General features: G+C 60.2%; 112 protein-coding genes, 4 tRNA genes and 1 other RNA gene (2 of these 117 running past the window's edge). 86 read left to right on the forward strand and 31 right to left on the reverse strand.

All coding sequences use genetic code 11. The annotated features are described in order from the left end of the window. The 26 genes from ACLI1L_RS00880 to ACLI1L_RS01005 all read left to right on the forward strand — a co-directional run. On the forward strand, positions 1-24 hold the end of the coding sequence (locus tag ACLI1L_RS00880) for a hypothetical protein (RefSeq protein ID WP_411707803.1). The gene continues 393 nt to the left of window position 1, outside the view; only the last 24 of its 417 coding nucleotides appear in the window; its start codon lies beyond the left edge, outside the window; the stop codon is at positions 22-24. Further along, positions 17-1777: a terminase gene (locus ACLI1L_RS00885; protein WP_411707804.1), complete on the forward strand. Its 1761-nt coding sequence runs from the start codon at positions 17-19 to the stop codon at positions 1775-1777. Before ACLI1L_RS00880 ends, ACLI1L_RS00885 begins: the two co-directional genes overlap by 8 nt. Before the next feature lie 10 nt (positions 1778-1787). After that, positions 1788-3203: a phage portal protein gene (locus ACLI1L_RS00890; RefSeq protein WP_411707805.1), complete on the forward strand. Its 1416-nt coding sequence runs from the start codon at positions 1788-1790 to the stop codon at positions 3201-3203. Positions 3204-3219: 16 nt separating this feature from the next. Further along, on the forward strand, positions 3220-4026 hold the full coding sequence (locus tag ACLI1L_RS00895) for a hypothetical protein (RefSeq protein ID WP_411707806.1): 807 nt from the start codon (positions 3220-3222) through the stop codon (positions 4024-4026). A gap of 155 nt (positions 4027-4181) precedes the next feature. Further along, positions 4182-4721, forward strand: a complete 540-nt coding sequence (locus ACLI1L_RS00900) for a hypothetical protein (protein WP_411707807.1) — start codon at positions 4182-4184, stop codon at positions 4719-4721. Between the two features lie 14 nt (positions 4722-4735). Next, the gene (locus ACLI1L_RS00905) at positions 4736-5695 is read left to right on the forward strand and encodes a phage major capsid protein (protein ID WP_411707808.1); all 960 of its coding nucleotides are present in this window, start codon (positions 4736-4738) and stop codon (positions 5693-5695) included. Between the two features lie 16 nt (positions 5696-5711). Further along, entirely contained in the window at positions 5712-6164 is a 453-nt protein-coding gene (locus tag ACLI1L_RS00910; protein WP_411707809.1) for a hypothetical protein, read from the forward strand. Continuing rightward, entirely contained in the window at positions 6161-6505 is a 345-nt protein-coding gene (locus ACLI1L_RS00915; RefSeq protein ID WP_411707810.1) for a hypothetical protein, read from the forward strand. The genes ACLI1L_RS00910 and ACLI1L_RS00915 overlap by 4 nt, the downstream gene beginning before the upstream one ends. Next, positions 6502-6699 (forward strand): hypothetical protein, encoded by a 198-nt coding sequence (locus ACLI1L_RS00920; RefSeq protein ID WP_411707811.1) that lies wholly within the window; start codon positions 6502-6504, stop codon positions 6697-6699. The genes ACLI1L_RS00915 and ACLI1L_RS00920 overlap by 4 nt, the downstream gene beginning before the upstream one ends. Next, positions 6692-6928 carry a hypothetical protein gene (locus ACLI1L_RS00925; RefSeq protein ID WP_411707812.1) on the forward strand — a complete coding sequence of 79 codons (237 nt, stop codon included), beginning with the start codon at positions 6692-6694 and terminating at the stop codon, positions 6926-6928. Before ACLI1L_RS00920 ends, ACLI1L_RS00925 begins: the two co-directional genes overlap by 8 nt. Next, positions 6925-7284, forward strand: coding sequence for a hypothetical protein (locus tag ACLI1L_RS00930; protein ID WP_411707813.1), 360 nt, complete (start codon positions 6925-6927; stop codon positions 7282-7284). The genes ACLI1L_RS00925 and ACLI1L_RS00930 overlap by 4 nt, the downstream gene beginning before the upstream one ends. A gap of 51 nt (positions 7285-7335) precedes the next feature. Further along, the gene (locus ACLI1L_RS00935; protein WP_411707814.1) at positions 7336-8031 is read left to right on the forward strand and encodes a hypothetical protein; all 696 of its coding nucleotides are present in this window, start codon (positions 7336-7338) and stop codon (positions 8029-8031) included. Positions 8032-8228: 197 nt separating this feature from the next. Next, positions 8229-8600: a hypothetical protein gene (locus ACLI1L_RS00940; RefSeq protein WP_411707815.1), complete on the forward strand. Its 372-nt coding sequence runs from the start codon at positions 8229-8231 to the stop codon at positions 8598-8600. A gap of 300 nt (positions 8601-8900) precedes the next feature. Next, the gene (locus ACLI1L_RS00945) at positions 8901-15956 is read left to right on the forward strand and encodes a tape measure protein (RefSeq protein ID WP_411707816.1); all 7056 of its coding nucleotides are present in this window, start codon (positions 8901-8903) and stop codon (positions 15954-15956) included. Positions 15957-15965: 9 nt separating this feature from the next. Then, positions 15966-16745, forward strand: coding sequence for a hypothetical protein (locus tag ACLI1L_RS00950; protein WP_411707817.1), 780 nt, complete (start codon positions 15966-15968; stop codon positions 16743-16745). Positions 16746-16748: 3 nt separating this feature from the next. Then, positions 16749-17075, forward strand: a complete 327-nt coding sequence (locus ACLI1L_RS00955; protein WP_411707818.1) for a hypothetical protein — start codon at positions 16749-16751, stop codon at positions 17073-17075. Continuing rightward, positions 17066-17611, forward strand: a complete 546-nt coding sequence (locus ACLI1L_RS00960) for a hypothetical protein (RefSeq protein WP_411707819.1) — start codon at positions 17066-17068, stop codon at positions 17609-17611. The genes ACLI1L_RS00955 and ACLI1L_RS00960 overlap by 10 nt, the downstream gene beginning before the upstream one ends. After that, positions 17612-20020, forward strand: a complete 2409-nt coding sequence (locus tag ACLI1L_RS00965) for a hypothetical protein (protein WP_411707820.1) — start codon at positions 17612-17614, stop codon at positions 20018-20020. Between the two features lie 856 nt (positions 20021-20876). Further along, positions 20877-21260: a hypothetical protein gene (locus ACLI1L_RS00970; protein WP_411707821.1), complete on the forward strand. Its 384-nt coding sequence runs from the start codon at positions 20877-20879 to the stop codon at positions 21258-21260. Positions 21261-21312: 52 nt separating this feature from the next. Continuing rightward, positions 21313-21915, forward strand: a complete 603-nt coding sequence (locus tag ACLI1L_RS00975; protein WP_411707822.1) for a hypothetical protein — start codon at positions 21313-21315, stop codon at positions 21913-21915. 62 nt (positions 21916-21977) lie between these two features. Further along, entirely contained in the window at positions 21978-22826 is an 849-nt protein-coding gene (locus ACLI1L_RS00980) for an N-acetylmuramoyl-L-alanine amidase (RefSeq protein WP_411707823.1), read from the forward strand. Continuing rightward, positions 22816-23055: a holin gene (locus tag ACLI1L_RS00985; RefSeq protein WP_411707824.1), complete on the forward strand. Its 240-nt coding sequence runs from the start codon at positions 22816-22818 to the stop codon at positions 23053-23055. Before ACLI1L_RS00980 ends, ACLI1L_RS00985 begins: the two co-directional genes overlap by 11 nt. Before the next feature lie 553 nt (positions 23056-23608). Beyond that, positions 23609-23869 carry a hypothetical protein gene (locus tag ACLI1L_RS00990; protein WP_411707825.1) on the forward strand — a complete coding sequence of 87 codons (261 nt, stop codon included), beginning with the start codon at positions 23609-23611 and terminating at the stop codon, positions 23867-23869. Positions 23870-24039: 170 nt separating this feature from the next. After that, complete coding sequence (locus ACLI1L_RS00995; RefSeq protein ID WP_411707826.1) at positions 24040-24231, forward strand: hypothetical protein; 192 nt, start codon at positions 24040-24042, stop codon at positions 24229-24231. Between the two features lie 168 nt (positions 24232-24399). Further along, positions 24400-25323: a DUF418 domain-containing protein gene (locus ACLI1L_RS01000; RefSeq protein ID WP_411707827.1), complete on the forward strand. Its 924-nt coding sequence runs from the start codon at positions 24400-24402 to the stop codon at positions 25321-25323. 2 nt (positions 25324-25325) lie between these two features. After that, on the forward strand, positions 25326-26351 hold the full coding sequence (locus tag ACLI1L_RS01005) for a trypsin-like serine protease (RefSeq protein WP_411707828.1): 1026 nt from the start codon (positions 25326-25328) through the stop codon (positions 26349-26351). Here the strand turns inward: ACLI1L_RS01005 and ACLI1L_RS01010 are convergent. Further along, positions 26348-27376 carry a prephenate dehydrogenase gene (locus tag ACLI1L_RS01010; protein WP_086588621.1) on the reverse strand — a complete coding sequence of 343 codons (1029 nt, stop codon included), beginning with the start codon at positions 27374-27376 and terminating at the stop codon, positions 26348-26350. The genes ACLI1L_RS01005 and ACLI1L_RS01010 overlap by 4 nt on opposite strands. A 39-nt stretch (positions 27377-27415) precedes the next feature. On the opposite strand from ACLI1L_RS01010, the gene ACLI1L_RS01015 reads away from it, so the two are divergent. From ACLI1L_RS01015 to tgt, 6 genes are all read left to right on the forward strand, one after another. Further along, on the forward strand, positions 27416-27895 hold the full coding sequence (locus ACLI1L_RS01015) for a tRNA adenosine deaminase-associated protein (RefSeq protein ID WP_023020373.1): 480 nt from the start codon (positions 27416-27418) through the stop codon (positions 27893-27895). A gap of 25 nt (positions 27896-27920) precedes the next feature. Beyond that, complete coding sequence (locus ACLI1L_RS01020) at positions 27921-28352, forward strand: nucleoside deaminase (RefSeq protein WP_411708381.1); 432 nt, start codon at positions 27921-27923, stop codon at positions 28350-28352. A gap of 51 nt (positions 28353-28403) precedes the next feature. Then, complete coding sequence (locus ACLI1L_RS01025) at positions 28404-28604, forward strand: CsbD family protein (RefSeq protein WP_086588623.1); 201 nt, start codon at positions 28404-28406, stop codon at positions 28602-28604. A 90-nt stretch (positions 28605-28694) separates the two neighbouring features. Continuing rightward, positions 28695-28782, forward strand: a tRNA-Ser gene (locus tag ACLI1L_RS01030). A gap of 202 nt (positions 28783-28984) precedes the next feature. After that, complete coding sequence (locus ACLI1L_RS01035) at positions 28985-31528, forward strand: MMPL family transporter (protein WP_411707829.1); 2544 nt, start codon at positions 28985-28987, stop codon at positions 31526-31528. Positions 31529-31530: 2 nt separating this feature from the next. Beyond that, entirely contained in the window at positions 31531-32775 is a 1245-nt protein-coding gene (gene tgt, locus ACLI1L_RS01040; RefSeq protein ID WP_308767395.1) for a tRNA guanosine(34) transglycosylase Tgt, read from the forward strand. Here the strand turns inward: tgt and ACLI1L_RS01045 are convergent. Further along, positions 32760-33434: a queuosine precursor transporter gene (locus ACLI1L_RS01045; protein WP_394286152.1), complete on the reverse strand. Its 675-nt coding sequence runs from the start codon at positions 33432-33434 to the stop codon at positions 32760-32762. The two genes, tgt and ACLI1L_RS01045, sit on opposite strands and share 16 nt — an antisense overlap. 33 nt (positions 33435-33467) lie before the next feature. On the opposite strand from ACLI1L_RS01045, the gene gluQRS reads away from it, so the two are divergent. Genes gluQRS through ACLI1L_RS01060 form a run of 3 tightly spaced genes read left to right on the forward strand, consistent with a single transcriptional unit; the run spans position 33468 to position 36299 of the window. Then, complete coding sequence (gene gluQRS / locus ACLI1L_RS01050) at positions 33468-34361, forward strand: tRNA glutamyl-Q(34) synthetase GluQRS (RefSeq protein ID WP_411707830.1); 894 nt, start codon at positions 33468-33470, stop codon at positions 34359-34361. 11 nt (positions 34362-34372) lie between these two features. Then, entirely contained in the window at positions 34373-35953 is a 1581-nt protein-coding gene (locus ACLI1L_RS01055; protein ID WP_411707831.1) for a cation:proton antiporter, read from the forward strand. 10 nt (positions 35954-35963) lie between these two features. Beyond that, positions 35964-36299 (forward strand): hypothetical protein, encoded by a 336-nt coding sequence (locus ACLI1L_RS01060; protein ID WP_411707832.1) that lies wholly within the window; start codon positions 35964-35966, stop codon positions 36297-36299. Positions 36300-36389: 90 nt separating this feature from the next. Here ACLI1L_RS01060 and ACLI1L_RS01065 read toward each other — a convergent pair. Further along, positions 36390-36478, reverse strand: a tRNA-Ser gene (locus tag ACLI1L_RS01065). Between the two features lie 179 nt (positions 36479-36657). Here ACLI1L_RS01065 and ffs point away from each other — a divergent pair. The 6 genes from ffs (at position 36658) to recR (ending at position 42073) form a co-directional block, all read left to right on the forward strand. After that, positions 36658-36756: signal recognition particle sRNA small type (gene ffs, locus ACLI1L_RS01070), an RNA gene on the forward strand. A 60-nt stretch (positions 36757-36816) separates the two neighbouring features. After that, complete coding sequence (locus ACLI1L_RS01075) at positions 36817-38088, forward strand: aminotransferase class I/II-fold pyridoxal phosphate-dependent enzyme (protein ID WP_411707833.1); 1272 nt, start codon at positions 36817-36819, stop codon at positions 38086-38088. Further along, positions 38036-38632, forward strand: a complete 597-nt coding sequence (locus ACLI1L_RS01080; protein WP_411707834.1) for a hypothetical protein — start codon at positions 38036-38038, stop codon at positions 38630-38632. Before ACLI1L_RS01075 ends, ACLI1L_RS01080 begins: the two co-directional genes overlap by 53 nt. 18 nt (positions 38633-38650) lie before the next feature. After that, positions 38651-40915, forward strand: coding sequence for a DNA polymerase III subunit gamma and tau (locus ACLI1L_RS01085; RefSeq protein ID WP_411707835.1), 2265 nt, complete (start codon positions 38651-38653; stop codon positions 40913-40915). 62 nt (positions 40916-40977) lie between these two features. Beyond that, complete coding sequence (locus tag ACLI1L_RS01090) at positions 40978-41346, forward strand: YbaB/EbfC family nucleoid-associated protein (RefSeq protein WP_411707836.1); 369 nt, start codon at positions 40978-40980, stop codon at positions 41344-41346. Positions 41347-41416: 70 nt separating this feature from the next. Continuing rightward, entirely contained in the window at positions 41417-42073 is a 657-nt protein-coding gene (gene recR, locus ACLI1L_RS01095) for a recombination mediator RecR (RefSeq protein ID WP_005323161.1), read from the forward strand. Between the two features lie 48 nt (positions 42074-42121). Here recR and ACLI1L_RS01100 read toward each other — a convergent pair whose 3' ends face one another. The 7 genes from ACLI1L_RS01100 to leuA all read right to left on the reverse strand — a co-directional run bounded on the left by ACLI1L_RS01100 (position 42122) and on the right by leuA (position 51797). Beyond that, positions 42122-43222, reverse strand: coding sequence for an HNH endonuclease signature motif containing protein (locus tag ACLI1L_RS01100; RefSeq protein ID WP_411707837.1), 1101 nt, complete (start codon positions 43220-43222; stop codon positions 42122-42124). 109 nt (positions 43223-43331) lie between these two features. After that, a complete protein-coding gene (locus tag ACLI1L_RS01105; RefSeq protein WP_086588689.1) occupies positions 43332-44105 on the reverse strand; it encodes a type 1 glutamine amidotransferase in 774 nt (257 codons plus the stop codon). Then, the gene (locus ACLI1L_RS01110; protein WP_238800652.1) at positions 44098-45375 is read right to left on the reverse strand and encodes a Mur ligase family protein; all 1278 of its coding nucleotides are present in this window, start codon (positions 45373-45375) and stop codon (positions 44098-44100) included. The genes ACLI1L_RS01105 and ACLI1L_RS01110 overlap by 8 nt, the downstream gene beginning before the upstream one ends. Before the next feature lie 27 nt (positions 45376-45402). Further along, complete coding sequence (locus tag ACLI1L_RS01115; RefSeq protein ID WP_411707838.1) at positions 45403-46803, reverse strand: DNA polymerase III subunit epsilon; 1401 nt, start codon at positions 46801-46803, stop codon at positions 45403-45405. A gap of 51 nt (positions 46804-46854) precedes the next feature. Further along, complete coding sequence (locus tag ACLI1L_RS01120) at positions 46855-49035, reverse strand: hypothetical protein (protein ID WP_411707839.1); 2181 nt, start codon at positions 49033-49035, stop codon at positions 46855-46857. 110 nt (positions 49036-49145) lie between these two features. Then, positions 49146-49922: a hypothetical protein gene (locus tag ACLI1L_RS01125; RefSeq protein ID WP_411707840.1), complete on the reverse strand. Its 777-nt coding sequence runs from the start codon at positions 49920-49922 to the stop codon at positions 49146-49148. 57 nt (positions 49923-49979) lie between these two features. Continuing rightward, positions 49980-51797 (reverse strand): 2-isopropylmalate synthase, encoded by a 1818-nt coding sequence (gene leuA, locus ACLI1L_RS01130; protein WP_411707841.1) that lies wholly within the window; start codon positions 51795-51797, stop codon positions 49980-49982. Positions 51798-52017: 220 nt separating this feature from the next. Between leuA and ACLI1L_RS01135 the strand changes: the two genes are divergently transcribed. Next, complete coding sequence (locus tag ACLI1L_RS01135; RefSeq protein WP_411707842.1) at positions 52018-53145, forward strand: mannosyltransferase family protein; 1128 nt, start codon at positions 52018-52020, stop codon at positions 53143-53145. Here ACLI1L_RS01135 and ACLI1L_RS01140 read toward each other — a convergent pair. After that, the gene (locus ACLI1L_RS01140; RefSeq protein ID WP_086588695.1) at positions 53142-54020 is read right to left on the reverse strand and encodes a DMT family transporter; all 879 of its coding nucleotides are present in this window, start codon (positions 54018-54020) and stop codon (positions 53142-53144) included. The genes ACLI1L_RS01135 and ACLI1L_RS01140 overlap by 4 nt on opposite strands. A 224-nt stretch (positions 54021-54244) precedes the next feature. Here ACLI1L_RS01140 and ACLI1L_RS01145 point away from each other — a divergent pair, with 224 nt between their 5' ends. Next, positions 54245-55510 carry an aspartate kinase gene (locus ACLI1L_RS01145; RefSeq protein ID WP_023020397.1) on the forward strand — a complete coding sequence of 422 codons (1266 nt, stop codon included), beginning with the start codon at positions 54245-54247 and terminating at the stop codon, positions 55508-55510. Between the two features lie 32 nt (positions 55511-55542). Next, positions 55543-56574, forward strand: coding sequence for an aspartate-semialdehyde dehydrogenase (locus ACLI1L_RS01150; RefSeq protein ID WP_394286232.1), 1032 nt, complete (start codon positions 55543-55545; stop codon positions 56572-56574). A gap of 108 nt (positions 56575-56682) precedes the next feature. Here ACLI1L_RS01150 and ACLI1L_RS01155 read toward each other — a convergent pair whose 3' ends face one another. Both ACLI1L_RS01155 and ACLI1L_RS01160 read right to left on the reverse strand, forming a co-directional pair. Continuing rightward, entirely contained in the window at positions 56683-58089 is a 1407-nt protein-coding gene (locus tag ACLI1L_RS01155) for a hypothetical protein (protein ID WP_394286233.1), read from the reverse strand. A gap of 284 nt (positions 58090-58373) precedes the next feature. Beyond that, positions 58374-58916 carry an RNA polymerase sigma factor gene (locus tag ACLI1L_RS01160; RefSeq protein WP_394286234.1) on the reverse strand — a complete coding sequence of 181 codons (543 nt, stop codon included), beginning with the start codon at positions 58914-58916 and terminating at the stop codon, positions 58374-58376. Between the two features lie 105 nt (positions 58917-59021). On the opposite strand from ACLI1L_RS01160, the gene ACLI1L_RS01165 reads away from it, so the two are divergent. Continuing rightward, on the forward strand, positions 59022-60572 hold the full coding sequence (locus ACLI1L_RS01165) for a catalase (RefSeq protein ID WP_411707843.1): 1551 nt from the start codon (positions 59022-59024) through the stop codon (positions 60570-60572). A gap of 90 nt (positions 60573-60662) precedes the next feature. Here the strand turns inward: ACLI1L_RS01165 and ACLI1L_RS01170 are convergent, their stop codons facing one another. Then, entirely contained in the window at positions 60663-61250 is a 588-nt protein-coding gene (locus ACLI1L_RS01170; protein WP_411707844.1) for a hypothetical protein, read from the reverse strand. Positions 61251-61335: 85 nt separating this feature from the next. On the opposite strand from ACLI1L_RS01170, the gene ACLI1L_RS01175 reads away from it, so the two are divergent. Further along, positions 61336-62784, forward strand: coding sequence for an ABC transporter permease (locus tag ACLI1L_RS01175; RefSeq protein WP_086588702.1), 1449 nt, complete (start codon positions 61336-61338; stop codon positions 62782-62784). 456 nt (positions 62785-63240) lie between these two features. Then, entirely contained in the window at positions 63241-64605 is a 1365-nt protein-coding gene (locus tag ACLI1L_RS01180; protein WP_411707845.1) for a CitMHS family transporter, read from the forward strand. Between the two features lie 34 nt (positions 64606-64639). On the opposite strand, the gene ACLI1L_RS01185 is transcribed toward ACLI1L_RS01180, so the two are convergent. After that, positions 64640-64716, reverse strand: a tRNA-Pro gene (locus ACLI1L_RS01185). Positions 64717-64794: 78 nt separating this feature from the next. Then, complete coding sequence (locus ACLI1L_RS01190; protein WP_023020405.1) at positions 64795-65685, reverse strand: metallophosphoesterase; 891 nt, start codon at positions 65683-65685, stop codon at positions 64795-64797. Positions 65686-65718: 33 nt separating this feature from the next. On the opposite strand from ACLI1L_RS01190, the gene ACLI1L_RS01195 reads away from it, so the two are divergent. Continuing rightward, the gene (locus ACLI1L_RS01195) at positions 65719-66183 is read left to right on the forward strand and encodes a GatB/YqeY domain-containing protein (protein ID WP_394285845.1); all 465 of its coding nucleotides are present in this window, start codon (positions 65719-65721) and stop codon (positions 66181-66183) included. A gap of 30 nt (positions 66184-66213) precedes the next feature. On the opposite strand, the gene ACLI1L_RS01200 is transcribed toward ACLI1L_RS01195, so the two are convergent. Further along, positions 66214-68703, reverse strand: a complete 2490-nt coding sequence (locus tag ACLI1L_RS01200; protein WP_086588704.1) for a transglycosylase domain-containing protein — start codon at positions 68701-68703, stop codon at positions 66214-66216. A gap of 144 nt (positions 68704-68847) precedes the next feature. Here ACLI1L_RS01200 and ACLI1L_RS01205 point away from each other — a divergent pair, with 144 nt between their 5' ends. Genes ACLI1L_RS01205 through ACLI1L_RS01220 form a run of 4 tightly spaced genes read left to right on the forward strand, consistent with a single transcriptional unit; the run spans position 68848 to position 70668 of the window. After that, complete coding sequence (locus tag ACLI1L_RS01205) at positions 68848-69171, forward strand: WhiB family transcriptional regulator (protein ID WP_023020408.1); 324 nt, start codon at positions 68848-68850, stop codon at positions 69169-69171. Positions 69172-69216: 45 nt separating this feature from the next. After that, positions 69217-69375: a DUF4177 domain-containing protein gene (locus ACLI1L_RS01210; RefSeq protein ID WP_005323131.1), complete on the forward strand. Its 159-nt coding sequence runs from the start codon at positions 69217-69219 to the stop codon at positions 69373-69375. Next, on the forward strand, positions 69376-69834 hold the full coding sequence (locus tag ACLI1L_RS01215) for a RidA family protein (RefSeq protein ID WP_411707846.1): 459 nt from the start codon (positions 69376-69378) through the stop codon (positions 69832-69834). It abuts the gene before it with no gap. Between the two features lie 18 nt (positions 69835-69852). Further along, positions 69853-70668, forward strand: a complete 816-nt coding sequence (locus ACLI1L_RS01220) for an MBL fold metallo-hydrolase (RefSeq protein ID WP_086588707.1) — start codon at positions 69853-69855, stop codon at positions 70666-70668. A gap of 170 nt (positions 70669-70838) precedes the next feature. On the opposite strand, the gene glxR is transcribed toward ACLI1L_RS01220, so the two are convergent. Beyond that, on the reverse strand, positions 70839-71522 hold the full coding sequence (gene glxR / locus ACLI1L_RS01225) for a CRP-like cAMP-activated global transcriptional regulator GlxR (RefSeq protein WP_005323128.1): 684 nt from the start codon (positions 71520-71522) through the stop codon (positions 70839-70841). Between the two features lie 341 nt (positions 71523-71863). On the opposite strand from glxR, the gene nth reads away from it, so the two are divergent. From nth to ACLI1L_RS01245, 4 genes are read left to right on the forward strand one after another with little or no spacing between them, the layout of a single operon-like run. Further along, positions 71864-72520 carry an endonuclease III gene (gene nth / locus ACLI1L_RS01230; RefSeq protein WP_411707847.1) on the forward strand — a complete coding sequence of 219 codons (657 nt, stop codon included), beginning with the start codon at positions 71864-71866 and terminating at the stop codon, positions 72518-72520. Between the two features lie 9 nt (positions 72521-72529). Beyond that, positions 72530-73093, forward strand: a complete 564-nt coding sequence (locus ACLI1L_RS01235) for a TlpA family protein disulfide reductase (protein WP_411707848.1) — start codon at positions 72530-72532, stop codon at positions 73091-73093. Further along, a complete protein-coding gene (locus tag ACLI1L_RS01240; RefSeq protein WP_086588710.1) occupies positions 73090-73791 on the forward strand; it encodes an NUDIX hydrolase in 702 nt (233 codons plus the stop codon). Before ACLI1L_RS01235 ends, ACLI1L_RS01240 begins: the two co-directional genes overlap by 4 nt. A 56-nt stretch (positions 73792-73847) precedes the next feature. Further along, positions 73848-75044, forward strand: a complete 1197-nt coding sequence (locus ACLI1L_RS01245) for a MarP family serine protease (RefSeq protein ID WP_411707849.1) — start codon at positions 73848-73850, stop codon at positions 75042-75044. On the opposite strand, the gene ACLI1L_RS01250 is transcribed toward ACLI1L_RS01245, so the two are convergent. Then, positions 75041-75955, reverse strand: coding sequence for an alpha/beta fold hydrolase (locus tag ACLI1L_RS01250; RefSeq protein ID WP_086588712.1), 915 nt, complete (start codon positions 75953-75955; stop codon positions 75041-75043). The genes ACLI1L_RS01245 and ACLI1L_RS01250 overlap by 4 nt on opposite strands. 136 nt (positions 75956-76091) lie before the next feature. Next, positions 76092-76595: a phage holin family protein gene (locus tag ACLI1L_RS01255; protein ID WP_023020417.1), complete on the reverse strand. Its 504-nt coding sequence runs from the start codon at positions 76593-76595 to the stop codon at positions 76092-76094. Positions 76596-76703: 108 nt separating this feature from the next. Here ACLI1L_RS01255 and ACLI1L_RS01260 point away from each other — a divergent pair, with 108 nt between their 5' ends. Next, a complete protein-coding gene (locus ACLI1L_RS01260; protein ID WP_086588714.1) occupies positions 76704-77420 on the forward strand; it encodes an oxidoreductase in 717 nt (238 codons plus the stop codon). Here ACLI1L_RS01260 and ACLI1L_RS01265 read toward each other — a convergent pair. Continuing rightward, a complete protein-coding gene (locus ACLI1L_RS01265) occupies positions 77417-78298 on the reverse strand; it encodes an HAD family hydrolase (protein ID WP_239204825.1) in 882 nt (293 codons plus the stop codon). The two genes, ACLI1L_RS01260 and ACLI1L_RS01265, sit on opposite strands and share 4 nt — an antisense overlap. Before the next feature lie 461 nt (positions 78299-78759). On the opposite strand from ACLI1L_RS01265, the gene ssd reads away from it, so the two are divergent. From ssd to ACLI1L_RS01310, 9 genes are all read left to right on the forward strand, one after another. Next, entirely contained in the window at positions 78760-79827 is a 1068-nt protein-coding gene (gene ssd, locus ACLI1L_RS01270) for a septum site-determining protein Ssd (RefSeq protein ID WP_086588716.1), read from the forward strand. Further along, the gene (locus tag ACLI1L_RS01275) at positions 79824-81002 is read left to right on the forward strand and encodes a TadA family conjugal transfer-associated ATPase (RefSeq protein WP_394285836.1); all 1179 of its coding nucleotides are present in this window, start codon (positions 79824-79826) and stop codon (positions 81000-81002) included. The genes ssd and ACLI1L_RS01275 overlap by 4 nt, the downstream gene beginning before the upstream one ends. Further along, positions 80995-81783, forward strand: a complete 789-nt coding sequence (locus ACLI1L_RS01280) for a type II secretion protein F (protein ID WP_411707850.1) — start codon at positions 80995-80997, stop codon at positions 81781-81783. Before ACLI1L_RS01275 ends, ACLI1L_RS01280 begins: the two co-directional genes overlap by 8 nt. Further along, on the forward strand, positions 81780-82376 hold the full coding sequence (locus ACLI1L_RS01285; RefSeq protein WP_411707851.1) for a type II secretion system F family protein: 597 nt from the start codon (positions 81780-81782) through the stop codon (positions 82374-82376). Before ACLI1L_RS01280 ends, ACLI1L_RS01285 begins: the two co-directional genes overlap by 4 nt. A gap of 24 nt (positions 82377-82400) precedes the next feature. After that, positions 82401-82589: a DUF4244 domain-containing protein gene (locus ACLI1L_RS01290; protein WP_411707852.1), complete on the forward strand. Its 189-nt coding sequence runs from the start codon at positions 82401-82403 to the stop codon at positions 82587-82589. 147 nt (positions 82590-82736) lie between these two features. Further along, the gene (locus tag ACLI1L_RS01295) at positions 82737-84236 is read left to right on the forward strand and encodes an integrase core domain-containing protein (protein ID WP_411707371.1); all 1500 of its coding nucleotides are present in this window, start codon (positions 82737-82739) and stop codon (positions 84234-84236) included. 211 nt (positions 84237-84447) lie between these two features. Then, entirely contained in the window at positions 84448-84762 is a 315-nt protein-coding gene (locus ACLI1L_RS01300; protein WP_301715834.1) for a hypothetical protein, read from the forward strand. Then, a complete protein-coding gene (locus tag ACLI1L_RS01305; RefSeq protein WP_411707853.1) occupies positions 84755-85081 on the forward strand; it encodes an Rv3654c family TadE-like protein in 327 nt (108 codons plus the stop codon). Before ACLI1L_RS01300 ends, ACLI1L_RS01305 begins: the two co-directional genes overlap by 8 nt. Then, positions 85078-85431 (forward strand): hypothetical protein, encoded by a 354-nt coding sequence (locus tag ACLI1L_RS01310; RefSeq protein WP_086588722.1) that lies wholly within the window; start codon positions 85078-85080, stop codon positions 85429-85431. Before ACLI1L_RS01305 ends, ACLI1L_RS01310 begins: the two co-directional genes overlap by 4 nt. A gap of 201 nt (positions 85432-85632) precedes the next feature. Here ACLI1L_RS01310 and ACLI1L_RS01315 read toward each other — a convergent pair whose 3' ends face one another. Next, positions 85633-87996 (reverse strand): Zn-binding domain-containing protein, encoded by a 2364-nt coding sequence (locus ACLI1L_RS01315; protein ID WP_411707854.1) that lies wholly within the window; start codon positions 87994-87996, stop codon positions 85633-85635. 177 nt (positions 87997-88173) lie between these two features. Here ACLI1L_RS01315 and ACLI1L_RS01320 point away from each other — a divergent pair, with 177 nt between their 5' ends. Beyond that, positions 88174-88377 carry a cold-shock protein gene (locus ACLI1L_RS01320; RefSeq protein WP_086588724.1) on the forward strand — a complete coding sequence of 68 codons (204 nt, stop codon included), beginning with the start codon at positions 88174-88176 and terminating at the stop codon, positions 88375-88377. A 17-nt stretch (positions 88378-88394) separates the two neighbouring features. On the opposite strand, the gene ACLI1L_RS01325 is transcribed toward ACLI1L_RS01320, so the two are convergent. Then, positions 88395-89024, reverse strand: a complete 630-nt coding sequence (locus ACLI1L_RS01325; protein WP_086588725.1) for a DedA family protein — start codon at positions 89022-89024, stop codon at positions 88395-88397. A gap of 248 nt (positions 89025-89272) precedes the next feature. On the opposite strand from ACLI1L_RS01325, the gene topA reads away from it, so the two are divergent. Both topA and ACLI1L_RS01335 read left to right on the forward strand, forming a co-directional pair. Beyond that, entirely contained in the window at positions 89273-92236 is a 2964-nt protein-coding gene (gene topA / locus ACLI1L_RS01330; RefSeq protein ID WP_411707855.1) for a type I DNA topoisomerase, read from the forward strand. 18 nt (positions 92237-92254) lie between these two features. After that, positions 92255-92842, forward strand: coding sequence for a hypothetical protein (locus ACLI1L_RS01335; RefSeq protein WP_411707856.1), 588 nt, complete (start codon positions 92255-92257; stop codon positions 92840-92842). Here the strand turns inward: ACLI1L_RS01335 and ACLI1L_RS01340 are convergent. Both ACLI1L_RS01340 and ACLI1L_RS01345 read right to left on the reverse strand, forming a co-directional pair. Continuing rightward, a complete protein-coding gene (locus tag ACLI1L_RS01340) occupies positions 92786-94006 on the reverse strand; it encodes a DUF418 domain-containing protein (RefSeq protein WP_411708341.1) in 1221 nt (406 codons plus the stop codon). The genes ACLI1L_RS01335 and ACLI1L_RS01340 overlap by 57 nt on opposite strands. Positions 94007-94042: 36 nt before the next feature. Further along, positions 94043-95575 carry an adenylate/guanylate cyclase domain-containing protein gene (locus ACLI1L_RS01345; RefSeq protein WP_411707857.1) on the reverse strand — a complete coding sequence of 511 codons (1533 nt, stop codon included), beginning with the start codon at positions 95573-95575 and terminating at the stop codon, positions 94043-94045. Between the two features lie 37 nt (positions 95576-95612). On the opposite strand from ACLI1L_RS01345, the gene ACLI1L_RS01350 reads away from it, so the two are divergent. Beyond that, on the forward strand, positions 95613-96812 hold the full coding sequence (locus tag ACLI1L_RS01350) for a DNA polymerase III subunit delta' (protein WP_411707858.1): 1200 nt from the start codon (positions 95613-95615) through the stop codon (positions 96810-96812). A gap of 76 nt (positions 96813-96888) precedes the next feature. Continuing rightward, positions 96889-96964: transfer RNA gene (locus ACLI1L_RS01355), tRNA-Thr, on the forward strand. 96 nt (positions 96965-97060) lie between these two features. Here ACLI1L_RS01355 and ACLI1L_RS01360 read toward each other — a convergent pair. Together ACLI1L_RS01360 and ACLI1L_RS01365 are read right to left on the reverse strand one after the other, a co-directional pair. Next, positions 97061-98197: a tyrosine-type recombinase/integrase gene (locus ACLI1L_RS01360; protein WP_411707859.1), complete on the reverse strand. Its 1137-nt coding sequence runs from the start codon at positions 98195-98197 to the stop codon at positions 97061-97063. Then, positions 98184-98882, reverse strand: coding sequence for a helix-turn-helix domain-containing protein (locus ACLI1L_RS01365; protein WP_411707860.1), 699 nt, complete (start codon positions 98880-98882; stop codon positions 98184-98186). Before ACLI1L_RS01365 ends, ACLI1L_RS01360 begins: the two co-directional genes overlap by 14 nt. Positions 98883-98998: 116 nt before the next feature. Between ACLI1L_RS01365 and ACLI1L_RS01370 the strand changes: the two genes are divergently transcribed. From ACLI1L_RS01370 to ACLI1L_RS01425, 12 genes are all read left to right on the forward strand, one after another. Continuing rightward, positions 98999-99202, forward strand: a complete 204-nt coding sequence (locus ACLI1L_RS01370) for a DNA-binding protein (protein WP_411707861.1) — start codon at positions 98999-99001, stop codon at positions 99200-99202. Beyond that, positions 99203-99574, forward strand: coding sequence for a hypothetical protein (locus ACLI1L_RS01375; RefSeq protein WP_411707862.1), 372 nt, complete (start codon positions 99203-99205; stop codon positions 99572-99574). Positions 99575-99587: 13 nt separating this feature from the next. Further along, positions 99588-99938, forward strand: coding sequence for a hypothetical protein (locus ACLI1L_RS01380; protein ID WP_411707863.1), 351 nt, complete (start codon positions 99588-99590; stop codon positions 99936-99938). Further along, positions 99928-100476, forward strand: a complete 549-nt coding sequence (locus tag ACLI1L_RS01385) for a hypothetical protein (RefSeq protein WP_411707864.1) — start codon at positions 99928-99930, stop codon at positions 100474-100476. Before ACLI1L_RS01380 ends, ACLI1L_RS01385 begins: the two co-directional genes overlap by 11 nt. A gap of 117 nt (positions 100477-100593) precedes the next feature. Further along, positions 100594-100929 carry a hypothetical protein gene (locus tag ACLI1L_RS01390; RefSeq protein WP_411707865.1) on the forward strand — a complete coding sequence of 112 codons (336 nt, stop codon included), beginning with the start codon at positions 100594-100596 and terminating at the stop codon, positions 100927-100929. Positions 100930-101070: 141 nt separating this feature from the next. Beyond that, complete coding sequence (locus ACLI1L_RS01395; RefSeq protein WP_411707866.1) at positions 101071-103128, forward strand: AAA family ATPase; 2058 nt, start codon at positions 101071-101073, stop codon at positions 103126-103128. Then, positions 103125-103367 (forward strand): hypothetical protein, encoded by a 243-nt coding sequence (locus ACLI1L_RS01400; RefSeq protein WP_411707867.1) that lies wholly within the window; start codon positions 103125-103127, stop codon positions 103365-103367. Before ACLI1L_RS01395 ends, ACLI1L_RS01400 begins: the two co-directional genes overlap by 4 nt. Next, a complete protein-coding gene (locus ACLI1L_RS01405; protein ID WP_411707868.1) occupies positions 103361-103726 on the forward strand; it encodes a hypothetical protein in 366 nt (121 codons plus the stop codon). Before ACLI1L_RS01400 ends, ACLI1L_RS01405 begins: the two co-directional genes overlap by 7 nt. Then, positions 103723-104022, forward strand: a complete 300-nt coding sequence (locus ACLI1L_RS01410) for a hypothetical protein (RefSeq protein ID WP_411707869.1) — start codon at positions 103723-103725, stop codon at positions 104020-104022. The genes ACLI1L_RS01405 and ACLI1L_RS01410 overlap by 4 nt, the downstream gene beginning before the upstream one ends. A 6-nt stretch (positions 104023-104028) precedes the next feature. After that, positions 104029-104415, forward strand: coding sequence for a hypothetical protein (locus ACLI1L_RS01415; RefSeq protein ID WP_411707870.1), 387 nt, complete (start codon positions 104029-104031; stop codon positions 104413-104415). 14 nt (positions 104416-104429) lie between these two features. After that, positions 104430-105311, forward strand: a complete 882-nt coding sequence (locus tag ACLI1L_RS01420) for a phage major capsid protein (RefSeq protein ID WP_411707871.1) — start codon at positions 104430-104432, stop codon at positions 105309-105311. Between the two features lie 415 nt (positions 105312-105726). After that, on the forward strand, positions 105727-106134 hold the full coding sequence (locus ACLI1L_RS01425) for a hypothetical protein (RefSeq protein WP_411707872.1): 408 nt from the start codon (positions 105727-105729) through the stop codon (positions 106132-106134). A gap of 250 nt (positions 106135-106384) precedes the next feature. Here the strand turns inward: ACLI1L_RS01425 and ACLI1L_RS01430 are convergent, their stop codons facing one another. Beyond that, positions 106385-108007, reverse strand: a complete 1623-nt coding sequence (locus ACLI1L_RS01430; protein WP_411707873.1) for an AMP-binding protein — start codon at positions 108005-108007, stop codon at positions 106385-106387. A 151-nt stretch (positions 108008-108158) separates the two neighbouring features. Between ACLI1L_RS01430 and ACLI1L_RS01435 the strand changes: the two genes are divergently transcribed. Genes ACLI1L_RS01435 through ACLI1L_RS01445 form a run of 3 tightly spaced genes read left to right on the forward strand, consistent with a single transcriptional unit; the run spans position 108159 to position 110726 of the window. Next, complete coding sequence (locus ACLI1L_RS01435; RefSeq protein WP_167371310.1) at positions 108159-108974, forward strand: GDSL-type esterase/lipase family protein; 816 nt, start codon at positions 108159-108161, stop codon at positions 108972-108974. A gap of 52 nt (positions 108975-109026) precedes the next feature. Beyond that, entirely contained in the window at positions 109027-110112 is a 1086-nt protein-coding gene (locus ACLI1L_RS01440; RefSeq protein WP_049358791.1) for an S-(hydroxymethyl)mycothiol dehydrogenase, read from the forward strand. Further along, positions 110112-110726, forward strand: coding sequence for an MBL fold metallo-hydrolase (locus ACLI1L_RS01445; RefSeq protein ID WP_023020439.1), 615 nt, complete (start codon positions 110112-110114; stop codon positions 110724-110726). Before ACLI1L_RS01440 ends, ACLI1L_RS01445 begins: the two co-directional genes overlap by 1 nt. A 3-nt stretch (positions 110727-110729) precedes the next feature. Here ACLI1L_RS01445 and rfbA read toward each other — a convergent pair whose 3' ends face one another. The 3 genes in view from rfbA to rfbB are tightly spaced (at most 2 nt apart) and all read right to left on the reverse strand, a layout consistent with a single transcriptional unit that may run on beyond the window. Further along, positions 110730-111578, reverse strand: coding sequence for a glucose-1-phosphate thymidylyltransferase RfbA (gene rfbA / locus ACLI1L_RS01450; protein WP_248099230.1), 849 nt, complete (start codon positions 111576-111578; stop codon positions 110730-110732). Beyond that, on the reverse strand, positions 111579-112934 hold the full coding sequence (locus tag ACLI1L_RS01455; protein ID WP_411707874.1) for a sugar nucleotide-binding protein: 1356 nt from the start codon (positions 112932-112934) through the stop codon (positions 111579-111581). A 2-nt stretch (positions 112935-112936) separates the two neighbouring features. Next, on the reverse strand, positions 112937-113909 hold the 3' portion of the coding sequence (gene rfbB, locus ACLI1L_RS01460; protein ID WP_411708342.1) for a dTDP-glucose 4,6-dehydratase. 23 nt of this gene lie beyond the right edge of the window; the window shows 973 of its 996 coding nt (coding positions 24-996); the start codon falls outside the window, past its right edge — the gene reads right to left on this strand; its stop codon occupies positions 112937-112939.

Genomic DNA, 113909 nt, shown 5'->3' on the forward strand with positions numbered 1-113909 from the left:
AACCCGGAGGCGCTTTATGGCTGATACTGCGCTTCTTACTCCGGAAGCTGGGCTTCTGCTCCCTGGGTACACCATCGACCCGGAGACTGGGGCCTGGGAAACACTGCCGTGGCCAGGAGACCCTGCGCTTCCCAAGACTGATCCCCTTCGTCTGGCGTTGCTGCCGCCCTCCCTCGGTCCGCAGATTATCCGGTGGGTCGAGTACTGGCTTATCGACCATAAGACCGGACTGCCTTTTCGGATGACACTTCGGCAAAAGCGCTACTTTCACATGAAATACGCCATTCATCCCGATAGCGGCCGCTGGGTCTATACGACCTCGGTCGTGCGAGGAGCAAAGGGCACCGGCAAAGACCCACTAGGAGCCTGTGAAGCACTCGTAGAGATGTGCGGCCCGGTCAAACTCGTCGGCTGGCAGGACGGCCGCCCTGTAGGAGCGCCCCGACGCTTCGCGAAAGTCGGCCTCGGCGCCAACTCCCTAGAGCAGGCCGGCGAAATGCTTGAGGTAGCCAACGGCATGATTTCCGACAAACTCAAGCGCAAGTTGCGCATCGATACCGGAATGACCCGAACGCTTATCCCGTCCAACGGTTCAAAGATAGAGCTGCTCACCGCATCAGAACGAACCGGCGAGGGCAAGCCCCAGACAGCCGTTATTCTCAACGAGACCCACCACATGACGGAATCCTCAGGTGGTACAAAAATCGCTCAGGTTGGCTACCGAAACGTCTCCAAGTCCCCGAAGGATGTTAAAGCACGAGTATCCGAGTTCACCAACGCTCACCGCCAAGGTATGGACTCCTGGGCAGAGCGAAGCTTTGTCGAATGGCAGGAGCAAGTCGCGCGGGGTCGCGTAAAAATGCTTTACGATAGCGTCGAATACGACCCGCGGCTCAACATCGCTTATGAAGACGACCTCCGCCAAGGAATCGCTCAGGCGTACAAAGATGCTCCGTGGGCTGACCAAGTATCCATTTTTGAAGCCGCCCTCGACTCACGCACCTCGACGGCCGAGACCATCCGCTACTACCTCAACGGCCTCGCCGCCGCCGAGGAAGCATGGACCGACCCCGGCAAGTTCGACGCCCTCGCCGCCCCCGACACCGTCGTGGACGAAGGCGAGAAAATCGCTATGTTCCTCGACTGCTCAAAGAGCACAGACGCCACAACGCTATCCGCCTGCAGGCTCACCGACGGTCACGTCATCAGCCTTGGCGGATGGAAGCGGCCCAAAGGCGCGCGCGGAGATGATTGGCTCGCACCCCGAGAGGTAGTCGATGCCGTTGTTCGCGAAGCCTTCGACTACTACAACGTCACGTGGTTCGGAGTAGACCCCTCGCCGGCCACCGACGATGAAACCGAAGCACTCTATTGGGGACCCTTAATCGACCAATGGCACCGTGACTTCGCCAAACATCTCAAGGTATGGGCAACACCTGGAGCCGGCGGCCACAGCGTCAAATTCGACATGCGAATGAGCCAATCCGGCGCAGTCCGAAGAAACCAACTCTTCACCGAGACCGCAATGCAAACAGCACTCGACATCGAAGAAGGACGCTTCACCCACGACGGCGACCCCATGCTGCGCCAGCATGTCCACAACGCACGACGACGCCCCAACCAATGGGGAGTATCCCTAGGAAAAATCAACCGCTCCTCCAACAAGCTCGTCGACTACGCCGTCACCATGATCGGCGCCCGCATGGGGCGCACCACCGTGCTCAACTCGGGCAAGACCACCGCAGGCAAACGCCGCGGAGCCCGACTACTCAATTAAGGAGGCCACCATGAGCGACCTCATCAAGTCCGCCGCCGTCGCGCCGGGCCTGGACGCCCAGGAGCAGCGCGCTCTGGCATTGATGGCTAAGCAGCTCCAGGCGCACCAGCGGTCTAATGACTTGCGCTCGATGTACTACCTGGGGAAGCGCTCTCTGCGTGCTGCTGGAAAGCTCGGTATGGCCATGCCTCCACAGCTCGGACGTCTAGAGACGATTCTCGGCTGGCCAGCTAAGGCAGTCACCACGCTGGAGCACCGGCTCAACCCCACTGGTTTCGTTGTCCGTGGGGAGTCTGAGCCCGATAGTGTGCTGGAAGAAGTTGCTTGGGATAATCAGCTCTCCGAGCTGCAATCCATGGCTCATACGGCTTCCCTGATTCACGGCACCGCGTTTGTCACCGTCTCCGCTGGCGACGAGTCGCAGGGAGAGCCACCGGCTGTTATCGCTGCGCGCTCTGCACGTGAAGCCAGTGCCCTATATAACAAGCGCACTCGCCGCATTGTTGCAGGCATGACCCTTAACAGCGACGAGGTAGGCAATACCCAGCAGGTTGTGCTCTGGCTGCCGGATACCATCGTGGAGATCACTCGCGCGGGAAATAGCTGGCGTGTTGAGCGGCACCCGCACTGGCTGGGAGCCGTGCCCATGGAGCGCTTGGCTTTCCGACCGCACCTAGAGCAGACCTTCGGCATGCCGAGGATTACCGACGAGGTCATGGGTCTCAACGACGCGGCTGTGCGCACCATGCTCCGAATGGAGGGAACCGCCGAGTTCTTCTCGTTCCCTCAGCGCTACGCCTTAGGCGTGGATTCAGATGACTTTGCGGATACCTTCAAGACCTACCTGAACCGCTTCCTCGCCCTGGGGCCGGATGAAGACTCCGGAACGCTGCCTCAGATTGGCCAGTTCAATCCATCGAGCCCACAGCCGCATATCGATCAGCTGCGCGCAATCGCCGGGCAATTCTCCGGTGCAACATCAATCCCGCTCAACTACCTCGGCATTGTCCACGACAACCCCAGCTCGGCCGACGCGATCCACGCGGCAGAGGCCGACCTCATCGCGGTCGCCACCCGAGCAACCGAGGGATACGGCCCCGCATGGGCTCGTGCGGCCGGATACGCTCACCAAATCTATAACCGCGACTATAAGCCCGACCCGCGTATGAAGGGGCTCATCACCCAATGGCGGGACCCAGCAACACCGACAGCCTCTGCTGCCGCGCAATCCGTGATGTCCCTCATCTCGGTCGGCGCCCTTCCGCCCAACTCCGCGGTGACATACCGACTGCTTGGCTATGACGAGGCCACTGTTCAGCAACTCGTTGCAGACGCCCGAAGCGCAGCCGGCCGTCAAGCGCTCGCAGCCCTATCTAAAACAACTGACCCAGAGGTAGATGCACTCACCGCCGAATCTACGGAGTAAGCAAAGGAGGTAGGTCATGGACGTCGCATGGTCCACACACCGAAGGCAGCTCGCTGCAGCCATTCGCATGGCGACTAAACAACTCCTAGAAATAGTCCGAGCTAATCCATCGATGAGCCATGATGACCTACTCTTCTACTACCAAGCGTTGATAGACCAATACGGCCAAGCCGCTGCAGAATCCGCCTTTCTCGCGTTAGAAAATTCCCGACGCACCGCAGGCCTATGGAATGACCTCGCCGCCCCCGTAAGCGCGGGACTCCCGCCACCCGAACAAATCAGGGGAACAATGGCATGGGCCGTGAGCAAAGCCGCCGGAAACGACCTACACTCCATCGCCACAGTGCTGGCACGTCCCCTCGGTCGTCTCATTCAACAACCAGCCCGCGACACTATCTGGAATTCCACCCGCGCCGCCGGAACACGATACGCCCGAATCCCCGGGCCGAAAGCGTGCTGGTTCTGTCTCATGCTCGCCAGCCGCGGCGGCGTATACACCTCCAAAGAAGCCGCCCTATCGGTCACCAGCCGCAGCGCTACCCGGACCACGACACACTGGCGCAACCCAACGGCAACTACTGGCCATACGTACCAGAAAGGCCGCCCCAGAGACGCCGCCTACCACGACAACTGCACCTGCGTGGCCGTAGAAAGCCATAGCCCCGCTGATCTCCCAGAGGTCATCCACACACTCCAACAAGAGTGGTACGACATCACCTGGGACGAACGCGGACCCGCACCAGCCCAAGCAGAACTCTGGAAACAACACATACGGCAAACACGACCCAACGGCGAAACACTTCGCCCCACCAAGCCCCGGTAACGCACGCCGCGCCGGGCAGTTGCTCATCGTCTAATGGCAGGACACCGGGTTTTGGTCTCGGTAATCCAGGTTCGAGTCCTGGTGAGCAAGCCCTCCCCACACCTAGAAGGTGGCGGGGATTATCCATGTAAAGAGCACAATTCCCAGGAGGAAAAATGCCTAAATCTATCCCAGCCACCAACGTCGACGGCCAGGAGCCAGAGGCAGAAACCAAACAGCCAGAATCCTCACAGCAAGGAAATCCAGACACCGGCCAAGAGCAGGACTCTAAGGCGCAGATGTCCCGGGAAGACCTTGAAGCGGAGCTGGCCAAGGTACGCAAGGAGTCTGCAGCTCATCGTATCGAGCGCAATAAGGCGCGAGCCGCCCTCGAAGAAAATCGAAAGTCCAACTCTACAGACTCCGACCGACTCGCAGCACTGGAAAAGGAGCTAGCCGAGTCGAAAATCCAAGCTGCCCGCGCGCAGGTGGCTAAGGAAACCGGCCTACCCGAGCACCTCATCATTGGCGATAACGCCGAGGAAATGAACGAGCATGCAACGTCGATGCAAGAACACATCGACAAGCTCGTAGAAGCGGCTGTCGCTGAAAAGCTCGGAGCCACCCCACCTATGCCCGTTGTCCGCGGCGAAGCCGCTGGCGGTCAACCGGAATCCGATGAGGACTGGCTACGCAAAGCCTTCCTCAAGAAATAGAAAGGAAATAGGCAATGCCTAACTTCGACAACATCGTCGGCCGCGCGGACGTAGCCGACGCGATGATCCCTGACCAGATCATCAACGAAATCATCCAGGAGGCACCAAAGTCCTCCGTCATGCTCACCAATGCACGCCGCACCCCCATGTCCAAGGGCAAGGCCAAGCAGCCGGTACTAGCCGAGCTACCCGACGCCTACTGGGTAGACGGTGACACCGGAATGAAGCAGACCTCCAAGGCCACCTGGAAGAACCAGACCATCACTGCTGAAGAGCTTGCAGTCATCGTGCCAGTACCTGACGCCCTCATTGATGACTCCGACGTTCCACTCTGGGACCAGATTCGCCCACTACTTGCAGAAGCCATCGGCCACAAGATCGACGGCGCTGCCCTTTTCGGCCAAGACAAGCCGAATTCCTGGCCGACCGACATCTTCTCTGCAGCAAAGGCCGCCGGTAACACTATCGCTACCGGAACCAATGCTGACCTCGGTGCAGACGTCGCCGCCTTGGGCGCCCTCGTGGCAGAGCAAGGCTTTGCAATCAACGGCTTCGCGTCCAAGCCAGGCCTCAACTGGCAGCTAATCGGCCTGCGCACCGAAACCGGACAGCCCATCTACGCCCCAGCCATGTCCGAGGGACAGCCCGCAACCCTCTACGGCTACGGACTTGGCGAGGTCTACTCCGGAGCTTGGGAGCCTGATAAGGCAACCATGTTCGGGCTGGACTGGGACAAGCAAGTAGTAGGCATCCGCCAAGACATCACCTACGACCTGTTCTCCGAAGGCGTCATCTCCGACGCCGACGGCAAGGTAGTACTTAACCTGATGCAGCAGGACACCAAGGCGCTCCGCGTCGTCATGCGAGTCGGTTGGCAGACCGCAATCCCAGCCACCCGCGCGGGCAAGGGCAAGAAGAAGATCTATCCAGGTGGCGTCATCACCCCGGCAGCTTCCGCGCCCGCTGCCGCATAGTACGGAGGGCTAGGACATGGCATACGCAACCCCAAAAGACGTCCGCGATCGCTGGGTAGGCAATGATGCACTCCCCGAAGACAGCGTTTTAGAGGCTTGGCTAGAAGATGCAGAAACTCTCATCTTCGCCGAGGTACCGTCCGTCATGTCTCGCCTGACCGATGACCCGCAAGAAACCTGGCGCCGTCGACTTATCTACGTTGAAGCGCAACTTGTCTCTCAGGTCATGCGCAACCCCGACGGCGTACGCCAGCGCGCTCAGACTGCCGGAACATTCACCGATTCCGTCACCTACGGAACTGAGACCATTGCCCAAGCTATGACGCTGACCCCAGCTCATCGCTCCATCCTCTCCGGAGGAGGAAATAAGCACGTCGGTATAGACATGACCCCAGAGCAGACACGTCATCCACTAGATACGGCTTGGGTTAACGGACCACGAGGCACACAGCCACGGGGGCAAGCATGACAACACCGTTCCCACTGCGCCACACGGTACGAAAAATCAGCCGCACCGTCACCGGCCGCGACAAGCTCGGCAATGCCACCACCAAAGAAATCACTTCTGACGTGGTAGTAGCCGGCTGGTCCCAACCCACATCCGACGAGCCTAAGCTCGCCGGCCATGAACGTCTCACCGTCGACCTTGAGATCTACGCGCCTCCCGAAACATTTAGCGAAGGAGACGCCGTAGACATCCCCAGCTACGGACAACTCGAAGTCATTGGACACCCAGAGAACTACTCTCATTCCCCATTCGGATGGGACCCCGGACTCGTGGTCGTCAACGCACGAAGGAAAGACCGATGAAGAAACCATTATTCCGCGTCTACCATCCAGACGGACACGACCGCCTCAAGACAGACGGAACCTTAGATTTCGACGGAGGCTCCCTCCTCGTCTGGCGAGACAACACCCGCACCCATCTAGTAGCCGCTTACTCACCAGGAGGCTGGATAACAGCTCACTGGGAAACCAACGAAGAGGAGGCCGAAGATGCCTAAAGCTCGCTACAAGTCCAATCGCGCCGGGCTAGAAGCTCTCGCTCGCGGGCCAATCGCTCAAGGAATCGTCCGTACGTACGCTGAGCAAAAAGCCTCAGCTGCGGGAGATGGATTCGTAGCCTCTTATACGCAAGGACGCCGACGCTTTGTAGGCATTGTCTTTGCGGATACATTCTCAGCTATGCGTCGAGAGGCTCGGGACAACGTTCTTGTCCGGGTGCTCGGATGATCCCTGTCCCGTACACCACACAAGATGTTGCTGTAAAAGCACTTGAGCAAGCATTGCGGGTTCCCGTTTCGACCGAAATTCCTGAAATTCGTCCTGATCAGCACATTGTGCTCGGGCGAATTGGTGGAGGACCCGAATCGATTGCAACGAATGATCCTCGCTTTCTCATCGAGTGCTATGCCTTAGATGCGCTAGAAGCCGAAGCCTTAGCAGAAAAGGCTCAACATGCCTGGGTGCATCTTCGAGGCAATGGCGTTGTCCGTGGATATTCGGACAACAACCTTGCTCCGTATCCGTCTCCGGATGTGGAGCACGTCAGATTCCAATTCACTGGCTCTCTAAAACTTCGGCTCTAAAGAGCCATTTCCTTTCAGGCCCGGCTCACCCAATCTGAAAGGACAAGCCTGATGGCTATCAATGTAAATAACTCTTTTGTCGGTACCCCAGCTATGGACGGCGGTGTCTATTTCCGTGCAGCACTGGGCACCAAGCTTCCTAAGTCCGCAACCGAAGCACTGGACAACGCATTCGAAGACCATGGCGCAGTAGGCGAGGATGGCTTCTCTGTCACCCCGACTCGCAATAACACCGATATCCGCATGATGGGCGGCGATGTCTTCCGAACCATCCAGTCCGAGTACGGCGTGGAAATCGTGCTCACCCTCTTGGAAGACGATACCGAAGCAGTTGTAAAGACCACCTTCGGCGATTCCAAGACCACGACGAAGGAAGTCAAGGACGGCGGCGTCGAGCGTACTGTCTACTACTCCTCCGATCCTCTGCCAATTTCCACCCACGTGCTCAAGGCCGTCGATGGGGATAAGACCAATCTTTACCTAGTCGAGCGCGGCCAAGTGGTCTCCGTTGGCGAGCGTCGCGTAGCGCACTCTGACGTGACCCGTACCGAGCTGACCATCCGCGCCTACAAGTCCACCGCAGAAGAGCTCAAGGGCGCCAATGTCGTAGAGCTTCGCTATAACCCGAATGGTCCGGAGAAGAACTCTGAAAAGGAAGACACGGATAACACCCCTGAAGGGGAATCCGAATCTGGATCCACCGCAGAGTCTGAGGAAACCAACTCCGACCCGAACGCCGAGGCATAGCACTGTCGGTTTAGACCAAATCTAAATTCACCCACCCCGGGGCCTGGCAGCGGGGGATAAAAATCACTGCCACCAATTCTCGTCCCGATGTTCGTGGGAAATTTCCATCCCATTGAGCCGGGCCTGCCTACGTCATCGGGGCGGGCTCAGACTTTGGCCCGGCTTATACCTAACCAACCCGAAAGGACCGGCTCATTATGTCTCTGAAAATTCAGCACATCACCGAAGACGTGCAGACCTACACCATTCCGGCAGCAGGATCTGACGACACCTTCGTCGAAGTAACCCTTCCTGACTTCGACTGCCAGCCGCAGACCGACCTGCAGGCAATCGACGATGAGACCAAGAAGCAGAAACTACAGATCTTCCAGACCGAAGGAATCCGTCTAGTTCTCAAGCACTACAACCCAGACGAGGAAGACGCGATTAACCAGCTCGTTACCCGCCAGCTCATGGAAATCGGCAACGACTGGATCAAGTCCGACAAGTCCGGACTGCTGAGCGGCGGTGATACGGGGGAAACCGACTCTTCCAAGTCCTCCGCCTCCTCAAAGAAGAAAAAGAGCTAGCGGCCGCACTCACCATTGACCTCATGCAGCGCGGCCTCAGTCTCAGCATGATCGGCCGCGGCCTGTCATGGGCAGACATATGGATATGGCTTACTAATCCACCCGCAGGCAGCCAAGTAGCTGCCTGGGGAGTGCTGCAAGAAAAGACGCCGGCGCGCGAACCCTCGCACGCTGAAAATGCCCCGGCTCAACCACCCCATCGCACCCCGAAGCGTCCGCAGCTGACTGCGAGCGAAGTACGCGCCCGGGTTGCGCAAAGAACCGAATAGCCCCAAGGGCACGTAAAGAAAGGCGGAAAGAATGGCTACAGAGCTTGGTACCGGCTGGATCCGAATCGCCCCGGACGTCTCCCAAATCACCCCTGAGGTCTCGAAGGCCCTCGACGCGACCCAGGCCTCTGCTGACTCGTCTGGCAAGGGAATGGGCTCGAAGATTGTCGGAGGACTCCGTGGCGTTATGAAGACGGGAATGATCTCCGTCGGTACCGCCGCGGGTGCGACTCTCGGAGCGTCTATTACCAAGGGCGTAGGTCGCCTCACTGCAATCGAAAACGCTGAAGCTAAGCTTTCTGGCCTAGGAAACTCCGCCGAGGACGTATCCAACATTATGGATAACGCCCTTGTATCGGTTAAAGGCACTGCTTATGGACTCGACGCTGCAGCGACTACTGCAGCTATGGCAGTTGCCTCTGGTATTGAACCTGGAGAACGACTTGAGCAAGTACTAACAACCGTGGCCGATACCGCCGGCATTGCAGGCGCAAGTATGGACGAGATGGGCGCCATCTTTGGCTCCGTCGCGGCACGCGGAAAGCTCCAGGGCGATGACCTGATGCAGCTGACCTCCCGCGGTATCCCTGTCTTGCAAATGCTGGGTGATGAGCTGGGGAAGACCTCGGAGGAAATCTCCGACATGGTCTCGAAGGGCGAGATCGATTTCGAGACCTTCGAATCTGCGCTGCGAAATCATATCGGCGGTGCAGCTCAAGAAGCCGGTAAGACCACAAGCGGTGCTTTCGCTAACATGTGGGCGGCTGCCTCGCGATTCGGCGCAAAGCTATCTGGGCCTTTCTACAATCAAGCAGCAGGCGTTTTTACCGGAATCACAGACTCCATAGACAATCTGGCCGACAAGAGTGGACCCTACATCGATAGGTTCGATTCTTGGGTAGGCGGAAGCGCGATTCCAAAGCTAAAGGAGCTTGGAACCACAGCGAAAGACGCGGTGGCTGGATTCCTTAACTCCAGCGATGTGCAATCCCTGGCTTCCAATACCAAGGACGTCTTTTCTGAACTGATTACCTCGGGGGCGCGTCTAGCGCCTACCATCGGACAAATCGCAGGGGAACTAGCTAAGGCCTCTGCTTCGCTAGGCATCAGCGGCTGGCAGCTATTCTTAACCACGCTCGAGGCCACCAATGGCGTTATCACAGCCTTTACCCCCGCCATCGAAGCACTATCTGGATTCATGGCTGACCATCCGGCGCTGGTTACAGCAGCCGTAGCGGCATACACAGGATTTAAGACCGTCCCCGGAATCATAGAAAAAGCTACAGGTGCTCTCGAACCTCATGCGACAAGGCTCGGAAAGGTAAAAACCGAGCTAACTAACTTGGGGCCAGGGATCCGTGACCTAAAGCGGTATTACTCGGAAACCGGTCGTGAAATCGGCAATTTCGACGCCGCAATGCAAATGGCAGCGACGTCCAATACAAAGTATGTATCGCAGATGGGGCGCGCCTACACTCAGGCGTCCGCACCGCTTAAAGAGTTTGCTGCTTCGCATAAGCTTGCAGCTGCAGAAGCAAAGACAGGTGCGCTACAGGCTGGCAACAGCTGGGTAGCTGCAGATCGAATGATTGCTCAAGCTGGCCACAGCGTAGTCGGCTCTGTAACCAATATGGCTGGAACCATCAAGGGCGTCGGCGCTGGTGCTTTTACCGGGATTAAGTCTGCTGCTAGCAGTGCGGTCAATTTCTTAGGCGGTCCATGGGTCGTAGGTATCGCAGCGGCAACATTCGCAATTTCTGATGCCCGTGCGGCTGCCGCAGCTCTGGATCACGCCAACGCTCAAATGGCGGCATCCGCGCGTGAATCTGCCCAAGCCCAAAAGGAGCTAGAAGCAGCGTTAGCCGGCACTACCGGCGCTTTGAACGAGCAAGAGATTGCAACCGCTGCAAAGATCGTTAAATCGGAAATCTCCGACATCGTTGAGCTGGGAAGCCGGAAGTTTTCGATGGTCGAAAACTTAAATATGGCCACAGTCGCTGTCGACGAGTTCATGGACAAGATCCCTCTGATGTCCAGCGAAGAGCAAAAAGCGCGCACCGTGGCTACTCGCCAAGCAAAGACCATGCGCGATGCATACGACTCGCTTAAAGACGGCGCAGACGAACTCGGTATATCCATCGATGATGTTAACTCTGTCGTGGCTGAAGGCGGATCTGACTATCGCAAGTTGGTCTCCAATCTGCGCGAGTCCGGAGATGCAGGCAATCGGGCAGCAGATCAACTTGAAGAAGCCCGCGCCAAGGTGGAAAAGATAGTTGATTCTGCCCGCAATATAGATCCAGCCTTTGCACAAGCATCCTCGGCCATTGATGTACTCGCAGATTCGGCTGCCTCGGGAGAAGATAAGCTATCGGCTCTCGAAAAGCTTATGGAGTCCATGGGCCTAGCGCCAAAGATGGCCGAAGAAGCCCTCATGGACACAGCTGATGCCGTCGACAAGATGGTAGAAAGTGCAGCGAATTCCCAACTTCCGGTGGAAACGCTTGGCGATGCCCTCTTCGGGCTCGACGGGAAGCTGGAACCAACCAACTCCTCGGCTCGCATGCTGCACGAGAATCTCACGGATTTGCGACAGCAGCTGGAACAGGCCGCAGTATCTGGAGCAGACACGCAAGAAGCATTCGACCTCATGCAACCTGCTCTGCAGTCCTTGAAGGAACAGTTCGGCCTCACCGACGATCAACTCCAAGGACTTATCCAGTCCTACGGACTAGTACCGGAGAACATAACCACCGCAGTTAACCTTGAAGGAGCCAGCGAAACTACCCAGTCGCTTGCTTCGGTATGGGCTTCACTAGACGGTCTTGAAGAAGGTAAGACCATCAACGTCGGCGTTCTCGACGAGAAAGCCGCGGAGTACATCGACCGGCTCGGCTACGAGATTGAAGAACTTCCGGATGGCACTTTTGAGGTCACTAGCAATACCGAAGAAGCGTCCAACAATCTCCATAACGTCGTCAACCGCATGGCCGAAATCGACGGCACAGACGTAGATGTCTCCCTAGCACTGGATAACAGCCAGTTCGAGATGAACGCGCAACAAGCGCAAGACCTCATCAACTACCTGGACATTCAAAATCCGTCGCCTCAAGCGCGGATGATCATCGACCAGCTGAAGTCTAACCACTCCATTGCTATGGGCGACCTTGCAGTCCTGGACGCCCAAAGCCCTAAGCCCACCGCAGACCTAGCTAAGCACCTTCTCGATAACAAGGTAAAAGACGCGAACGGAAGCCTAACCAAGCTCGCCGGCAGGCAGCCAAAGCCCAAACTTGACGCTGATACCGGAAGCTTCAACTCCAAGGTGAACGGCGCCATCAGCCTCATCAACTCCCTTCCTCAAGTCAAGGTGGTTAAGTTCGTTGCTGAAAAAATAGGCAACTGGGTTTCCGGAAACGCCGGCGGTGGACGAGTCCCCAAGCTGGCCTCCGGCGGCCGCCTACCCGTCTATGGGCCAGGCACCAACGTCATTGACGGCTTCCTCGGCGTTGACGAAGCCGGCATGCCGACAGTGCGAGTTAACCGTGGCGAATGGGTAGTCAACGGACACCGCTCCAACCTATTCAACGGCACCATTGGCGCCCTCAACTCCGGCAGCGCACAAGACATCGTCGACAACCTCTACCGAGAACTCCCGCACCTCTCCGGCGGCACCGCACTCCAACAACAGCGAGGGCAAAGCGCGCCGGGTGAGCTCCAGGCGCTTGCCGGTGGAGGAGTTATCGGCTCCATTACGGACATCGTGAAGAAGAAATTCCCGATGATGACGATTACTTCGACGCTGCGCAACTCGAATGATTATCACGGTATGGGAAAAGCCGTGGATTTCTCTAATGGTTACGATGACACCCCAGAAATGCAGTCTGCTGCCAAGTACTTTGCTGATAATTATGGAAGCCAGCTTCTAGAGCTCATCCACGCGCCTTTTAACCACAACATCAAAAACGGAAAGTCCGTTGGCGATGGCATGAGTTTTTACGGCGCCGGCACCATGGGCCAACACCGCAACCACGTCCACGTAGCTGCGGACGCTCCGCTCGCACAGAAGGACGCCAAGGTAGCTGCAGTTGATAATGAGAAGGCTGAAAGTACAGATTCTGCTTCTAGCGCTACTGTGACCAAAACATCACGCTCTATGCAGTGGAGCAACGATGATAAGAAGCAGGTCAGTTTCGGCTCTGCAGATTCCATCTACAAGGGAGTGGCTAAGGCTCTCAAGGTAGGGGAGCGAAAGGAATTCCGTGTAGGCAAGACATCCGAGTCGAGAACATCTGTGACGCCGTCGGATACTAAGCCTCTGAAGGGAACTACAGCGACAGGCTCCGGTCATAAGGGCTGGGGCCATGAGCACTTTGTAGAAGAGATCGCCCGCAACGCTAAGGCCCATGGGCTTCCTGACCGCGGCGCCATGATTGGCGTAGGAACAGCGTTCGTAGAATCCGGCAACCCGTTGAAGATGTACGCCAACCAAGCCGTCCCCGACTCGCTGCAGTATCGCCACGATGCCGTTGGCAGCGACCACGACTCAGTTGGCCTATTCCAACAGCGACAAGCAGGCTGGGGAACACTCGCACAACGAATGAACCCATATCAGTCCGCTGGGCTGTTCTTTGATGCCATGCTGAGAAAGTTCCCCAACTGGGGTTCTATGGAACCAGGATCAGTCGCCCAAGGAGTCCAGGTCTCGGCATTTCCTGACCGCTACGCCAAGGTCATGGGCGCAGCCCTGCAGGCCGTAAAGAATACGTCCCTGTATGATTCCGGCGGCTGGCTCGAACACGGAAAGTTCGCGCACAATCTCTCAGGCAAGCCAGAACCCGTGCTAACCGCCGGTCAGTGGGGCGATGTCCATGGAACGATGGTTGCAATTCCCCGCCTTGTAGGATCGATTGACCGCCTAGTCCCAGTGCTTGCTGACATTGCCCGTACTGGAAAATACACCGGCAATCACGGCCTCGACCTTCCGGAAAGCTCCACGTTCGTTGTAGCTGCGAAAAAGGTCTACGCCGTCAGCCAAAATCTCGAAGCCCAAGCCAAGAAACTCGAGCAAGGCTACATTAACGCGGGCCGGCAACTCACCGCCTGGACTAACGCCAATGTGCGTTGGTTCGACAACACGGAAATCGTCGTCGATGCTGAAGCCGGCCTGCAAGAAACCCGCGAGCAAAACGCGCAAGACCTCGCCAATCTGAAGCAAGCTGAGAAGCAACTTGCAGAAGCACGCTCGAACCTCGCAAAGGCAGAGTCTGAAGATGCCGCGCTATCTACCAAAACCAAGCGCCGATTGGCCGACGCCGAGCGCAAAGTCGAAGAAGCGCGCAAGGAATCCATTGCCACCTCCAAGGATTCTGAAGCTACGCAAAAGCAACAGGCAGCGAAAGCCAAAAAGCTAGCCGACGCCGAGCGAAACCTCCGCCGCGCCCGTGAAGACGCCGCCGCTGAAATGAAGAAGTCCGGAAATGAAAACGCGGAATCCGTCGCCTCTGCCATAGAAGACGTCCAAACCGCCGAGGAACAGCTATCCAACGCACGCGAGAACGTCTCTCAGATAACCAAGCGCACAGAAGCCGCAGAAAGAACCCTCGCCGGAGCGCGTATCAAGGTAGTTTCTGACCTAGTCGGATCGCTTTCCGATGCAGTCGACTCCGCCTTCGACTCACTTGGAAAATACGTAGACCAAGCTATCCGCTTTGGCGGCATCGTCGAAGAAACTAAGCAGTCCATCTCCAAGCTCGCGCAAGAGCGCGTCACGTTAAACCTGGCCACGATTAAATCCCTCGGAGATCTCCGTATCGCCGAATGGGATGTTGCGCGCGCTCGTATGGACGGAGCCATCGATGTAGCTTCTGCAGAAGCTGACCTCGCCAAGGCTCGCGAAGGCCACCTAGTAATGGGAGCAACATCCGTATCCGCACTAGGCGATGCCGTAGACCGCTTCCGTGTCCTCGGTATGGACGCCGCCGACGCTCTGGGAACGTCCGTAGTTACCAATGCGAAGGAAATCCGCGCGGCTGAAGCTGCCCTAGCTAAGGCACGCGCCACGGCAGCCATCGGAGAGCTGGAAGCACAAAACCGCGCCCGAGTCGCCTCCATCGCAGCAGCCAAAGCCACGGTGCTCCAAGCCCAAAACGCTGCAGTCCTCACCGCCCACACCGAAATGCTTGCCAAGCAATCAGCGCAACTCAACGGCATGAACAATCGCCAGCAAACCGCGCTTCAACAACGAGTCCAAGGCGGACAAAAGACCGCCGGCGGAATACTCGGCCTCCTTGGCGGACTAGTCATGGGCGGACTTGGCGTCACGACGATGAACCCCGCACTCATCGCGTCAGCCATCGGAATGGGCGCCAAGGGAATCGCAGACACTGTCACCGGTGCAACGATCCTCAAGCACCACGACAAGAAAGCCGCCGACGAAGCCTGGAAGGCGCTACCACGCGGAGACCGCGTAGGAATCGGCCTCGGCGCTGGATCCTCCGCCCTCGCAGGCGCCGCCGGCATCGGAGCTGCCGCCTACACAGGAAACGCCGAATGGGCCACCGCCGGACTCGACGCCGGAAACCAAATCTGGGACGCCACAATCACCGGAATGGCCGAGCGCCAAAAAGCTGCATTCGACAAAATCGACGCCGAATACGCCGACGCCATGGCCGACATCGAAGGAAAATACGGCTCCAAGATCGCCGGACTCGACGCCCAACAAGAAGCCGTAGAAGCCGACTACCAGATGAAGCGTGAAGCACTCGCCGCCGAAGAGGCATACCAAGAGCTACAAAAGCGCATCGCGGAATCATCCACAAAGGTAGAAACCGAAGCGCTAGTCAAGGCCTCCGAAGTAGCCGCCGCGCGCCGGGAAGACCTTGTTTCTGCCGCGCGCGAGACCAACCAGCTCCTCAAGCAGAACGTCACCGTCCAGATACCAGCCGGCCAAGCCTGGACCTCTGACCAACTCGAGAGCTACTTAACCAATCTGTTCGCAGAGTTCAACGGCGTAAAGGCAGACGTCGAGCAGATACGCCAAGAAAACAAGCCCAGCGGCCTAGACATCATCATGGCCGGACGATAGGAGGACCCCGTGCTCACACTGAAGTTCCGCGCTCACACCGGAAAGCTTTATGACCTCTTCGCCCCGGACGCCGCCATCGGCGTACCTCAAGGCGGGCTCAAGCTTTCCGCTAACGTCACGAGAACCACTCAAGAAGCACTTGGCCGCCCCGGCACCTTCGCCGCTGACCTCAGCTTCGGAGAAATGACCGGCTCGCTTACCACCACTATCGACGCCAGCCGCGCTACACCGAAAGCCACACTCGAGGAGATCTACCTCGAGTGGCTCAACGCGCATAGCTTCACTCGACAAGGAACGTTGATAGCGGGACGCGATAATCTCCCACAGCTCGATCGCAGTGCGGAAGTAAAACTCGCTCAACACCTGCCCAATCCCGATATCGTCCCGGAAAACACCACGGAGATGGAAGTAGAAGCCCAACTCGTCGCCGAATACGGGGCATGGTTCGGGCCATGGAAGAAAGCGACCGGGTCGACCTTCGTGGAAAACACCGGACAAGTTCCTCTCACATACCGCGTGCGATGGAAGGGAGAAGGCGGACGAGTGCTCCTCCCATCCGCCGCTTACTTCACTCTGCCTCCAACCACGACCGAGCGAATCCTTTACATCTCCGACGATGAGTCCTGCATGGTAGAGCGCACCGATGGCACCCCAGACCGAAGACTCTGGAAAGCCATGGCGGGGGCCGTCCTGCCCGAGCCCATTGCAGTCGGAGACACCAGAGCAATCACCGTTCCAGCCGGCGCCACCCTCGAGTGGAGACTCGGCTACGCACATCCCTGGGGGTAAAACATGAAACTGACCGAATGGGAAAACCACGCGAAGCACCGGAGCTACATTGAACAAAAGCACAAAGCCTGGTGGGGATTAGCGGGCCCCGACGGCGAGCCCATAATGGACTTGCCCGCCCCCTTGCCCGACTATGAAGTCCCCTCCACGCACAATTCGACCTCCGCAGCCCGCGCAAAGTTCAACATTCTTGGCCGAGGCGGCCATATCCATCCCGCTGTCGGAGCACTCATAGACGACAACATCGGCGCCACTGACAAGGAAGCCCGCCTGCAACCGGCGCTTCGCGGCGTCCACTTCCTCGTCTATCAGAAAACGGCGTGCGCCTAACCTTCCTCATCGCAGCTGCCACACTCACCGGACCATATTCAGCACCAAACGTGATGGAAATCCAAGCCGCCGACATGCTCACGCTCATCGACGGCATACCCCTCTGGTCCTACCCACGATCCCTCCGCGGCCAATGGGCCGAAATAGATCGCGATTACGCCGCCGGCTGGAAAGAAAAACGCCAGATTCAAAATGTCCACTTCGCCGCCCAAGCAGATGGGTTCGTCCTCTCCGGAGACGCCGAGCCTACTATCCGCCGCGCCATCGTTGAATCACTCGACGCCACCTGGAAAGCCATCGGACGCTCCGACGATCCACCTGTCGTAGTCTCCTCCAAGGAGTCAGGCAACCCTAGCCCCAAAGTCATGATCCGACCCGACGACGGCTTCCTCTGGCAAACACTCGCCCCCATCGCCGCCATGGCAGGCACCACCATCAGCGCCACCATGTGGTGGCCAGGAGACCCCAAAGTTCCCGGACACGACCTCACCAAACCCACCATCGTCGTAGAAGTAGACCAACCAAAGGAGGTATAAATGTCCCTCGTCAAACTAAGACCCGACGGCGGAAGCCTCACCGCCACGCGCCGGGTCTCGTACTTCGTCTATGGGCGATGGTCGGTCACCACACCCGAGGGAATCGAGAAAGAGCGACCAGCTTATCTGGATGAGCCTATTGAGTATCCAGATGGGGCCACTGATGAAGAGAAGCGCGCTCTGGACCTCAAACGCGAGTTAGAGCGGGACTCGTGGGATGACCGCCTTACTGATGGCTACATTGCACGCACCGATTCCGGCGACTTAGGCCGCTTTGATTTTGGATTCGTCCGCGCCGACGCCTCCATGGATATGAACACCGGAGCTTCGGACGTCGAGCAGCAGATCCGCACAGGGATTAAGCGTTCGGACGGCGACATCTTTTTCCAAGCTGACGTTTCAGGCGCGGGATTAGGCAAAGCAATTCCGAGAGTGGATTACTCCACGGGCTCGACAGTCGACGCTCGTATATGGTCCGTCGACATTCCTTCCTTAGTCACCTCAATCGCTGATGTCCCAAGAGATACGCGCGTACATCTGGGCGGCCAGCTTGCAGCTGATGCGGAAAGCTTGCGTTCGAGAAACGCTCAGATTGAATCCCAGATTGCCGCAGATAGGAAGAAAAATAAGCGTGAGATAGATACTGCTAAGTCCGCCGCTACGTCTGCAAAGTCCACGGCCGAGCAGGCCAAACAGACCGCCGACGAAACCGCTACGCTAGTCAAGAACTTGGATATTGACGGAAGCATCCAGGAAGCCCGCGAAGCTGTGGACGCTTCCAATGAGCTGCTTAAGCTCGTACGGCAGTTCACCGGCGCGGCCGCCGCCCAGGGCGCGCAGGCGCAAGCGTCAGCGTCGATGGCTATCGAGTATGCTCGCCAAGCCGAGCTAATCTTAGACCAGCTGGATCCGCTCCGCGATGACGTTGTCGAAGCTCACGCCGAAATAGCTCGCCTTTCCGGAGAAGCGGCTAAAGCAGCTCAGGAAGCAGCCGCCACCGTCGCTCGCGGCGAACAACACGTTCTTGCCGCCCAAAGAGCGGCGACCGCTGCGGCAGCTGACGCCTCTGAGTCGCAGCAACTCGTAGAAGAAGCAAAAGCGAAGCTTGCAGAGCTGGCCCCACTGCAAGACAAAGCTAAAGAAACCCTTGCAGATGCCCAGGAGCTTCTCGACAACGTCGACGGCTCAGGCCAAAGCCTGGCTGATGTTCTCGCAGAAATCGCGGCTAAGCACCAAGAGGTACTTTCTGCGCACGACGATATTCTGACCACCCACGGCGAAATCCTCGAGATCCACGGTGAGGCCATCCGGTACGCCGCCATGGCTGCTGCGCAGGCCGGCGCTGCCGCCATGCAGGCTAGCCAAGCAGCAGCTGAGGCTCTGCGTGCAGCTGACCTGAATTCTCAGGCGATTGCGGCGCTTGCGGAAGCGGACAAGAAGCTAATTGAAGCTGACCAAAAGCTGCAAGAACAGATTGATGTCCTCGAAGAATCCCAACGCTTACTTGCCCAGGCCGTGCGCTATGTGGCGGCTGCTGCTGCGCAGGCGGCGCAGGCTGCTATGTCCGCAGCACAAGCCACAGAAGAAAACGCCAACGCGATTGAACAAACAAACGTCGCAGTCGATGCTGCGGCGGATTCCGTGGAAGCTTTGCAAAAAGCAAGCGCGGCTCGTGATGAAGTCATGGGCAATATTCAAAAGTCGGTGAATTCAGCGGCGGCGGCTGCGTCCAGTTTGGAAAAGTCTCAGGCTGCTTTTGAGGACACGCTGCTCATTCAGCAGAATGCGATTTTTTGGGGAGAGGTGCACCGCACCCGAATTTTCGACAAATACAGCATGAGCACCGTCACTAATAACGAGTTGATGACGATGACTCCGATTGAGTCGGATCGGAAACTCCGATTAGATTTCAAGGGGATTTGGGGTGGACGTGTTCAGGTTATTGGGCGCATGGTGGATGCGTGGGGAAAGAATTCGTGTGTTGATTTCTTCTCGTATGGTGCCGGGCCTGGGTATCGACGGCTGATTGTGGAGCCCGAGGTGGTGAATTATGGCGTTGACAAAGTGCACGTCGTCGTGGACATGTGGTGGCCAAATCGGGCTTTGGAGTTTGTGTTTGTCCCGAAGGCTGGTGGTGGATGGGAAACTCCGCCGTATGAGGATTCAATTCAAGGCGGCGTGAACCTCGGCCTCATGCATGAGGGCACGATGATTGTGTACTGGCCGCGGGGGAAGGGGTATCGCGCCAGCCGTGCGGTGCAGGTAACCCCTGATGATGGAAGGACGTGGAAAACATATCCGGCGGGTGCATTGCTGCCCGCATCAGCAAGCATTGGTGGGTATCAGGTGACGGGCATTCGGCCTGTCCGAGGGGATACTCGCCCTGTCAAGCTGACTGAACAAATCTAGTTTTGCCGATTGCCGATTGCCGATTGCCGAGATGGCTATACGGCACCCAACTATGAAGGAGGAAAAGATGACTAGTCCTAGCGTGGACCTCGACGGCATCATGCCGTACGGCGTGACTGTTTCAGGAGATGGCACTAACCGGACAGCTAGGTTTGTGACGTCCGCGAAGCAAGCTAAAGAAAATCGTCTGGAGTTACCTGGCGGGCCAGTGAGGGTATCCGCCTCGTGGTCAGGCGCAGAAGCTGTGCGCTTAACCTTGGCTGGCGTAGGTTACCCGGTGAACATTCCGGCGGGGGGGGGATTCCGGTCTGGGACGGCGGTCGTTGGGTCGAAAAGCAGGGACACTATCTACCTGGAATCAGCCAACGACGTGCCACTTTCTGCTACGGGGCGCGGCACCATCGAGGTGTACCCACTCCCACAGCTCTAACCACACAGGCGGTGGTCTAAATGGCCACACCACTGGAAGCACTGGACGGCATTTTGCCGTATGCGATTCGCTACAAGATGGGCTCCGGAGCCTACATGGTGACGGAACCGAACCAGCGCGCAAGCGGCGAGTCCTACACTCCGCCCGCCGGTGTGTACCAAGTGCAGCTGGCGTACACGGGGCCGGAAGCCGCCGAAGTGTGGTGGAGGCCCGACAGGGGCAACGCGTCAACAATCAAGATGTGCCAAATCCCCGCCGACAAATCAGGCGCACCACGCAGCGCTCGACCCCAGACCATACAAGCGAACGGAACAGGCCAGCTCTCCATTACGACCACTCCGCGCCCCAACGGCGGCGCTCAATCTACCTCAACCGCTTCGCTGCATATCTACCCACTACCTCAGTAGCCGCGGGGGTGGTCGCGTAATGACTACCCCTAACTTGGATTTTCCGATGCCTGTAGCGGTGACGTGGACCGCCTCTGGCTCGGGAAGCAATTTGAATGTGCACCGTACCCAGCCCCGGGAAGAGATTGGCGGGCAGACACCGTCCCCGCTTCGGTGGTATCTGCCTGCTGGCGGCTACAGCATGATGATCACCAACTACCTATCATCCCCCATCAATGTCGCGTGGATGCCGGGACCGGGCCGGGACTGGATCAACCTATTTGCCTGTAAGCCTGGGGAGTCTAAAACGACGACGATTAGTGCCACTGGCTGGGGATTTTTCCTTATTGCTGGTGATAGTAATTGGTCGCCTGCTGATAAGGGACACGCCACGATGACGATTGCTCCATTCCCACAGGCCTAACTCAGCCACCCTCCCCGGGGTGGCTTTCGCATATATCTGAAAGGACCCAATCATGGAAGAATTCGATTTCGACGCCTGGGTGGAAGGCCTGAAGGCCATCCCCGAGGACAGGCTCATGGACGCCGCCGCCGCTGTGTCCCGAGAACGCCGCGAACGACCCGCCCGCGCCGCTGAGGAGAAAGCGCGTGCTGAAATCGTGGCTGGTCTAGCCGAAACCGCGCCGGAACTCGTCTCCGCGCATGTCACCCTAGAAGAAGCAAAGACCGACCCCGGCAAGGTACCCGAATGGAAGAACCCCGGCTCGGACTTCCTCAAAGCCTCCCGCCAGGGCGCGGTTGTGAAGCACGCCGGTAAGTACTGGCTTTCGGAAACCGAAACGCTGAACGTGTGGGAGCCCGGGGCGGAAGGCGTGCACACCACAATTTGGCGCGACGTCACCCACGAAGTCCTGCCACCCGCCCCCAAGACAGACGGCAGCGGAAAGGTCATCGCACAAGGAACCGCCGACAACCCATTCCCATTCGTCGCCGGCATCCAAGTCAAGGCAGGCCAATACGTGCTCTTCCAAGACCAGAAATACAAGGTCTTACAGGGCCATACCCTCGCAGACTACTGGCCACCTAACGCCGCCCACAGCCTTTTCACCAAGGCCTAAAGAAACCACGCCCTCTAGCAACCCGCTAGGGGGCGTTACTCATACAGAAGGAGGTACACGGAGTGAAAGACTGGCTAAATGTCCTTCCTGATCGTGTCAGACTAATTCCCTGGCATTTCACGCCGGGGCGCGCCGGGCGGAAGATCCGGCATGTCACTGTCCATCACATGGCGATGGTTGGGGGAATCGACAATTGCTATAACGTTTGGCTTTCTCGTGAAGCTTCCGGCCATTATTCGGTCGATCCGAAAGGTGAAGTGGGACAGCTCGTTTGGGATAGGGACACTGCATGGGGGAATGCCAACTTGGTTTCTAACCAGGAAACCATCGTTGTTGAGCATTCCAATGAAGCGGGCCAAGCAGCTGATTGGCCTATCGGAAAGACGACGCTGGATACCGGAGCGCACCTCGTAGCTGCACTGTGTCGCTTCTACGGCCTTGGCCGGCCGGTATCGGGCGCCAATGTCCGTTTCCACAATATTGAATCGGGCGGCTTGACGTCTTGCCCGTATCACTTACGTCCAGGACATAAATATCACGACCACTACATCGCACGTGCCCAGTATTGGTACGACGAAATGACTAAGCCTGCTCGACAGGCACCGAAGAAAGAGGAGGATTTTCTCATGGCATTGACCGCAGAAGAGCAAAAGGAACTGCTCGCCAAGACCCGCGCGATCCACAACGCGCTTTTCGCCCCTGAACCATCCCGAGTCGAAGGATCCAAGTTCAAGGCGCCGCTGACTGAGTTCATTATGCAGACCGACCGCAAGGTCGAGGAACTTCACGTGGAATATCGAGGAAAGGCATCTCAAGCGCAGAAATCCCTTGATCAGCTTGCTGACGCCGTCGAGGCGCACGACGAAACAGAGGAGGTTTGCAAGGAACCGGAGGAAGAACATGCGCAGTAAGCAATTTTGGTTCGACCTTCTGGAGCGCGCAGCGAAGACTTTCGCGCAGACGCTACTAGCATGGCTCGTCGTGGATCAGGCCGTATGGGAGATGGACTGGAAACAAGGAATTGGTTTAGCAACGACAGCAACGATTGCCTCTATCCTGACTTCCTTTGCTTCCCTTAAGGTCTCCACTCCTGAGACAGCCAGTTTGGTCTACGTAGGCCGGCATCGAGCAGGTGACTAGCATGGCCCGATGCATTGACTCGCAGTGGAAAACGCGGATGAAAAGACGCTTACTTTCAGACGAGATGGGTCTAGTCATTTTGGGAGTCCTAGGCGCCGCGCGCGGGATTAGTTACTTTCCGCCTTTGGTAAATCCTGACCGAAAACCGGCGCATCTCTTAGAGATGGTTGCATCCCCACCAGTATGGGGAGTGATCTGGGTGCTTGCCGGATTGGGGTGTTTCACCGCCATTATCTGGCGTCAATCCCAACCCTTAGCAGTCGGGATGATGGTTGGAATGCACTTTCTATGGGCATTCACGTTTATCACTAATGGTGGACGCGGATGGGTTACGGCTATCGCCTATCTATGTATTTTTGGTCTCACATTCTGGGCTTTTGCCCGAGGGCGCAGAGAACCGGAGCTAGTACCGCAGGAGACGCCAAGACGTCCCTCAGAGGATCTGAGAAAGGAGTAACTACTTATGGTGGATACTCTCCTCGGAGGGGCCATAGCAGCATTTTTTACGGGACTTTTTGCGTGGCTCGCGGCGAAAGCTACAGGGCGCTCCCAAGTGGACGCCAAAAAGGTGGAGCAACAAGGCCCGCAGTGGGAAAGCTTCTCTCAGAAAATCATGGAGAGAATGGACGCGCAGCAAGAAGAGATTGATGGCCTGAAGCAGGAAGTGAGTACTCTCCGTGAGAAAGTAGAAGCCATCTCTCAAAAGTATTGGCGCGCTGTATTGGCTCTCCGGCGAATATTTGACCGCCACCCAAAGGCAATAGAGGACGCCCAGCTAACCAAAGACGTCCATGAGGACGTTTTCGAGGGATAATCGTCGACTGCAAACACCACGCAAACATAGGCTAAGATAGCCCAGGTAAGGCCCCTTTAACTTCTCTCTACGGATCAGAAGGTTGGGGGTTCGAATCCCTCCGGGCGCACAAAATAAGCCGCCTTCGGGCGGCTTTTCTTGTATCTAATCTATTTCGCAGGTGCCCGTCTATGAAGTCTTCCTCATTGCTGCCGGGTCTCATTGCCGGCATTGTCCTTGGCCTCGCACTATGGCTCGGTTCTGGGAGCCTGTGGCTCCTTCTGGGCGGAGTTGTGCTTGGTCTAATAAGCGCCCCGCTTCTCAAGCTTGCTGCTGATCCCTCTCGGTCGCGCAAATATCGCGATGATAACTTCCGCGATTAGATGGATTTTCACTGCCGCAATAAGTCATATGTAACCCCTTTATAAAATGCAGGACACGTATAAAACGTTCACAGCAACCTCCCAGATAGACTTAGTAGAAAAAGAAAGTCTTTATTAATAAGGGGACTGCGGCAACGCGCTCCCCTCTGTCTTGAAGGAGAACGCCCGGTGTCCGCATCTTCGCGCATCGTTGGGCTTGATATAGCCCGCTCACTTGCCATTATTGGCATGGTAGTCCTGCACATGGCCTCCCTCGTGTGGCATACCAAAGTCATTCTCAACGGCCTGCCCGCCGCGCTTTTTGCCATTTTGGCTGGCGTCACATTGATGATTATTGCCCGCAATTTCACGGTGACGACGCTTCTGCGCATCCTCGCCCGAGGCTGCATAATTACACTCATCGGCCTCGCTCTACTGCCCCTTGGAGGTGAGATTCAGGTCGTCCTAGTAGTAATTGGCATCACCATGATGTTGCTGTGCTGGGTTCCCCCGTTGCACTGGGCCTGGAAGCTAATCCTTTTCGCTGCGGCCACCGTAGCCGCGACCGTGAAATACGCTCCGCTGACCCTACCGCAGGTATACCCACTGCTGGCCTATATCGCTTATTTCCTCGCCGGCATGCTGCTCTATGAAATCTATATTCGCAAGCAACGCGCAGCTGCGCAGTGGGTTTCCACTGCTATAGCCGGCATCGTTGCCGCTATCGGTTTTTACTTCCGCTTTACTACGGACATTACTGGCTGGCTACGCTTTACCGGCCACACCGGCGTCGTGGGTGAGATCGTGCTGTCCATTGCCGTCGCTGCAGTCGTCCTGCACCTCTGCCTGCTTGCTGGTCGAGCTGCGCCCAAGCTGGTCTATCCCTTTGCTGCGCTGGGTGCGATGTCGCTGAGCATCTACATCTTGCACGTGCTCACCGCTTACTACTGGCAAAGCCACATCGCCCTGCACAACACCGCCTGGGCCTGTGCCTTCATTGCCCTCTTCCTCGTTATCGCAACCCTGTGGCGCCGCCTGATAGGGAAGGGGCCGGCCGAATGGGCCGTCGCCAAAGCTATTGCCATCGCCGTTCCTGCCGGAAAGAAGGACTAATCATGCAGCACAAAATTTTCCCCGCCTTGCTCGCCGCCAGCATCGTGGCACTGACTGCCGCCCCGGCCACTGCACTCGAACACGGTGATCCAGCAACGGACTCCCCGGAGGCCCGCACCGTCGCCCAACTCAAGATAGGACGCGTGGGTAGTTTCGGTGATTGTACCGGTACTCTCGTGGCCGCCCAATGGGTGCTCACCGCACGTCACTGCCTCGAGTCTGTGAATAACACGGGCACCCAGGCCCGCATCAACGGAACCACCTACGACACTGATTCCTGGGCACTGTCCCCGCTTTCCGACGCCGCCCTTCTCCACCTCACCGCCCCTGTCACCGATACAAAGCCCGCAGAGATTTCCACCCAAGTTCCGGAACCGGGCAAACGCGGCACACTCTACGGCTGGAGCAGTAGTTCTTCTATGGCGCGCCGCGGTCAGCTGCCCCAAGCGGAAATGGAAGTAGCCGAGCTCCTCGGCGGTAGCCCCGCCGAACCTGCTGGCGCGGACGCTGCCGCGAGCGCCGGTGAGGATGCCGATGTCGGAGAAAGCGTTCCCGCGGCCGAGGCTATGCCGGGGCTTAAGGCACCGGAGGGTACAGAAAGCGTGCCAGCCAGCGAGGCCATGCCGGGTGGGGCGCCCGATGGCCCGATGCCGCTTATCGAAAGCGCCATCCTTGATGTTCACTCCACCGGCCGAGCCGGTATGCAAGGCGGTGACTCCGGCGGCCCCTTCTTTGTCGACGGTAAACTCGCCGGACTCGCCACGGCGGGCACCGCGAACGGGGACCCAGACCTGCCTTCACCTAGCGCGGCTATTACCACGCTGGCCGGCACCAAGGACTGGATCGAGGGAGTGGTGAGCGGACGCGATAAGGAAGCGATTCTCACCGCGGAAACCACTCCCGAACCGCCGAAAACCCCGCAGACCAGCGCCGACCACGCTTGGCTTTATGCCGAAATAGCAGTGCTAGGTCTTATTGCCGCCGCGGTAGTATCCCGCATTCCCGGCCTACGGGGTCGCAAGCGCTAGAAAATCTCGATGCGCCCACCCAGGGACTCGGACTGGCGCAGCTGCGCCACCCAATTCGGGCCGCCTGGGTGTAGGCGCAGCACCGGGCGGGAAGAAATCTTGACCGGGGAGACCGATTCCTTGCGCGCGCCAGAACGGGCATCGATACGGGTGCGGGCGCGATAACCGGCGTCGGAAAGCTCGGCGATGGAAGGCTCGGGGGAGTCGAGCTTCTCGCGGGCGTCGCGAAGCAGATCCAAGGCCTCGTCCAAAGCCTCCACCAACGCCGGGGCATTGGTTTCGCACATCTGCTGCACTAGCTCCGGGTGCGTACCGGCCACGCGCGTGGCGTCCTTGAAGGAACCGGCAGACAGGGACTGCGCCAAGATTCCGCCGTTATCGCCCACCACGGCGAGAATTTCGGCGAAGACATGCGGCAGGTGGGAAATGCGCGCCACCGCAGCATCGTGGTTAGCTACGCGGATAGGAACCGCCTCCGCGTGTACCATCTGCGTCATGCGTACAACCTCGGTAAAGGTCTCAATCCATTGCTTAGGAATCTTTTCCCCACGCGCCTCGCACTCGGCGGCATAGTCATAAGTAATACCCCACGCCGCACGGCGGAAGAGGTCCCGCTGGGAGTTATCCCAACCGGACTTGGAGGTGCCCGCCATCGGATGCCCGCCCACGTAGCGCGATTCCATGCCGCGTTCGAGGACCTGCTGGCGTACCGCAGTCTTTACGGAAACCACATCTGTAATACCGCAGCTAGGCGCGTGCTCCTGGATGGCATCGAGGACCTCGCCCACCGCGGTCATGGGAACAGCGATGACGATGAGCGCATCTTCGGCTTCCGCGCGGGTCAAAATAGCGGGAAGATCATCGGTGACGTCAAAGCCCTGCTTTACTGCAGTGCGGGCGCCAGAAGTGGAGTGGTTATATCCAAAAACGGGGTGTTTATATCCGGCTAGATCGCGCAGCAAAGAGCCGCCGATGAGGCCGAGACCGATTATGCAGATAGGGCGTTGAACATCTTGAGAACTCACGGTGACAATTGTGGCACAACACGACTAATCTCACGAGGTATGAGCAACGAAAATTACTCCTTCGCGGTAACCGTCGCCCGCACTGCGGGCCAGTGGCTGGTGCGCAGCTTCAACGATGACTTCGAGGATCCGCAGACCTCCATCAATGCGGTGCGCAGCCTGCGCTCTGAGGGCGCTGCGTTCGCGCTGCTGTGTGTGGAAGATGCCTATTTCATTGCCGTGCGCCCCGTGCCGGGCGGGGTGAAGATGCTCATTTCGGATGCCACCTATGGCGTTGATGATGACTTTGCGGCCGATTTCATGGATATCAACGACCATGAAATCCCGGATGTGGACCCTGAAGAGGCCGACCCTTATGGCGAAGGCGATTTCGATATCTTCGCCGATCTCGGCCTATCCGAGGATCAGGTGGGCTACATCATCGACAATGACGAAGACTGGCCTTCTGATATGCTGCTGCGCATCGCCGGCGAGCTCGGCTTCGGCGATGAACTGGAAGACGTCATTGATAACGCCTGAGCCCCTTCTGCGCGCAGAGGCCCGCATGCGCCGCGCCCTGGACGTCGCCAAGTGCACCCCGGCAGGCGATGTGCCGGTGGGTGCGGTGCTTTTTGACGCCGCCGGAGCCGAACTCGCCACCGGTGTCAACCGCCGCGAGCAACGCGCCGATCCCACTGCCCACGCCGAGGTAGAGGCCATCCGCCAAGCAGTGCGCGTCTATGGAGACGGCTGGCGCCTTTCCGGCTGTGAGCTTGTCGTCACCTTGGAACCTTGCGCCATGTGCGCCGGAGCCTTGCAAGCGGCGCGTGTGGGTTCGGTAGTCTTTGGCGCTTTTGAACCCAAGACCGGCGCGTGCGGCTCGCTAATCGATGTCCTGCGCGCCCCCACTGCGCCCTTTACCCCGCAGGTTCGCGGCGGCGTCCTCGAAGACGAATGCGCCGCGTTGCTCCGAAACTTCTTCGACGACCTGCGCTAAACGCGCGTACACTGGTGCCCATACATTATCCGTCTAATCAAAGGAGTGATTATGGGCGATTTGGAAAACAAGAAGGACGGCCTCGTAGGCAAGGCAAAGGAAGCCTACGGCGAAGCTACCGGCAACGAGGACGTAGCTAACGAGGGCAAGGCCGACCAGGTCACCTCCGAGGCTAAGGACAAGCTGTCCGACGCTGCCGAGGGCATCAAGGACAAGGCCAACGAGGTTATCGGCGGCCTGAAGGACGACTAATCCTCATCCGTATTTCTGCATATCGCTGCGCTGGCACCCCGCTGGCGCAGCGATTTTGTCGCTCGGGCGCACTCCCGTAATCTGGAACGCGGTGGCGTGTCCGAGCGGCCGAAGGTGATCGCCTCGAAAGCGATTGTTGGGTAACCCCCAACCGCGGGTTCAAATCCCGCCGCCACCGCACCGAGATCCCGGTCTGTTTGCGCAGGCCGGGATTTTCTTTTTCCCGACCAGGCCGCGGGCGCGGGGGAGGGGCCCGGCTGGCCGCCAGCTGTGAAAACTGGGACGCAGGTGGCTTCGCGATAGGGGATTATAGGGTGCGGCCACTACACTAGGGCGAAGTTCAACCCGTCCCCCACGCGAATGCGAAGGTACATCTACCCGTGGCTACATTGCTTTATCGTCTTGGGCGCTGGTCTTTCCTCCATAAGTGGAAGGTCATCGTGGCATGGCTGCTGCTGCTCGCCGCCGTTGGCGGTGCCGCCGCCTTGCTGATGAAACCGATGACGAGCGAGTTCTCCATTAAGGGAACCCCGTCTATCGACGCCACCTATAAGACCATGGACCTCTTCCCAGAGGGCGGCAACCCTGCCAATTCACCCTCGGTCAACGTGGTCTTCAAGGCCCCAGATGGCCAGAAGCTTTCTGATCCAGCAAACCGCGAGGCCATCGACGCCACCATCTCCTACCTCGAAGACAACCTGAAGATGGGCGATACCACGCGCTTTGGCAACCCGCTTGAGGTCTCACCTCGCCTGCAGGATCAGGTCATCCACCAATTCACGGATATGGGGCTGCCGGAAGCATCTGCCCGCGCTGATGCGGATAACCTCGCCATGGTCAACGATGACGAGACCATTGCGTATACCACCTTCAATTTTGACGCCGAGTCGCCTTATAGCGTGGAGCAAGCAGATAAGGACACCGTCACGGAGGCGATGAATATCGCCCGCGACCGCGGCCTTACGGTCGAAGGCAATGGCGCCGGATTTGGCGATGAGATCGCAGTCAATTCCACCTCTGAGATCATCGGCCTGGGCGTCGCCTTCCTCGTGCTCATTTTCACCTTCGGCTCGCTGGTGGCCTCGGGAATGCCCTTGGTGTCCGCCGTCATTGGCGTGGGACTCGGCGCGCTGGGCATGTTTATTGCCACCCACTGGATTGAGCTCAATAACATGACCCCGGTTCTGGCCATCATGATCGGCCTGGCTGTGGGCATCGACTATGCGCTGTTTATTCTTTCGCGCTACCGCGCCGAGCGCCGCCGCATGGACGGGCCCGATGCCGCAGGCATGGCGGTGGGTACGGCCGGCTCCTCCGTGGTCTTTGCCGGCGCGACGGTCTTTACCGCGCTCTTCGCGCTCATCATTGCGCGCATTGGCTTCCTCACGGCCATGGGCTTGGCCGCCGCCGGCACCGTCGCGATCGCCGTCTTGGTCTCGCTCACGCTCATCCCTGCGATGCTGGGCTTGCTGGGCGATAAGGCCTTCAATGGTCGAATCCCCGGCGTGGCCGGCAACCCGACCCGCAAGGGCAAGCGCCGCCGCGGGCCCACCATGGGCAACCGGTGGGTGCGTTTAGTCCAGAAGGTGCCCGGCCTGGCTATGGCGCTGGTCGTGCTCTCCTTGGGGGCTATGACCGCGCCGGTACTCCAGATGGAGCTTGCCCTTCCGGCCGATACCACGTCGAACCCCGATACCACCCAGCGCAAGGCCGCCGACATCATGTCCGAGGGCTTTGGCCCGGGCGTTAACGGTCCTTTCCTCGCCGTGGTCGATGCCCACACGGTCAACGCGGAATCCGGCGCCTTGGCCCCGCTTGTCGACGCCCAGTCCCAACCCGAACCAGCCCCCGCTCCCGCTCCTGCCCCCGAAGAGGAGATGCCTGAGCAGCCGCAGGGGGACCAGCCCGCAGCCGAGCCGGAGATCGCCCCGGCCGCTGAGGTGGTAGACACCTCCGCAGATGCGGCCGACGCTGCCTCCCCAGAGGACAAGGCCGCGCTTGCGTCCTTCCTCTACACCGCGGACCAGCTCAAGGGCTTGGGCGGGGTGAAGCACGCGCAGATTGTCGGCCTGAGCCAGGACAAGCGCGCCGCACAGATCATGGTTACCCCGGAAACCGCGCCCACGGACGCCGCAACGGTGAACGTCGCACACGCGCTGCGCTCGGCCACCGGCGAGATCGAGGACGCCACAGGTACCGACATTGGCCTGACTGGCCTAACGGCCGTGCAGCTCGATATCACCGAGCGCCTCGAGGAAGCCATGGTGCCGTACCTGGCCATCGTCGTGGGTCTGGCCATCGTGCTGCTGCTGTTGGTCTTTCGCTCCATCTTGGTGCCGCTGGTTGCGGGCTTGGGCTTCCTGCTGTCCGTCGGCGGCGCTTTCGGCCTGACCGTCCTGGTCTGGCAGGAAGGCCTGTGGAACCTGGTGCCCGCGCCGGGCCCGCTGATTTCCTTCATGCCCATCTTCCTCATCGGCGTGACCTTTGGCCTCGCGATGGACTACCAGGTCTTCCTGGTCACTCGCATGCGCGAGCACATCTCTCGCCACCCGGAGGGCACCGGCGGGCGGTATAGCGCCGTCGACGAGGCCACCATCACCGGCTTTACCCAAGGCGCCCGCGTGGTCACGGCCGCCGCCATCATTATGATTTCGGTCTTCGTGGCGTTTATTAACCAACCGCTGCCATTTATCCAGATCTTCGGCTTTGCCTTGGCCGCTGGCGTGCTTTTCGACGCCTTCTTCGTCCGCATGACCCTCGTCCCCGCCACCATGTTCCTCATGGGCCGCGCGACGTGGTGGATGCCCAAGTGGCTGGCCAAGATTCTGCCCACCCTGGACATCGAAGGCACCGCCCTGGAAGAAGAATGGGAAGCTAAAAACGCCACCCCAGCCCCTATCCCTGCAGACAAGGAAGAAGAATAGATATGGACTTGAGCTTCGACATCGGCAAGCGCCTGCCCGAAGGTCCCGGCAAGCACGGCCGCAGCGGTGTCATCCACACCCCACACGGCGATATTCAGACCCCGGCCTTCATCCCGGTGGCCACTAAAGCCACGGTAAAGACCCTGACTCCGGAGCAGATTCGCTCCACCGGCGCGCAAGCCATCCTGTCGAATGCGTACCACCTTTACCTGCAGCCAGGCCACGATATCGTCGACGAGGCCGGCGGAGTGGCCGAGTTCGAAAACTGGCACGGCCCGACCTACACCGACTCCGGCGGCTTCCAGGTGATGTCGCTGGGCGTAGGTTTCAAGAAGGTTCTTGCGATGGATATCGCGGAACTTAGCGATAAGGACATCCGCGCGGCAAAGAAAGAGCGCATGGCGCAGGTGGACGAGGACGGCGTGGATTTCAAATCCGTTATCGACGGCTCCAAGCACCGCTTCACGCCCGAGAAGTCCATGCAGATCCAACACGGGCTGGGTGCAGACATCATGTTCGCCTTCGACGAGTTGACCACCCTCGTCGATACGCGTACCTACCAGGAAGAATCCGTCGCGCGCACGCACCGCTGGGCCAAGCGCTGCCTGGATGAGCACGACCGCCTCACCCGCGAGCGCACCCACCGGCCGAAGCAGTCCCTGTGGGGCGTCGTTCAGGGCGCGCAGTATGAGGACCTGCGCCGCCAAGCCACCCGCGGCCTGCTCGACCTCGATCGCACCGCCCGCGAGGAAGGCAAGCGCGGCTTTGGCGGTTTTGGCATCGGCGGCGCGCTAGAGAAGGAAAACCTGGGCACCATTGTCGGCTGGGTTTGCGATGAGCTACCCGAGGACAAGCCGCGCCACTTGCTCGGCATCTCCGAGCCGGACGATATTTTCACCGCCGTCGAGGCCGGTGCCGATACCTTCGACTGCGTGGCGCCGACCCGCTTGGCGCGCCGCGGCGGCGTCTACACCCTCGACGGCCGCATGAACCTCACCAATGCGCGCTTCAAGCGCGATTTCGCTGGGGTCGACGAGGAATTCGGCGGCTACGTATCTGAGAATTACTCCCGCGCCTACCTGCACCACCTGCTGAAGGCGAAGGAATTCCTCGCTGGCACGTTGTGCACCATCCACAACGTGGAGTTCATGATTCGCCTGGTGGATAATATCCGCGCCGCCATTGACGGCGGCTACTACGAGGCCTACCGCGATGAATTCCTCGGCCGCTACTACGCCGGCAAGTAATCCTCGCGCTTCTTCACCCATTTGATGACCGCGGCCGTCACCGGCAGCATGACGGCCTCCATCAGGGTCTTCCACACGAAGCCCACGATGACGTAGTTAATAAACCCGCCTACGGTGTCCACGCCGATAACCGGCGCGGCGATGGCGCAAAACAGCAGCGTATCGCCGAACTCGCCCACCACGGTGGAGGCGATAAGGCGCGCGAAAAGCCCCTTTTCGCCCGAGCGCTTCTTCATCGCAGTCAGCGTCCAGGCATTGAGTAGCTGGCCCACGAGATAGCCGGCTAGCGAGGCGGCCAGAATCTGCGGCATCAGACCAAGCGTGGCTGCGAAGGCCTCCTGTCCCTCGTAGAAATCGGCCGCCGGCAGCCAGATGGCGATATAGAAACAGACGGCAGCCAAGATGGCCATCGCGAAGCCTATATAGACCGCGCGGCGCGTGGATTTAAAGCCATAGCATTCGGAGAGTACGTCGCCGACAATATAGGCCAGCGGGAATAGAAAGAAGGCGCCGTCGGTCACCAGCGGGCCGAGCTGGACGCCCTTGGTGGCGTTGATATTAGAAATCAGGAAGGTCACCACAAACACGGTGACCAGCCAAGGGTAGAGAGTAGAGCGGACGGGAATGAAGCGCACTCCAGCGCCGTTCGATTTTTCCATACCCGCCATTGTGCCAGTCCGTAGACTGTGGGCATGAATTCCGCGACCACCGGCGCCGGCCGCTACGCGCCGAGCCCCTCGGGCGATCTGCACTTCGGCAACCTCCGCACGGCGCTTCTGGCGTGGCTTTTTGCCCGCTCGACGGGGCGGCGCTTTGTGGTGCGCGTGGAGGACATCGATAAGCAGCGCTCCTCCCAGGAATCGGCCGAGTGCCAGCTGGCGGACCTACGCGCGCTCGGACTGGATTGGGACGGTGAGGTCATCTACCAGCATGATCGCGACGCCGCCTATGAGCAGGCCCTGGCGCAGCTGCCCACCTACGAGTGCTACTGCTCCCGCAAAGATATCCGCGAGGCCTCCCGGGCCCCGCACGCCATCCCCGGCCAGTACCCAGGCACCTGCCGCAACCTCACCGAAGACCAGCGCGCGGCCAAGCGTGCCGAGCTTGCGGCCCAGAATCGCCAGCCTGCCCTTCGCCTGCTTGCCGACGTCCCCACTTTCACCATCCCCGACGCCCTCCACGGCACCTATACGGGAGACGTCGATGACTTCATCCTGCGCCGCGGCGGCCAGGACACCGGCTGGGCGTATAACCTGGCCGTCGTCGTCGACGATGCCTTCCAGGGCATCGACCAGGTGGTCCGCGGCGATGACTTGCTCTCCTCGGCGCCGCGCCAAGCCTACCTCGCCTCGCTGCTCGGCATCGAGGCGCCGGAGTATATCCACGTCCCGCTCGTGCTCAATGAATCCGGCGAACGCCTAGCCAAGCGCGATGGTGCGGTGACCATGCGGGAAATGGGGGACGTGGGGGACGTCGTCAAGCAGCTGGCGGCCTCGCTGGGGTATAAAGCCGGCAGCGCCGCAGAGCTGCTCGCGCAATTCGAGCCCGACCGCTTGCGCCCAGATCCCTATACCTGGCACGGGTAAAATCTGGGCCCATGGACGTTCTTCTGGTGCTCATTGGGCTCATGCTGCTGACCGTGTTCGTCGTCGCCATCGGTGACAAGATTGGGCTGCCGTGGCCGGCCCTGCTGACGATCATCACTGCCTGCGCCGTCTTCGTGCCGGGGCTACCCAGGTTTGAGCCGCCCACCGAACTCATCCTGCCCATCTTCCTGCCGCCACTGCTGTGGGCGCTGGCCCGGCGCACCTCGTGGGGTGTTATCCGCGAGCAATGGGTGACCATCCTGAGCCTTTCCGTGCTGTTGGTTGTCGCCACCACGCTGGCCGTCGGTGCCACGGCCTACGCCTTCTTGCCCGGCATTAGCCTGGCCGCCGCCATCCTCATCGGTGCGGCCATCGCCCCACCGGACCCCGTCGCAGTCGACGCCGTGGCCGAGCCCGCCGGCATCCCGCGGCGCATCATCACCACCTTGCAGACCGAGGGCCTATTTAACGACGCCGCCTCTATCGTCGCTTTCAATCTTGCCTTGACGGCCGTAACCCAAGGCGATGATCTCTCCTTTGGCGGCGGCGTGCTGAATTTTTTCTACTCCGCATTCGTTGCGGGCGGCCTGGGCTGGGTCGTCGGCCGGCTGGTGGCGCTATTTATCACCCACGTCCACGACGTCACCGCGCGCAACGCGCTGACCTGGGTGACGCCATTTGCCGTCTACCTCATCGCGGAGGAACTCGGTGCCTCCGGCGTTATCGCCGTGGTCATCGCGGCCGTAGAACTTAATTCCCGGGCCGATATCCAGGCCGAGGACCGCCTGTCCGGCCAGTCCTTCTGGGAGACGGTCGAGCTGCTTTTTACCGGCGTGGCCTTCGGACTCATTGGCCTGACGGTCAATACCGCCATCGGCGAAGTGGGCTCGGACCTGTGGCATTCGGTGGTCGTGGGCGTCATCTTGTCCCTCGTGGCCTTTGTTGTCCGTTTGGTGTGGATGTATGCCTATTACCGCATCAATGTCTCTCGTGGCCGCCCACGGGTTGCGCCGCTGCGCCTGCAAGAAGTACTGCTGATGACGTGGTCCGGCATGCGTGGACTTGTCACTTTGGCGCTGGTTTTGTCCATCCCGGCGGGCGTGTTTAGTTTCCACCATGAGCTCGCCGTCATCGCGTTGACGGTCTTGCTGGCCACGATGGTGGTGCCCGGCCTGCTCTTGCCGTGGTTGATGGAGCGACTCGACCTCACGGAAGCCTCCCAGATCGCCAGCGATAAGATGCGCGCTGCCGTGGTTGCCCGTGCGCGTGCGGCCAGCATCGAGGCACTGTCGAATTTCCGGCCGGATGGGCATATCGCCCCCGACGCCGAAAAGGTGGATCCAGAAATTTCCGCCAACGTTATCCAATGGCTGGAAGACCGGATTGGTGATGGCGAGGATGTTTCCGAAGACTCCCGCAAGCAACGCGCCTGGCAGTTCCGCCACGTAGCTCTGGAGGCCCGCCGGACCGCTCTGACGGCGGCACAGGAGGAGCTGCTGCGCATGCGCGGCTACCGCGCCTATAACCCGGCCATCGTGGACGAGGTGCTGGAAGAAATCGATCGCATGGTCCTGGGCACCAAGCGCCACTAGGCTGGGCGGCATGAATGCCTTCGATTATGCGCAGCTTGAGGACGCGCTGGATTATCTCTATGACTTCCTCGACCAGGATCTGGCGGATCGCGTGCGCGCCGAGCGCGAGTTTGTGCCGGCCGGGCTCGAAGGCCTGCTTGCCGACGATTCCCTCGACGACTACGTCTGGCTGTGGATCAAAGACTCAGGCCCGAACGGCTTCCGGCAGTACCTGCGCGACGGAGGCTATCCCGAGGCCGAGGTCGCCCAAGCCTTCCTTTGGGCGCGCACTGAGTGGGGAATGAACACCCCGCCGCACATTGCGTGGCTAAAAGAAGATGGCTACGAACCGCCGGTCATTGATTAGCGGCTAGCGCGGCGTCGGCTAGCGCGGCCGAGCGCAGGTATAACAAAAATCCCGGCTCCGTTGCTATGTAGCAGGAGCCGGGATTTCCTGTGGCGGAGGATGTGGGATTTGAACCCACGAGGGGCGTGAACCCCGCACGCGTTCCAGGCGTGTGACATAGGCCGCTAGTCGAATCCTCCGAGAAGAAACATTAGCAGCCGTGGCAATTATTTTACCAATCGCCAGGTCAGGGCGTGTTTTCGGGGAATTTTAACCGTTGTGTGGTGGCTAGGTATCGAGAGCGGTACCCGCGAGCGGCGGAGGGCTGCGCGGCCGGAGTCCCATTTGGCTAAACCGGCGCTCGGGCGTTAAAGTATGGGGCAGGATTCCGCGTGGCGTCCATCCTCTGAACTCCCCCAGGGCAGGAATGCAGCAAGGGTCAGGAGGCTCTGACGGGTGCGCGGGGTCCCCTTTTTGTATGGCGTGCGTTACTATTGGGGGCTAAAAGTCGCCCTATACATGGAAGGTAGACATACGCATGTCGCTTCTTACTTTGGAATCGTCCGAACTAACTGAGCTCGCCGCCCAGGTCCGTAAGGACTACGAGGACCTTAAAGCTAAGGGCCTGAAACTGGATCTGACCCGCGGCAAGCCAGCGAAGGCGCAGCTAGACCTCTCCAATGATCTCCTCGCCCTGCCAGGCCTGGGCCATTACACCGACGCTGCCGGAAACGACCTGCGTAACTACGGTAACCAAAAGGGCATCAAGGAACTGCGCGATATCTGGGGCAAGCTGACCAACATGGATCCCGAGCTGCTCGTGGCCGCAGACTCCTCCTCGCTGAACATCATGTTCGACCTGATTTCTTGGGCGTTCCTCTTCGGCACCAATGATTCCGCACAGCCGTGGAGCAAGGAAGAAAAACTCAAGTGGATTTGCCCAGTGCCGGGCTATGACCGCCACTTTGCCATCACGGAGCAATTTGGCTTCGAGCTGGTGACGGTGCCGATGGAGGAAGACGGGCCGGATGTAGAGGCCGTCGAAAAGCTGGTGGCGGACCCGACAGTCAAGGGCATGTGGGTGGTGCCGATGTTCGCCAACCCCACCGGCGCTGTGATTTCTGAGGATAAGGCCCGCCGCCTCGCCCGCATGCAGGCCGGCGCACCGGATTTCCGCATCGTGTGGGATAACGCCTACGCCGTGCATACCTTGACTGAAGAATTCCCGGAAATCCTGCCGATTCTGGATATCGCCGCGGAAGAAGGCCACCCGAACCGCTTCTGGGCCATGTCGTCCACCTCGAAGATCACCTTCGCGGGCGCGGGAGTGGGTTTCTTCGGCACCTCGGAAGACAATCTCGAGTGGTACCTAGAGCACGCCGGCATTCGCGGCATCGGCCCGAATAAGATTAACCAGCTGGCGCACCACGAGTTCTTCGGCTCCGCAGAAGGGGTGCGCGCGGTGATGCGCCGCCACGCCGCGCTGATTAAGCCGAAGTTCGATGCGGTGCTGCGCATCCTGGAAAAGCGCCTGGGCGAGTACGAGGTGGCGCAGTGGACCAACCCGAAGGGTGGCTACTTCATCTCCCTCGATGTTGTCGACGGCACCGCCAACCGCGTCTGGGAGCTTGCGCGCGACGCCGGCATCCTGCTTACCCAGGCTGGTTCGGCCTTCCCTTATGGCCAGGACGATAATGACCGCAATATCCGCCTCGCCCCAACCCTGCCGCCGCAGGAAGAGGTCGAGGCGGCGATGGATGGCGTCGCTACCTGTGTGCTGCTCGCCGCCGTGGAGAAGTTGGGGGCCTAAAATCAACGCCGACGAGTCTGCCCTGTGGCTGAGCGAGATTATCCCGGCTCCGCTGGAGTTCCGCTACGTCGATGAGCGCCGGCTAGGCCTCGCCGCGCTTGCCGACGCCCAATCGCTCGCCCTCACCACCACCTTCAACGCCACCGACACCGGCCTGCAGAGCCAGGACGACGGCACCGATGTGCGCTGCGAGCTGTTGACGGTGGCGCGCACCGGGCAGCCCGAGGTGGCTGCCGCCGTAAACGCCGCGGCCGATACTTTCGAGAAGGCCGACGGTCTGCTTCCGGCGCAGCCGGGCGTGATGCTGCCGTCCATCCTCGACGCGCCGGGAATTACCGTGCACCACGGACTCTTCATCGCGCCGTACCTGTGGGGCGGGCAGACCCCGCAATTTCGCGAAGAGGGCCGCCTGACCCTCATCCTGCAGCTGGTCATGCTGACGGATTCGGAATATGCGTTTGGGGTAGAAGAGGGCGTCGGCAAGCTGCAGGGGGCAGTGGCCGAGCAGGGCATTGACCTGCTGGACTGGTCGCGCGAGGGTTAGCCGGTAAACTGGCTAACCGTGGCTTTATACCGGAAATACCGTCCAGCAACGTTTGCGGAGGTCGTGGGCCAAGAGCAGGTCACCACGCCGCTATCCGCCGCCCTCGATGCAGGGCGCATCAACCACGCCTACCTCTTTTCCGGCCCGCGCGGCTGCGGCAAGACCTCCTCGGCGCGAATTATGGCCCGTTCGCTCAACTGCGAGCACGGGCCGACCTCGACGCCGTGCGGCAAATGTGATTCCTGCGTCTCCCTGGCCCCCGGCGGCCCCGGAAACTTGGACGTGACGGAGCTTGACGCCGCCTCGCATAATGGCGTGGAAGACATGCGCGAGCTGCGCGATCGCGCCTACTATGCACCGGCCGAATCGCGCTACCGCATCTTCATCATTGACGAGGCGCATATGATTTCGCCCTCCGGCGCTAACGCGCTGCTCAAGGTAGTGGAGGAGCCGCCGGAGCACGTCATTTTCATCTTCGCGACCACGGAGCCGGAGAAAATTATCGGCACCATTCGCTCGCGTACCCACCACTATCCCTTCCGCCTGCTGACCCCGCCGGCCATGAAGGGCTTGCTGCAGCGCACCGTCGCGGCCGAGGGCGTGCATGTCGAGGACGCCGTATACCCCATGGTCATTGAGGCAGGCGGTGGTTCCCCGCGCGATACGTTGTCCCTGCTGGACCAGCTGCTAGCCGGTGCCGGGCCCGATGGCCTGACCTATGACCTCGCCCGGCCGCTTCTGGGTGTCACCGATGTTTCGCTGCTTGACGACGCCATCGAAACCCTCGCCAACCAAGACAAACCCGGCCTCTTTGCGATGGTGGACCATGTCATCGAGGCCGGCCACGACCCGCGTCGCTTCGCTATCGATTTGCTTGACCGCCTGCGCGATCTGATGATCCTGCAGGCCGTTCCTGGCGCCATCGAGGCCGGCCTCGTCTCCGCGCCCACCGACCGCGCTTCTGTGCTTACCGCCCAGGCGCAGCGTTTTTCCGGCCCGCAGCTGACCTACTTGGCCTCCACGGTCAACGACCGCATCAGCGATCTCACCGGTGCGACTTCGCCGCGCCTGCTGCTGGAAATCATGTGCGCGCACCTGCTTATCGGGTCCACCGGCCCCGCGGCCGCGCCCGGAGCGCCCGTGCCTGCCGGCCCTGCGACCCCGACCCCGGGTGGTGCCGCCGCGGCAACCTCAGCTGTCGCAGGTGCCCAAGACCCCCAATCCGCTGCGGCCGCCATTATCGCGCGCCGTCGCGCCAAGTCCCAGGAGCCGCACTCCGCTGGCTCTGAGCCCGCCGCCCAGCCGCAGCCTCAGACCCAGACCCCGGCTAATACTGCGCAATCGTCCGCCGAGCAGCAAAACCCGCAGCAACAACAGCGGCCGCAGGTAGAGCCGCAGCCGCAGTCGGAGTCGGAGGCGGAGCCGCAAGAGTCCCAGGATCCGTGGCAGCGCGAACGGCGCATACCGCAGTCGGCGCCAGCCCAGCAGGAGCAGCGCGAGCCATTGGAGAAACCCGTACCGGCCCGCGCGGAGGAATCCGCCCAGGAAGCAACGGCGCGATCTGGGGGCCAGCCCGCTGCGGAGACGGCGTCGGAAATGGTGTCGGAATCGGCGCAACCGCAGGCCACGCAAGAGCCGGAAGGCGACTTCGCGGAAGCCGTGAGGGAGAAATGGGTGGCGTTGAGGGGGAGCGTCGGAAAGCGGAATAAGGTAGCGGAAATTATGCTTGCCGAAGCCCGCGTGCTTGGCTTCCGCGATGGCACGCTGACGCTGGGACACACCACCGGCGCCCTGGCCGAGCGTATCAACGCGCCCGCCAATAATGCCGTCATCGTGGAGGTGCTCAAGGAGGAGTTCCAGCGCGATGTGGCCGTGACCTGCGTGGTGGGCACTGACCCGAAGACCGCCGGTTTCAATGCCCCACGGCCGGCGCAGCGCAAGGAGGCGTGGACACCGAATCAGCCCGCGCGCGAGCCTGCCGACGACCAGGAGGCGGAGAGTAAACAGGAAAACACGCCGGGCTGGCGCTCGCGCATCGCACGGGCGACGCAGGCCGCCAAGCAGCGCGATGAATCGCAGTTCAGCAACGGCGTGCCGCTGCCGCCCGAACCCGAGCCGGAGACTTATGAGGCGCCGCCCGAGGAACCGCCGGCCTATACCCGCGATGACGAAGAACGCGACATGATGGAGGCCGCGCAGTCCACCGGCGAGATGGATCATCGCAGCGCTACCGAGGTAGCTATGGAATTGCTGGAGCGGGAACTAGGCGCGCGGCGTGCCTAAGCGGCGAGCACGGTACACTCGGGCGGTAGCGAAATTTAAAGTTGATTTAGAAAGGAAACACCATGACTGACCAAGACCCAATGCAGCAGGCAAATGACATGAACGACCTCATCGCGCAGGCCGCGCAGGTGCAGGCGGATCTGCAGAAGGCGCAGGAAGAAATCCTCGCCACCAACGTCGAGGGCCAGGCAGGCAATGGCCTGGTTAAGGTGACCATGACTGGCGGCGCCGAGCTCGTGGACTTGCAAATTGATAAGTCCATCGTGGATCCGGAGGACGTCGATACGCTGCAGGACCTGGTTATGGGCGCGTTCAAGGAGGCCCACGCTGCGGCCGGCCGCCTGGCACAGGAGAAGATTGGCCCGCTGTCCCAGGGCATGGGCGGCCAGGGCGGCCCGTCTTTTGAGGATGTCTTCGGCGGCAACCAGTAGCCCGCGCGATACGATATAAGGCCGTTGCCCCGGGTGGGGCGGCGGCTTTTGCCGATTTTGGGAGTAATTGATGTTTGAAGGACCTCTGCAAGACCTCATCGACGAGTTTTCGCGCCTGCCGGGAATCGGCCCGAAGTCGGCGCAGCGCATCGCGTTTCACGTTTTGCACATGGAGCCCGAGGACATCGAGCGCTTGCAGAACGCGCTGGGCGCGGTGCGCGACGGCGTGACCTTCTGCCGAATTTGCTGCAATATTTCGCGTGAGGATGTCTGCCGCATCTGCATTAACTCGCAGCGCGATGCCTCTACTATCTGCGTGGTCGAGGAGCCTAAGGATATCCAGGTCATTGAGCGCACCGGCGAGTATGAGGGCCGCTATCACGTCTTGGGCGGCGCGCTGGACCCGCTGGCGAATGTGGGTCCGCGTGATTTGAATATCTCTACACTGTTGCAGCGCCTAGGCGGTGTGTTGCCGGACCGCGAGCTTGCAGACTCTACCCCCGAAGCCCCGCTTTACGACGCCACCCCCACCATCCACGAAGTCATTCTCGCCACCGACCCCAATACCGAGGGCGAGGCCACCGCCGCATACTTGGTGCGGTTGCTACGTGACTTCCCTGATTTGAAGATCACCAGGTTGGCCTCCGGCATGCCGCTCGGAGGCGATTTGGAGTTTGTGGACGAGCTCACCTTGTCTCGCGCGCTTTCCGGCCGCCTGACCATATAGCACGTTGAGCGCCCCGGCCAGTACTGGGCGAATGCGGAGCTACAGCGGCTAGGGCACGGCGGCCGTAGGCCCGGTGCGCGCGCGACCGGTAAATACCGGCGGGCCATGCGCCTCCTTTGTCGTCGTGCTGCATCTGCTGCTGCGCCCGCTGCGCCTGTTGTCGGGTTCGTTGCTGTTCCCTATGCGTGTATGCCTGTCCTGGCTAGCGGGCGGGAGCCAGGCGATCCGGCCCCGAATGCGCGCCATCCGGCCGCGGCCCGGCAGCCCGTTGATGGAGTTGTGGTACGGGCACAATAGCGTCATGTTCTCAGGATGGGTGTGGCCGCCGCGGGAGTATTCGATGAGGTGGTGGGCTTGGCATTCGGAGGCGGGGCGTCGGCAAGCGGGCCAGGCGCAGCGGGCGCCTTCGGCCTCGAGCATGCGGCGTTGCTTGGCGGAGGCCTGCCGGGTGCGGTAGAGGTTGACTGGGCCGCGCTCGGGATGGATGAGCGTGAAGAGTCCCGCGCCGGCTAGGGTGCGGCGGACTAGTTCGGCGCCGGTGATGGTGGCGCCGTTGGTCATAGCGAGGCGGATATCATCGCCGTTTCCGGCGAGGATTTTCAGGTAATCCGGCAGCTCGATGATGACATTGGTGGTCACGGTAGCGGGCGCGGTGACGCGGGAGCCGTTAAGCCAGGCTAGCGGGTCGGATTTAGCGGCGGCCCAGATATCGGCCATTTGTGCGGCGGGGCCGGTGAAACTCAGGGTGGTTTTCTCCCCGTGCATTATCCGGCGTCCGCCGTCTTCGCGCTCGGGCGGAGGGTTGAGTTCGCGCAGCAGACGGGTAGCCGCGCGCGAGACGTGCGCGGTGGTGCCGGCGGTGGCGCAGAGCTGCTCGCGGAATTGCCAGCGCTTGGTAGGGTCGCTAATGCTGCGCGAGCGACGGGCGATGAGCGCGAGGGTCTCTAGGCAGTGGTGATTGCGGCGCGCGGCGGCCAGCGCGCGGGCTTGGTAGCGCGAATGGCTGGTGGGCGAGAGAAAGGCCGCGGCGGTCCGGCGCAGGGTGCGCGCTTGGTCCGCGGGCAGGGGCAGGCTGGAGGCGGCGTGGGCCTCTTCGAGAAGATCCACGCCGCGCTTAGCGATGTCGCCCAGCTGCTCCAATAACGTCATGCCCCGCAGCCTATTGGCGTGGGATGCGCGGCTACAAGGGGCAGCGGCCGGGCCTGTGGATAACTCGGGGGTTTAGGGCCGTCCGGTGAAGTTATCCACAGGCTTGGGCCTATCTTTGGGAGCGCGGGGGCTCGGAGGCGTTGAAACGTTCGACGCGCAGGCGGTCAACGGCCGGAATTTCAAGCGGCTCAAGATCCGCGAGGGTCACGCCCATCGCTTGGGCGAGGAGGAGATCGGCCAGCTGCGGGTTTCGGGCCAGCGCCGGGCCGTGCATATAGGTGGCGATGACGCTGCCTTGGACGGCGCCTTCGTAGGTGCGCTGGGTGGAGCCATCGGCAAGGTCGGCGGTGGCGGCCTGGTCTGCATTGCCATTGCCACGGGTGAGCGTGCCGAGGGGCTGCGCGGAGGGGCCAAGGATGGTGGCGCCCAGGTGGTTTTCAAAACCGGTCAGCGGCTCGGTGAGGTCCGCGGTAACGCCAGCGCGGGTGGGTTTGGAAGCCACCTCGCCGATGGCACGGTCCTGCATGCCGGCCGTGGTGGCATCGAGCAGGCCGACGCCGTCGATGATGCGGCCGGAGGCGCGGAAGGACTCACCCAGGACCTGCAGGCCGGCGCAAATGGCAAAGACCGGGCGGCCGGCGTTAGCGGCGCGGGTAAGGCCACCATCGGAAATCAGGTGGTCCGCGGCCAGGATCTGCGCGGTATCTTCGCCGCCGCCGAGGGTGTAGATATCCAGTGTCTCAGGCACGGGCTCGCCCAAGCGGATCGGGTAAATCTCCGCTTCGAAGCCGCGCATGCGGGCGCGCTGGCGCAGGACGAGGGCGTTGCCGTCGTCGCCGTAGGTACCGAGGACGTCGGGAAGCACTAGGCCGATATTAAGCATTGGTGGCCTCCTTGGAAAGCGCCTTCTTCAAATCGCGGAAGGCGGTGTAGTTGGCGAGGACCTCGATGCGACCCTCCGGGCAGGCGGCGAGCGCATCGAGCGGATCCGGGATGAGCTCGTGGGAGATATCGGCGTAGACCAGGCGCACAGCCAGGTCGGTGCCGCGCTCGCCGGCGGCCTTCACGCTGAGGCCATTGAAGCCTTCGAATTTCACGTCCCACAGCCAGGACATGTCAATGCCATCGGCCACCTGGCCATTGGTGGCGATGACCAAGCCATCGGCGCTGCGGTCCACCATGGACAGCGCTTCTTGCCAGCCGGCCGGGTTCTTGGCCAGCAACAAGCGAATCTCGCGGCCGCGCCAGTGAATGGTGGAGTAGCGACCGGCCACATCATCGATGCTTTCGGCGGCCGCAATGGCCTTGTCGAGGTCCACGCCGAAGCCGGCGACGGCGGCAGCGATGGCCTGTGCCGCGTTGCCCCGGTTAGCACGGCCAGGCAGCGCCAGGTTCAGGGGGCGTTTAGCGGTGGGGGTGATAATGCCATGCTTATCGACGCCCCACGTTGGCTGCGGCCGGCGGAATTCGCGGCCGTCGGCAAGCGGCTTGACGGCGTACCAGTCATCCTCGGTGCGCACGACGTGCCCGCCGGTGCGCGGGCAGGTAACGGAATCGCCGAGCCAGCCGGCGCCGGCCGAAACCCAGATGACATTCTTGGCGTCATAGGCCACGGAGGTCATCAAAACGTCATCGCAGTTGGCGATGACGAGCATGTCTGGGTGAGCCTCCACGGCGCCGCGCAGAGCCCGCTCGATCTTATTAATCTCGCCCACGCGGTCGAGCTGGTCGCGGGTGAGGTTGAGCAGAACTAGCGCCTGCGGGTTCAGGTTATCGGCTACGTGGGGCACGTGGAGCTCGTCCACCTCGAGTACCAGGTGGGAGGCGTCCTTGCCGGCCATGAGTGCGGAGATGATGCCGGCATCCATGTTGTCACCGCCGTCGTTGGTGGCTACGGTGTGCTCGGCGCGGACTGCGGCGGCTAGCATGCGGGTGGTGGTGGACTTGCCGTTGGTGCCGGTCACTAGCACGGCCGGGCGCCCACCGCCCAGGTTGGTCATGATGGAAGGGTCAATGGCATTGGCGATTAGACCACCGATCATTCCGCCGGCGCCACGGCCGGTGGCGCGGGAAGCGGTGGTAGCCAGCTTCGCGGCGGTAGTGGCGGTGGTGGTGCGCAACTTCCTCAGCGCACCCGGGACTCTAAAACTCATGTCCCCTAGGGTAGTCGCGCGGGCGGCTTAGTCGTTCTTTTTCCCCGCCGAGCCGCCAGAATTTCGTCGGCCTCTGCCGCGACCACCGCGGCCGCCCCGGCGACGGCGGCGCTTTTGGTTCTTAGCGCCGCCTTTTTTGTTGTTGTGGGAAGAGCGTTGGGGCCGGGGCGTGGGTTTGCCGGATTCGGGTTCCGGGACGGCGTCTTCGATGCGGGTGAGGGCGTCAAGAAACGCGGTATCGGACATCAGCGGAATGCCCTTGCGGTGGGCGTGCATGGGTTTTCCCACCAGGTTAGTGGTCACGTTGCACACGACCAGCGAGGATTCGCGGGTGAGCTTCTCGGAATAATTGAGCTCCTCACGCATGAGCGCGGCGATGATGGTGTCCGGGTCCTCGAGGATTTCCGGAGCGACTACGATTTCCATGCCGCGGCGCAGTTCCTTGCCCGGCTCGTATTTGCCGGGGTTGTGGTGTTGAACGGGGGCTTCGGCAGCGTCGACGCGCACGTGGGAGCGTTGCAGGCCGAAGCGGTCGGCGCGCACCTCCTCGGGCGCATAGCTGCGCACCGTGCCGCCTCGTTGCTTGCGGTAGAGCGCGATGAGTAGTTCGGTTTGTTCGCGCGAAGTCTCGGGTTCGGGCCGCTTGGCGCGCTCCACCGAGGCCTGTGGCGAAGCGTCCAAGCCGCTCTGCTTAGCGACGCCCCCTAAACGCACATCATTCGACCGCACCTGCTGCGCATAGGAGGTGGCCAAAGTATCGATGATGCGGACAGGGGTGGGTACGTGTCCGACCTTCTGGCGGCGCCGGCGGCCCTTGTTGCGGCCGCGGTTGCGCGCGCGATTTTGGCGGGCGGCGGCCATCATGGCGCGGCGGGCTTCAGCGACGAGAAAACCCCAGGTATAGGGGAGATCGTGGACGATGAGTGTGCGGCCGTCAATAAGCTTGTCCAGCGATTTGAGGATCTTGCCAAAAGCTGGCGCCTGCTCAATATCGGTGGTGCTCAGCCCGTGGAGGTGGCGCGGCCCGGCATCGATATCGGGCTTGAGGACGGCGTGGAATTGCTGGCCCTGCTCGCTGGTGTCGTTGAACGCAATGGCGTCGATAGTAACGATGCGCCCGGTGCTGGGGTGAATGCCGGTGGTCTGGATGGTCAGCGCCACATAGGGAAAGTCCGCCGCCTCGTTAGGCGAGTCGGCCTGCTGCGACTGTTGCTGGGCCGGTGGGTGCGGTTTCGGTTTCGGCTTGGGTTTCGGGGCGTCTGGCTCCCCGGAGGCACGGACCGCACGGCGGGGCTTAGTGCGGCGCTGTTCCATGCCTGGTTTGGGCGCTGTGGACCTGGCCGCGTGGCGCGAAGCTACCGTCGCGGGCGACGGCGCTGGGGCCGATGCCGACGGGTGCTGCGGGGAGGGGCCAGGTGTGTTGTTCATTAAACTCAGTGTAGTATCCCGCATTTCGGGCAGGGGGACAGGGCGCGCCGCTTAATCTTCTACAACGACGACAATGACCTTCGGCGGGGTTGTTTGTTCCTCAGGTTCTTCAGGGCGCCCCGGTGCCTCTGGCTGCTGCGGTTCAGCCGGCTCTTCCGGCTCTTCCGGCTCTCTCGGTTCTTCTGGTTCGAGCGGTACGAGGGGCTCATTCGAGCCGTCCGGCGCGCCGCGGTCTGCCGTGGGCAGTTCCGGTTCGACCTCTGGTTCTGGCTCCGGGGTGGGCACGATTTCCGAGCCAGGGATCGTCGTCGTTGGGACAGTAGTTTCCGGCTCTGGCGTTGGCTCGAGTTCGGAACCTGGGATAGTGGTGATCGGGACGGTGCTATCGGGCGCCGGCTCAGACTGGGGCTCCGAAGTCAATAACGAAGACGTCGTTGTAGGTGCAGTCGACTCTGAAGGCGTTGGCTCTGAGGACTCTGGTTCGGGCAGTGGCGTCTGTTTATCCGTCGAGGTGGTGGCGCCGGCTTTAGTTGTGGTCGTTTCAGCCGAAGTCTTTTCCGAAGTAGGCGTATTTGAAGTAGGTAGGTCGGACGGCTCGGCAGGTGCGGTAGCCTCCGTCGACGTCGTGGCCTTCGATGATGACGTCGAAGTTGCAGAATCCGTAGATGCCGTGGTCTGCGCGGGCTCCGTGGTCTGCGTTGTCTGGGAAGGCTCGGCAGATGACGAAGACGTGGAGGTTGCGGTGGGCTCCTTGGCTGCTAGCTGCGGCGCCGGCTCAGAGCTGGAAGATGGCGCCGCCGCCGGAGTCGAAGCCGGGGTCGATTCGACGTTACTAGCCGCAGCGGCGGCGGCAGCGGCCGCGGCGGAGGCGGCGCGGGAAATTGCCTGGGAATCATGGCCCTGGTGCTCGCCACGGTGCTTGTCGTGGTGGCCGGCGGCAGGGGTCGTGGCACGGTCAGTCTGAGGGGTGTGCGTCGGCCGCGCCTGCTTAGACGGTTGGGGCGCGGAGGTGTGGCGGTGATGCGATGGTGTCTTTGAAGGGGCGTCGGCAAGCGGGTGCTGGGTCGCGGAAGTCGCGCGGGATGGCGCGGCGACACCGCTGGTGGGGCCAGCATCGTGGATGCGGGGCGTGGCGGGGCGCGCGGGGCGCTTGGGGCCATTGCCATCGAAATGGGAAGAATCGTCGGTGGAGTGGGTGCTTTCCGGAACGGGCGCGGTGGAATGCGAGTGGGTGTCCGAAAGAGCTTCGTCCTCACTAAGCATGTGGGTAGCCACGGTGGCGCCGCCACCAACTAGCACGGCGACCCCGGCTGCGGCCAGCAGATTCGAGGTCAAGGCCCCAGAAGCGCCGGCGGCACTGGCGGCAGAGGTGATGCCAAAACCACTTGCGGAGGAGGTGCCAGCGGCAGAGATTCCGGCAGTGGGGCCGCTGGGAACGCTGGTTGCGGCCTGTGCGCGGGCTGCGGTGGCCGCGGACATGACGGCGGCGCCACCGGCGACAACGCCCAGAACTAGGCCGGCGTGGTGCCTATTGGCAGCGTTGTGCGCGTAGATGGTCAGCGCGGGGCGGTCATCGGCGTCGTAGTGGAAGTAGCCGTGGGCAATGGCGAGGCGGCCGGATTTGGTGCAGTCGAGCACGGCGGGGGCAATCTCGCGGGCGGCCTCGCGCGGGAGGGAACCTAAAAAGATGCTATTGACATAGACATCAACGGTATTTCGCCGCAGGAAACCACGGGTGCGCAAGGAGACGAGGTAGTGCTCGTCGGAATGCGGAAAGCCAGTGACGTCCTTGGAAAACTCCGTCAATGTGGCGGCAGCCTCGCCCGGCAGCATGGTCCAGCGCTGCGCCGGCGGGTTATTGGCGGGGATGCACAGGTGCGGTGCCGGCAGGAGCAGGTTGAGTGTGGGCCACTCTTCGCCGGAGGCATCTGTCATGCTTACGTGGGCGGTGGCGCGTGGGCGTAGGCCGGCGCTGAGAACCCAGTCAAAGAGTGCGTAGGCCCGGGAATCGGCGGCGCTGAGGCGGCCAAGGAGAGAATCGCCGATCCACACCGCGAAGCCTTCCTGGGCGGTGCGGGGGCCGAGCTCCGCAGAGAGGTAACCGCCTTCCGCGGCGGTGGATTCGAGCAGTTCGCTGAAAACTTCTGGCGAAACATCCTCGACGGGCAGATTATGGATCACGCCAAAACCGTGGTCAGGGACCACGTAGGTGGCGGAATCCAGCGAAGTCATTGGGACCTTTCGATAGGGGGGGTAATAGTAACACTGTATTTTAGGCACTGCCGTGGGCCATTTCCAATTTCCCCGGCCGGTGAACAAGGGTGTTATCCTGCCCGAAAGTTTTACAGAATAAAAATGAGCACGGCGATGAGCGCTGCAATCACCAGTAGGGCCATGACGGCGGGCCACCACCGGCGGCGGGGTGCGGGGTCATCGGTGCTTATGGCGCGGAAGCTCGTAGTTTCGAAGGTTTCCGTGGCGGCGGGGGAGGTAGGGGCGGCGTCGGCAAGCGAGGCTTCCTTCGAATCCGGCAGCGGCGCCCCCGCGTAGATGCTGAGCACGCGGCCGGTGTTGCGCGGCGCATGGTAGGCATGGGCCAGGGTTATGCCCTGCTTGGCGACGTCCACCCCTTCCAACCGCCCCACAAACTGCGGGCCCAAATAAGCATCGGTGCCGGAACCGGTGGTGCTGGGCGAGAGCGTAACCAATACGTGCATGCGGGCGTGGGCGGGAATGTCCAGATCTGCGGGAAGATCGGTGATGTCGATGGGTGGGGCATAGCCCAGCATTGTCCACGGGCCCGCTGGCGGATTATTCGCCGGCAGGCAAAGGCCCGGCCGGGGCAGCAGCAGCGACAAAGAGCCATCGGGCTGCGGCGCGGCGGTGGCTGCAGGGGTGAGCCCGGCGCGAAATAGTAGATCTATTTCGGGATACTCGGCGCGGTCGGCGCTGGTGATGTGCCCGATGGTGGAGTCGGTACGCACCTCCAACCCGCCGTCTGGGCGGGGTGCCAAGGTGACGGTGAACTCTCGGTTTTCCTTCGTCTGCGCATCATAGATGGGCAGGGCCTGCACGGCGCCCAAGCCACGGTGCGGTATGAGGTAGGTAGAAGAAGGCATACCCACCCTTCTACCACGCCGGGCCGCGGCGCTGGTGTGTATCGCCGGCGAGCAGGCCTAGGCCAGGGCGCGGTTGACGGCGGAGTTAATCGCGTTGATCGAAGCCCGCGTGGTGGACCCGGCGATGCCCGCTCCCCAGACCTTGTTCTGGTTGACGTCGGCGGCGATATAACAGGCGGCTTCGGCGTCGTCACCGGCGGAACGGGACTGCTGGGAGTATTCCATGACCTCGAAGTCGATGCCCAGGGATTCCAGGGCGTTGGCATAAGCCGCAATGGGTCCGTTACCGCTACCTGAGACGGTGGACTTTTCCCCGCGGAAAGCCACGGTGGCGGTCACCGATGCATCCCCATCTTCTGTTGGGGCATTGTCCATATGGAAAGACTCCAGGGCCAGCGGAGCCTCGCGGTCCAGGAACTCGGTGGCAAAGATATCCCACATGTTTTTGGAATTGACCTCGCCGCCTTCGGAGTCGGTGATTTCTTGAACCACGGTGGAAAATTCCGCTTGCATGGCGCGGGGCATATTGATGCCGTGATCGGTCTTCATGATGTAGGCAACGCCGCCCTTGCCAGACTGAGAGTTGACGCGGATGACCGCCTGGTAGTCGCGGCCCACGTCCTTCGGATCGATGGGCAGGTAAGGAACCTCCCAGATGGCCTCGCGCATTTCTTCCCACGAGACCTCGGTATTATTCGCGCCGGGGCGGATGGTGGCTGCCAGCGCGTCCAAGCCCTTATTAATTGCGTCCTGGTGGGAACCGGAGAACGCAGTAAAGACCAATTCGCCGCCATAGGGGTGGCGCTCCGGCACGCGCAGCTGGTTGCAGTATTCAACGGTTTCGCGAATCTGCGGCAGATCGGAGAAATCAATCTGTGGGTCCACACCCTGGGTGAGCATATTCAGGCCCAAAGTGACGAGATCTACGTTGCCAGTGCGCTCGCCGTTGCCAAACAGGCAGCCTTCGATGCGGTCCGCGCCCGCCATAAAGCCGAGTTCGGCGGCGGCGATTCCCTCGCCGCGGTCATTATGCGGGTGCAGGGAGAGCACGATGTCCTTGCGTCGGGCTAGATTGCGGTGCATCCATTCGATGGAATCGGCGTAGATATTGGGCGAAATCATCTCCACGGTGGATGGCAGGTTGATGATCATTGGATTCTCTGGGGACGGATCCATGATGTCTACCACCTCATCGCAGACCTCGCGGGCGAAGTCCAGCTCGGTACCGGTGAAGGACTCGGGGGAGTATTCCCAGCGCCACGTGGTATCCGGGTAGTCGGCGGCGATGGATTTAATGAGTGTGGCAGCATCGGTGGCCAGCTTCTTAATGGCGGGTTTGTCTTTGCGGAAGACTACGCGGCGCTGCAGCTTCGAGGTGGAGTTATAAAAGTGCACGATGACGTTCTTGGCGCCCTCGCAAGCTTCAAAGGTGCGGCGGATCAGGTGATCGCGGGCCTGTACCAGGACCTGAATGGTGACGTCATCGGGAATTTTATTGCCCTCGATGATTTCGCGGACAAAGTTGAAATCGGTTTGGGAGGCAGAGGGGAAGCCCACCTCGATTTCCTTGTAGCCCATCTTGACCAGCAGGTCGAACATGCGGTGCTTGCGCTCTGGACTCATGGGATCAATCAGCGCTTGGTTACCATCGCGCAGATCCACCGCACACCACTGGGGAGCGTGGGTGATTTTCTGGCTGGGCCATGTGCGGTCTGGCAGGTCGATGTCTTCTACCTCGACGGCGAAGGGTTGATAGCGCTCGTGGGGCATGGCGGAGCCGCGCTGCTTATTCCACGCGGGTTGTCCTTCGCGGCGTGGGCCGGTGGGGGTGGTGATGTCGCGCGGGGCGCTGATAAAAGAGTCAGTGGGGGACATGGGGTGCGGGTTTCCTTTTCTGGTGTCTATGGGGAAAGACGGCCAGCTGGGCTTGGGTAGCCGGACTCCGCGACGGGGCGCTGGCCAGTGCTTAGGCCGAAATCCCGCCGCGGCAGATAAGGAGTAAGTCATTCCGCTGTGTCATATCGGTCACACTACAGGCTTTCTCACTGTGTGGCAAGAGATTTCATTCAATGAGACGCAGTGGTGGTGGGGTACCATGCCTTTCGTGTCTAATCCCCGCCATGCCAAGCCTCAAACATCATCCATACTGCGTTCCTTGTGGGCGCCTGCCGCACTCGTTGCACTCATCGGAGCCGCATTGCGCGTAGGCGTACTCGCAGCGGTGGCCGCCGCGCAGGACGATAAGCTGTGGGGGCTGCTCAATAAGTGGGACGCTAAGCACTACGTAGAAATCGCCCGCGGCGGGTACTTTGGTGCGGATATTTCTACGGATGGGCCGGTCCATGAGACGACCATGGCCTTCTTCCCGGGATTCCCCTTCCTCGTGCGTGGGTTAAGCAGCATCTTCGGTACCGACGAAGCGGGCACTGCCATTGCGCTCAATGTGCTCTTTAGCATCGCGCTGGCTGCCGGTGTGATGGCCTTGGCTGCGCGCATGGGCATGGGGAAGTGGGCCCAGGTGCTCAGTGCTGTTGTGGTGACCAGTGCGCCGATGTCCATCGTGTTTTCCATGCCGTATACCGAGGCACTTTTTGGGGCCCTGGCCATATGGGCGGTGGTGGCGCTCGTAGAGGAGCGATGGTGGGCTGCCGCGGCACTAATTTTTGTAGCCGGACTCGTGCGTCTTACCGCGGTGGATCTCGTTGCGGTCTTTGCGTTCATGGTGCTGCTGCGGGCGCGAAAGAACTGGCGGGCCTGGGCTGCGGTGGTGTTTTCGGTCGTGCCGCTGGTGGGGTATTTGTGGTGGTCGAGCAGCCATCTCAAGGAAGTTGGCGGTTATTTTGGGATCCAGAAAGAACATTGGAACTCCAGCTTTGATGGCGGCAAAGCCACGGTTATCTGGCTTTGGGAGACGCTTAGCGGGGCTACTAACGGTGGATATCTGCTCAGTGCCGGCGTGATGATCGCTGCCCCGGTTTTCCTTGTGTTGGCATGGCGCCGCCTGCCGCTAGCGGCCTGGTTATTCTCTGCGGTGCTGATGGCGAACGTGCTGCTTTCTGATGGCATCATGCACTCGCGGCCCCGGCTGCTCCTGCCGGCGGTGATTGTGTTGTTGCCGTGGGTGAGAAAGGGGACGTCGGCAAGCGTGGCGGTTGGCGCCTGGGCCCTGTTCGGGGCGTGGTTTTCGGCCTATATGCTCGGCGTATTTGAGTGGGCCATTTAGCCGCGCTGGCTTACCGGGCTGCGGGAGAGCACGATGGTGGAGAGCACCATGACGGTAAGGGCGATGAGCATAATTGCCCAGCCGACGGCCGTATCGATGAGGAATTTCTCTCCCAGCACCATGTAGCCCAAGCCGAAGGCCACGATGGGTTCAAAGATGGTCATGGCCGGCAGGGAATGGGCTAGGGGGCCGGCATTAAAGGAATATTGCTGCACTACGGTGCCGGTGAGCGCGAGACCGATGAGGCCGTAGAACTGCCAGCTTGCCAGGAGCGTGCTAAGGCCTTCGTGGGTGAAAATGTCCACCACGGCCTTTGATAGCAGGGCGACGAAGCCGTAGATGACGCCGCAGGCTGTGCCCAACGCTAAGGGACGGTTATCCGGTAGCTTCATGGCTACCGCAGCAAGTAGTGCGAGGGTGACCAACCCTACAAGGAGTGCCGGCCACCAATCGCTCCATTCCGGGCGGGGGTTTCCTGCGACCGGACGGCCGTAGACGACCATGATGCCCACCGCGATGGTTAATGCAATGGACCAAAAGACCTCATGGAAAGGCATTTTGCGGCCGGAATACCACGCCGAAAGTGGGAGGGTAAACATTAAGGACAGCACCAAGATGGGCTGGACCACCAGCAGGGTGCCAAAGCCGAGGGCGATGACCTGCAGGCCATAAGCGCCAATGGCGGCCGCGGTGCCCACCCACCACAAGGGGTTGGACATGGCGGCGCGCATGACCGAATCATCGGCGTCGAGGGCGATGCGGTGGCGGATGACCGTGCCCCAAGCAACCGTCAGCGCGGATGCGAGCGCGAAAAAGATGGCGAGGAGGTTGCTTAACACCCGCTCAACGGTAGTAAAAAATCCTGCTATATGCATATTCTTCCCTGCATGGCGCGCGTTTTTCTGCGCTGAGGGAGCGAGCGTGTGGTGCGCTTAACGTTGGGGGCGTGTGAATAAAAATTAAGCATTGTCTAGGAATTATGATGAGGGCAAAGACCCTGCGGGGTAGCATGGGTCTTTGACTAATGAACGACAGGTATTTCCGGGCGTGTACACACACGCCAGGGATGCCTTGAACGACGAAAGGCGGCATCCTTACCGTGGCCCTGATCGTGCAAAAGTATGGCGGCTCATCCCTCGAATCCGCAGACCGCATCCGCGCCGTTGCGGAGCGCATCGTGGCCACCAAGAAGCAGGGCAACGACGTTGTCGTGGTGTGTTCCGCCATGGGCGATACCACCGATGAGCTGCTCGACCTTGCCGCCCAGGTCAATCCCGTCCCGCCGCAGCGAGAGATGGATATGTTGCTTACCGCTGGCGAGCGCATCTCTAATGCTCTGGTGGCCATGGCAGTGGAATCGCTTGGTGCCCACGCCCAGTCCTTTACCGGCTCCCAAGCCGGAGTGCTCACCACCGAGCGCCACGGCAATGCCCGCATCGTGGACGTGACCCCGGGCCGCCTGACCGAGGCTTTGGACGAAGGCAAGATTTGTATCGTCGCCGGCTTCCAGGGCGTTAATAAGGAATCGCGCGATGTCACCACCTTGGGTCGCGGTGGCTCCGACACCACCGCGGTCGCCCTTGCTGCCGCGCTGAAGGCGGATGTGTGTGAGATTTATTCTGATGTCGACGGCGTCTACACTGCGGACCCGCGCATCGTCCCAGACGCGCAGAAGCTAGACAAGCTCTCCTTTGAGGAGATGCTGGAGATGGCCGCGGTAGGTTCCAAGATTTTGGTCCTGCGCAGCGTGGAGTACGCCCGCGCGTTCAATGTACCCTTGCGAGTTCGCTCGTCTTATTCAAATGACCCCGGCACCCTAGTTACCGGATCGATGGAGGATATCCCCGTGGAAGAAGCAGTACTAACTGGTGTAGCAACCGATAAGTCCGAGGCAAAGGTCACCGTCCTAGGCATCCCGGATCGCCCGGGGGAGGCTGCGAAGGTCTTTCGCGTCATTGCCGATGCAGAGATTAATATCGATATGGTCTTGCAAAATGTCTCCTCCCTGGAGGACGGCACCACCGATATCACCTTCACCTGCCCGCGTGCCGACGGTCCGCGTGCCATGGAGCTGCTGAGCAAGCTGAAATCTGAAGGAGGCTGGGCCAATGTGCTGTATGACGACCAAGTGGGGAAGGTCTCCCTCGTCGGCGCCGGCATGAAGTCCCACCCGGGCGTTACCGCAGAGTTCACCGAGGCCCTGCGCGACGTCAACGTCAATATGGAGCTCATCTCCACTTCTGAAATCCGCATCTCCGTGCTCACCCGCGAGGCTGACCTGGAAAAGGCCGCCCGTGCACTGCACGAGAAATTCCAGCTTGGTGGCGAAGAAGAAGCCACGGTTTATGCTGGAACCGGACGATAAACACCCACAGCAACTACAGAGGATTTAAAGTCATGACCACTGTTGCAGTAGTAGGCGCTACCGGCCAGGTCGGCCGCGTTATGCGCTCCATCTTGGAAGAACGCAATTTCCCGGCCGATAAGGTGCGCCTTTTCGCCTCTTCCCGCTCCGCCGGCACCGAGCTGGAATTCCGCGGCGAGCAGATTACCGTTGAGGACCTTGCCGAGGTTACCGAGCAATCCGTCGCCGACGTTGATATCGCCTTGTTCTCTGCAGGTGGTTCTACCTCCAAGCAATGGGCTCCAGTGTTCGCCGCGGCCGGTGCGACCGTGGTGGATAACTCTTCGGCCTACCGCAAGGATCCAGAGGTCCCCCTCATCGTCTCCGAGGTCAACCCACAGGAAGCCAAGAACACCCCCAAAGGCATCATCGCGAACCCGAACTGCACCACCATGGCCGCTATGCCGGTGCTGAAGGTCTTGCACGATGCCGCGGGCCTGAACAAGTTGCATGTGTCCTCTTACCAGGCGGTCTCCGGCTCCGGCCTGGCCGGCGTGCAGGCGCTGGCCGCGCAGGTCTATTCCGTTGGCGAGCACAATGTGGGTTTGGTCCACGATGGCTCTGCACTCAATGACGAGGACTTTGGCCCTTATGTGGCGCCCATTGCCTATAACGCGCTGCCGATGGCCGGCAACCTCGTGGATGATGGCTCCCTAGAGACCGATGAGGAGCAAAAGCTGCGCAACGAATCCCGCAAGATCCTAGACATTCCGGAGCTGAAGGTTGCAGGTACCTGCGTGCGCATCCCGGTCTTTACCGGCCACACCCTGACCATCCACGCCGAGTTCGACAAGGCAATCACCCCCGAGCAGGCCACCGAGCTTTTGAGCGGTGCCCCGGGCGTTAAGCTTGCCGACGTCCCCACCCCGCTCGCTGCCACCGGCATCGACGAATCCTTGGTAGGCCGCATCCGGCAGGACCAGACGGTGGACGATAACAAGGGCCTCGTGCTCGTTGTCGCCGGCGATAATCTGCGCAAGGGTGCCGCGCTCAACACCATTCAGATCGCGGAGCTACTCGTTTAAGCAGGTTCCGCTTCGTCGCAGGTTACACAAAAAGCTCGGCACCCTCCTTCCTCGTTACGGGATAAGGAGGGCACCGAGCTTTTATCTTGATTGACGTGGGCGAGAAGGCTAGTCCTCAGAGACTGGCTTGGCGGTGCCCGTAGCCTTGCCGCTATCAGCGGCAGAATCCTTCTTGCCAAAGTCAAGGTCGCTATCGGAGGACGGAACCTCTGGCTTGGTGTGCTGCACGTAAGTCACGGATGGCTCCGGATCCTCGCGGTCGTAATCAAGATCGTCATCGTTTTCGAGCTCTTCGTGGATCTCTTCTGCGATATTGGTGACGAACTCGGTGGTTTCCATATTGGATGCCGCAGCCAGCTTGCGCAGCTCGCGCTCATTCTTCTTGGTAAAGCGCTTGCGCGGATCCAGGCGGCGGGAAACCAGCTCGTGTGCGCGCATGCGGCGGTCGGACTCATCGGCCAGCTTGCTGCCGTTCTTGATGCGGTTGAAGACCATCACCGCGATCATCAGCAGGCCCAAGTAACCCAAGATCGGGTAGACATTGCTGACCAGCGTCTGGAAGCCCACGAAGGACAGGACGAAGCCGACGATGCAGCAAACAGCGTAGACAGGGTAGAAGCGCTTAGGATTATTGCGCGTCAAGCGCTTGCCCAGCGCGTAGAACATGCCGATAGCGGTATTAAAGACCATGCCGTAAACAACAAAGGTCATGAGCACACCGAGTACCGGGTGGATGCCGGTAATCAGGCTCAGCACTGGCATATCTTGACCGTTGACGTCCTTAGCTTCGAAGAACAGGGCGAAGACCAGCAGGGCCAATAGGATGAGGTAGAGCAGGCCACCGATAAGGCCACCAATGCCCACTGCACGGTTATCCAGGAAGTTACCGCCAATGACGATGGACATGGACACAGCCGTCATCACGTTTAGGCCGGTGTAGTTCAGTGCGGATAGCCACCAGTTGGGCAGCGAGGTATCTACATTATTAACCGCCCAGTCATTCATAGCGGAGAAGTCTACGTCCGCGTTCACAATGGTATAGCCGGTGGCAAGCACCACGAAGATGATGATGAACGGGGTGATGGTACCGATGACCGCGGTCACGCGGTCAACATCCATCAGGCCGACGAGCAGTACCAGAATCAGCATCGCGGTGGCGCCTACCCATACAGGTATGGACGGGAACTGCTGATTGATATTCGAACCACCGCCGGCGAACATGACGAAGCCGATGGCGAACAGGGTCACCAGGGTGGACCAGTCCAAGATCTTGGCGGTAAACGGCGATGCGACCTTGTCGTAGACAGCGGTATGTTCCTCGGCCTGGAAATACGAGCCGAGCTGCAGGATGGACACGCCGGTGATCATCATCAAGCCAGCGGCTAGGGCGATGCCCCACAAGCCCCACTTGCCAAAGGCCACGAAGAACTGCATAGCTTCTTGGCCAGAAGCGAAACCCGCGCCCACGACGACGCCGATAAACGCCATGGAAATTCCGATTGCGCGTTTTAACATGAAAGGGAGAAACTCTCTTACTCACACGCGCCGGGCCCGGCATTGGGATCGCGCAGGCCCGGATCGACGGTCGATTTATCACGTGTGTACACATCTAATAAACCACACATCGGAGAAATATTTCGGGCAAGAATCGCCCTAATTGTGGCCTCCTTCACCCAGCATCTGGTGCTCAATCTGCAGCTAAATGCCAAAAATTGGGGCCCTTGGGGCGCAAGGTAACCAGAACGTAACAATGTGCAGGTGACATTATCTCGCCGCCTTAAGGGGCTGGTATGGGGGTATTAACCTGTCCCTGCGATCAGATCCTTGCGGGCGCGCGCGACGCGGGAGCGGATAGTACCTACGCGCACGCCAGCAATCTTGGCCGCCTCCTCGTACGTGTAGCCCAGCACCTGGGTGAGAATGAGGGCTTCGCGGCGGTCGGCCGGGAGGGCGTCGATAAGCGCGCGGGCATCTATCCATTCACTCCATGCCGTGGACTCTTCTGGTGCCGCACCAATGGCGTCTTCGTATTCGGTGGCAGATTTGCGCGGCCGGGCCATATCGTGGCGAATATTATCCACCCACACACGCCGGGCTAAAGACAGCAACCATGTGCGTGCCGAGGACCGGGCCGCAAAGCGTGGCAGGGCGCTGATAACGCGCAGATAGGTCTCTTGGGTGAGATCGTCGGCGCCTTCCGGCCCGCCTAAATGCGCTAGCAAACGCCACACATCATCCTGGGTAGCCTTAATAAACTCCGTCAGCGCCGCACGGTCACCGCGACCGGCCCGAAGGGCAAGGTCGGTGACGCGGGCGTCATCTGCTGCGGAGTGGTGAGTCACCTGAATGAATCTACCAGTAGCCCCTACACTCCTTTTAGACCCCTGACAACCGGTGATTCTTTTGCCACACTGGTAGTACATTTCTACTGATTGCCAGGAGGCACAATGACTGATTTTACCGCTGATGACATCCTGAACAAGGGCCAGCGCCCTGCTGGCAAGGGCAATACCACCCGCCCGTCTGGCCAGCCAGTTCCTTCTGAGAACACCTCGGTGACTGCCGGCCAGCGGGGACCAGTGGTGCTCAATGACATCCACCTCATTGAAAAGCTTGCCCACTTCAACCGCGAGCGCGTGCCGGAGCGCACCCCGCACGCGAAGGGCCACGGCGCCTTCGGTGAGCTGCACATTACGGAAGATGTTTCTGCCTATACCAAGGCCAAGGTCTTCCAGAAGGGCACCGTCACCCCGATGATGGGCCGCTTTTCCACCGTCGCTGGTGAGCAGGGATCCCCGGATACCTGGCGCGATGTACACGGCTTTGCGCTGCGCTTCTACACCGAGGAAGGCAACCTCGATATCGTGGGCAATAACACCCCGGTCTTCTTTGTTCGCGATGGTCAGAAGTTCCCTGACTTCATCCACTCCCAGAAGCGCCTGGGCACCAATGGTTTGCGCGATGCGGATATGCAGTGGGATTTCTGGACCCGCAACCCGGAGTCTGCCCACCAGGTCACCTACCTCATGGGTGACCGCGGCACCCCGAAGTCGACCCGCCACCAAAATGGTTACGGTTCCCACACCTTCCAGTGGGTCAACGAGGAAGGCGAGGCTTTCTGGGTGAAGTACCACTTTAAGACCCGCCAGGGCGTAGAGAACTTCACCGACGAGGAGGCCACCACCACCGCCGGCCAGAACCCGGATTGCCACCGCGAGGACCTCTACAACGCCATCGAGGAGGGCAATTACCCAGTCTGGGACGTCAAGGTACAGATCATGCCGCTGGATGAGGCGGAGAACTATCGCTTTAATCCTTTCGACCTAACCAAGGTCTGGTCCAAGAAGGATTACCCGCTGCACGATGTGGGCTACTTCGTGCTCAACCGCAACCCACGCAATTTCTTTGCACAGATTGAGCAGGTGGCGCTCGATCCATCCAATATCGTGCCGGGTGTTGGCCTCTCCCCAGATAAGATGCTGCAGGCACGCGTTTTCGCCTACGCTGACCAGCAGCGTTACCGCATTGGCCCGAACTACCAGCAGTTGCCGGTCAACCAGCCGCAGAATGTGGATGAGGTCAATACTTATCAGCACGAGGGCAGCATGCAGTTCCTTTTCAATGCCCCGGAGGATCCGGTGTACTCGCCGAACCGCTATGAAAAGGGTACTGGCGTGCTTGACGACGCCGCTGTGAATGACCGCTCCCAGCTCGAGACCACCACCGCGGCGGAGCTTTATATCAATCCGGAGTCCTACGGCGGCGATCTGGTGCGTGCACCGTACGTTCGCCACTCCGAAGATGATGATTTCGTGCAGGCGCGCGACTTGTACGAAAACGTCTATGATGACGCCGCCAAGGAGCGCTTGGTTACCAATATCACCAATGCTATGGCAGGTGTATCTGAGGAAACCGAGGAGCGCGTTTACGACTACTGGACTAAGGTGCACCCAGCCCTTGGCCAGCGCGTGCGCGAGGTCTACGCCGAGAAGAAGTAATCCTTCCGCGGCAGTCCCTCCGCACAAAAACGCCGCCCCCGTATCGCGCAGCTATAAAGCGCGGTACGGGGGCGAAGTCATGCTGTGCGACTAGTCGCAGCGGCGCATATTTTCGGTAAGGAAAGCGGGAGCCCCCTCGGCGGCCCATTTGTCTACGTCGTAGCACGGGGCGGTCATGCCGGAGGTGGCTTCGCCAATGGGCTCAATGGCTACCCACTGGCCATTGTCGTAGCGCGCCCAAACCGTCCAGTCCGTGCTGTCCTTGCCGAAGTGCGCCCATTGGCCATCGCAGTCACTGACTCGGATATTTGTCATGCTTGGGGCCGCGGGCTGCAGTGCTTCTGGGGAACAATCGCCACGGCCGGTATCGGCGGGCGCGGCGGCCTGGTCTTCGCCCTCTTTATCGCCGGCTTCTGCGGGGGATGTGGAGGGAGCTGCTTCTACGGAAGTAGGTTCAGCCTCGGCGGTGGTCTCTTCGGCTTCCGACGTGGTGGCCTCGCTCGTGGCTTCTTCGGAGGAGGTCTCCTCGGCGGAGGAGCTAAGAGCAGTGGCGTCGGAAAACTCCGGTTCTGCGGACGTATCGGCGTCGTTGGAGCAGGCAACAAGGCCAAAGCACAGCGGCACGAAGGCCGCAGTGGCAAGGTAACGGGAAGGAGCTAGGGAATAAATGTGGGGCATGCCATATATTCTAGAGTAATCGGCAATGTGGGGTGCTCGGCGCGCCTGCCGCAGGGGAGTGACCTGCAAGGATAGGTTCATTACCATGACCTCACGCCTTGCTTCCCCAGACGCTGCGTCTCACTCCCGGTGGCGCAGCGTCCTCTTGATCTTCTTGCTTGCCCTGCCGTTGATTATCGGAGCTACGGTGGCGGGCCTCGCGCAGTGGGAACCTGCCCATGCTTGGTCTAGCGCCGCGCAGCCGTTTGGCGCGCCACGGGAAAATTCTTCCTCCCCAGAGGTGAAGGAAGCCGCCGAGGCAGCCAGTCGCGCCCAGGCACAGGCGAGCATGCTGAAATCGGGCGCCAAGCAACTCGACGACGGCACGGGGGAGCTCAACAAGGGGGCGGATGAGCTTGGAGGGGGCGTCGACAAGCTGGCGACGGGCTCCCAAGAACTGGTATCCGGCCTCAATCAGCTGCAGTCTGGAACCAATACGCTCGGTGGCGGCGCCACGGAGCTGGCCAATGGCGTAGGTGGCGCTGTGGACCAGGTGGTCGGCCTCGGGGCCGTCCAGGGGCAGATCCTGCAGGCCATCGATGGCACGATGCACGATCTAGAAGGCAATAAATCCAAAGAAGCGAAGGATATTCGCGCGCAGCTGGGTGATCTCCGCGCGCAGGTGAATAATTTCCGCCTGGATAATTCGGTCACTGGCCAGCTCAAGAGGCTTAAGGACGGCTCGCGCGATCTATCCAATCAGTTGGCAGTCAATGGCTACGCCTATCACGATGGCGTGAATCAGGCGGTATCAGGCGCACAAGAGCTCAATGAGGGCATTGCGGAGCTTAGCAAGCGCGTCGGTGAGGCGCAGGAAGGCGTGGACAAGCTTGACGACGGCGCCGGCAAGCTCTCCGGCATGGCGGCCCAAAATCAAACGAATGTGGGCGATATTCAGCGTGCTCTGCCGCCGGTGCATACTGCATCCCAAGGACCGACGCATTTGCTGAGTCCTATTGTGGCGCTGCTGATCTCCGCCTTGGTCTTGCTTGCAGGTGCGGCCGCTGGCGTGGCCTGGCACGTAGGGTTCCGCCCTTGGCTAATGGTGGCTGGCGGAACGCTGGTTGCGGCGGCCATCGGGGAAATCCTCCTCTTCGTGCTTGCCACTGGTTTTACTCCCCTGGCGGCGGCCTGGGCTGGGGTGGCGCTTCTCCTGGGCGCGCTGTCTATGACGGCCATTACGCGTGGCCTGCTAGGCCTGTGCGGTATTACTGCCGGCAGTATTCTTGCGGCACTCTTTGGCATCGGCCAGACCGCGCTGGTGGGTTGGTTGTGGAAATCCGCCGCAATTGCTGGGGTTTCTAAGGTATGGCAAGTTATTTCTAATCTTTTGCCGCTGAATTGGACTACCGCGGCCGTCACGGTGGCGGGCAACGAAGGCGAACAAGCCATCCTCTGGGCTGGGATTGCGGTATTGTCGGCTGTCACTCTCGTTGGGTTAAGTGCAAAATGGTGGGCCTTGTCCACAGTAAAAACTAAAGATTCAGTTAATTAGGTCTGAAAATGCAGACCTAAGAATAGAAAACATTGGTGGAAACTGGGAATCTTGGTGTCCGCTACCGTTTGTATTGAGCGAGTGCTACAGTTGGTCTTGCTCACAAAGCCTACTTAGGGGGTAGGCAAACGGTTTCTCCAATCCGTTGTGAGTGATAGGGAATAGGGACGACGCGGCGCTGTAGGGGCACCGCGTCGTTTCCCATATGCGGGGTATTTAGCTGTAATTTTTGCGGAAGGGCCTGTTAGAACGGCCGCCATTTTCGTCGGGATGGGGTAGTTTCCACACCTTATGTACCGCTTTTGGCGATAATTATCTATGGGCAATTCAATTTAAAGGGGGATGGACTTTGGGGGTAGTGGTAGTGCTGCCGGTGGCCAGGGTTTAATCTGAGTCACACCCCGTCTATCTGTGTCACGTGCGGCACGGCGGGACGTCAACTTGTAAAGGAGCACTATGCAGACCCCGCTCGGCCTTACGACCGTAGGCCTTTTGGTCATTTTCGTGACGGTGGGAATTTTAATTCGCGGCCGGGTAAACCCCATCATTCCCATGACATTGGTGCCCGTAGTTGGTGCCCTAGTATGTGGATTTGGTCTAGGCGAAATATCTGACTTTTTCAGCGAAGGCTTAAGTTCCGTCATCAACGTTGTGGTGATGTTTATCTTTGCCATCATCTTCTTTGGCATATTGCAAGATGTTGGCCTATTTACTCCGGTTATCCGCGCACTCATCAAGGCCACGCGCGGGAAAATCATGGCCGTAACGTTGGGCACTGCGGCGATTGGCGTAGTAGCGCACCTCGATGGATCTGGTTCTACCACCTTCCTTATCACCATCCCCGCACTACTCCCGCTCTATCGTGCGTTGAATATGTCGCGCTACGTGCTTATCACCATTGTGGCGATGGCCGCCTCCATAATGAATATGGTCCCTTGGGGCGGTCCGCTTGGCCGGGCCGGCGCCGTAGTCGATCAAGAGCCCAACGCCATCTGGGCGCAACTTTTGCCCATTCAGGGCGTAGCGATTGTGCTGGTCTTCGTGTTGGCTGCGCTTTTGGGGTGGCGGGAAAAGCGCCGTATAGCGGGTTTGCGCGAAAGCGGCGAGTTAGCAGGCGGCACGGCAGTAGACGTTAATGAATTGGCCGATGAATTCGCTGCTGCACAGGTGCGCGAACAACATAAATTGGGCTACCACTTCCGCACGGGACGCTGGGTTACCGTGGTCAACGTTGTCGTAGCCCTTGCGGTCTTAGTGGCTCTGCTATCGGGCGTAGTTCCGCCCGCCCCAGCCTTCCTCGTGGCCACTACTATCACGCTAGCCATTAATTTCAGCGGTTCCATGGAACAAGGCGAGGCCCTGCGGCGCCATGCGCCCAATGCATTGGCCATGGCAGGCGTCATTCTTGCCGCGGCCATGTTCTTGGGCGTTCTCAATGAAACGAAGATGCTTGAAGAAATCGCCCTGACGCTAGTTGACGTCTTGCCGGAGGGTGTCGCGCCGCATCTTCACGTTATTGTGGGCTTCTTTGGCGTACCGCTTGACTTGTTGACCTCGACGGATGCCTATTACTTCTCAGTTCTTCCTATTGTTCAGGGAACCGTGGAAAGCTTTGGGGTCAGCGGTATGGGAGCGGCCTGCGCGCTCATTATTGGCAACGTGGTGGGTACCTTCGTCTCGCCCTTCTCGCCCGCGTTATGGCTGGCATTGGGGCTAGCGGAAGGCCAGATGGGTAAATATCTCAAGCTGGCTTTCCCTATTGCGTGGCTATTTTCCGCCATCTTGGTGGCCGCGGCGCTGTTTATGGGAATGTTGGCCTAGTAAAGAAAAGGCCCGCAGCACAGCTGCGGGCTCATGGTCGGGATAACAGGATTTGAACCTGCGACCTCTTCGTCCCGAACGAAGCGCGCTACCAACCTGCGCCATATCCCGGCGTTCCGCCTTGAAAAGCGGTACCTCGATACTTTAACGCAAGCTAAGCGCAATCAACAAAACGGCAGGTGGTTGCGTTTAGTCCACCTCAGTGATTTTTAGCAGCGTGGCGGAGGGCCGGCAGAAGATGCGTACGGGGGCAAATTTGGAGGTGCCCAAGCCATTGGAGACATGCATTTTCATCGGGCCGAAATCGTGGAGCCCCTGCACGCGGTCGCGGTCGATGCCGCAATTAGTTACCAGTGCACGGGAGCCCGGTAGGCAAATCTGGCCGCCGTGGGTGTGACCGGATAGGGAGAGCTGGTAGCCATCGGCTGCGAACTTTTCAAGCACGCGGGGTTCGGGAGCGTGGAGGAGGGCCAGGGACAAATCAGCATCCTCGTTGGGTGGGCCGGCGATTTCGGAGTAGTCATCTAGATCGTGGTGCGGATCGTCTACGCCGGCGGCGGCAAGACGGACGTTGCCCACCTTAAATTCATGCCGGGCCTGGTTGGCATCGCGCCATCCGTGCTCCATAAAGGCGGCGCGCATACCGCGCCAGGGCAGATCCACATAGGAGGGCTCGCGCTTCTTGCCCAGCAGATACTTGAAGGGATTGACCGGCCGCGGGGCCCAGTAGTCATTGGTGCCAAAGACAAAGAGGCCGGGGCGGGCGAGAAGCGGACCGAGAGCGCGCAGCGTATCGGGAACGGCCTGTTGATCGGAGAGATTATCGCCGGTGTTGACCACGAGGTCCGGCTCCAAGGCGTCGAGAGCGGAGACCCAGGCAATTTTGGTCTCCTGGCCCGGGATCATGTGCAGATCAGAAAGGTGGAGCAACCGAAATTCCGGTTTGCCACGCAGAGTGCCCTTGGGCAGGAGGGGGAGCGTATATTCCTTGAGCTCGAATTTGGTCAGTTCGCTATAGCCCCATGCTGCGGCGCCCAGGCCCGCAGCGGTGAGGCCGCCAAGAATACGTAAAAGTTTCACGGCTACCACCCTACCTGGCGTACATTGATAGGCATGAGCGAGCTAAAACAAACCATCCGTGCAGATCTGAAAACCGCAATGAAGGCGAAGGAGAAGCAGCGCACCAGCGCCATCCGTGCCTTGCTGGCCGCCATCCAGGCCGAGGAGACTAACGGCTCCCGGCACGAGCTGGAGGACGCCGATATCCTTAAGGTAATTGCGCGCGAAATTAAAAAGCGCCGCGAGTCCGCCGAGGTCTATGAGGAAAACGACCGCCCGGAGCTGGCAGAAGCCGAGCTTGCTGATGTCCCCTTCTTCGAGGCCTACCAGCCCCGTCAGCTAGACGAGTCCGAGCTGCAGGCCCTGGTGAAGGAATCCATCGCCGAGGTCGAGGCCGAAAACGGCGAAGCACCCACCATGAAGCAGATGGGTGCAGTAATGAAGGTGGCCAATGCCAAGGCCGCCGGCCAAGCGGACGGCAAGCGCCTGTCCGCTGAGGTCAAGGCCCAGCTGAGCTAGAGCGGGCGAGACCGCACTGGGCGGCGGAGCCTAGCGGCCAAGCAGGCTGCGGATATCGTTGGCAAAGTTATCGATATCCTCTTGGCGGATGCCAAAGTCTTCCGGGGAGAATCCGCCCCCGCCACCGTCACCGCCTGTGCCGCCAGTCGAGCGGCCCGGGCTAGTAGCACCGTCGGTATTAGCGCCGCCGGTGCTATTTTGCGTGCCGGTGGAGTTAGCATCGGCCACGCCGGAGGAGGGGGATTGGGAGGCCCCGGCGCCGTCGGAAAGCTGCAGCGTAATCTCTGCGCCCTTCTTCTTTCCGTCCTTGCCGGTAATGGCGCGAACTACGCGACCATAAGGCACATCGCCGCCGATGACGCGGGAAGTCTTGACCACATAGCCCTTAGCTTCCAAGGCCTGGCGCGCCTCGGCCTCGGACTTGCCGCGCAGGCCATCTAGGGTCTTATCGGCCGTGGTGCCGTTATCGTATTTCTTATTGTAATTTGGCAGACCAGCCTTGGTTGCTATCGGCAGCTGGGAGGCCATGCTGAAGAAGGTCTGCGCCGGCTCCAGGCCGCCGTAGAGGTTGCCCCAACCCGCGCACTGGCGCACCGGACCAGTACACAGCGGGACGGTGGAGGTGCCGTCGTTATAAATATAAGGAGCGGCGGAAATGCCCTCATTGAATCCCAAGAAAGCAGAGGACTGGTTGGATTCGGTGGTGCCGGTCTTAGCCGCAATAGGGCTGGAATAACCGGCCGCCTGGGCGGCATCCTTGGCCGTGCCCTGCTTGGCATCTTCGGACAAAGCATTGCTCATGGCGCGGGCAACGTCCTTATCCACCGCCTGCTCACACGGGGTTTCCTTAAGGTAGACCTCGTTGCCTTCCTTATCGGTGACCTGGGCGATGGGGTTGGGTTCACACCATTTTCCATCCGAGGCCAGCGTGGCACCCACATTGGCTAGCTCCAGCGGGTTGACCTGGTCCGGGCCTAGGGTAAAGGAACCCGAATTGGCATCCTTGGTGTGCTGGGCAATGGAGGTGTCCTTATCAAAGCTGCCCTTGTCATCGTAGGAGCGCAGGCCCAAGCGCACCGCCATATCAACGATGGGGGCTACGCCTACCTGCTCGGTGAGCTTGATAAAAGGCGTATTGGGCGAGTGGGCCAGTGCTTCCTGCAGCGTCATGGTGGCCTTATAGGCGCCAGCGTTTTCCACGCAGTAGCGGTCCGCCGGGCAGCCGGCGGCGCCGCCGTGACCAAGACCTTCCGCCTCGTAGCGGGCGGGCACATCCACGGTGTTTTTAATGCCATAGCCCGCCTCAAGCGCGGCCGCGGCGGTAAAGACCTTAAACACGGAGCCGGCACCGTTGCCTACCAGGGAATAGGGCTGCGGCAAGATGGTTTCATTCTTGTCCAAGTCCAAGCCATAGTCACGGGAGGAGACCATGGCCAGCACCTTGCGATCCGATGTGCCGGGTTTGATGACGTCCATGACTTCCGCCACGCCTGGGGCGTCCGGGTTGGTGTGGCTTTGCACGGCCTGAAGGGCCTTATCCTGCACCGTTGGATCCAGCGTGGTCTTGATGGTGTAGCCACCGCGGGCCAGCTGTTCCTCGCTAATGCCCTTCTTATCCAGGTACTTCAGCACATAATCACAGTAGAAACCGCGGTCACCCGCGCCGATGCAGCCATTGGCTAGGGTTTGGGGCTTCTTGCCGACGCCCAGCTTTTCCCCCTTATACTTATCCGCTTCCTGCTGCTTGATATAGCCGTTATCCGCCATGGATTGCAGGACGAGGTTGCGCCTTTCGGTTACTTCGCCGGCGTTGGTATAGGGGTTGAGGCGCTCAGAGGATTGGACCATGCCCGCCAGCATTGCTGCTTGTGGCACCGTGAGCTCAGAGGCGTGGGTGCCAAAATAGGTGCGGGCTGCCGCCTCGACGCCATAGGCATGGTTACCAAAAGACACCAGGTTGAGATAGTTGGTGAGGATGTCATCCTTATCTAACTCCTCATCCATCTTGGTAGCCATGCGCATCTCGCGCAGCTTGCGGGTTATGGATTGCTCGGTGGCCGCGGCACGCTCTTCATCGGTGGTAGCAGAAACCAACAGCAAGTAGTTCTTTACGTACTGCTGATCGATGGTAGAAGCACCCTGGGAGACACCACCCGAGGTCAGGTTGGTCCACAGTGCGCGGAAATTGCCCTGGAAGTCTACGCCTTCGTGATCATAAAAGCGCTCGTCCTCAATGGAGACGATGGCGTTTTTCATGGCTTTAGAAATCTTCTTGCCCTCCACCGGGTGGCGGCGCTGGCTGAAGACATAGGCCATGTCCTTGCCCTTGGCATCTTTAATAGTGGTGACGCCAGGGATATTACCAGCCGTCAGATCTTGCAGGTCAGATTGCATGGTTTCGTTAGTACGGGCAATCGCTACCCCGGAAATGCCCGCGAAGGGGGCAAGGGCCAGGGCGAGCAGCGCGCCTACCAAGACCGTAGACAGGGCTATCTTGGCCAAAGATTTGATGACAGTCACGCCCCATACACTACGTGGTCGCCCTTGGTGGGTGGAAGATCACTCGCACCCCCTAAAGTGTGACGTGTTAGACAATCTTCTACCTGGGTGAATAGACTTAGGAGCGTTACATAGTATTCCGTCTGGGAAGGAGCACACTCACCCATGACCGTTCGTGTGAAGACTGCTGGAATGTCTAATACAGCCCGAAATCCCGAGCGTGGTGAGTGGGTTACCCAGGCTAAATGCCGTAAGGGTGACCCGGATGCCCTCTTTGTGCGCGGTGCAGAACAGCGCAAGGCTGCGGTCATCTGCCGCCACTGCCCGGTGTTGACCGAATGCCGTGCCGATGCTTTGGATAACCGCGTCGAGTTTGGTGTTTGGGGCGGGCTGACCGAGCGTCAGCGCCGTGCATTGCTGCGCAAGAACCCTCACATCACGGATTGGGCGCACTACTTGGCTGAGGGCGGCGAGCTCGTCGGGATTTAAGAATTTTGACGGCGTGGGGCGTATTTAATAGTTAGAATGGGACCCATGACTAAATGGGAATACGCAACCGCACCTGTTCTTACCCACGCTACGAAGCAGATCCTCGATTCTTGGGGTGAAGACGGCTGGGAACTGGTTACCGTCACCCCTGGCCCGAACCCAGAAAACGTCGTGGCCTACTTCAAGCGCGAGGTGGCAGAGTAAATGGACTTTCATGCTCGCTTGCAGGAGCTGGGGTACGAGCTACCGGGCGTCGCCAAGCCGCTAGCTTCCTATGTGCCGGCCGTGCGCGTAGGGAATCAGGTCTGGACCTCCGGTCAGCTTCCCCTCGTGGAGGGAACCTTGCCGCTGACCGGCAAGGTTGGTGCCGAAATCACTACGGAACAAGCCCAAGAACAGGCCCGCATCGCGGCGCTCAATGCGCTCGCCGCCATCGATGCTGAGGTGGGTCTAGATAATATCTCCCGCGTGCTAAAGATCGTGGGGTTCGTGGCTTCCGATCCGGGCTATGCAGATCAGCCAGCAGTCATCAATGGCGCCTCGGATTTCATTGGTGAAGTCTTTGGGGATGCCGGAACGCATGCTCGCTCCGCCGTTGGTGTGGCTGCGTTGCCTAAAAACGCGCCGGTAGAGATCGAACTAATCGTAGAAATTGCTGCTTGATCGGATAGGCTAGTAACTATGGAGCACCCTGCATATAGTCAATTGCGTCCCGTCAGCCAATCCGTTGGCGTAGTCCTTTGTGATAACCCCAGCTACACCGCCCTTGAGGGTACGAATACGTGGATTATTCGCGCCGCTGAAGACTCCCGGGCGATCGTCGTAGACCCGGGTCCAGAGGATGAAGGCCATCTCAACGTTGTGCACCGCAACGCAGGTGAGGTGGCATTGATTTTGATTACTCACCGCCACGATGATCATGCATCTGGCGCGCAGCGCCTGCGGCAGATGACCGGCGCCCCCATCCGCGCATTCGACCCGAGCTACTGCAACGGCGCCGAGGCTTTGCAAGATGGTGAACATATCTCCCTCGATGGCATCACCCCTCGCCTCGAGGTTGTTCACACCCCTGGCCATACCGCGGACTCCACCTGCTTTTTTGTGTGGAGCGGTGAAGTAGGAAACTCCCGCCTCGAAGGCATTCTTTCCGGTGACACCATCGCAGGCCGTCACACCGTTTTGCTTTCGGAGACCGACGGAAACTTGGCCGACTATCTGCACACCTTGGATACCCTAGAGGAGCGCGGTAAGGATATCGCGTTGTTCCCAGGACACGGCCCCGATTTGGATGACACGTCCCAGGTAGCCCGCAAGTATATTGATCGCCGCCACTACCGCCTTGACCAGATCAAGGAGATCCGCTCCCGCTTGGGCGAGGATGTAGATCTGAATACCCTGGTCAACGAGATGTACGATGATGTGGATCCGGTACTGCGCCACGCTGCGGAGCAGTCCACGCGCACCGCGCTGAAGTACTTGGATGGCGAGACCAAATAAGCCGTATCTCCACATGTGCCCCTTTTCCTCCTAGTAGGAAAAGGGGCTTATTTTTAGCCCCTGCGCTGGTGTGCCAGGGAGATGTGGCCGGCCTCCACGTAATGCTGGGCAAGGGGGCGAAAACCAGCGAACCCCCGCTTTAAGCGGGGGTGTGGCGAGCTCGCGCTTACTTAGCGAGCGCGGCGGGCGAGGTGCTCGGTATCGACAATGAGCACGGACTTGCCCTCGAGGCGGATCCAACCGCGGTGGGCAAAGGTGGCGAGTGCCTTGTTGACGGTCTCACGGGAAGCGCCGACCAGCTGGGCAATCTCTTCCTGGGTGAGATCGTGGTTTACACGCAGGGCGCTGCCTTCCTGGACGCCGAAGCGATTGGCCAACTGCAGCAAGGTCTTTGCCACGCGGCCGGGAACATCCGTGAAGATGAGGTCGGCCAAGTTGGCGTTGGTGCGACGCAGGCGGCGTGCCAAGACGCGTAGCAGCTGCTGTGCGATTTCGGGGTGGTCACCAACCCACTTCTTGAGCAGTTCGGAGTTCATGGTGGCCGCCTGAACTTCGGTCACGCATACTGCGGAAGAGGTGCGCGGGCCCGGGTCGAAGATGGACAGCTCGCCGAACATATCGGATGGGCCCATGACGGTCAGGAGGTTTTCGCGGCCGTCCGGGGCGTGGCGAGCGAGCTTAATCTTGCCCGAGGTGATGATGTACAAGCGGTCACCAGGTTCGCCCTCGTCGAAGATGGTGGTTCCGCGCGGATAGCGCACGGTCTCCATCTGCTCGATGAGGTGCTGCACTGCAACGGGATCAACGCCTTGGAAGATTCCGGCGCGGGAGAGGATGTCCTGTACGCCTTCCACGTTTTACTCCTTGGATGTCGACTACGAAAGTCCATAGATGCGCCTGTGCCACATCTGGGTGCGGTCTTTCATGCACTCGACAATGCGGAACAAGCGGGGTCACTGTGTAACGGATTTCATCTTACAGTGTAATTGGTCACTTTTGGTACTTCAGCGAAATTTTGTCACACTATAGAAACTCTGATCGTGCTAGAGGCACAACCCCGGCCAGCGGGTTTGCGGCTTAGTCAGCGAAAACAACTGCCTCGAGCTTTTCCATCAGGAGGGCGAAAAGGGCGATCGCAAGCGGTACCAGAATCACAAGTGAAATCATGTTTTCCTAGTCTACTAAGCTCTATGCCATGACTTCAGCACTGTCAGCGGCCAGCGCGCCGGAGCTACGGGCACCGGAGATAAATAGGCGTTTGGCGCAGGAGTATCCAGATGCGCGTTGTGCCTTGGATTATGACTCCCCGCTGCAGCTATTGATAGCCACGGTACTTTCTGCCCAGTGCACGGATGAGCGCGTGAACTCGGTGACCCCTGAACTCTTTTCCCACTACCCCGAGGCCGCGGATTATGCAGCGGCGCAGCGGTCGGATCTGGAGCGCATCCTGCGCCCGTTGGGTTTTCAACGAGCTAAGGCGGGACACCTTTTGGGCATAGGGGAGAAGCTGGTGGTAGATTATGCAGGCGAGGTTCCCCGCACGGTTAAGGAGCTCACCAGCCTGCCCGGCGTGGGGCGTAAAACCGCGCTGGTGGTGCTTGGAAATGCCTTTGGGATTCCGGGGCTGACGGTGGATACGCACTTCGGCCGCCTTATGCAGCGGCTCGGGCTCACAGGGGAGACGACGCCGCTAAAGATTGAGCGTGACATCGCCAAGCTCCTGCCAGAAGAAGAGTGGACAATGTTTTCTCACCGCGTCATCTTTCATGGGCGCCAGGTATGCCATGCGCGCACGCCAGAGTGCGGTGCATGCGTGCTGCGGGATATGTGTCCAGCGGCTAGTGGGCGCTAGGCTTAAGGCATGAAGAACTACGTCCTTGGCACGGTGATTGCCGCGATCCTCGTCGCCGTTATCGCGGTAGTGGGGGTCTCGCAATTGCGGGGTGGGGACGAAGCCGAGGAGGCGTTGCCAACCGAGGCTGCTCCGCAAGAAGTCCCGCAGCGCCCAGACTGTCCAGCCGGCACCGTAGCTGGGGTAGAGCTGGATTGCTTGGGCGGTAAGGCCACCGGAAAGCGTGCCGATGAAGGCGTGAGCGTGGTCAACGTGTGGGCGTGGTGGTGCGAGCCGTGCCGCGCGGAGCTTCCCTATCTGCAAAAGGTGGCGGAGACGCACCCAGACTGGCAGGTAGTGGGTGTGCACGCGGATAAGAACGCGGGAAACGGTGCGGCTTTCTTGAATGACGTGGGAGTGGATCTGCCGAGCTTCCAGGATGCGGATAATAAATTTGCCGGTCAGTTGAGCCTGCCAGGCGTAGTTCCGGTGACAGTGGTGCTCAAGGACGGCGAAGTGCGCAAGCAATTTGCGCAGCCCTTTAGCTCCGCAGCGGAGATTGAACGGGCCGTGAAAGAGGCGATTGTGGCATGAGCCAACTTCGTCCCGAGTGCACACCAGAATGGCTCAAGCCAGCGTTGGGGGTAGACCCGAGCCAGGTGCAAGAGCTCATAGGCAACCGGCAGGCTTCGTCCCTCAATGGCACTACTGCGCAGGTGCCGGTCAAACGGGAGGCGGCTGTGCTTATGCTGCTTAGCGGCGAAAGCGCGGAGGAGGGCAGCATTTTGCTCACGCACCGCTCGCCGTCCATGCGTTCACACTCCGGACAAATCGCCTTCCCAGGCGGCCGCCGAGACCCCGCTGATACCTCGCTAGTGGATACTGCGCTGCGGGAAGCCTGGGAAGAAACGGACCTGCAGCGTAATTCCGTGACCCCATTAGAGCAGTGGAGCCAACTGCATATCCGTGCCACCGGCAATCCCGTGAGCCCGATCCTGGCGCATTGGAACCAGCCGGGGGAGGTCTATCCCGCCAGCCCCGATGAAACCGATGATGTCTTTCTCGTTCCCATCCGGGAATTGGTCGATCCACGCAATCGCTTCGTGGTGGGCTTTAGAAAATGGCAAGGACCAGCATTTCATGCCAATGGCTATGTCATCTGGGGGTTTACCGCCGGCGTGCTTTCGGCCCTCTTGCAGCACTCTGGGTGGAGTGTTCCTTGGGATAATAATTCAGTCATGGACCTGCGTGACTCCCTCAAAAACTCCCGCAATAATGAGAAGATGTCCTAACCGCTTGTGCCGCGGTACGTGTACGTCTTAACCCCAAATAGAAAGAATCCATAGCCATGACTCCTGCGCTTATCGTTGACGGCCTGATTGTGGTCGCCGTCCTGTTGGCGCTACTTAGTGGGTGGCGCAATGGTGCCCTTGCGGCAGTTTTGGCCTCCATCGGAGTGGGTGCTGGGGTAGTGCTGGGCATTGCCGTGGCACCTGCCGCATTGCGCCTGGTGGAGCAGCCCTCGCTGCGCTTGCTGCTTTTGGTAGGGATTTTGGTGCTATTCGTGGGCATCGGGCAGCTCATCGGCTCCTCTCTGGGCGGCAGCGTGCGCGACCGCATGAAGGCACGCAAAACGCAACGCCTTGACTCCGCGGTAGGCGCAGTATTTCAGGCCTTTGCCGCTCTGGTGGTTATCTGGTTGATTTCTATTCCCGTGGCCACCAACTTGGGCGGCGCGGCTGGCCAGGGGCTGCGCGATTCGCGTATCTTGGGCAACCTCAACTCGGCCGCGCCGGCGCGGGTAGCGGCGCTGCCCAATGGTGTCGCGGCGATGCTCAATGAGTCCGGTCTGCCGCCATTAGTGTCGCCGTGGCAAAACTCTATTAGCACCGAGGAGGTAGAAGAGCCGGACCCAGACGTGCAGGACCCGGAGCTGGTGCGCCGCATGCGGCCCTCCATCATTCACGTGCTTGGCGACGCCGAAGAGTGCTCCCGCCGCCTCATGGGGTCCGGCTTCGTGGTAGCCGATGACTACGTAATCACCAATGCCCACGTGGTGGCCGGCACACAGACCGTGCGCCTTGATACCAAGCTGGGGCTTAAGGACGCGACCGTGGTCTACTACAACCCAGACGTGGACGTGGCGGTATTGCATTCGCGCGACCTAGGCATCGATCCGCTGCCGTGGGCCCAGACCCCGGCCCAGACGGGCGATGATGCCATGGTGATGGGCTTCCCACATTCTGGGCCTTTCGACGCCGAGATGGCGCGTGTGCGCGATCGCATCACCATTTCGGGTCCGGATATTTACTCCCACGGGCATGTGGAGCGCGATTCCTACACTGTGCGTGGCAATATCCAGCAAGGAAATTCCGGCGGCCCACTGGTCAATACGGCTGGCGAGGTCCTAGGCGTGGTCTTTGGCGCCTCGGTGGATGACTCTGAGACGGGCTATGCGCTCACCGCTGATGAAGTCAACAGTCAGATTGGGGACGTCGCGCAGCTTACCCACCCGGTCGATACCGGTGAGTGCGTGGCCCACTAGGTATTTTCTTGGAGCCACGCTCCCAGCGTAGAGACGAACTCCGCCGGTGCTTCCACGTGCGGTAGGTTCTTCGCACCGGGCACGGTCGTGGCGGTAAATCCGTGGCGGGCGCGCAGGGCGGCGCGGCGGACCACGGGATTCCACAGCCGTTGTTGGGCGTGGATGAAAAGGACGGGTCGTTCCACTGTCAGTTCCACCCAGTTCAGGGGGACAACGGCGGTGCGCATACGGTGGTTCCACAAAATTCCGCGCCGAACGCTGCCGATCCGGGAGGCGCGCAGGCGTAGATCGAGGATGCGGTCAAAGGTGGCTCCGGCAAGCGAAGATCCAGTATCCAGCTCCAATTCCTTGCGGTAGGCGCGCGGACTAAGTAGCAGGTTCTGGGCGCGGGTAACGCGGGGTAGGCGGCACAGCAGCGAGCGCAGGTTAATCCACCCAAAATCCCACGGCCGGGCGGCAATCGCGCGGCGCAGATCCACCGGGTGGGCGGCGGAGATGGAAGCCAAGCCGCGCACCCGCTCGGGGCGCTCAGCGGCTAAGCACCAAGCCACTGCTCCGCCGGTATCGGCACCGACCACAAAGGCATCGTCGTGGCCCATGGCCTGGATGAGCCCGCTGATATCGCCCACCAAGGTACGAATATCTTGCCCCGCATCAATAGGTGGCTTATCGGACATGCCAAAGCCGCGCATATCTACCGCCGCGACGTGGAAGCCGCGCTGCGCAAGCGGCGCAATGACGTCTTGGTAGTCGAACCACCCACCAAAGGCGCTGTGGATGAGTACCACTAGTGGTTGCGTGCTCTCTCCCGCCGTGGCCACGTGTAGGCGGATGCCGCGGGTATGGACGAAGTCATGCGCATAAGATCCCTCCAGCTCCACCGTTGAGGGAGGCAGGGGTGCAAAGGCCATGGTGCCGCCTTTCTATAGTTGGGGCAGAAACGGTAGAGGATAGGGGAAAGTACACAAAATCCGCCCCAGGCTAGCTAGGGCGGATAGAGGGGAGCACGACTGCGTGGCGTGCTGCGTGTGCGTGGCGCCTGCCGGTTTAGGTGTAGAGGCCGTGGGTGGTCTTTCGGTCCAGAGACTTTTGTGCCTTGCCCGGAACCAGGTTCTTGAGCTCCTTGGTGGAGTCAATGGTCTTTTGCGGCGCCTTCACCTGCTTGACGTTCTTCAGACCAACAAAGGCCAAGATGCCGGCGAGGACGATCATGATCAAGAAGACGATCAGGAACGCTGCCCAGCGGTCCAGCCAGATGGCGAGGAGCTCTGCCAGGAAGAAGAAAAAGAAGAAAGAGCTATACAGCGCGATGGTGCCAGCGCCGCCGAAGAGACCAGCGCCAATTCCGCCCTTCTTTGCGGACTCTGCCAGTTCGGTCTTAGCCAGCTCCACCTCGGAGCGTACGAGCTGGGACATCTGCTCGGTGGCGTTGGAGACCAGCTGGCCTACCGAGGTCTCGGACGAGGACGTATCCACGTCACTCAATGGGATCGAGTTCACCTTCGGTGCAAATTGATCAGTACCGTCGGTATACAGTCCATCGTTGCTCACGATTAATTCTCCTCGCGTTTATCTAAACCTTGTAATGTCCCTAATAATAATGGAATCACTATTCTCCCATGGTGCCACGCATACGTAGGGACTTCCACGGCTATCCTAATGTATATGTCAGAAATTGACGCGTTATCCCCGCTGTTTCGCCTGCCGGGGGTGAAAGAAAGTGCAGAAAAAGCCGCCGCTGCCATTGCCCGTGCACACCGCCGACCTGCAGGATTGCGAAAGTTTGAGGTCATCTCCGCCGAGTCCCTTATTCGCGGCGCCCGTTCTAGCGTGGCGCTTGATGGCTACGCCATCCCCCCACATCCGGGCCCAGAAAATGTGGAAGAAGGGCCGTTGGCCAGCGCCGTAAGCGCCTACTCTGTGGCCGCGCCGGAGCTTTTGGACACCACGGTGCGCTCCTTTGCCCGAGCGCCGCTGCAGGTTCTAGCGCGCATTGACGTCGCGGCCGGTGGCACCGGTATCCCCACCGGTGAAAGCGCGCGGCTGCAAGGGCTAAGCAGACTTATCGCCCAAGGTAGTGGTCCCGCCTTTGATCTCCTTCTACCGAGCGTGGTCCATGCCGAGATAGCCGCAGGGCAGTTTTTCGGCCCTCGCAGCGGCCTCGTCGCTCGCGTTGCTTCCCGCCTTGCCGCTGTGCATACGGGTTTTGACCCGCGCGGTTTCGCCGTACCCGAGGTCTACTACACCCGCCACCGCGCTGAGTATGCCGATGCTGTGGATAATTACCGCACCGCGCTTGCCGATGCCCTCCTTACCCACCTCGCTGCCTGGGCAGCCGGTGGTGCAGAGGCCGATGCGATTGCGCGAGCCGCTTAAGAGGTATGCCGTGGCCCGCGCTTGGGGAAGCTGGGGCGGTCAGGGTGCTGGGCAAGCCACAGCCCGGCGCCGATAGCCGCCACGGTCCCCGCCAGCACGGAGGCGCCGATTCCGATTTCTTTAGCGGATGGCGCAGGCAGGAGCGGCACTGGGTCCTTAAAGGATCGAATATCCCACTCATGGCTGATGGCGTGGCGCTTTAATTGCTTGTCCGGGTTGACCGCGACGGGGTGGCCAACCTTCTCCAGCATCGGGATATCCGTAGCGGAATCCGAATAGGCATAGCTGGCATTAAGATCAATGTTTGCTGCAGCGGCAGTGCGCTCTAGTACCTCCGCCTTATGCGGGCCCTTGCAATAAAAGAGCACCTCGCCGGTAAAGCGTCCGTCTTTTTCTGCCAATTCGGTGGCGATGACGTGCTCGACGCCGAGCTCCTCCGCGATGATGTCTACCAGCACGGCAGCGGAGGCAGAGACAATGACTACGTGGTCGCCCGCGGCGCGGTGGGCACGGATAAGTTCCCGGGCCTCGGCATAGATGGAGGGAGTGACCACGTGGTGCATGGTGTCTCGGGCGATGGAGCGCACTTCCTCCACGGACCACCCCGTGACCATCGTGGTGAGCTGATCGCGGCTAGCGTCCATGCCTTCGCTGGAGAGGCCGGAAAACATATAGCTGGCTTTCGCCAGGGAGAGCTGCAGTGCTTCGGCCGGGGAGATGAGCCCGTTGTGCAAAAACTCGCGGCCAAAGGCATAGGCCGAGGAAGTGGCGATGATGGTTTTATCGAGATCGAAAAACGCCGCGGTGCGTGCGTGATCGCCGCCGGCGCAACTCGTGCTAGCGGGGCGGGGAGGAAAGGATTCGCGGGAATTCGTCATGGTGTGCTGCCGAGTGTAGCCGCCCTTCGCGCTTAGTGGTGTTGAAGTGGCTGCAGTTAATGGTGGTTGGCGTGTCAATAATGTGGGATTGGCAGCCCATGCAGGGGATAATGTAGTGAACATGCATTCGGTGCAGGTCAGCGCCATGGCCGTGGAAAAACTGCTGTTAGCTGTTGTGGTTGGGTGGCGAACATGTCATAATAATGCGTGCAAGGCCCCGATATACTGTGCGGCCTGCCCCGGCTCACCCCCCCGAGGCCGGGTTACTGACGGCCCGTGCGCACACCCCCCCGATGCACGGGCCGTCACCTATATCTAGCGCCATGTGATACGAGGTTATCCACAGGTTTTTAGTTGAAGTGGCAACCAAATCAGGGTCACGCGGTGACTTATCGCGGGTTATCCACAGTGCCACCGGAGAGCCCTCGCTGCGGTTGCACGGATGCTTCAGGCTATGAGGCATGAACGCATTACATCCTGATTCCGCTGCCATCGTCGTTGCCGTCGGTGACGAAGCACTGCGCGCCGAGGCTATCCATGCCGCGGCTGCTACCAGCCACGATGTGCTTACCGTAACCGATCCCCGCGACGTCCCGCGCAGTCTGCCAGGCGCCTTTGCGGTCCTGGTTGATTCCCTCATGGCCCGCGTGGTGGCGGCAGCGCAACGCCCCCACACCGCGCCTGTGCCAGTACTATTCCTTGCCGCGGACCCTGGACCGATTGACTATGAAGCGGCATTAGCCTGTCACGCGGAGAGCGCCTTTATCATTCCCGCCCAGGTTAAGGAGCTGCTCGCGGGCATTGCTGCGGCGGGCACCCCGCAGGAGACGCGACCGGGCAGCGCCACCATCGCCGTGGTTGGCGCGAGCGGCGGGGTGGGTGCTTCTACCTTCGCGGCCGCATTGGCTCGCACCCAGTGCGCTGCGGATGGACGCGCCCTGCTTATCGACGCCCACGCATACTCCGGTGGCCTCGACCTCCTGCTTGGAGTAGAGGCGGAAGCGGGGGCGCGCTGGCCGGAGCTTACCGTAGGCGATGGCAGTATCGATGCCGCCGATCTCTACCGCGCGCTGCCCACTACGCCGGATGGGGTAGCGGTGCTTTCGACCGCGCGCAGTACCGTCGCGGATCCCTTTCGTCTGGAAAAGGACCTGCTCGCGCGAGTAGTGGGCGCGGCCCACGCGGGCGAAGGGCTATGCGTGGTGGATTGCACCCCGGAGACCGTTCCGGATGCGTGTACTCACGTGGTCATAGTGGTGGCCGCAGAAGTGCGCTCGGCTGCATCGGCCGCGCAACTTATTGCGCGCTTCGGGGCCGCGCGGCGCAGCTGTGTGGTGGTGCTGCGGCAACGCCAGTGGGCGTCGTTAAGCGCGGCGGAAGTAGAAAGCATCATCCACAGCACGGTATTGGCAGAACTGCCAACGGCCCGGGGCCTTACGCGCGCGGTGGAAATAGGCGGCCTCCCGCAGCGCCTCCCGGCACCCTTGCGCAAGGCTGCACACGCGGTCCTCGAGGAGGTAGGCGCGTGAGTGAGCAGAAAGTAGCACAGGAGACGCTGGAAAAGATGCAGCGTATCATCGCCGCCGAGCCCGACTTGGTGCATGATGCGGCAGCCCTGGCTCGGCGCATCCGCGCAGAAGCCGGCGTGATTAGTGACGTCGCGGTACTCGACCTACTACGCCGCCTGCGCCAGGACGCCACCGGAATGGGCCCGCTTGATGCATTGCTGGGGCGAGAGGGGGTTACCGATGTCGTTGTGAACGGGCCGCATGCGGTATTCATGGACCGCGGCGAGGGCCTCGAACGCACTGACATCACCTTCCGCGATGATGGCGAAGTCCGCCAACTGGCCAGCCGGCTGGCGGCAGCCTCCGGCACGCGCCTCGATGATGCTCAACCCTATGCCGATGGCCGCGTTAGCCGTCCTGATGGCGTCGTCCTGCGCGTCCACGCCCTGCTGAGCCCGCCTGCGGTGGCCGGAACCTGCCTGAGCCTGCGCGTACTGCGCCAAGCACAGACCACCTTGCCCCAACTAGTAGACAACGGCACGGTGCCAGAAGATATCGCTACGCTGCTGCGCACTGTGGTGGACAAGCGAATCTCATTCCTGGTTATAGGTGGAACCGGCTCCGGCAAAACCACCTTGCTATCCGCACTTTTGGGAACCGTCTCTGAGCGCGAACGCATCCTCGTCATCGAAGACACCGCCGAGCTCTCCCCGCACCACCCGCACTGCGTTAGCGTGGTCTCGCGCCGGGCCAACGCGGAGGGAAGCGGCGAGGTCACGATGTCACAATTGCTCCGACAAGCGCTGCGCATGCGCCCAGACCGCATCGTGGTAGGCGAGATCCGCGGCCGCGAGGTGGTCGATCTCCTCGCCGCCCTCAACACCGGCCACGACGGCGGCGCCGGTACGCTCCATGCCAATTCGCTCTTTGAAGTCCCCGCCCGCATGGAGGCCCTCGCCGCCCTTGGCGGCCTGGACCGCGCGGCACTGCACTCACAACTGGCAGCGGCCGTACACATGGTGCTGACCATGGAACGCACCCCGCAGGGCCGCCGCCTTGCCCATATTGGCGTGCTCGAGGGAAACCCGGTAAACCCGCGCATAATCTGGAGTGCTGAAGACGGACCGGCGGAAGGTTTTGCGGAATTTTCCGCACAACTTCTGGGCGAGCGCGCCGGGGAGGCCAGCCATGCTTAGTTTCCTCTTGCTCGCCGCGGCGCTGCTCCTGCCCGCGCCTTCTATCGCCGGCCGCCTAGCTTCCGCAACGCGCCAGACACGAGCTAGCTCCGTGGTCATCCTGGGGGCGGTATTTTGCGGCAGCCTGGTCTTTTACTCAGTGGGTCGCATCAGCATCGCTATCGCCGCCGCCATAATCGCCTGGTGCGTGTCCTGGTACACCAAAGACCTCGTGGCCGCGCGTACACAGCGGCGCGGCCGCGAAGGGCTGGCCGCCTATTTGGGAGTGGTCACCGCGGACCTGCGTGTCGGGGCGACCCTAGCTGGGGCGCTCGCCCGCGGTGTGGACTCCCTACCAGCCACGACCCCGCGCGAGGTAATCACCGCACTGGAATCGACTGCGACCCTCGCAGCTCGCGGTGCGCCGCCGCACATGGCGCTGACAGATGCTCAAGGCGGCAAGACCCTGCCGGAGCTTTCCCGCTTAGGCCATCTGCTAGAGCTTTCCACCTACCACGGTATTGCGGTGGCCAGCTTGCTCGACCAAGCCCAAAGCCGCCTCGATGCTTCTCGACGCCACCAGCAATCCACCTCCGCTAGCCTGCAAGGCCCCCAAGCGACCGCCACGGTGCTCGCGTGCCTGCCAATAGCCGGCATCGCCATGGGCGGGGCCATGGGCGCTAACTCGCTCGGCTTTCTTTTCGGCGGCGGGCTGGGCGGCGTCCTTCTCGTGGTAGGCGTGGCGCTGGCCTGCGGCGGCTTCGCTTGGTCGCGTGTCATTATTCGGAAGGCGGCTGCATGACCCCGCTCATCTTTGTGGCTTTGGCCGCCCTCGTTGGTCTCCCACCGCACACTGGCCGGCTGGCAGTTACCAGTGCGACTGAGACCACCGCCAAGACCCCGCGCGATGGCCCGAAAGCGCGTGGGGGACTGATAAGCAAGCTCAAGCCCGCAGCACCGCTGGACCCGCTGGCAGTAGCAGGTGACGTCGAACTATTCGCAGCGTGCCTGGCCGCAGGGCTGTCCGTACACGGAGCTGCCACCGCGGTCGCTCGCACCGCGGACGCTCAGACGCAGGACCTGTGGGAGACCGTCTCCGCGCTGCTAGGCGTTGGAGTTTCCACGCAGTCCGCGTGGAGCCATATGAAGGGCCAGGCGGGGCTGGAGGACTTAGCACAGCTTGTCGTCATGTCGGGCCAATCCGGCGCCACCATTGCGGCCGGATGTCATCGAATCTGTACTTCTTTGCGCGCGGAAGCATCCGCCCACGCCACAGCACAGGCGGAGCGCGCAGGAGTATTCATTGCCCTCCCGCTGGCGGTGTGCTTCCTGCCGGCATTCATCGTTCTAGGCCTTGCGCCCGTAGTAATCAGCCTGGGCGCGCAACTTCTCTAAACCTCACTTGAAAGGACACTAATCATGCACGCACTTACTAAGTATTCCCAGATCATCCGCAATGACGAGGGTATGAGCACCATCGAATATGCCATGGGCTCTCTAGCAGCAGCGGCGCTTGCCGGGGTGCTCTACATGGTCATCAACGGCGGCGGCGTGGTGGATGCCATCGAAGGCATCATTACCGACGCCCTCTCTAATACCCCCAGCTAGCAGTGTGATGTCTATGGAGTTTTTGGACACGGAGTCTAATGGATTTTTGGACGGGGAGTCCAGATAGTTTTTGGTCACGGAGTCCAAAGACTTCCTTGTCGTGATGTCTCAAGACTTTTTGGACAGTCGGTGGGTTGGAATACCAAGATGGCTATTTCAACCCATCTCCGCAAGAAAATAGCGGACTTCGACCCAGTAAGAGACGGACGAACCGTCACCCAATTCTGCAAGGATATTGGCGTATCTCGCCAAACCTATGCCAACATCAAACGCCGCGTTGAACAACGCGGCCGTGCAGGCATCCTGCCTGACTCCACCGCCCCGCATTCCCCAGCCAGAATCTACGATGATCACCTTCGTCAGAAAGTCATCACAGCTCGATCAGTGCTCAAGGCCCAGGGACGTGACTATGGCCCGTGGTCAATCTATTACTACCTCATTGATGACCTTGGTTTAGAGCACCCACCGGCACGGTCTACGATTGCGCTTTGGCTCCACGAAGCTGGTGTTGCTGAGGCCAATGCCCGTAAACGTCCTCGTAAAAGCTATAAACTCTGGGCACGCGATAAGGTCGATGAGCTGTGGCAACTCGACGGGTTTGTCTACCGACTCTTTGACACTCCACATACCCAGATCACTATCTACCAGCTGGTTGATGATGCCAGCCGGTTTGATCTGGGCTCACAAGCCTTCGCCGCCAAAGAAAACGGATTCGATGCTCGCACTACCTTGGCCGCAGCAATAGAAACGTATGGTCGCCCGCAGGAACTTTTGACCGATAACGGTGAAGCTTTTGCCACCTATCACCGGGGCCGATTGTCCGATACCGAGCGCTGGCTCGCCGCCCAAGGTATCTGGTCCATTGCAGGTTTTGGCCCGCAAACCCAAGGCAAAGATGAACGCTCGCATCAAACCATGACCAAGTTTCTCGATGCACGCCAACCTACGACACTTCAGCACGTCCAACAGCTGTTGGACGACTACCGCGAGTTTTACAACACCAGGCGCCGCCATCAAGGCCTGTTAGTCGGCAAAATGCACATCACTCCAGCCCAAGCCCGTGAGCACTTCGCCCACGCTCAATCCCCAACACAACCCATTGACCCGGATATGCTGTGGGCCAAGATTGTGAAGTCATACCGGGATACACACTCAGAAAGCGCGATACACCACGAGCATCGTATCGAGAATGGGGTTAAAGAGGCGATGGCGCCGGTTGTGGGAGAAGTTGCAGCTTCTCCCACAACCATCGATGACGATAACGAACCAATCCAGCAAGAATCATCTCCTACCGTCAGTCCCACCGTAGACGGTCTATCCGCCCAGTCAAGCAACGCCTGGGGTATCCCCGACACACTGTGGATCAACAAAAGCGGAGTGGTGCGCATCCTGGGCTATGGATTCTATGTAGGACTCCGGTTTAAAAACCGGCTCATATACAGCCACGTTACCGATGACACCGCTGAGTTCTTCACTGATCATGATGGTGAAGCACTGTTTTCATTCCCACTGCCCATCAAGCTACTTGAGCGTCCAGCCGGCGGACAGATCAACATCGGGCATGTCGAAGGAATGTGGCACCGCCGACCACCAGAGATCAAACCAATCCTGTCGCGTCCGCGCCCGTCGAGACGAAAGAAACCATAACCGGTAAGACGAGCTAGAGACTGTCCAAAAACACCAAAGACTCCCTGCCCAAAAAGCAGGGAGACTCCACGTCCAAAAAGTCATTGGACTCCTAGCCCAAAAAGTTACTGGACTCCGTGTCCAAAAAGTCCATGGACATAACAACCCCCAGCTAGCAGCTCTACCTAACCCCAGCCGGCGGGATCATTCCCGCCGGCAGAAAGGAGGAATGATGCACAAGGTATTTGATGACGATGGCTCCGTGACCATCGAGGCTGCCTTAGCTTTAAGCTCCTTAGTCTTGGTCGCGGCGGGAATCGTGGGTGCTATTGCCACGCTGGCATCCTATATCGCCGCTGTGGACATGGCGGGCGCGGCCGCGCGTGCGCACGCCATCGGCGTCGAATACCACCCCGCGCGCGAAGATGCCCAAGTCAGCGTGGAGGAAAGCGGTGGGCTGGTGAGGGCGTCGGTTAGCGTGGATGCCCCCATCGGCACCATGCGCTCCGAGGCAGTCTTTCCCGCCGAGGTGGGCGGAAATGAGTAAGCCGCAACGCCAGGGCGAGGAAGGCTATGCCACCATTGCCGCAGCCGGCATCATCGTTGCCATCGTGAGTCTCCTGCTGCTCGTGGCGGCAGTGGGCTCGCGCGTGGCCGCGCGCCACGAGGCGCAAGTAGCGGCCGACCTCGCTGCGGTCGCTGGTGCCTGGGCCCTTGCCACGGGCGAGGACGCCTGCACCACCGCGCGCGATACGGCCGCTCTAAACGACGCCACCTTAGAAACCTGCACCGAAGCCGGCCGCGACGTTATCGTCACCGCGGCAGTGCGCGGCCGGTCCACTCAGGCGAAGGCCGGTCCGGTATGAGCTGGCAGGAGGTAATGGTGCGGCTTATTCCTACCGTAGTGGCGGCCGTGGCGGGCTTCATTGCTTGGCGGGAATATCGCCGAAAGGTACGGGAAGAAAACAAATCGGATCGTAGGCGGGAACAAGATAGATGGTGGGGAATTGTGCAGTGGTGTATCGATAAGACTGACTCGGCGGAAAGCGCCGAAAAAATTACTGGATGGTATTTTCTCCCCACAATTCTGGGATTATTATCGGACGTTGAAGGAGATTCCCCTTTTATCGACACACTGTGGGATTTTGCCCAAGAGTTTAAAGAGGGTGAGCTCGACAAATCTGCCCCGAAAGAAGAAAGAGGCGATGCTCCATGAGGCATCCGCAAGGCTCGCCTTTTTACGAGCCGAATCCGGAAGTGCGGCGCACTCGCGCACGTGCAGCGGCGGAAATTCAGCGCATAATATTGGAGCGGTTTCCTCATCGGCGTGAGGAGCTGTTGCAGCGCAGCGCGGACTATGAACACGCGCGGGCGCAGCGAGTAAATGAAGAAAAAGGCAGAACCGCTTAGGTTGCGGCTAACCCTGCGTCATGGTGACAAGTGCACCGAGTAGCTTGATAGCACCATCTTTGCTGAGCGGATTATTTCCGTTGCCGCACTTCGGTGATTGCACGCACGAGGGGCAGCCGGATTCGCAAGGGCATGAGCGCACCGCCTCGAAGGTGGCCTCTATCCATTCGGGGAAGCGGCGGAAGCCTTCTTCAGCAAAGCCGGCACCGCCGGGATGGCCGTCATAGACAAAGACGGTGGGCAGCTGCGTATCGGGGTGCAGCGCGGTGGAAACGCCGCCGATATCCCAGCGGTCGCAGGTGGCGATAAGCGGCAGTAAGCCGATGGCGGCGTGCTCGGCCGCGTGCAGGGTGCCGGGCGTATCGGAGGCCGTCACGCCCATGGCGGAAAGTGCCAGCGGATCGATGGTATAGGCCACGGCTCGGGTAACCAGGCGCTGTTCGGGGAGATCGAGGGGGATGTCGTCACCAATGGTGCCGTCGGCAAGCCGCACTTGGTAACCGGTGACGCGATCGGTGACCTCTACCTCCACGTCCGCCACCCACAGGCCCGGGGAGTAATTGACCAGGTTATCGGCCTCGCGCAGGATGCGGATATCCGTGGTGGAGCGCGGGGTAGTCGAATAATCCGGGGCCTCGGGGCGGGCCAGCGCTAGGTAATCGCTGAGGATGAGCTCCTCGATGACAAAACTTTCGCCTTGGTGCAGGTACACCGCGCCGGGGTGCACCTGACTGGTGGCGCGAGCAGCATCGATGGTGCCGAGCAGGCGGCCGTCGGAAGAATCCACGATCAGCACTTCCTCGCCCGACCCACCGCGCAGAGAAACGGCGGTATGCGCCGTTTCGGGGGAGAGCTCCTCCGGCGAGTCGGCAGGAATGGGTACGGCGAACCAGCCTCGCTCGCGGCGGCGCAGCAGGCCAGACTCGGCCAGCTGATGGACCACATCCTGTGCGTCCCAGGCAGCAATCGTGGCATCATCCAGTGGTTTTTCTACCGCGGCGCAGTAGACATGGCCGAAGAGGATATAGGGATTGGCGGGGTTGAATACGCTGGCTTCCACCGGCTTGCCCAGCAGCGCCTCGGGATGGTGGACCAGATAGGTATCCATCGGCTCATCGCGGGCGATGAGTACTACGAGCGAGCCCTGCCCGCGGCGGCCGGCGCGCCCGGCCTGCTGCCAAAAACTGGCGACGGTCCCCGGGAAGCCGGCCGTGACCACGGCATCGAGCCCACCGACGTCGATGCCCAGCTCGAGCGCGGAGGTGGTGGCGACGCCGAGCAAGGAGGCGTCGTCAAGCGCGCGCTCTAATGCACGGCGGTCCTCGGCCAGATAGCCCGCGCGGTAGGCGGCGATGCGCTGGGCAAAATCGGGCCGGCCCAAACTACCGGAGAGTACCTCGGCCGCACGCATGGCCACCACCTCGGCCGAACGGCGCGAACGCACGAAGGTCATGGTGCGCGCACCCTCGGCGATGAAAGAGGCCATCATCTCGGCCGCTTCGGTGGTGGCGGCGCGGCGCACCGGTGCCCCGTGCTCGCCCTCGGCGCCCTCGATGAAGCCTGGCTCCCACAGGGCTACGGTGCGCGCACCGGTGGGGGCGGTGTCCTCCGTAATCGCGCGGGCGGGCCGGCCGGTGAGGCGCTGTGCATGTCGGCCCGGGTCCTTCATGGTGGCCGAGGCATAGATTACCGTCGGCCGCGAGCCATAGTGCGCGCACAAGCGCAGCAGCCGCCGCAACACGAGCGCCACATTGGCGCCGAATACGCCCCGGTAGGAATGGCATTCATCGATGACGATGAACTCCAGGTGCCGCAGCAGCCGCGCCCATCGGGCATGCGCCGCCAGCAGGGACATATGCACCATATCCGGGTTGGAAAAAATGAACCGCGAATGATCGCGTACGCCCGCGCGGGATTCCTGCGGCGTATCGCCGTCATAGGGTGCGGGCACCACGGTCTTGAGCGCCGGAATCCCCCGGCACAGCTCCAGCACCGCCTGCAGCTGATCCGAACCCAGCGCCTTAGTGGGGGTGAGATACAGCGCGCAAGCGGTAGGCTCCTGCGCCAGCCGGCTCAAAATGGGCAGCTGGTAGCCCAGGGACTTTCCCGAAGAAGTGCCGGTAGCAATCACCGCATCCTCGCCTTCCCAGGCGGCCTGTGCAAGCTCAGCCTGGTGCCGATACAGCTTGCCGACGCCCCCTTCTACCAGCTTCTCCCGCAACTGCGGCAATACCCACTCCGGCCACTGCGCATACTGGGCGCGCTGTGGCGGCAGGGTGGTCTGAAAGGTGAGAGTGGACTCATCGAGGCGGCGCTGGATGAATTCGAGGAGCTCTTTTCCCAGGGGATTATCCGTTTCCGGGTGAGACAATTTTTACCCCCTCGTGAGTTTGGTCTATCGCTTTGGCGTGGAACGTGTCACACTGATATAAGGCCAATGATGTCTTGGTGCGGTGTTTACACTTTAAGGTACTGCTAAAGGACGCATTTACCGAACCCCCTTGGTGCGGAATCGCTGCACCGATAAGCAAGAAAAGGACTGCACACCATGGCACAAGGAACCGTTAAGTGGTTTAACTCTGAAAAGGGCTACGGCTTTATCGAGCGCGCGGATGGCGCCGGCGATATCTTCGTCCACTACTCCGAGATTCAGGGCAGCGGTTTCCGCACCCTAGAGGAAAACCAGCAGGTTACCTTCGAGGTAGGCACCGGACCGAAGGGCGATCAGGCCCAGTCCGTGTCCGTCATCTAGGCGGCCTGTTCTCCCCGCTACGGCGTCTCCGCGTAGCCGCGGCGGGTATCCCACCACTCGGTGAACTTATTCTGCAGCTTCTGCAGGCCCACGCCGATGATGATGGCGGCAACGATGCTGACCACCACGGCGAGTACTGGCGAATTAGAAAAGGCCATGCCGCCGAGATAACCAATGGCCAGCGCCTCGCCAGCCCAGAGGGCGACGCCGATGGTGTCGAAGAAAACAAAGACGATCCACGGGAACCTCATGGACCCCAGCAGGATGGTCATAAACAAGCGGGCTGAAGGGATGAAGCGGGCGATGATAATGGCGGCCCCTCCGCCGCGGCGCATATTTCGCTTGACCCAGTTCAGCCCTTCGTAGGCCTTAGATCCCTTTGGCACGCGCTTAAGCAAGGGCATAAACCGCGTGCCTAGCAGGAAACAGAGATTATCGCCCATCATGGCGGCGATGAGCGCCACGAAGAACATGGTGGGCAGGTGGGGGAAGCCCTGCGATCCGGACCAGGCGCCGGCCATATTGAGCGGGATTTCTGACGGCAGGACGGGGAAGAAGCAGTCACCAAAGATCAGCGCGGCGACCAGCGGGTAGATCCACTCTGTGGACATGACGGTTTCGATCCACATAGTGATTGTGTCAACCATGAATCCTCCACGGGTGTCGGCTTAGGTGTGCTATTGTGCCCCACAATGCTTTCACAGCTACTGGGCATTCTAAGTAGGCCAGTATAGACCCGTTCTATGGGGGTACATAGTGCCCCTGAAAACGGCCTTTTGGCAGAACCGCGTATATGGTGCGAGAAAGGAAACACAGATCAACTGTGTACGCTAGGGGCGATTGCTGAAAGCGTGCATACCTTATTGTTCGCATCATCGAAAGGGATGAAGTCGAAGTGGCAGAAGCAGCCGGGCCGGGAAAGACCTTGGTGATCGTCGAGTCGGCGACGAAGGCGAAGAAGATTCAGCCTTACCTCGGAGATAAGTACATCGTGGAGGCCTCCGTAGGCCATATCCGCGATCTTCCCCGCGGCGCTGCGGACGTACCGGCTAAGTATAAGAAGGAATCCTGGGCGCGCCTTGGCGTGAACCCAGAGGACGACTTCGCCCCGCTATATGTGGTGAGCCCCGATAAGAAGAAGAAAGTCGCGGACCTAAAGTCCAAGCTGAAGCAGTGCGATCAGCTCTACCTCGCGACAGACCCCGACCGCGAGGGCGAGGCCATCGCCTGGCACCTGCTTGAGGTCTTAAAGCCCAAGGTTCCGGTGCGCCGCATGGTGTTCAACGAGATCACCAAATCGGCCATCCTGGAAGCTGCGGATAATACGCGCGATCTGGATTACAACCTTATCGACGCCCAGGAAACCCGCCGCATCCTGGACCGCCTCTACGGCTACGAGGTCTCCCCAGTGCTGTGGAAGAAGGTCATGCCGCGGCTTTCTGCTGGCCGCGTGCAGTCGGTGGCTACCCGCGTCATCGTCGAGCGCGAGCGCGAGCGGATGGCGTTTATCCCTGCGGATTATTGGGATCTAGCCGCCACGCTAGATACCGGCGCTGCGGATGCGGATAATCCCGCTACGTTCGACGCCCGCCTCACGGCCGTCAATAGCAAGCGCGTGGCCCTGGGCCGCGACTTTGATGACCGCGGAAACGTGAAGAGCAAGGACGTCATCGTCATCACCGAGCCGCAGGCCAAGGCGCTAGAAGCCGCACTGAGCGGCGCGGACATGCAGGTCGCTGGTGTCGAGCACAAGCCCTATACGCGCAAGCCTTATGCGCCGTTTATGACCTCTACGCTGCAGCAGGAGGCCGGCCGCCGCCTGCACTTTACCTCCGAGCGCACCATGCGCATTGCGCAGCGCCTGTACGAAAACGGCCACATTACTTATATGCGTACTGACTCCACCTCGCTGTCCAAGCAGGGCCTATCAGCTGCGCGCAACTCCGCCACCAGCATCTATGGCGCAGAGTATGTGTCCGACTCCCCGCGTGTTTATGACCGCAAGGTGAAAAACTCCCAGGAAGCCCACGAGGCCATCCGCCCGGCTGGCGAGACCTTCGCCACCCCGGGCCAGCTTTCCGGTCAGTTGGATGCGGAGGAGTTTAAGCTCTATGACCTGATTTGGAAGCGCACCGTCGCCTCCCAGATGGCCGATGCCAAGGGAACCTCCATGAAGGTCACCGTGGCCGGCACCGCCACCACGGATAATGGCAGCTACGACGTGGAATTCTCCGCCACCGGCCGCACCATTACCTTCCCGGGCTTCCTGAAGGCCTATGGCGCGGACGACGCCAAGGGTGACAAGAAGGGCGAGACCCACTTGCCGCATCTGGAAGAGGGCCGCGCCCTCAACGCCAAGGAAGTCTCCGCCGAGGGCCACTCCACCAACCCGCCGGCGCGCTATACCGAGGCCAGCTTGGTTAAGAAAATGGAGGACTTGGGCATCGGCCGCCCGTCCACGTATGCGTCCATTATCAAGACCATCCAGGACCGCGGCTATGTGGTCTCGCGCGGCAATGCGCTGGTGCCATCGTGGGTTGCCTTTGCCGTCGTGGGACTGTTGGAGGAGAACTTCACCGAGCTGGTGGACTATGACTTCACCTCTTCCATGGAAGACGAGCTGGACCAGATTGCCACCGGTATCGAGGACGGCACCGCTTGGCTCAATGGCTTTTATTTCGGCAACGCCGAGGCCAACGAGCAAAAGGCGGCCTCCATTGCCCGCCACGGTGGCTTGAAATCGCTTATCGACGTCAACCTAGAAGCCATCGATGCTCGCAAGGTCAACTCCCTGCGTCTTTACACCGATACCGAGGGCCGCGATGTCTTCGTCCGTGTGGGCCGCTATGGCCCGTATATCGAGCGCGCCGTCGGCACCAATGACGACGGCAGCATCGAGTACCAGCGCGCTAACCTCTCTGAAACCGTCACTCCGGACGGCTTGAACGAGGAGCTGGCGGAAAAACTCTTTGCCACCCCACAGGGCGGCCGCGAACTGGGTGAAAACCCGGCAAATGGGCGCATGATTGTGGCTAAGGAGGGCCGCTTCGGCCCGTATGTCACCGAGGTTGTCCGCGATGATGAGCGGGAGAAGGCCGAGGGTGAGGCCGAAGAGGTCGTCGCCAAGGAGCGGGCCGAGGAGGACAAGCAACGCGCCGAGGAAGGCAAGCGCGCCAAGAACTGGGAGACCAAGACGGCCGCGAAGCAGAAGGAAAAGCGCGTCAAGGAGTACATCGAGAATAAGCTGAAGCCGGGTACGGCCTCGCTGTTTAGCTCGATGGAACCCTCGACGGTGACCCTCGAAGAAGCCCTCCAGCTGCTGTCCCTGCCGCGCGAGGTGGGCGAGGATGACGGCGTGATGATCACCGCCCAAAATGGCCGCTACGGCCCGTACTTGAAGAAGGGGACCGATTCGCGCTCCTTGGCCAAGGAAGAGCAGATCTTCACCGTCACCTTGGATGAGGCCCGCCGCATCTATGCCGAGCCGAAGCGTCGCGGCCGCGCCGCGGCCCAGCCGCCGATCAAGCAGCTGGGCGATAATGACGTCTCCGGCAAGCCGATGACCGTGAAGGACGGCCGCTTCGGTCCGTACGTCACCGACGGCACCACCAACGCCTCCCTGCGCCGCGGTGATGATCCGGAGCAGCTTACCGACGCCCGTGCGAACGAGCTCCTTTCCGAGCGCCGCGCCAAGGAAGCATCCGGCGAGACCAAGAAGAAGTCCTCTAAGAAGACGACCAAGAAGAAGGCGACGAAGAAGGCCACCAAAAAGTCCACGAAGAAGGCCGGCAAGAAGGCAACCAAGAAACCTTCCCCCGGTACGAAGAACGTGGTGAAGGCCGGCTCGCGCAAGAAATAACCGCGTAAGGTGGCGGGTATGAACGATTTTCTTGCCCGCACCCAGGAAGGCGCTGCGGCCCTGCGGCGCGCCGTATCCGATATCAGCGCACAGCCGCGACTGCTCGCCTCGGTCCGCGAGGAGCCCGCCGTTGGCGCCGGTATCCTAGCCGGGGTCATCGCCCAAGTGGAAAAGGCCCGCACCCTGACCCGTCCTTCGGCGCTGGGCGTGGCGGCTTTAACGGCGAACCACGCCGCCTATGCCTGGAGCCTGTATCGCCGCGGCGCGCGCAACGATGCTTTAGGTTGGGGCCTGCGCGCGGCCGCATGGGGTGCGGGCGTTGCCGCTACCCGTAGCCAGCCGACGTCCGCCGCAGTGGCAGTGGGTGGCGCGGCCGTGCTTGCCACCTCGGCATTGGCGGGCGACCCAGTGCTGCGCACCGACGCCGGCAAGGGCATGAGTCACGGTGCTAATGTGCTCGTCGCGGCCGAAGGTCTAACCGCCTTGCGTGCGGCGCTGAAGCAGCGCAAGCACAAGGCGCGGCTAGTGTGCACGGCCGAAACCGGCGCCCTAGTTATCGGCCATCTGCTGCTGATTGACGGCCTTCTCCGCACCCGAGCGCGGTAACTGCGGCTGCATCGTCGGACCATAGGAAAGGCGGCGGTGCACCGCCTCGAAGGGGCCGCGGCGGTCGAAGGCTTCCAGCACGCAGGCGAAGATGAGAGTGGCCAACCACACCGCGAAGGCCATCGCCGCTTGGCCGAAGGCGCCCAGCTCGTGACCGAAGTTCAGCATAAACGGGTGCACGAGGCAGAAAAAGAGGATGGACTGCCCCACATAGCCGCTCATGGAGCGCTTGCCCAGCGCCGCGAAGGGCCACAGCACCGCGGGCAGCGGTGCGCCGGCCGAAAGTCGCTCCTGTACTGGCTGCAGCACCAACGCGAGTCCGGCTAGGATGCCGGGGCCAGTGAAGACGCCGAGGAAAGAGTTGGCATTATTGGCCGCATTCGCCCAGCGCTGCTCGATGACCCCAAGCGTGCTCAAAGACCACAAGGTACCGATAACCACGGTAATGACCACCGCGACGGCGACCCAGCGCAGGAGGGTGGGGCGGTGAGAGGGGACGTCGGCAAGCACGCCCTGGCGCGCCCACACAAAGCCCACCAGCATGACGGGCAGGTACATCAATAAAATGATCGGCGTGGCCAAGGCCTGGCTGCCTAGGGTGACAAGCTGGCTGAGCAGCAAATCGGGGTAGGACTCGATGGTGCCGATGCCCTCCGTGGCTACCACGCCGAGGGGATCCAGCGCGCCGGAAATGAAGGCCACAATCCCGCCCAGCGCGCATAGTGCGAATAGAATATAGGCCACGAGCATGAGGGAGGAATCCCGCTTGCGCAGCAGGAATGCAATCACGATTCCGGTCACCCCATAGAAGAACATGATGTCGCCCCAAAACAGCAGCACCATGTGCGCCGCTCCCATCACTGCCAAGAAGGCATAGCGCTTGGCGATGACCCTGCGCGCCCCCTGCACCGGAAACCCGCGCCGCCACAGGCTCAGCGCAATGAGCCCCACGCCAAAGCCCAGCAGCGTAGAAAACATGGGCAGGCCGCGGTTGTGGACAAAGAAGGCGCCGAAGACGACAGCCGCCTTATCCCACACGCTGCCATCGATGATGCCTCCGAAATAACTTGCTGGCCGGTCGGTGGTGATGATCCACGCCGTGGTCATATTGGCCATGGCAATGCCTAGAAGGGCCATGCCGCGCGCCACATCGGGCACGATCATGCGGGGCCGGGGAGCTGAGCTCACTTAAAAACCTCTTTATACCTCGGAACGTTCTGCCAGGGTAGCGCGGATAGGGCGAGCCAGCTGGGTCATGCGGTGACGGCCGCGCAGCTCAATGGATTTCATCATAGTCCAGCGGGCCTGCTCAGCTTCGTTAGCGGTTTTGAGCGTGGCGGCGTTGGTCAATACTTGGCCCGGGGTGTCCTTGGCCAGCTCGGTCAGGCGCGCGGCCTCGTTGACGGCATCACCGATGACGGTGTATTCAAAGCGATCGGCGCCGCCGATGTGCCCGGCGACAACGTGCCCCGCGGCCACGCCGATGCCGGCTTGCAACTCGAGTCCGCGCAATTCGCCGCGTAGCTCGCGGGCGGCCTGCAGGGCCATGGAGGTGGAATCATAAACGTTGAGGGGAGCGCCAAAAACCGCGAGGGCTGCATCGCCCTGGAATTTATTGATAATTCCTTTATTGCGGTGTACCACCTTGACGACGTGCTCGAAGAACTTATTGAGCTCCTCCACAACTTCTTCGGGGGAGTGGTTAACGGCAAACGTGGTGGAACCGATGACGTCAATAAAAAGCACCGCTACTTTGCGGTCCTCTCCGCCTAATTCTGGCCGCTCCTCCAACGCACGTTGGGCCACCTCGCTGCCGACGTAGCGGCCGAAAATATCGCGCACGCGGTTGCGCTCCCGCAGGCCACGCATCATTTCATTAAAACCGGCCTGCAGCACGCCTAGCTCGGATCCGTCATAGATATCGACCTCGGCATTGGTCTCACCGCGGCGCACCCGATTGATAGCGTTCTGTAGCTCCACAATCGGGTCCACGACGCTCATCACCGCAAAGCTGGTGCCGATAAAACCGGTAGCCAGAGCGGTAAGCGCCAAGGCGGTAATGGCGGGAACAAGATCGCCGGCGGTTCCAGCGAAAATCCCGGTGAGCTGGGCAATCAATACCAGGAGGATGCCGATGAGCGGCACCCCGGAAGTCATCAGCCAGGTGGATATCAGGCGGTATTTGATGGGTGGCTCGAGCGTAGAATCCTCAAAGCGCCGCGCCACCGCCTGGGCGGCAACTGGGCGCACGAGGCGCTCTGCCTGCAGGTAGGTCAGAATGATAACCACCAAGCCGGCCAGGGTAGCGGATACGCCTACGACAAGCCCCAAGCGGCTGGACTCCCGCCCGGAAATGACCACGGCCAAAATGATGCCGATGAGCCATACCGCGGCCGCTACTGCGGATTGGTATACGGGGATGCGCAGCACTAGGTTGCGCACCATATTTGGATCGTGCTCGTCTGGGTTGCGCTGCCAGTCCAGCACCGGGCGGAAGAGCAGGAGGGTTACGGCAATTCCGATAATCACGGCGAAGATGAGGTACACCGCGGCGACACCCATCAAGCTTGGCAGCTCGGCGGCAAAGTCCTTGATTTCCGGCATGGGAAGGAAATAGAGGACGAATGTCATGATCGCGATGGCGCCGATGAGGTTCGCACCGAGGACTAAGGCAGCGTAGACCGGCCATTGGGTTCCCATGAGCCATCGTGCGCCGCGCAATAGTCTGTTCATGTCTTCATACTTTAGTAAGACCAGTAGGCTAGGGCGAGTGAATACCGGAAGCGTTGCGCAAAGATTGGCAGATACCCCAGGCGTGGCCCGCACCATCCTGGATGCCGCTCGGGCAGCTCGGGGGATGCCGGGAGCAGACCCGCGGGCAATGAGCCATTCCTGGCTATTGACCGGCCCGCCGGGCTCCGGCCGATCCCTGGCCGCCCTCGATTTTGCGGCCGCACTCATGTGCACGGACCCGGAAGAGCCGGGCTGCGGCCGGTGCGAGGCCTGCCAGGCGGTGCTGGATGCGAAGCAGCATACTGACTTGGTGCTGGTGGATCCGCAGGAAGTCATCATTCCGGTGGATACGGTGCGCGAGGTCATCGGCCGCGCCGCGAGCCTGCCCACGGTGGCGCCCTGGCGCGTGGTGATCTTTAACAATGCCGACCGCCTCAATAACAACGGTGCGAATGCCCTGCTCAAGACCGTGGAAGAGCCGCCGGCGCGCACAGTGATCATCATGTGCGCTCCTTCCGACGCCCCCGAGGACTTCTCCCAGACCCTCCGCTCACGCTGCCGCCACCTCTACATCCCCTCCCCGTCCGTAGAGAGCATTACCGCCCAGCTGGTCAGCGAGGGCGCTTCGGATCACGACGCCCACTTGGCCGCCCTTACCTCCCTCCGCCACGTTGGCCGGGCACGGCGCCTCGTCAACGACCCGGCGGTGCAAAAACGCCGCGCGGTGGCTATCAACTTGGCAGAAGAGGTCTTCCACGGCTCCCAAGGCTTCCAGGCGGTCACCTCGCTGCTGAAATTGGTCGATTCGGAGGCGAAGGAATCGCATAAGGAACAGGAAGAGGCCGAACTGGCGAAGCTGGAGCAGACCCTCGGCGTAGGTGCGAAGGGCAAAGGCGCGGCTAAAGCGCAGCGCGATGCCCGATCCGCCATTAAGGATCTGCAGGAGCAGCACAAGAAGCGGGCGAAGCGGCGCGTGATCGACAACCTGGATTTAGTACTTATCGATCTCTCCGGTGTGTACCGCGATGCGCTCATGCAGAAAGTCGGCGCGCAGGTGGACCTGACCCACCCGGACTTCGCCGGTCTTTCTGGCGAGCTAGCGCAACGCGTGAGTGAGGAAGGCCTGCTGGACTGCCAGGCCGCCATCACGTTATGCCGCGAGCAGCTCACACAAAACGTCGGCACGCAGATTGCCTTCGACGGGTTGGTGGGCCGGCTGCGCCGCGCGTGCCTGTAGGTGGGGCCCGATTTCTATTCCGCGGCGCCCCTAGGTTAAACTTTCTCTTGCTGCACTGGCGTGTGCCAAGCAGCGTGCCGCCTTAGCTCAGTCGGTAGAGCATTTCACTCGTAATGAAAAGGTCGCGAGTTCGATTCTCGCAGGCGGCTCCACTAAAAAGCACCCTTTACCAGCAATAACGGTTTAGGGTGCTTTCTGTTTCGTTGAGGGTATAGCCCAAATGGCTACAAAATGGCTACACCTCGACGTTATTCCACGTCATTATGCAGCGCATTTAAGGCGTCTCCAACTTGGTTCAAATCATCCGGGAACAGATCCGCATAGATGTTTAGGGTGACTGCCGCCGATTCGTGGCCTAGAAGCGCCTGGACTGCTTTGACGTTCGCGCCAACGCTAATAGCCAAGCTGGCGCAGGTATGGCGCAGCCCGTGAGGTAGGACGGTAGGAAATTCCCCCGTGTGTCCATCCTCCTTCCACTTCTTTTTGGCTTCATCGACGCTTGGTTTAAAAATTCGAGCGCGATAATTTCCAACATCAAGCCGTTGACCGTCCTTAGACAGGAAAAGCGGGGCGTTGGGTTCGCGGCCGGCAATAAGTTCAGTTAGTTGCTCAAACAGGAAGCGGGGGACAGGTACACGGCGATTCTCATAGGTTTTCGTGGGACCAATGACCCCATAATCTTTCACCGCCTTGTCGATATGAAGTCGACGGGTGTTCTCGTCTAGGTCTTCGACATTGAGCGCGGCAATTTCGCTAATTCGTGGACCGCAATAGGCCATCGTGTAAATTATCGTCCGCTCGTTGTCAGTGCCCTGGACTGCCGCTAAGACTTCAACTTGTTTTGGTGTGAGGTATCCGCGACGCGCTGTTGATTCTCGTTTAACGGTGATCTTCTGTACTGGGTTAGCGGCAATCATTCGGGACTCGACCGCTGTTTCGCACAGTGCGCGGAGGACATAGACGGCGCGGAGGATGGTGTCGCGTTTCTTGCCTTCCGACTGCATGTCCGCCACCCATTTACGTACATGCGGCGCTGTAATGGAATCAACGGGCCAGGAACCCCACCGTGGTTTTACGTGGACGTTATAGGCGCTTAGGTTGGTCCGTTTGGTGCGAGGGGCGAGGGATTCTTGGGAGGGGAGCCATAGCTCGTAGACCTTCGAAATTTCGGCCTTACCGGCTTGGGGGTGGATGAAAGTACCGGTTTTCTTGGTACGTTCGACCTCGTCTGCAAAATCTTGTGCGTCACCTTTGCGCTTAAATCCGCGCTTTTTGGTGAGCTTTCGGTCTGGGGTGCGGTATTGCACCATGTATCGCAGAGCGCGCTTCTTGGCTTTCTCGTCCCCCTCTTTGTACTTGAGGTAATAAGGCTCAATGCTTGCCATCAGAATCCATCGCTGCCTGAATATCAGAGATGAGGTTACGCGTTACGCGCCCCTTCTTTTGCGGGGTGGAACCTTCTCCCGCCAACTTGTCGCGGCGCTCTTCGAACCGCATTGCCCATAAAGAATCCGACCACGCTAACAGTTCAAATACGTCAACGCCAGCTCTTTTTGCAGCTCGTTCTTCGCCCGCTGTGGGGTTGCGGTATTTAGTGCGTAAATCGCCGAAAGTTGTCCCTTCAGGCAGGTTCAGTGACCTTACGCGAGAAGACGGAACGGCAATCATTTCTTTTGCCTTCTCAAGCATTCCTGGCGCGAGTCTGGTTTCCAATTGGGAACCGTGCAGCCACTTCAAAATTGCTGAATGAGTAGTGACGGATCCTTTTCCGACAGCAATGGGGGAGTCAGACTTAAACAGCTCGTCGATTTTTGGTCCTAATGCATAGGCCTCAACATCGTCTTCACCGCGAATCCAATTCTCCTCGTTGTTGAGAATGCTGGTTAGCGCCATCAGGGTTTCGACCGTGACTTTAAAGTTTCCGCTTTCAATCGCACTGACACTGCCTGCAGACCAATTTAGGCCGAAGGCCCGAGCTGCAGAAGCTACGGTTTCCATACTTTTTTCGCCGCGAAGGCGTTTTACGTTTTCGCCAACTACCTCGGCTAATGACTTAACTTCTTGCTGCATGGCTACAGTCTACAAAATCTGGTGATTGACAGTGAGCTAAAGGTGTGCTTATCTGTATTTAACACAGTCTACAAACACGCGTGACTGTGTAACGTGAACCAAAGAAAGGCTCATCAATGGATGACATTTTGACGCCAGGACAGCTAGGTGAGCGCTGGCACATGACTAAGGGAGCGCTTGCTCAACAGCGCTACAAAGGTAACGGCCCGAAGTTCTTCAAGGTAGGGAAGGGCGTCTTCTACCGCGTAGCCGACATCCTCGACTGGGAGCATTCCCAGCTCCGAACCCGCACCGACGAGTTGCCGAAGGAGGTGGCGTAGGTGATGAAGCGCTACCTTCCCCAGGACTCGCTGGCGTATCTCGCTGATAGTGTGCTCGCTTCACTCGACGCCGTTAACGCAGAAATTCAGGACATCGACGGTCGTTGCCCGGAGTTCGACGAGCTGCCTGACAACCTGCAGAACGCTATCTACATTCTCGACGGTATCCGCGAAGCGGTCCGCAAAGAAGCCATGCATCACAACGTGCACCGCGCCACTCATTACAGCAATGGGCTTCCGGTTCGTCTGCACTACAAGGGCGAAGTCGTGACCGACCCGGAGGGTGTGCGTTACCGCCCGGACAACATCACCACGATGCACCCGAACGGCACCCCGGACGCCCCAGTACCACCGCAAAACAACGTTGCTTAAGGAGAAAAGAAAAATGAGCAACTATACCGAAGCTGAAATTGTCGCTTCGCAACTGCAGTCATTCACCGACCGCGCTATAAACATTGCGCTTCTCAACGAGGAAATCGACAAGACCAGGAACAAGTTCGTCAGCGAAGGCCCATATGGAGAAACACCCCTAAAGCTTGCCCAGCTAAAGGCCAGCCAAATCAGGGAATATCTTTCAATGACCGCTCTCACCATCGAAGACATGGCAAAGGAGCCGGAGAGTGGAAAGGACTTAGCAGAGCGCCAACTCGAACTCTCTCAAATCGCAAAAGACATTGCGGACTGCATCGAGGTCTACTTCAACCACGGAGAGGGAGATTCCACCAATGACCATTAAGCATAAGAAAACCCCCGTTGGTGCTGGGAACGCCAACGAGGGAAACAACGAGACTGCAGCGCACTCGAATAAGACCAATCATAGCAGCCGTGAACTTCGCCGCGCTATCGGCAAGGTTCAGGCCGCTATCTCCAACAACAACCGGGCCCTTCGCCAAATCAACGAGGAATCACTCAACGCCAGCCCGGCCGAGTTCCGGGACCTCGACGCGAAATTCGGAGAAGTTCAGAAAGCTAACACTGTGCTGACTAAGCAGCTCCGCTCCCTCGTTGAGGAGTGCCACCAGGTGGTGCAACAGGAGCGTGACGCCGCCAAGGAGCACCAAGAAGAATCCGCCCGTCATGATGCCCGCAGGCGCGAAGAAATCACTCGCATCACGGGCCATTCTGACTGGTCCCCTATGGACCTGCAATACATGCTCGTTGAGCGCTACCGCGAAGGCGGCGACTACATGACCGTTCTCGACGCCATGAAGGCCATTGACGACCTCGACCTAGAGCGCGCCGGTCTGAACTCTTGGGGAGAAGGTGACGAGTAATGCCAGTTAATGCGGACGCTCTTCTTTCAGTAGCGGATCTTCTTCTCGTTGCTGACGCCGAAGACCTACTCCAACACCTCGACCTCCCCAACACCCTCGCAGCATAAGGAGCACACCGTGAACAAATACAGCTTCTCCGAACTAGACCGCTCGAACTACGAATCCGAACTCGTCACCGACGATCCCTACGTTGGCTGTTTCTATACCTTCCTCAACGAGGAATATCTCGGAATGGTCATCAGATGGTCCAAGTACCGGGAGAACCGCCCGATTGGGGAGTTCAACTACCTCGCATCGCCACCGCGGGTAATGGTTCCGCTCCGTCCCACCGATGGAGGCTGGAGCGTCCAAGAACTCGCAGGCGAAGACTACTACGTCTTCTCAACCCTGCGTGAAGCGTGCGACTACCTCAACGAATGCCATCAGACATTCCTCGACCTAATCGCAAGCTAAACCAATCCAATTAGCCCTACTGGCAGGCACCAGCGTTCGAGCCGCTGGAGGGCACCAGCCCCACAACACGGGGAAGCAACAACCAAACAAGTAGAGCTGGCGGACAATCCATACCCACCCCGACCCGAAGGAAGACGATAAGTGCCAAGCGCTGTAAATTCCTACCAACGATTCCTCGAAGCAGCCGACACGGCAGGACTTCACTACCGCGAACTTGAATCCGGTAAACGCGCCCAGGTGCAAACCCCGGGCCATAGCGACCAAGACCGGGGAACCAGCATCACGTATAACGGTGACCAGCTCCTCGTCTATTGCCACAACGGAGACATTGACACTGTCCTCGACAGTCTTGGTCTCTCACTTGCCGACCTGTACGACGAGCCAAGCGGCGCCCGCTATGACTACGGTGACGGCCGGCTCGTCCACCGATCGCCTGAAAAATACTTCCGCCAAACTGGCAACACCAAAGGCACTAATCTTTACGGACTGCAGTCACTATCCCTACCCGGTCCCGTTTACGTAGTAGAAGGCGAAAAAGACGTTAACACCGCCACCAACGTGTGGGGTGCAGCTGCAGTGTCTCAAGCCCAAGGAGCGAGCACCGGGCCTGATAAAGCCGACTGGGCACCGCTTAAAGACCGCGACGTTGTCATTGTCGCCGACGATGATAAACCGGGTGAAAAGCGGGCTGACAAGGTCTTCACCTATCTCACGGGACACAATGCACGACCAGAATCGGTACGCATCGTTAAAGCCGCTGCAGGCAAGGACCTCTCCGACCATATCGCAGCCGGACTCAACGCCACCGACCTGAAACCAGTAGGTGACAAGGTAGGGCGCCGGCGCGTGAAATTGATTCAGGCAAGCAGCATTAAAACCGAAAAAGTTGATTGGCTCATTAAGGAATGGATTCCAGCCGGCATGCTCACTCTCCTTGCAGGGCGTGAAGGTATCGGTAAATCCACCATCGCGTGCGGTTGGGTAGCTGAGTTCAGTAGCCAGGGCGTGAAATGTGCCTATCTCAACTCCGAGGATTCTCGCTCGTTTACGGTTAGGCCCCGCCTGCAAGCTGCAGGGGCGAACCTCGACAATGTTTTCTTCATTGACGTGGAGACCGAAACAGGTAGCGAAGGGCATCTTCGCCTACCTCAAGACACTGAGATTCTGTTTCGCGAGCTCGTCGACCAGGGCGTGAAGTTCGTAGTTCTCGACGCGGCTAAAAGCTCAATGGACCCGAAGCTCGACGGCTACAAGGACGACCATGTCCGCCAGTTTCTTGAACCACTGGCAGCAGCCGCCGACAAGTACAACATCACCATCGTTGGGCTGGCGCACTTCGGCAAAAAGGAAGGAAAAGACACCGGCCGGCTTCTCCTTGGCTCAATTGCATGGAGCCAGATAGCCCGAAGCGTCTTGTCTGCAGCCGTAGACGAGGACGGCCGCTTAATCGTCACGAACACAAAGGCCAACCTGGCTAGGGGCATCGTTTCCCGCGAAGCCCGCATTGTTCCGCGCCCCGTAGCTCTCGACGATGGGACGCTCACAGAGTTAGGAGCCATTGAGTGGGGAGAATTCACGGACATGCCCGCGACTGATCTCCTCGAAAGCCAAGACGATGACGATCGAGATGACCGAACCGGTGCCGAAGTTTGGTTGCAGGACTACCTCACCGAGCGCGGCCCCACACCACGATCTGAGGTGCTTAAGGCAGCGAAGAAGGCAGACGTTGCTTCGGAACGCACCATCAAGCGTGCCTTCAAAAAGCTAGGAGGAGAATCCCACTCCCAAGGATTCCCACGTGTTGCAACGTGGTCGCTTCCCAGTAGGGACATTCGGGCCAACACTCCCCTAGGGGTAAATAACAGTGGCCCAACTGGCCCAACTGGCGATATGCAGGCAAAACACAGTGGCCCAACTAGGCAGAATCCACAGTCGGGCCACGGGCCACACACTGGCCCAACTGGACAACTTTTCGCCCTCAACACCTCCACCACGCCACAGCCCAACGACCTAGAGGACGCTGTCCTCAACGCCCTCGACACCACGCGGGGACAGTCCACCAAACAGATCCAAAAGCACCTCACCCAAAAGCAGCTCGACCAAGTCGATGACTTCTACACCGTCATTGAACACCTTCAAATGAAAGGGCTAATTCGAATCAACGAGCACGGCCTGTACGTGCGTAAGGAGACAGCATGAGAACTCGATTCCGTACTTTTTCTAGCCGCTGGGCAACTGGACGCTTAGAGGTTGCGAGCGTGAAGCGCTCCTCGCGTCACCTTGTAATGCGCATCCACATTAACGGTAAAGGCAACGCCCGGCCCCTAGCTGTCATTGAAATCAAGGACCAAGACATCTACCGCTTGGCCGACGCCCTCGTCGACACGGTAGAGAACTTTCACCATGACGAGCAGCCGGAGGAAGAATCATCGTGCTGATTACTTCCCCTATTGTGTTCGCCTACACCCGCCAAGAATTGCAGGCACTACGAGTACTCACCAAGGCTGGTGCTGGGTATTCCTTGAAGCACGGTCGGCAGCTGTCCCCCATCGAGCGCGCCCTTATTGAGGAGATTGACACCGCCGCCACCAAACATCTGCAGCAACGACAAGCGCGACATGAATCCAGCACCCCCGATCCAAACTCATGGTTGACCACCAAAGACCTAGCAAAGCAAAGCGGATACAGCACTCGCCATATCCAAAGGCATGCACGGGACCTTGGTGGACAACTGCACAAAGGTGTGTGGCTTTTCCCGCCACACCTTCGAGACGATAAGGAGGATGCACACTCGTGAAGTTAGACGGCGCGAATGTGATTAGTTTTCATCCCACTGACCGACAACTCACCGCCCGCTTCAAGGACGGCAACAAGTTCGACGTAGTGGGTTTTATGACCCTGGCAATCCAAGGCAACGATTCCCGCGCAGAACACCCCGGCGGTTTCCCTACCGCATGGTTACCGCGAGCCGATGAAACCACTTACGAGGTTACGGTCGCCGCCGTATGCGATAAGGACGGAATCGTCCGCCCAGTTACTGAACTTGGTGGACTGGTCTCCGTCGACCGCACACAGACTCCTCGCAGGAAGTAGGTGCCCATGAGTGACGACACTGAATTGGCTGAAGTCGAAAAAGAAACCGAAGCTGTAGAACCTGATGCCGACAGCACCGTCGACGAGCGTCACGACCAGGAGCCTGAAGCAAACGAGCTACAGGAGCGCGAGTCTTCACCGGCCGGCGACCATACTCACTTAGCTGATGCACTGACACTGCCTGAAGAAGCCCGTGACGCCCTACGAGACCACCTCGCGGACTGCACCCCGGAAATGGCTAACGCGGCCATTGATATAGCTTCTCGCGTCGCTAAGGCCATGCCCAAGCCCGCCCCACCGAGCAACATGCCAATGGAGCACTACAAGCCCGGTAGCGGAGTTCAGGAATTGTCCCACGAAACCAGCTGGGCAACCGCATTCAACATTCGATAAGTAAAGGAGAAACCATGACCTCTACTACTTCCCCCGTCGACCTGGGGCTAGACTCCCCGCGACATAAGGTATTCAACCAAGATGAGATTAACGCCCTCATCACCCTGCCACTGCTCAACCAATCCGTAGCGGCAACCACCGCCACCGTCATCCGCCCTACTAAGGGCCACGCGGTGGAAATCCCTATCATCACTAGCGACTATGCAGGCACCGGCGCGGACTATCCTGGCATTGTTGCTGAAGGCGGCGAAGTCCCAATCGCTACTGCCCCGAAGGCTGAAGTGCTTTCCATTGATCACCTCAAGCTCGCAGCCCGCGCCGAAGTTCCTTGGGAACAGCTCAATGGTGTCAACTTCCCCACCATCGGAATCTATGGCGAATCCCTCACTCGTCGACTCATGAACACCGTCGATAAGGGCTACCTCGACGAGTCCAAGGACTCCCCATTCACCGGCCTTGGCTCCTACAAGGACGCGGCAAAAGCAATCACCGGCCCGCTGCAGAACTTGGACATGTTCCTCGACGCTATCCAGCACGCCCAGGAACTCGACGCCACCGTCACCAGCTTCATCATGTCGCCGGCAACGCTGACTAAGCTCGCTAAGCTCAAGCGTGCTGACACATCCCAGGAGCCACTGCTAGGCACCGCTGACGCGCCCGGAACCATGACCATCGCAGGCGTTCCCCTCAAGGCATCCAAGTACTGCCCTGACAATGTAATCTGGGCAGTGCCAGGCGATCGTGTCTACCTCTCGCTGCGTGAAGATGTGACCCTGAAGTTCGATGAAATGGCGGACTTCAACCGGATGACTTCCGGTCTTCTTTCCTACATGCGAGTTGGCATGGGTTCGATTCAACCCGAAGCCCTAAGCCGAATCACCATCACTGGCAAGTAGTGGCCCGGCCGACGCTTTCCTTACGGGGGTGGGGGAGGTGTCGGCTTTCTTCGCAGCCCGCGGCCCCAGACGGCATAGGGTAAATGTCTGTGTACGGGTTAGGGGATTTGCCCTGGTGGGGGTTGTTCGGGTGGTTGTGTGGCGTTCTGGGCGGCGTTTGGGCGGTTGGATGGCTGTTGTGGTGGGCGTGCTTATTTTGGCCCTTGATTTTTGCGGGTGTATACCCATGAAAAGATATCCGCTGGTCAACGTGGTTAATTCGTAACACTATGGTAGAATTGGTTGCATGACCTGCAAAGAATGTGGCTCTCCACTCGGAATTGGGGGCGCCCGAGGTCGGCTGCCTCGGTTCTGCTCAAATGCTTGCCGTCAACGCGCCTATCGCCGTCGGCGCGCCACCCCAATCCCCGCAGTCATGCGGGACACCGCCCGCTGGGCACGAGCTGCAGGCAAGCGGCCTATTCAGATTGATGGCACCGCTGCTTCGTCAACGAATCCCGCCACGTGGTCAACGTATTCGAAGGTGCTGAAATCAAAAGCTGGCGACGGTTTTGGTTTCATGCTGGGCGACGGTATCGGGTGTTACGACCTGGACAACGCCATTGGGAATGGTGTTGTGAAGTCGTGGGCGCGTGACATCATCGATGCAATCGATGAACCCGTTGTCTATGTAGAGAAATCCGTTAGCGGCTGCGGTCTGCATGTGTTTGTGGAGTTGGCGGAGCAAATGGGTTCGCGCCGTAGCGTGGGGGACGGCAGCGTTGAGAAGTATTCGTGTGGTCGGTTCATCCGATGCGGAGAACCAGTGAAGTTGAACGTCTAGATTTTGGTGGAGTCCGCGAAGAAACTATGGCTTGCGGCTACAAAATGGCTACACTCGCTAGAAATTGAGGGTGATTTAGGGGTATGCGGCGAAATTAAAATGCCTAGAAAAGCGGGGTTTCTGACACTCGCAGTTCCCTTTAATCTTTCTCGTAATGAAAAGGTCGCGAGTTCGATTCTCGCAGGCGGCTCCACAGTGGTCGCAGGTTATATAGCCTGCGGCCTTTCGCCGTTGTAGGGGAGCGGGTGGCTTAAGCGTCGCCGTGATTATTCAGCAGGCGCGGGACCACCTTGCCGGTGGCGTTGCGCGGGAGCTTGTCCATGAAGTGCACATCGCGCGGCACGGAGTGATCAGCAAGCTTGGTGCGGACCCACTCGCGGATGGCGTCGGCCGTGAGGGCCTTTCCGGTGGTGTCGGCAGTAGGCACCGCCCACACGGCGATGCGCTGGAAGGTCTCGCTATCTTCCACGCCACCGGCATGGACCTCGTGGATGCCGGGCATGGCTTCGAGGACCTCGGTGACGGATTGGGGATGAACATTTTCGCCGCCGACGATGATCATGTCATCGGCGCGGCCGACCACGTGCAAGAAATCATGCTCGTCGATATAGCCCAGGTCACCGATGGAGATGAGTCCGTCGATCTTATTGAGGCGCAGGTTGGGATTGGTATAGCCGGTCATTGCGGTGGAGTTGGTCAGGTAAATCTCGCCTACCTCGCCGCGCGGCACCGGGTGGCCTTCCTTATCGAGGATGCGCAGCTTCGTGCCGGAGGCTACGCGTCCGGCGATGGTGGGGTTGGCGGCCACCTGGTCCATGCTGGCGGTCGTTGCCAGCGCGAGCTCGGTGGAGCCATAGACATTGCAGAGGATGGCGCCGAAGCGCGCATTGGTCTCCTTGACCACCTCCGGGGTCAGCGCATTGCCGGCCGAAGCGATGAATTTCAGGCTCGAGGCATCGAACTCACCGGCCGGATCCCGCTCTACCAAGCGCTTAAAGAAGATAGGGGAGGAGATCATGCCATCGAGGCGGTAGCGCTGGACATCGTCAAGCACCTGCTCCGCGTCGAATACGCGGCGGGTGACGATGGTATTGCGCAGGCCGAGCGCGATATTGATGCAGGCCCAACCCCAGGTGTGAAAAATGGAGGCGGTCAGCTGCAGGCGCTGGTCGGCGCGCCACGGAATCGTATCCACGATGGAGGCCAGCACCACCGGCAGGGTTGGCTCCGGCCGCACAATTCCCTTCGGAATACCCGTGGTACCGGAGGACATGAGCACGATGGAGCCGTGCTTGGGAAAACGCGGCAGCTCCACGGCCGGTGGATTCTTCACAATCTTGTCTAGCTTCGGCAGCTCGCTTGCCCCGGTATCGTGCGCGATGATGACGGGAATATCGGTATCCACGCGGTCGATGAACTCATCATCTACCACGAGCACGTTGATACCGTTTTCCTCGATGCAGCCCGCTAACTGCTCCGGCGAGGAGCCCACGTTGAGCAGGTAAATGGAAGCACCCGCATAGCCCTTGGCGCCGAGCGGAATGATGATGCCGCGGCCGTTGCGCGCCATCACGCCAAGGCGGATTTCGGGCAGGTTCAGCGAGCGGAGGTAGCGGGCGAAGCCCTGGGTGTGGGTGCGCAGCTGGCGGTAGGTGAGGGTGCCGTCGTCGTCGATAAGCGCTAGGCGCTCCGGGCAGGTGAGGTATCCCTGCTCAATTTCACGCGCGGTGGTGAAGCGGTAGCGGGCCAGGTTAGGTAGCAAACTGAGCTGGGCCTTCGCGCCGCCTTGGTGGCTGATGAGTCCAGCGTTATAGAGTGCCGGCACGAACCGGCCGAGGGCTGCTGCGTGGAATGTGAAATCAGAAAAATTCACGGTTGGGGTAGCTCCAAATAAGCGAAGATAACAAAAAGGTAACCATGGACGATATCGTGAGAGAGGCGCGCGGTGTTGCCGCCAACTCGAAATATGTTACAGAAGTGACTACAGTTACCTGAAGTTACTGGTGTTTCTAGAAAAGGATCTCATGAAATCTCTGCAGCTCAAAGTCCTCTCCGTGGTGGCTTCCGCGCTGGCCGTAGTGGGTGTGGCGGTCGCGCCACAAGCTTCCGCCGCGGAGCGCAACCTAGTAGCCTTCGGTGATTCTGTCCTCGCGGATCCAGATGCCGGCTCCTACTTTGCTCACCGTTTCGATCCCTCTAAGGGTGTGGGCGTGGATTGCCCTACCTCCAATAACTACGCCAAGCGTGCCGGCGCCAAGCTGCGCCTTCCGGTGCGTGATTTCTCCTGCTCCGGTGCCGTGTCCATGTCTCGCGGCCCGCAGGTTTCCCAGCAGGTGGACGCGGCCATTCGTAGCGGCGCGCTGACTCCGGCTACCAACCGTGTGGTAATCACTACCGGTTTCAATGACACCTATAACCACCGCGAGCTCAATCTGCCGCAGATTCGCAAGCAGTTCGCGGATCACACCGCACCGCAGATTGAGCGCATCAAGCGTGCGGCTCCGAATGCGCGCGTGCAGATCGTTGGCTACCCCACCATCGGTACCGGACCGTACTACTGCCTCTTCCATTTCGGTCCGCGCCCAGCTGATTCCACCTTCCTGCCCGGCATTCAGGACTTTGAGAATAAGGCGCAGTGGATGCAGGTGGACCTGGCGGCACGTACTGGCGTGCAGTTCTTGGATATGAAACCTTCCACCCGCAATAACGGCATGTGTGCCGATGCAAATCAGCGCATGTGGGCTGGTCTGGTGGACTTTAGCGCTGGCGATGGCAACCTGCCCATCCACATGAACCAGCGCGGCCACGAGCATGCGGCCAATGTCATTGCCCACTCCTAAAAAAGATTTTCATTAATGCGCCGATTTTGAAAATATCGGTACGCTCGGGCGCATGACTGTAAAAGCTGTTATTGCCCGTTCCAAGGGCGCGGAAGTCGAAACCGTCAATATCGTTGTCCCCGACCCCGGCCCTAATGACGTCATCGTGCGCGTGCAGGCCTGCGGCGTATGCCACACCGACCTTGCTTACCGCGATGGCGATATCGAAGACGCCTTCCCCTTCCTGCTCGGCCACGAGGCCGCGGGCGTGGTGGAGACCGTAGGTTCTGCGGTCACCCACGTAGAGGAGGGCGACTTCGTCATTTTGAACTGGCGCGCCGTATGCGGCGAGTGCCGCGCCTGCAAGAAGGGTGAGCCGAAGTACTGCTTCAATACCCACAACGCCTCTAAGAAGATGACCCTCGAGGACGGCACCGAGCTCACCCCTGCGCTGGGCATCGGTTCCTTCGCGGAAAAGACCTTGGTCCACGAGGGCCAGTGCACCAAGGTGGAAGATACCGACCCAGCCGCTGCTGGCCTGCTGGGCTGCGGCATCATGGCGGGTCTCGGCGCGGCCGTGAATACCGGTGACATCCAGCTCGGCGAGTCCGTAGCCGTCTTCGGCTGCGGCGGCGTTGGCATGGCTGCCATTGCCGGCGCCAAGCTGGCGGCCGCGGCAAAGATCATCGCCGTGGACATCGACGAAGCCAAGCTGGAGACCGCTCGCGAATTCGGCGCGACCGATACCATCTGCTCCAAGGACCTCTCGGAACAGGAAGTCATCGACGCCGTCCGCGAGCTCACCGGCGGCTTCGGCACCGACGTTTCCATCGACGCCGTGGGCATCCAGCCCACCTGGCGCCAGGCCTTCTACTCCCGCGACCATGCCGGACGCATGGTCATGGTGGGCGTGCCTAACCTCACCGACCACGTGGATATCCCCGCCATCGACCTCTACGGCCGCGGCGGTTCCATCAAGCCAGCGTGGTACGGCGATTGCCTCCCGGAGCGCGATTTCCCCGCTTATGTAGCGCTGTCCAAGGCCGGAAATTTCCCGCTAGAAAAGTTCGTCTCCGAGCGCATTGCGCTTGACGACGTCGAGCAGGCCTTCGCCACCATGAAGTCCGGCAAGGTCCTGCGTTCGGTGGTGGAGTTCTAATGCGGATCGATAGCACAGTTACGTCCGGCAAGTTCCGCCTCGATGGTGGCGAGTGGGACGTGGACAATAACGTCTACGTCGTGGGCGATGACTCCAATGTTTATGTGGTGGATCCCTCTCACGATCTCGATGCCGTAGCGGAGCTGGTAGGCGATCGCCACGTGGAAGGAATCCTGCTCACCCACGCGCACAACGATCACTGCGAGCTCGCACCCGAGGCCGCCAAGCGCTTCGACACCGAGGTCTATCTACACCCGGACGATGACATGCTGTGGCAGGAATCCAACGGCGATGCCCCGTATACGCCGCTGGCGGATCGCGGTCAATTCGATATCGGCGGCGAGAAAATCACGGTCTACCACACCCCTGGCCACTCGCCGGGCTGCGTGGTGCTGCACGTGGGCGAGACGCTACTGTCGGGCGATACGCTCTTCAACGGCGGCCCAGGCGCCACCGGCCGCAAGTACTCCGACTTCGATGTGATCATCGAGTCGCTGAAGAACGTGGTCTTCACGCTTCCGGAAGACACCAAGGTCCTGCCTGGGCATGGCGACGCCACCACGGTGGGCGCGGAGGCCGCGCGCCTCGACGAATACATCGAGCGCGGTTACTAGCCGTTAGTACGCCCGCAGGTACTCGCCGTAGCCAGACTTAAGCAGCGGCTCGGCGAGTGCTTCTAGCTGGGCGCGGTCGATAAAGCCCGCCTCATAGGCAGCAACCTCGGGCGATCCGATAACGATCCCGGTGCGCTTTTGCATCACCTCAACATAGGCGGAAGCCTCACTCATAGAGTCCACCGTGCCGGTATCGAGCCAGACGCTACCGCGGTGCAGCCGCTGAACATTCAGCTCGTCGCGGCGCAGGTACTCCTCATTGACGGCCGTGATTTCCAATTCGCCGCGGCCGCTGGGCTGGATGCCCTTGGCAATGTCCACGACGGAGTTGTCATAGAAATACAAGCCCACCACCGCGTGGTTTGAGCGCGGGACCTCCGGCTTCTCTTCGATGCTGAGCGCATGCCCCGCGGCGTCGAATTCCACCACGCCGTAGCGCTGCGGATCCGAGACCTCGTAAGCAAAAATGATGCCACCCTCCGGATCCTGGCAGTGGGTGAGCTCGCCGCCGAAGCCATGGAAGATATTATCGCCGAGCACCAGCGCGACGCTATCGTCTCCAATAAAATCCTCGCCAATCAAGAAAGCCTGCGCGAGTCCCTCCGGCCGCGGCTGGACCGCATAATCGATCATGAGTCCGAGCTGGGAGCCATCACCAAAGAGGCGTTGGAAGGCACCCGCATCCTCCGGGGTGGTGATGATGAGGATTTCCCGAATACCCGCCTGGATGAGCGTGGTCAGCGGATAGTAAATCATCGGCTTGTCATAAATGGGCATGAGCTGCTTCGAGATGCCCTTGGTAATCGGGTAGAGCCGCGTGCCGGAACCGCCGGCTAAGATGATGCCCTTCATTTAATCCTCCGGGTAGAGCGCTAGGTACAGGGCCAGCGCGGCGCGCCAATTCTGCGGCTTGAAGCCGGTGGCCTCGATTTTATCTAGCGCAAACGTCGATTCCTTGGGTCGCGGTGCCTCGGGTCCCACGATTTCGCGGTACTGCTCGGTCGTCACTGGCGTGACCTCGGACGGATCGTGGCCGAGCCCGATGAATACCGCCATGGCAATCTCATCGCGGCCCACGGTATCGCCCGAATTGGACAGGTTATACACGCCGTAGTCCGCGCCGGACTGGAGCAGGTGCACGATGCCCTTGGCTAGGTCCTCGGCAAACGTGGGGCGGCCGCGCTGGTCATGGATGACCTTCGGCTCCACGCCCTTATTAGCCAGCCGGCGCATGGTGGACATGAAATTTTCCCCATCGCCAAAGACCCAGGAAGTACGGATGACGTAGTGCTGCGGCGCAGTCTGCGCGGCGGTATCACCCGCGGCTTTCGACGCCCCGTACGCACTGAGCGGCGACGGCAACTCCGCCTCGGTGTGGACCTCGTTCGCCCCATCGAAGATATAGTCGCTCGAGACATGCACCAGCGTGATCTGGTTTTCTGCGGCGATGCGTGCCAGCTGTGCCGGTCCTTCCGCGTTGACGGCCCAGGCAGCGGCGCGGTCGTTTTCGGCGCCGTTGACGTCGTTGTACGCCGCGCAGTTAATGATGGTCGAGTACTGCTTCCAATTTCGCTCCGGCGGATTGGTGATGTCGAAGTCGGCATGGGAGCAAAATTCGGCGTCGCCAAGCAGGCGCTTCAACGCCCTACCCAACTGCCCATTTGCACCCGTGACGAGGATGCGCCGGGCGGGCATCGGGCTCACCTCTTCGAGGCTGGGGTGCTGCTTGTCTTTCTCAGAAACCTCGGTGGGCACCATCGGCCAGTCCACGATGTCGAGGTTCACCGCGGCATAGCGCGCCTCGGCCGACCAGTGCTCATTGACCAGGTAACTATAAGAGGTATCCTCCAGCGCTTGAAAGCCATTGGCGACGCCCCGCGGCACAAACACCGCCGTCTCCGGCCCAATCTCGTGGGTAATAACCTCGCCGAAGCTCTCCGACCCCTCGCGCAGGTCGCACCACGCACCAAAAATCTTGCCCTGTGCCACCGAGATGAGCTTGTCCCAAGGCTCGGCGTGCAGCCCACGGGTAGCGCCGGCGTGGTTGAAGGAAATATTGTTCTGCACCGGCTGAAAGCTCGCGAGTTCGGGCGCGAGGCTGGTGAGCTTTTCCCGCTGCCAATTTTCTTTGAACCAGCCGCGATTGTCCCCGTGCACGTCGAGGTCGATGATGAGTAGTCCCGGGATGGCGGTTTCAGTTATGTGCATGTCTACTGTCCTTGCTGCTTGTAGCGGGTCTCTACGTCTTCTTTCTCGGGCTTCCACCAGTCTTCGTTATCGCGGTACCAGGCGATGGTGTCTTCGAGGCCGGCGCGGATATCCGTAAACCGCGGCGCCCAGCCCAGCTCGCGGCGCAGCTTGGTGGCATCCATGGCATAGCGTTGATCATGGCCGGGGCGGTCCGCCACGTGCTCATAGAGCGCGCGTCCATCGCGGGTGTGGCCCATGATCTCGCAGATAAGCTCGATGACCTGCTTATTGCTGATATCTGGCTGATCCGCGCCGATAGCGTAGGTCTCTCCAATCCGGCCGCGCTCTAGGATGGCGAGCACTGCCTCGTTGTGGTCATCGACATGAATCCAATCGCGGACCTGCTCGCCCGTCCCATAAAGCTTGGGCGTGCGGCCGGAGAGAATATTGGTGATCTGGCGGGGAATGAACTTCTCGATGTGCTGATACGGCCCATAATTATTGGAGCAATTCGAGATGGTGGCGCGCAGCCCAAAAGAACGCACCCATGCGCGCACGAGATGGTCAGAACCTGCCTTGGTGGCGGAGTACGGGCTGGAGGGGGCGTAGGCGGTGTTCTCGTCAAACTTGGTTTCTGCCCCAATCTCGAGATCGCCGAAAACCTCATCGGTGGAGACATGGTGGAAGCGGGTATCGTGCTTCCGGCACGCCTCCAACAGCGTGAACGTGCCCACGATATTCGTGTGGAGGAAGGGGGAAGGGTCACGCAAAGAATTGTCGTTATGGGATTCGGCGGCGAAGTGAACTACTACATCGGCGGCAGCGACGAGCGGTTCTACCGTCGCAGAATCGGCGATATCACCCTCGACGAAGTCAATATCCAGATCGGCGAGGTTGGCGCGGTTTCCGGCGTAGGTGAGCTTATCGAGCACCGTAACGCGGGTATCGGGGCGCGCCTGGCGCATGAGGCGCACGAAATTGGCGCCGATAAAA

Origin of the sequence: Corynebacterium sp. LaCa117 (assembly GCF_046717765.1) — a bacterium.
Classification (GTDB): domain Bacteria; phylum Actinomycetota; class Actinomycetes; order Mycobacteriales; family Mycobacteriaceae; genus Corynebacterium; species Corynebacterium kefirresidentii.

Coding starts and splice junctions, on each gene's coding strand:
- ACLI1L_RS00885 (WP_411707804.1), top strand. CDS start 17: ATGGCTGATACTGCGCTTCTTACTCCGGAAGCTGGGCTTCTGCTCCCT.
- ACLI1L_RS00890 (WP_411707805.1), top strand. CDS start 1,788: ATGAGCGACCTCATCAAGTCCGCCGCCGTCGCGCCGGGCCTGGACGCC.
- ACLI1L_RS00895 (WP_411707806.1), top strand. CDS start 3,220: ATGGACGTCGCATGGTCCACACACCGAAGGCAGCTCGCTGCAGCCATT.
- ACLI1L_RS00900 (WP_411707807.1), top strand. CDS start 4,182: ATGCCTAAATCTATCCCAGCCACCAACGTCGACGGCCAGGAGCCAGAG.
- ACLI1L_RS00905 (WP_411707808.1), top strand. CDS start 4,736: ATGCCTAACTTCGACAACATCGTCGGCCGCGCGGACGTAGCCGACGCG.
- ACLI1L_RS00910 (WP_411707809.1), top strand. CDS start 5,712: ATGGCATACGCAACCCCAAAAGACGTCCGCGATCGCTGGGTAGGCAAT.
- ACLI1L_RS00915 (WP_411707810.1), top strand. CDS start 6,161: ATGACAACACCGTTCCCACTGCGCCACACGGTACGAAAAATCAGCCGC.
- ACLI1L_RS00920 (WP_411707811.1), top strand. CDS start 6,502: ATGAAGAAACCATTATTCCGCGTCTACCATCCAGACGGACACGACCGC.
- ACLI1L_RS00925 (WP_411707812.1), top strand. CDS start 6,692: ATGCCTAAAGCTCGCTACAAGTCCAATCGCGCCGGGCTAGAAGCTCTC.
- ACLI1L_RS00930 (WP_411707813.1), top strand. CDS start 6,925: ATGATCCCTGTCCCGTACACCACACAAGATGTTGCTGTAAAAGCACTT.
- ACLI1L_RS00935 (WP_411707814.1), top strand. CDS start 7,336: ATGGCTATCAATGTAAATAACTCTTTTGTCGGTACCCCAGCTATGGAC.
- ACLI1L_RS00940 (WP_411707815.1), top strand. CDS start 8,229: ATGTCTCTGAAAATTCAGCACATCACCGAAGACGTGCAGACCTACACC.
- ACLI1L_RS00945 (WP_411707816.1), top strand. CDS start 8,901: ATGGCTACAGAGCTTGGTACCGGCTGGATCCGAATCGCCCCGGACGTC.
- ACLI1L_RS00955 (WP_411707818.1), top strand. CDS start 16,749: ATGAAACTGACCGAATGGGAAAACCACGCGAAGCACCGGAGCTACATT.
- ACLI1L_RS00965 (WP_411707820.1), top strand. CDS start 17,612: ATGTCCCTCGTCAAACTAAGACCCGACGGCGGAAGCCTCACCGCCACG.
- ACLI1L_RS00970 (WP_411707821.1), top strand. CDS start 20,877: ATGACTACCCCTAACTTGGATTTTCCGATGCCTGTAGCGGTGACGTGG.
- ACLI1L_RS00975 (WP_411707822.1), top strand. CDS start 21,313: ATGGAAGAATTCGATTTCGACGCCTGGGTGGAAGGCCTGAAGGCCATC.
- ACLI1L_RS00985 (WP_411707824.1), top strand. CDS start 22,816: ATGCGCAGTAAGCAATTTTGGTTCGACCTTCTGGAGCGCGCAGCGAAG.
- ACLI1L_RS00995 (WP_411707826.1), top strand. CDS start 24,040: ATGAAGTCTTCCTCATTGCTGCCGGGTCTCATTGCCGGCATTGTCCTT.
- ACLI1L_RS01005 (WP_411707828.1), top strand. CDS start 25,326: ATGCAGCACAAAATTTTCCCCGCCTTGCTCGCCGCCAGCATCGTGGCA.
- ACLI1L_RS01015 (WP_023020373.1), top strand. CDS start 27,416: ATGAGCAACGAAAATTACTCCTTCGCGGTAACCGTCGCCCGCACTGCG.
- ACLI1L_RS01020 (WP_411708381.1), top strand. CDS start 27,921: ATGCGCCGCGCCCTGGACGTCGCCAAGTGCACCCCGGCAGGCGATGTG.
- ACLI1L_RS01025 (WP_086588623.1), top strand. CDS start 28,404: ATGGGCGATTTGGAAAACAAGAAGGACGGCCTCGTAGGCAAGGCAAAG.
- tgt (WP_308767395.1), top strand. CDS start 31,531: ATGGACTTGAGCTTCGACATCGGCAAGCGCCTGCCCGAAGGTCCCGGC.
- ACLI1L_RS01045 (WP_394286152.1), bottom strand. CDS start 33,434: ATGGAAAAATCGAACGGCGCTGGAGTGCGCTTCATTCCCGTCCGCTCT.
- gluQRS (WP_411707830.1), top strand. CDS start 33,468: ATGAATTCCGCGACCACCGGCGCCGGCCGCTACGCGCCGAGCCCCTCG.
- ACLI1L_RS01055 (WP_411707831.1), top strand. CDS start 34,373: ATGGACGTTCTTCTGGTGCTCATTGGGCTCATGCTGCTGACCGTGTTC.
- ACLI1L_RS01060 (WP_411707832.1), top strand. CDS start 35,964: ATGAATGCCTTCGATTATGCGCAGCTTGAGGACGCGCTGGATTATCTC.
- ACLI1L_RS01075 (WP_411707833.1), top strand. CDS start 36,817: ATGTCGCTTCTTACTTTGGAATCGTCCGAACTAACTGAGCTCGCCGCC.
- ACLI1L_RS01080 (WP_411707834.1), top strand. CDS start 38,036: ATGGCGTCGCTACCTGTGTGCTGCTCGCCGCCGTGGAGAAGTTGGGGG.
- ACLI1L_RS01090 (WP_411707836.1), top strand. CDS start 40,978: ATGACTGACCAAGACCCAATGCAGCAGGCAAATGACATGAACGACCTC.
- recR (WP_005323161.1), top strand. CDS start 41,417: ATGTTTGAAGGACCTCTGCAAGACCTCATCGACGAGTTTTCGCGCCTG.
- ACLI1L_RS01100 (WP_411707837.1), bottom strand. CDS start 43,222: ATGACGTTATTGGAGCAGCTGGGCGACATCGCTAAGCGCGGCGTGGAT.
- ACLI1L_RS01105 (WP_086588689.1), bottom strand. CDS start 44,105: ATGCTTAATATCGGCCTAGTGCTTCCCGACGTCCTCGGTACCTACGGC.
- ACLI1L_RS01110 (WP_238800652.1), bottom strand. CDS start 45,375: ATGAGTTTTAGAGTCCCGGGTGCGCTGAGGAAGTTGCGCACCACCACC.
- ACLI1L_RS01115 (WP_411707838.1), bottom strand. CDS start 46,803: ATGAACAACACACCTGGCCCCTCCCCGCAGCACCCGTCGGCATCGGCC.
- ACLI1L_RS01120 (WP_411707839.1), bottom strand. CDS start 49,035: ATGACTTCGCTGGATTCCGCCACCTACGTGGTCCCTGACCACGGTTTT.
- ACLI1L_RS01125 (WP_411707840.1), bottom strand. CDS start 49,922: ATGCCTTCTTCTACCTACCTCATACCGCACCGTGGCTTGGGCGCCGTG.
- leuA (WP_411707841.1), bottom strand. CDS start 51,797: ATGTCCCCCACTGACTCTTTTATCAGCGCCCCGCGCGACATCACCACC.
- ACLI1L_RS01135 (WP_411707842.1), top strand. CDS start 52,018: ATGCCTTTCGTGTCTAATCCCCGCCATGCCAAGCCTCAAACATCATCC.
- ACLI1L_RS01140 (WP_086588695.1), bottom strand. CDS start 54,020: ATGCATATAGCAGGATTTTTTACTACCGTTGAGCGGGTGTTAAGCAAC.
- ACLI1L_RS01150 (WP_394286232.1), top strand. CDS start 55,543: ATGACCACTGTTGCAGTAGTAGGCGCTACCGGCCAGGTCGGCCGCGTT.
- ACLI1L_RS01155 (WP_394286233.1), bottom strand. CDS start 58,089: ATGTTAAAACGCGCAATCGGAATTTCCATGGCGTTTATCGGCGTCGTC.
- ACLI1L_RS01165 (WP_411707843.1), top strand. CDS start 59,022: ATGACTGATTTTACCGCTGATGACATCCTGAACAAGGGCCAGCGCCCT.
- ACLI1L_RS01170 (WP_411707844.1), bottom strand. CDS start 61,250: ATGCCCCACATTTATTCCCTAGCTCCTTCCCGTTACCTTGCCACTGCG.
- ACLI1L_RS01175 (WP_086588702.1), top strand. CDS start 61,336: ATGACCTCACGCCTTGCTTCCCCAGACGCTGCGTCTCACTCCCGGTGG.
- ACLI1L_RS01180 (WP_411707845.1), top strand. CDS start 63,241: ATGCAGACCCCGCTCGGCCTTACGACCGTAGGCCTTTTGGTCATTTTC.
- ACLI1L_RS01195 (WP_394285845.1), top strand. CDS start 65,719: ATGAGCGAGCTAAAACAAACCATCCGTGCAGATCTGAAAACCGCAATG.
- ACLI1L_RS01205 (WP_023020408.1), top strand. CDS start 68,848: ATGACCGTTCGTGTGAAGACTGCTGGAATGTCTAATACAGCCCGAAAT.
- ACLI1L_RS01210 (WP_005323131.1), top strand. CDS start 69,217: ATGACTAAATGGGAATACGCAACCGCACCTGTTCTTACCCACGCTACG.
- ACLI1L_RS01215 (WP_411707846.1), top strand. CDS start 69,376: ATGGACTTTCATGCTCGCTTGCAGGAGCTGGGGTACGAGCTACCGGGC.
- ACLI1L_RS01220 (WP_086588707.1), top strand. CDS start 69,853: ATGGAGCACCCTGCATATAGTCAATTGCGTCCCGTCAGCCAATCCGTT.
- nth (WP_411707847.1), top strand. CDS start 71,864: ATGACTTCAGCACTGTCAGCGGCCAGCGCGCCGGAGCTACGGGCACCG.
- ACLI1L_RS01235 (WP_411707848.1), top strand. CDS start 72,530: ATGAAGAACTACGTCCTTGGCACGGTGATTGCCGCGATCCTCGTCGCC.
- ACLI1L_RS01240 (WP_086588710.1), top strand. CDS start 73,090: ATGAGCCAACTTCGTCCCGAGTGCACACCAGAATGGCTCAAGCCAGCG.
- ACLI1L_RS01245 (WP_411707849.1), top strand. CDS start 73,848: ATGACTCCTGCGCTTATCGTTGACGGCCTGATTGTGGTCGCCGTCCTG.
- ACLI1L_RS01250 (WP_086588712.1), bottom strand. CDS start 75,955: ATGGCCTTTGCACCCCTGCCTCCCTCAACGGTGGAGCTGGAGGGATCT.
- ACLI1L_RS01260 (WP_086588714.1), top strand. CDS start 76,704: ATGTATATGTCAGAAATTGACGCGTTATCCCCGCTGTTTCGCCTGCCG.
- ACLI1L_RS01265 (WP_239204825.1), bottom strand. CDS start 78,298: ATGACGAATTCCCGCGAATCCTTTCCTCCCCGCCCCGCTAGCACGAGT.
- ssd (WP_086588716.1), top strand. CDS start 78,760: ATGAACGCATTACATCCTGATTCCGCTGCCATCGTCGTTGCCGTCGGT.
- ACLI1L_RS01280 (WP_411707850.1), top strand. CDS start 80,995: ATGCTTAGTTTCCTCTTGCTCGCCGCGGCGCTGCTCCTGCCCGCGCCT.
- ACLI1L_RS01285 (WP_411707851.1), top strand. CDS start 81,780: ATGACCCCGCTCATCTTTGTGGCTTTGGCCGCCCTCGTTGGTCTCCCA.
- ACLI1L_RS01290 (WP_411707852.1), top strand. CDS start 82,401: ATGCACGCACTTACTAAGTATTCCCAGATCATCCGCAATGACGAGGGT.
- ACLI1L_RS01295 (WP_411707371.1), top strand. CDS start 82,737: ATGGCTATTTCAACCCATCTCCGCAAGAAAATAGCGGACTTCGACCCA.
- ACLI1L_RS01300 (WP_301715834.1), top strand. CDS start 84,448: ATGCACAAGGTATTTGATGACGATGGCTCCGTGACCATCGAGGCTGCC.
- ACLI1L_RS01305 (WP_411707853.1), top strand. CDS start 84,755: ATGAGTAAGCCGCAACGCCAGGGCGAGGAAGGCTATGCCACCATTGCC.
- ACLI1L_RS01310 (WP_086588722.1), top strand. CDS start 85,078: ATGAGCTGGCAGGAGGTAATGGTGCGGCTTATTCCTACCGTAGTGGCG.
- ACLI1L_RS01320 (WP_086588724.1), top strand. CDS start 88,174: ATGGCACAAGGAACCGTTAAGTGGTTTAACTCTGAAAAGGGCTACGGC.
- ACLI1L_RS01325 (WP_086588725.1), bottom strand. CDS start 89,024: ATGGTTGACACAATCACTATGTGGATCGAAACCGTCATGTCCACAGAG.
- ACLI1L_RS01335 (WP_411707856.1), top strand. CDS start 92,255: ATGAACGATTTTCTTGCCCGCACCCAGGAAGGCGCTGCGGCCCTGCGG.
- ACLI1L_RS01340 (WP_411708341.1), bottom strand. CDS start 94,006: ATGATCGTGCCCGATGTGGCGCGCGGCATGGCCCTTCTAGGCATTGCC.
- ACLI1L_RS01345 (WP_411707857.1), bottom strand. CDS start 95,575: ATGAACAGACTATTGCGCGGCGCACGATGGCTCATGGGAACCCAATGG.
- ACLI1L_RS01360 (WP_411707859.1), bottom strand. CDS start 98,197: ATGGCAAGCATTGAGCCTTATTACCTCAAGTACAAAGAGGGGGACGAG.
- ACLI1L_RS01365 (WP_411707860.1), bottom strand. CDS start 98,882: ATGCAGCAAGAAGTTAAGTCATTAGCCGAGGTAGTTGGCGAAAACGTA.
- ACLI1L_RS01370 (WP_411707861.1), top strand. CDS start 98,999: ATGGATGACATTTTGACGCCAGGACAGCTAGGTGAGCGCTGGCACATG.
- ACLI1L_RS01380 (WP_411707863.1), top strand. CDS start 99,588: ATGAGCAACTATACCGAAGCTGAAATTGTCGCTTCGCAACTGCAGTCA.
- ACLI1L_RS01385 (WP_411707864.1), top strand. CDS start 99,928: ATGACCATTAAGCATAAGAAAACCCCCGTTGGTGCTGGGAACGCCAAC.
- ACLI1L_RS01400 (WP_411707867.1), top strand. CDS start 103,125: ATGAGAACTCGATTCCGTACTTTTTCTAGCCGCTGGGCAACTGGACGC.
- ACLI1L_RS01415 (WP_411707870.1), top strand. CDS start 104,029: ATGAGTGACGACACTGAATTGGCTGAAGTCGAAAAAGAAACCGAAGCT.
- ACLI1L_RS01420 (WP_411707871.1), top strand. CDS start 104,430: ATGACCTCTACTACTTCCCCCGTCGACCTGGGGCTAGACTCCCCGCGA.
- ACLI1L_RS01425 (WP_411707872.1), top strand. CDS start 105,727: ATGCGGGACACCGCCCGCTGGGCACGAGCTGCAGGCAAGCGGCCTATT.
- ACLI1L_RS01435 (WP_167371310.1), top strand. CDS start 108,159: ATGAAATCTCTGCAGCTCAAAGTCCTCTCCGTGGTGGCTTCCGCGCTG.
- ACLI1L_RS01440 (WP_049358791.1), top strand. CDS start 109,027: ATGACTGTAAAAGCTGTTATTGCCCGTTCCAAGGGCGCGGAAGTCGAA.
- ACLI1L_RS01445 (WP_023020439.1), top strand. CDS start 110,112: ATGCGGATCGATAGCACAGTTACGTCCGGCAAGTTCCGCCTCGATGGT.
- rfbA (WP_248099230.1), bottom strand. CDS start 111,578: ATGAAGGGCATCATCTTAGCCGGCGGTTCCGGCACGCGGCTCTACCCG.
- ACLI1L_RS01455 (WP_411707874.1), bottom strand. CDS start 112,934: ATGCACATAACTGAAACCGCCATCCCGGGACTACTCATCATCGACCTC.